The following is a 102,329-nucleotide window of genomic DNA, read 5'->3' as shown; positions in this document are numbered from 1 at the left end:
CCTACAAGCAGTCGGAGCCCCCATGCGGGGTGACGGCGTACCTTTTGTATAATGGGTCAGCGACTTCATGTGTCGAGCAAGCTTAAGCCGTTAGGTGTAGGCGTAGCGAAAGCGAGTCTGAATAGGGCGATAAGTTCGACGTATGACGACCCGAAACCAGGTGATCTATCCATGAGCAGGATGAAGGTAAGGTAACACTTACTGGAGGTCCGAACCCGTGAATGTTGAAAAATTCTGGGATGACTTGTGGATAGGGGTGAAAGGCCAATCAAACCTGGACATAGCTGGTTCTCCGCGAAATCTATTTAGGTAGAGCGTCCGACGAACTCCTTGGGGGGTAGAGCACTGGATGGATGCGGGCTGCGCGAGCGGTACCAATTCTAACCAAACTCCGAATACCCAAGAGAGCTATCGGGCAGACACACGGCGGGTGCTAACGTCCGTCGTGAAAAGGGAAACAACCCTAACCATCATCTAAGGCCCCCAAGTAACGGCTAAGTGGGAAACGATGTGGGATTGCTTTGACAATCAGGAGGTTGGCTTAGAAGCAGCCATCCTTTAAAGAAAGCGTAACAGCTCACTGATCAAGCGATCCTGCGCGGAAAATGTAACGGGGCTAAAGCCGTTCGCCGAAGGTATGGGTGTGCACTCTAGGGTGCATGCGGTAGCGGAGCGTTCCGTAAGCCGGTGAAGGTCAACCGTGAGGTTGGCTGGAGGTATCGGAAGTGAGAATGCTGACATGAGTAACGATAAACAGTGTGAGAAACACTGTCGCCGAAAGACCAAGGGTTCCTGCGTAAAGCTAATCTGCGCAGGGTTAGTCGGCCCCTAAGGCGAGGCTGAAAAGCGTAGTCGATGGGAAGCAGGTAAATATTCCTGCACCAGCTGGAAGTGACGGATGGCGTAAGTTGTCAGGGCTTATTGGATTGTCCTGGCAGCGAAGCTGTCCCTGGAAATAACTCCAGCAGAGACCGTACCCGAAACCGACACAGGTGGTCAGGTAGAGCATACCAAGGCGCTTGAGAGAACTGTGCTGAAGGAACTCGGCAAATTGCACGCGTAACTTCGGAATAAGCGTGACTCACCTTGGGCAACCAAGAATGAGTGGCACAAGCCAGGGGGTAGCGACTGTTTAGCAAAAACACAGGGCTCTGCGAAGCAGCAATGCGACGTATAGGGTCTGACGCCTGCCCGGTGCCTGAAGGTTAAAGGGAGGAGTGAAAGCTCCGAACTGAAGCCCAGGTAAACGGCGGCCGTAACTATAACGGTCCTAAGGTAGCGAAATTCCTTGTCGGGTAAGTTCCGACCTGCACGAATGGCGTAACGACTTCCCCACTGTCTCCAGCACAGGCTCAGTGAAATTGAATTCCCCGTGAAGATGCGGGGTTCCCGCGGTCAGACGGAAAGACCCTATGAACCTTTACTATAGCTTCGCCTTGGCGTTAGCGACCGTATGTGTAGGATAGGTGGGAGGCTATGAAACCGGGGCGCCAGCTCTGGTGGAGCCATCCTTGAAATACCACCCTTACTGTCGTTGACGTCTAACCGAGATCCGTTATCCGGGTCCGGGACATGGCGTGGTGGGTAGTTTGACTGGGGCGGTCGCCTCCTAAAGTGTAACGGAGGCGCGCGATGGTGGGCTCAGACCGGTCGGAAATCGGTCGTCGAGTGCAATGGCATAAGCCCGCCTGACTGCGAGACTGACAAGTCGAGCAGAGACGAAAGTCGGCCATAGTGATCCGGTGGTCCCGCGTGGAAGGGCCATCGCTCAACGGATAAAAGGTACTCTAGGGATAACAGGCTGATTTTGCCCAAGAGTCCATATCGACGGCAAAGTTTGGCACCTCGATGTCGGCTCATCACATCCTGGGGCTGGAGCAGGTCCCAAGGGTATGGCTGTTCGCCATTTAAAGTGGTACGTGAGCTGGGTTCAGAACGTCGTGAGACAGTTTGGTCCCTATCTGCCGTGGGTGTTCGAAGCTTGAGAGGATCTGTCCCTAGTACGAGAGGACCGGGATGGACATACCTCTGGTGGACCTGTCGTGGCGCCAGCCGCGCAGCAGGGTAGCTATGTATGGAATAGATAACCGCTGAAAGCATCTAAGCGGGAAACTAACCTCAAAACAAGGCTTCGCTGAGGATCGTGGAAGACTACCACGTTGATAGGCCAGGTGTGGAAGTGGGGCGACCCATGAAGCTTACTGGTACTAATAATCCGATCGGCTTGATCGTTTCTCAGCAAAACTCATTCGGTTTTACTTGCCGATAATAATCGCGACGATGTCTTCTCATTTAATCCCCTATCTGCCTGGTTGACCCGGTGGCTATGTCGGAGGTTCCCCACCCGATCCCATTCCGAACTCGGTCGTTAAGCCCTCCAGAGCCGATGGTACTTCGTCTTAAGGCGCGGGAGAGTAGGTCGCTGCCGGGTCTACCAGTCAGATAGGGATTAAAACGATGTCGCCTGAAGCCACTTGTGCCTCGGGGACATGTCTCGAACCTTTTCTTCCTTCACATTCTCCTTTCCATCTTTGACGCGGGATGGAGCAGCCCGGTAGCTCGTCAGGCTCATAACCTGAAGGTCGCAGGTTCAAATCCTGCTCCCGCACCCAAGATTACACGCCGCCCGGTTCCGCCGGGCGGCGTTTTTCGTTTGCGGACTGCGTCGAGCCGGCGTCGGCCTCAGGCGGGCACCACCAGGGCCCGGTCGGGCGCGAGCGCCAGAAACGCCGGCTGCCCGATCGCAGGAACCGGCCCGGCGTGGCTGACCGTCAGGCGATGTTCCCCGTCCGGCCCGATCATCACGACCGTGACGTCGGTGACGTTGCCCGCAAAGCGCCGGGCCACGACGGTTGCCGCCACGCCCTGATCTGCCAGCCGTACATCGCCGGGCCGCACCAGCAACTGCCACCCGGTGGCCTCGCCCTCTGGTTTTGCGAACCGCCCCAACGGCGTCGCCACAGCATCGCCGTCCACCCGCGCGGGCAAGGCCTCGACCGGCCCCAGCATCCGCGCGGCGGCCAGCGATACGGGGCGCAGATAGCAGGCCTCGGGCGTCCCCGCCTGCAACACCTCGCCCTGATCCAGCAGCACCAGATGATCCGCCATGGCCAGAGCATCCTCGGCATCGTGGGTGACGATCAGCACGGCCGCGCCCGCCGCCCGCAGCGCGGGGGTCAGGGCATCGCGCACCTCGGCCCGGAGCGACGCGTCCAGCCCCGAAAACGGCTCGTCCATCAGCAGGACGGCGGGCTCCCGCGCCAGCGCGCGGGCCAGCGCCACCCGCTGCTGCTCGCCGCCCGACAGGGTCGAGGGCCAGGCCTTGGCCCGATCCTCCAGCCGCAGCGACCGCAGCAGGTCCAGCGCCCGATCGCGCGCCTCGGCCCGGGGCAGGTGGCTCAGGCCAAAGGTGACATTGCCCAGCACCGTCTTGTGCGGGAACAGGGCATGTTCCTGAAACATCAGGCCGATGCCGCGATGCTCGGGCGGCACCGTCTGTCCGGGCCACGACAGCACCGTCTCGCCCAGCCGGATCTCGCCGGCGTCGGGTGCTTCCAGTCCGGCGATCAGGCGCAGCAGGGTGCTCTTGCCGCTGCCCGACGGACCCAGCAGGGCGGTCACCTGTCCGGGCACCAGCGTCAGGTCAACGACGTGCACGCCCGCATCGCGGCCATAGCGGCGGGCCAATCCGGTGGCAGTCAGGGTGGGGCGGTCGGTCATGGCTCTCCGGGGCGCGAGGTGCTGATCTTGCGGGTCAACCACAGCACGGCGGGCAGGGCCAGCAGAACAAGCAACAGGGTCGGCCAGCCGGCATTGGCCAGCCGCTCATCCCGCGCATAGTTGTCGGCCATCACGGCCAGCGTATCGACGTTGAACGGGCGCAGCATCAGGGTGGCGGGCAGTTCCTTCATCACATCGACGAACACGACGAGTGCCGCCGTAAACAGGGCCCCGCGCGCCAGCGGCAGCTGAATCGCCCATGCGGTGCCCGTCTCGGAGCGGCCCAGCATGCGGGAAGCCTGCACGACCGACGGCGTGACGCGGGTCAGCCCCGCTTCGATGGGCTCGAAGGCGGCGGCCATCAGCCGGGCGGCATAGGCATAGATCAGCAGGGCGATCCCCATTCCGAAGCCGCCGACCGATCCGGGCACCAGCCGCCATAGCACGGCGGCGGGGATCAGCAGGCCGATGGCCATGACCGCCCCCGGCGTCGCATAGCCGAGGCTGGCGATGCGCGCGGCCAGCGGATGCCGCGTCGACCCCAGCGCCAGCAGGGCCGCAAGCGCGACCGTCACCAGTGCGGCGATCACCGCCAGTCCGACACTGTGCCGCGCGGCGGCGATCAGCCTCGGCCATTCGGGCGTGATGTCGATCATGGTGTGCGCCATCCAGCCCAGCGGCAGGACAAGGCCCAGCCCGACCAGCATCAGACAGAAACCGGTCGCCAGCGCAGCCTTGACCGGGGGCAGCGGCTGCAGGGTCAGGGGCCGCCAGCGCCCGCGTCCGCTGTCGTGATCAGCACCGGACCGGCCCATCCTCTCGATCCACATCAGCACGGCGGCAAAGGCCAGCAGCGGCAGGGCGATCCGCGCCGCCGCCTCGACCGAGCCGAACACGAACCAGGCCCGGACCACGCCGGTGGTCAGGGTCTGGACGCCCAGAAACTGCACCGCGCCATAGTCCGCCAGCGTCTCCATGACGGCCAGGGCGACACCTGCCGCCAGTGCCGGGCGCGCCATCGGCAGCGCCACCTGAAAGAAGGCCCGGGCCGGCGAGGCCCCCAGCATCCGCGCGGCCTCGATCGCCTGCGACGACTGGTTCAACAGCGCCGCCCGCATGGCCAGATAGACATATGGATAAAAAGCCAGCGACAGGATCAGGCCGGCCCCGCCGAGGCTGCGCATCTCGAACGGCATGTCGACGCCCAGCGTGCCCCGCATCCATATGCGCAGGTCGCCCGCCGCATCGAAAAGGTCGGCATAGCCATAGGCCAGGGCGAAGGCCGGCGCCGCCAGCGGCAGGGCCAGCGCCCAGCTGAGCCAGCGTCGGCCCGGAAAGTCATGCCCGACCACCAGCCAGGCTGCCGTCACGCCAAGGACCGCCGTCAGCACCGCGACCTGCGCCGACAGGGCGACCGAGGTCAGGGCATAGCGGGACAGGTCCGACAGGGCGATGTCCGCCTGACCGTCGCCCAGCGCCGTCGCCACCACCCCGATCAGGGGCAGGATGGCGACCAGCGCTGCGCCCAGTCCCATCCAGACCAATGGCGAAAGCCCGCCCCGGATGCCGGAGCGGGCCTTCAGCGTCGTCGAGGCAGGGGTCGGGCCTATCGCCAGCCTGCCTGGCTCATCATCGCCTGGGCCGCCGCCTGACGCGGACCATAGCGGGCGACCGACATCGGATGGGCCTCAAACGGCGCATAGGCGCTGACCGGGGCGGGCACCGTCACCGAGGGGCTGGCCGGGTATTCATTGTTGTATTCGGCGACCAGCGACTGGGCCTCAGGCGATGCCAGGAATTCCAGCAGCTTGACCGCATTGTCGAAGTTCGGCGCATTGGCCGCGACCCCACCGCCCGAGATGTTCACATGGGCCCCGCGTCCGTCCAGCGACGGGAAGGCCAGCTTGACCCGTTCGGTGATCTCGCGGTCGCCCGCGTCCTCGCCTGACGCCAGCCGGATGTAGTAGTAGCTGTTGGTGATGGCGACTTCACAGATGCCCGCGCCCACGGCCCGGATCTGGTCGCGGTCGCCGCCCTCGGGCTGACGGGCCATGTTGGCGACAATGCCCTCGACCCACGCGCGGGTCTTGGCTTCACCCCAGACCTCGATCAGGGCACCGACCAGCGACAGGTTGTAGACGCTGTCGGATGAGCGGACGCACAGCTTGCCGCGGAAGCGGGGCGAGGCCAGCTCCTCATAGGTGTCGACCTCCTCGGGGCGCACCTTGGCCGCGTCATAGGCGACGATGCGCGCCCGGCGGCTGAAGCCGTACCAGTGCCCGCCCGGCTCGCGCAGATTGGCCGGGATCGCCTCCTGCAGCATGGTCGAGTTGGCAGGCTGGAACAGGCCGGCGTCCTGCACGCGCCACAGGGCCCCGGCATCGGCGGCCACGAACACATCGGCGGGGCTGGCCTCGCCCTCGGACTGCATGCGGGCGATCAGGGTGTCGGGATTGCCCTCGATCCGGTTGACGCGAATGCCGGTCAGCTCGGTGAAGCGCTCATAGAGCCGCAGATCGCTGTCATAGTGGCGGGCGGTATACAGATTGACCACGCCGGCATCGGCGGGCGGCGCGGTGTCCGCTGTCTTGGTCTCGGATTCGGGCTGGCCGCAGGCGGCGACCAGCAGGCCAAGGGCAAAGGCGCCGGCCAGGGCGCGGACAGAGGCGAAGGGCTTCGTCATCGAACTCTCCTGAAATGTGCTGCCGTCCTAACGCGACTGATAATGTTTCGCAACAACATCGCGGGTCCGATTGCGGAAACCGCAAAGCGTTCCGATGCGCTATAGTGACGCTGGAACGAGAGGGTCGATGTCATGATCATGCGGATGAACCGGAATGCGCGACTGTGGGGCGCGGTCTGCAGCCTGACGCTGGTGGCGGCCTGTTCGCAGGAGCAGCGCGATCCGCCCGATCCGGTCGAGGCGCCCGCGCCCGATGAGGCCCCGATCAGCGGCGTGGCCATCGCCTATGACTGTGAAAGCGGCGAGAGCCTGTCGGTTGTCTATGGCAAGGACCGCACCGCGGGCCTGACCTATGAGGGCAAGTCGTATCGCCTGCGCCCCGTGACCTCCGGCAGCGGCGCCCGCTACGCCGGCGAGACTCTGGAATGGTGGTCGGCGACCCGCGACGGGCGCGAGGAGGGCCGACTCAGCCGTCTGGACGCCGAAGGCAAGCCCCAGGGCGTCGAGCTGGAACGCTGTGTCCGCAAGGGCCAGCCTCTCACCCCCGCCAGCAATCCACAGTCCATGGCCAGGGCTCCGGCCTGCGCCGGTCCGCAATTGGCCCTTGAGATCGAGAACTCGGACGCCGGCGCGGGCAATCGCGGCCTGGTGCTGTCGCTCCGCAATGCCGGGACCGAAACCTGCAGTCTCACCGGCTACCCGGGCGTGACCCTGATGGACCAGGAGGGTCGCCCCGTCGTCGATGTGCGTGCCGACCCCTGGATGCAGGGCGATCCGGCTGAGCCACCGCATCCCGTCGAACTGACCGCCGGCGCCAAGGCGTATTTCGATGTCGGCTGGAATGTCGTTCCCCATGAGAGCGAGGGCGAGACGCGCTGTCCGGTCACCGAAGGCCTCAGGGTCACGGCGCCTGGCGACACGGCGCCCCTGACGCAGGCCACTGAGATGACCGTATGCGGCGGCCGGATCAAGGTCGGGCCTGTGCGCGCCACCCAGGATGTGTCTGCCGGGACCTGATGCCGAAGCTGTGACATCGGGCGGGGCTTTATACGGCCTTCAAAACCGTCTAGCGGAGCGCCCATGACGACATTCCACGACCGCATCGCCGCCGAACTGGCCGACATCGACGCCCAGGGCCTGACCAAGCCCGAAAGGGTCATCGCCTCGCGACAGGGGCCGGTGATCGAGGTGGCGGGCCAGAAGGTGCTGAACTTCTGCGCCAACAACTATCTGGGTCTGGCCGGGGACGAGCGCGTGGTCCAGGCGGGCATCAAGGCGCAGGAACGCTGGGGCGCGGGCACGGCCTCGGTCCGCTTCATCTGCGGCACGCTGGAGATCCACAAGGAGCTGGAGCGCGCCATCGCCGACTACCTCGGCTTTGAGGACACCATCCTGTTCGCCGCGGCCTTCGACGCCAATGGTGGCATCTTCGAGCCTCTCTTCGGGGCCGAGGACGCGATCGTCTCCGACAGCCTGAACCACGCCTCGATCATCGACGGCGTGCGCCTGTGCAAGGCCAAACGCTACCGCTTTGCCAACTCTGACATGGACGACCTTGAGGCCCAGCTGAAGCAGGCCCGGGCCGACGGCGCGCGCGACATCATCATTGCCACCGATGGCGCCTTCTCCATGGATGGCTATGTCGCCAAACTGGCCGAGATCCGGGCGCTCGCCGACACATACGACGCCCTGATCATGGTCGATGACTGTCACGCGACCGGCTTCATGGGCGACAAGGGGCGGGGCTCCTATGCCCATTGCGGGGTCGAGGTCGACTTCGTCACCGGCACCTTTGGCAAGGCGCTGGGCGGGGCCATGGGTGGCTTCATCTGCGCGACCTCCCCGGTGGTAGCCCTGCTGAAGCAGCGGGCCCGGCCCTATCTGTTCTCGAACGCGCTCAGCCCCGCCGTCTGCGGCTCCTCGCTCGAGGCCATCCGCATCGCGGCGGGGGACGAGGGCGACGCCCTGCGCCAACAGCTGTTCGCCAACGCCGCCCGCTATCGCGCGGCCATGACCGAGGCCGGGTTCGACCTGCTGCCGGGCGAACATCCGATCATTCCGGTGATGCTGGGCGATGCGCGCCTTGCCCAGGACATGGCCGCCCGCATGCTGGAGCTGGGCGTCTATGTCATCGGCTTCAGCTTCCCGGTGGTGCCGCGCGGCGCCGCCCGCATCCGGACCCAGATGTCGGCCGCCCACACCTTCGACCAGATCGATCTGGTGGTTGCGGCGTTCAAAACCGCCGGCAAGGAATTGGGAGTGATCAAATGACCGACACCATGAAGGCCCTGGCCAAGATGAAGCCCGCCGAGGGGCTGGAACTGATCGACGCCCCCATCCCCCAGGCCGGGCCCGAGGATGTGCTGATCAAGGTCCACAAGACCGCCGTCTGCGGCACCGACATCCACATCTGGAACTGGGACGAGTGGTCGCAAAAGAATGTGCCCGTCCCGATGATCACCGGCCACGAGTTCTCGGGCGAGATCGTCTTCGTCGGCAAGGATGTGGATCGTCCGCTCAAGATCGGCCAGCGCGTCTCGGCCGAGGGCCACGTCATCGACCTCAACTCCGAGGCGGCCCGCGCGGGCCATTTCCACCTCGACCCCGCCACCCGGGGCATTGGCGTCAACCGTCAGGGCGCCTTTGCCGAGTTCGTCGTGGCCCCGGCCTTCAACGTCATCGAGCTGCCGGATGACGTCCCCTATGCCATCGGCTCGATCCTCGATCCGTTCGGCAATGCCGTGCACACGGCGCAGCAGTTCGACCTGCTGGGCGAGGATGTGCTGGTCACCGGCGCGGGGCCCATCGGCATCATGGCCGCCGCCGTCGCCCGCCACGCCGGCGCGCGCACCGTCGTCCTGACCGACATCAACGACTTCCGCCTCGAACTGGCGCAGAAGGTCGCGCCGGGCGTCCGCACCGTGAACACGCTCAACGAGGACCTGCACGACGTTATCCCCGAGCTGGGCATGAAGGTCGGCTTTGACGTGGCGCTGGAAATGTCCGGCTCGCCCATCGCCTTCAAACAGTGCGTCGACACCCTGATCATGGGCGGCGGTCTGGCCCTGCTGGGCATTCCGTCCAAGCCGATGGAGACCGACTGGGGCGCCATCATCCTCAAGGCCCTGACCATCAAGGGCGTCTATGGCCGCGAGATGTTCACCACCTGGCGCAAGATGCTGGGCCTGCTGAAAGCCGGTCTGGACCTTGAGCCGCTCATCACCCACCAGCTGAACTATGCCGACTATCGCGAGGGCTTCGAGGTCATGAAGTCTGGAAAATCCGGCAAGGTCGTGCTGGACTGGTCAAAGGCGGCCTGATTGGCGGTCGCTTCTGACGGGGGGCCATATGCTCGGTCTGATCGCGACCATTCTGCTGACCACCACGGCCCCTGATCCGGTCCAGGTGCGATACACCCCCCTGTCCGACCACTGCGAGATGATGGACGAGGGCGCCTTCGAAGGTCAGGACTGGGTGCTCCATCGTTGCCAGGGCCTGCCCGGCTATCCGATCTGGATCGGCTATGCCGACGGCACCCGCATGTCGCTGGCCTTCGGCTCGATGCAATCGGTCAGCGGGATGTTTGCGACCGATCGCGACACTTCGTGGCCGGTGGAATGGCGGGCCCGGGCCGGGGGCGACTTCCAGCCTTATGCGACCATCGTCAGTGTCCGCTCGCTGACCGACGGCACCTCCATGCTGGCGGTCTATCTCCTTGCGGAGGACGGCTCGTCGTGTCTGCGCGGTGTGACCGCCACGAATGAAGCCGCCGGCGAACTGGCCGACGCCCCGCCCCGCCAAGGTTGCTAGGTCGCCAGCATCCGCCGCAGCCGCGTTTCGAAAGATGTGGGCACCCGGCCGGGCAACGCGATCGCGCGCCGCTCGGTTCCTCTTGACCCGGGCGTCGTACGGGGGGACGAGCGGGCATGAACTATCGCCACAGCTTTCACGCCGGAAACTTTGCCGATCTGGTCAAGCACGCCCTGCTGCTGTGGCTGGTCGACCGGAGGCGCGCCCGGGGTCCGCTGACGGTGGTCGACACCCATGCGGGCGCGGGCCTCTATGACCTGACCGGCGATGCGGTCCGCTCGCGCGAGGCCGAGGCGGGCGTGGCCCGGCTGATGGCCAGCGAGGCCCTGCCGCTCGCGATCAAGGCCCTGGCCGGAGAGGTCGCGGCCCTCAATCCGGATGGCGGTGTGCGCTTCTATCCCGGCTCGCCCCTGCTGGTCGCCCGACGGCTGGGCAAGGGCGACGCCTATGTCGGCTTTGAAATGAACCCGCCGGTGGTCGATCTGCTGGATCAGGCCCTGGCCGACTGGCCGGCGGCGAACGGCCGGGCAGGGGATGGCTATGAGGCGCTGGCCGAAGCGACCGCAAACGCGCGCGGGCCGCTGGTGCTGATCGACCCGCCGTTCGAACAGGCCGACGACTATCAGCGGGCGGCAGACGCGGCGGCGGCGGTGGTCCGGCGCGACCCGACCGCGACGGTCGCCATCTGGACCCCGCTCAAGGACATGGAGACCTTCGACGGCTTCCTGCGGCGGCTGGCGCAAGCCGGGGCAGGGCGCGTGCTGGTGGCCGAGGCCCGCCTGCGGCCCCTGACCAATCCGATGAAGATGAACGGCTGCACCCTGGTCATGCTGAACCCGCCTGACGGCGCCGAGGCAGTCGCGCAAGAGGTCTGCGGCTGGGTGGCGGATACGCTGGGCGACACCGGCGCCCGCGCCGAGGTCTGGTGGGCCTGAGGGCTTACCCTGACCCCCGCTCATCCCCGCGAAAGCGGGGACCCAGTTCTGTTAGGCAGTTCGTGAGCGGACGGTGTTGGCGAGCAAAAACTCTGGGTTCCCGCGTTCGCGGGAATGAGCGGCAACAACCCTCTGGGACAGAGTGTTGAACGTCGCTCCTGCTCTCAGTCAAACGTCTCGCCCGGCTCATACAGATTGGGCTCGAAGGTCGCGATGCTCATGATCGGGCTCATCGCCTCGACGATGGCTGGATGACGCGTCATGGCCTTCCAGTCCTCGCGGCTGGCCCAGACGCCGTGGACCGCACAGACCTTGCCGTTCACGCCCCGATGCAGGGTTGCCGACACAAAGCCGTCCAGCCCGCGCTGACGCCCGACCATGACGGCCAACGCCTCCATCAGCGCATCCTGCTTCGCAGGCTCGCATTTGTAGACATTGATCAGGACGACGGCGTCGGAATCGGCGGTGGACATGGGCGCCTCATAGCCCATCCCCCTTACCAAGTCGTGCTCGCCGGGCCATATCGACCCAATGACCGAGACCCGAAAGCCCCGCATCGCCATCCTTGAGACCGGGGCACCGCCCTCTGACCTGTCGCCCGAGCACGGGCGCTACCCGCAGATGTTCACGCGCCTGTTGGGCGACGGCTTCGACACCCGCAGTATCGATGTGCGCCACAGCGCGCCGCCGCGCCCGGGCGACTTCGACGGGGTCATCATCACCGGCTCTCCCGCCGGGGTTTATGACGGCGAGCCCTGGATCGGTCGCCTGCTGACCTGGATCGCGGCGGCCCGGGGCCAGACCCGCATGGTCGGCATCTGCTTCGGCCATCAGGCCATGGCCCAGGCGCTGGGTGGGCGGGTCGAGAAGTCTGAAAAGGGCTGGGGCGTGGGCCTGCACCGCTACCGGGTCGAACAGGCCCAGCCGTGGATGGTGCCGCCGCGAGGCCAGATCGCCATCCCCGTCTCGCATCAGGATCAGGTGGTCGAAAAGCCCGCGGCGGCGCGCGTGATCCTGTCCAGCGACTTTACCCCCTTCGCCGGGCTCGCCTGGGACGACAACGCGATCTCCATGCAATGCCATCCGGAATTCACCCCGGACTTTGCCGCCGCCCTCGCCGAGGGACGCCGCGACCGCATCGGCGCCGACCGCGTCGATCCCGCGCTGGAAACCCTGAAGGGCGACAACGACCGCGAGGCCGTTGCGGGGTGGCTGCAGACCTTCCTCAGACGGTAGAAGCCCGTCATCCTCGGACTTGATCCGAGGATCGGTGCCACCCACCACCGCGGCCATGCCAACCGCCTGCCCGGACCGATCCTCTGGTCAAGCCAGAGGATGACGACGAACTATCGACCTACGGCCACTTCACCTCGGGCGGCATGGAGCTGAGGATCGCCTCGACGTTCCCGCCGGTCTTCAGGCCGAAGGTCGTGCCCCGGTCGTACAGCAGGTTGAACTCCACATAGCGGCCGCGGCGGATCAGCTGTTCCTCGCGCTCGGCGTCGGTCCAGGCCTCGCCCATCCGGCCGCGCACAATGTCCGGATAGGCCACGAGAAAGGCGTCGCCGACGTCGCGGGTAAAGGCGAAGTCCGCCGCCCGGTCGCCGCTGTCCAGATGGTCATAGAAGATGCCGCCGGTCCCGCGCGGCTCCTTGCGGTGGGCCAGCCAGAAATACTCGTCGCACCAGGCCTTGAAGCGCGGATAGTAGGTCGGATCATGCCGGTCGCAGGCGGCCTTGTAGGCGGCATGGAAGGCCATCGTGTCGGGCGCATCGTCGCGGCGATCCACGTCCAGCACCGGGGTCAGGTCGCCCCCGCCGCCGAACCAGCCCTTCGTCGTGGCGATAAAGCGGGTGTTCATGTGCACGGCGGGCACCCGCGGATTGCGCGGATGGATGATCAGGCTGATGCCCGTGGCGAAAAAGCGCGGATCCTCGGCGGCCCCCGGCACCTGCTTGGCATAGTCCTCGGGGAAGGTGCCGTGCACGGTCGAACAGTGCACCCCCGCCTTTTCGAACAGCCGTCCGTGCAGCATGCCCATGACGCCGCCGCCGCCCTCGGGCCGCTGCCATTCGGTGCGCACGAACCGGCCGGGCTCGCCGGGATAAAGGGCGGGGTCGGCCGCCTCCTCCAGCGCCTCCAGCGCCGCATGGATGCGGTCGCGCAGGGCCTCGAACCAGGCGCGGGTCTCGGTCTTCAGGGTGTCGAGGTCGGGGGCGGGTGTGCTCATGGCCCCGCTTCTAGTCCCATTTTCGCGCGCGGGGCAGGGGAGGATGTCGCAGTCAGCCCACCTGCCGCGTCCATTCCCAGCAGGCGATGCCGGCGCTGACCGCCAGGTTCAGCGACCGCGCGCCGGGCTTGAGCGGAATCAGCACCCGGGCGTCGGCCGCCGCATGCACCTGATCCGGCGCCCCGGACGGCTCGGAGCCGAACAGCAGGGTGTCGTCGGGCTGGAATCGAAAATCGGTCAGGGGCTCGGCACCCTTGGTCGTGAACAGCACCAGCCGTCCGGCTCCGCGATCGCGCTGGAACGCGTCCCAGTCGGCATGCCGGACCATATGCCCCAGGGGCCCGTAATCCAGCGCCGCGCGCTTCATCGCCCGGTCGTCCAGACGAAAGCCGGTGGGCTCGATGACGTGCAATTCGACGCCGAAACAGGCCGACAGACGGATGCAGGCGCCTACGTTCTGCGGAATGGCTGGTTGAAAAAGGGCGAGACGCATTCTAAGGCCCTTCTACGCGTGAGCCGGGGGCTTGTCGCGGCTGGTTTTGCGAGTGTTTCTCAGCCACGCGCCGTCTTGCGGCGATGAGCCGCAAATCTGGCCCCGTCAGCTGGTGTATGACGTCTCGCGTCAACTATGACGATACCGTCGATGGGCCGGCATGGGTCCATCGGGGCCCATGAGAGGTGTGATGTGACCGAATCGGTCGAGCTGAACCACGACGGACACGGAGGGGGCGACGACGCCACCCGCCGCGATTTCATCCACATCGCCGCCGGCGCTGCCGCGGTGGGCGCCGGGGTCATGATGGCCTGGCCGCTGGTCAACCAGATGAACCCCGCTGCCGACACCCTGGCCCTGTCGACCATCGAGTTCGACCTGACCAAGGTCGCCGAGGGCATGCAGGTCGTCATCAAATGGCAGGGCAAGCCGGTGTTCGTGCGCTACCGCACCCCGGCCGAGCTCGCGACCATCAAGGCTGAGGGTGCCGTGGGCAGCCCGCCTGAGACCGACGCCGACCGCACCAAGGCCGGGCATGAGCAGTTTCTGGTCGTGATCGGCTCCTGCACCCACCTGGGCTGCGTGCCGACCTTCAATTCGGGTGACTACGGCGGCTGGTTCTGCCCCTGCCACGGCTCGCACTACGACGCCTCGGGGCGTATCCGCAAAGGCCCCGCCCCCCGGAACTTGGATGTTCCGACGTATGAATATGTCTCCGACACCCGCGTGCGGATCGGCTGAGGACGGACGGACAGACCATGAGCGACCACGAATCCACCTACGTCCCCAAGACCGGCATCGAAAAGTGGCTGGACAGCCGCCTGCCGATCATCCGCTTCGGCGCCGACTATATGGCGCTGCCGACGCCGCGGAACCTGAACTACTGGTACACCTTCGGCGGCATCCTGATGCTCTGCCTGGTGATCCAGATCGTCACCGGCATCGTGCTGGCCATGCACTATGTGCCGAACACCGAAATGGCCTTCGCCTCGGTCGAGCGCATCATGCGTGACGTCAACGGCGGCTGGCTGATCCGCTATGTGCACGCCAACGGCGCCTCGATGTTCTTCATCGCCGTCTATCTGCACATGCTCCGGGGCCTGTATTATGGCTCCTACAAGGCCCCGCGCGAGATCATCTGGATTCTCGGCTGCGTGATCTTCTTCCTGATGATCGCCACCGCCTTCCTCGGCTACGTCCTGCCCTGGGGCCAGATGTCCTTCTGGGGCGCCGAGGTCATCACCAATCTGATCGGCGCCGTGCCGGTCGTCGGCGAGCCCCTGCTGATTTGGCTGCGCGGCGGTCCGGCCATCGACAACGCCACGCTGAACCGCTTCTTCTCGCTGCACTATCTGCTGCCGTTCGTGATCTTCGGCGTCGTGGTGCTGCACCTGTGGGCGCTGCATACCTCGGGCCAGAACAACCCCGCCGGCGTCCTGATCCCCAAGGAGCGCACGGCCAAGGACACCCTGCCGTTCCACCCCTATTTCACGGTCAAGGACGGCTTTGCCATCATCCTGTTCCTGATCCTGTTCGCCCTGTTCGTCTTCTACATGCCGAACGCCCTGGGCCATGCGGACAACTACATCCCGGCCAACCCGCTGGTGACGCCGGCGCACATCGTGCCCGAGTGGTACATGCTGCCCTTCTACGCCATCCTGCGCGCCATCCCCGACAAGTTCGGCGGCGTGCTGGCCATGTTCGGCGCCATCGGTGTGCTGTTCGTCATCCCGTGGCTGGATACCTCGCGGGTGCGCTCCATGCGCTATCGCCCGACCATGAAGGTCTTCTTCGTGATCTTCGTGATCGTCGGGCTCGGCCTCGGCTGGTGCGGCGCGCAACTGCCCGACGCCCAGGTCGTGCCCGGCATGCCCAGCTTCATGCTGCTGGACGGCCAGCTGAACAGCTATCTGTGGCTGACGCGCCTGCTGACCGCCTACTACTTCGCCTTCTTCCTGATCATCATGCCCTGGGTCGGGCTGAAGGAGACGCCTCTGCCGGTCCCCGCCTCGGTCTCCGAGCCGGTGCTCGACGGCGGCATCCCCGAGAAGAAGGGCTGATCGTCATGACCATTCAAAACGGGACCCCTTCAACCGTGTTCAAGATCGTCGCCTCGGCTGTCGCCGCCCTCAGCCTGGTTGCCGTGGCCGCTCCGGCCGGGGCCGCCGGCGGCGAGGCCAAGCACCCGCGCTCGGGCGGGTTCAGCTTCGAGGGGCCGTTCGGCACCTTCGACCAGGCCCAGCTGCAGCGCGGCTACAAGGTCTATCGCGAGGTCTGCGCCGCCTGTCACGGCATGGACCTGATGTCCTTCCGCAACCTCGGCCAGCCCGGCGGACCGTTCTACGATTCGCACTTCAAGGGCGGACCGGCCGACAACCCCTACGTCCGCGTGCTCGCGGCCGAGGTCCAGGTTGCGGATATCGACTCGGAAACGGGTGAGCCGATCATGCGTCCGGCGACCCCGGCCGACCGCTTCCCCAACCCCTATGCCAATGCCACGGCGGCTGCCGGGGCCAATGGCGGAGCGGCCCCGCCGGACCTGTCGGTGATGGCCAAGGCCCGTCACGACGGCGCCAACTACATCTACTCCCTGCTGTCGGGCTATGTGCCGGCCCCCGAGGGTCTGCAGATCGCCCCGGGCCAGTACTACAACCCCTATATGGCCGGTGACCTGTCGCCCTTCTGGACCGGCGATCCCGACCATGTGCCGTCGGGTGGTTTCATCGCCATGCCCAATCCCCTGGCCGATGGTCAGGTGACCTATGACGACGGCTCGCCCCAGACGGTGGACCAGTATTCCAAGGACGTCGCCGCCTTCATCGCCTGGGCGTCCGACCCCCACGCGACCGAGCGCAAGCGCACCGGCATGGGCGTTCTGGCCTTCCTGTTCATCTTCGCCGGCCTGACCTACGCCAGCTACCGCCGCATCTGGAAAGGCATCGCCCACTAGGGCCAGCCGTTCCCACACCGACCGAATGACCCGCCGGAGCCCTCGCTTCGGCGGGTTTTTCGTGGGCAGGCGCCCCACCCGTCTCCTCCCTGCCGCGCAGCGGTGGGGAGGGGGACCACGGAGTGGTGGAGGGGGTCTTTATCGCACGCTCGCCCTCAAGAGCCCCTCCGTCACGGCGCTGACGCGCCGCGCCACCTCCCCATCTGCGATTGGGAGGAGACAGAAACGTCGTCATCCTCGGGCTTGACCCGAGGATCGGTGTCACCCGCAACGGCTGATCGCCTGCCCGGACCGATGCTCCGATCAAGTCGGAGGATGACGATGGGTCAACGGCAGTAGGTAGGATAGCCGCCCCCGAATTCCCCCACCCTTTCAACGCCCCTCGCGATTCTCGGACCGTTCTGCCCTACCGGGTCCGGGCGTGTGCAACCCTCCGCCTGTCTTCGTCGCAGGAGAGGGGCTGAGGATCCAGGCACCGAAGCAGCGACAGAGGCCGGTCGAGCGGGACTGCCCGGGGCGAAACCCCGGGGTCCGGGGCGTTTCTGGACGCCTCGCCCGTCGCGGGCCGAGAGACTGGGACCTGCTGTCGAACCGGGACAGGCGAAGTCGGGCGCACAAGCATCCGGGTGCCCGACCCCCGGCGGAAGAGACAGTCCCCCCAGGCGCTCGCGTGAACCGACCGGGGCGGCGCCAGGCTGTGGTGCCGAAAATTACAAAGCGCCCGTAACGCGAAAGCAGGGCGCATACGGTTCCGGGCCCCCGGCCCATGCGCCGCCCACCTCTCCGTATCCTCTGCCTCCCGGGCGAGAGGCGCTTCCGCATACCCCCTCAACAGTTGCGTCCGGCGGGCAAGGCTTTAGGGTCGCGTCTCCGGTTTTGTGAGAGGTCTCAAATGCGTCTGCTGTCCAGGCTGAGTGTTCTTGCTGCGGGGGCGGCGCTGGCCGCCTGTATGACCCTGCCGGACGGCGGGGAACCGGCCCGGATCGACCCGGATCGCCTGTCGGCGCATGTGCAGGCCCTGTCGGACGACAGCTTCGAGGGACGCGGCATCGCCACCCCGGCCGAGGACAAGGTCATCGCCTATCTGTCCGAGGCCTTTGCCGACGCCGGCTTCGAGCCCGGCGGCGAGAACGGCGGCTGGACCCAGGCCGTGACCTTGAACCGCTTTGCCGTTAGCAACGTCAGCGCCTCCTTCAGCGACGACGGCGTTGCCCGCCCCCTGACCCAGGGCGAGCAGATCGTCATTTCGACCCGCCGTCCGGCCGAGCAGGTGCGCCTCGACGATCTGCCGCTGGTGTTCGTCGGCTATGGCACCACCGCCCCCGAGCGCGAGTGGGACGACTTCAAGGACGTCGACGTGCGCGGCAAGGTCATCGTCGTGCTGGTCAATGACGCCGACTATGAGCAGCCCGAGCTCAACACCTTCAACGGCCGGGCCATGACCTATTACGGCCGCTGGACCTACAAATATGACGAGGCCGCCCGCAGGGGCGCCGCCGGCGTGCTGGTGGTGCATGAGACCGCCCCCGCCTCCTACGGCTGGACCACGGTCAAGAACTCCTGGACCGGGCCGCAATTCGACATCGTCCGTGCGAACGCGGCCGCCGAGCGCGTGCCGCTGGAAGGCTGGATCCAGCGCGACGTCGCCGTCGATCTGTTCGAGCGGGCCGGTCTGGATTTCGAGGCCCTGAAGGTGTCGGCGCGCAGTCGCGATTTCCGTCCGGTCGAACTGGAAGGCCAGACCCTCGACGCCGGCTACAGCGTGTCGACCAGCCAGATCGAAACCCATAATGTCGTTGCCCGCCTGCCGGGCTCCACCCACCCGGACGAGACCATCCTCTACACCGGCCACTGGGACCATATCGGCGTGGGTGATCCCGATGCCGAGGGCGACCGGATCTTCAACGGCGCCGTCGACAATGCCTCGGGCATCGCCGGCCTGATCGAGGTCGCCGGCATGTATGGCGCGGGCCCTCGCCCGGAACGGTCGATCGTCATCATCGCCTTTACCGCCGAGGAAAGCGGCCTGCTGGGTTCGGAATTCTATGCCGCCAATCCCCTCTATCCGCTGGAAACCACGGTCGCCGGCTTCAACCTCGACGCCATGAACGTCTACGGGCGCCTGTCGGGCCTCGGCGTGACCGGCTACGGCCAGTCGACCCTCGATGAGCGGCTTGAGGTCGTGGCGGCAACGCAAGGCCGGGTGATCGTGCCCGATACCAATAATGCCGCCGGTACCTATTTCCGTTCCGACCACTTCCCGCTGGCCAAGCGCGGCGTGCCCATGGCCTATCCCAAGGGATCGGGCGACTTCCGCGATGAGCCGATCGCCGAACGTCAGGCCCTGCGCGATGAATATGGCGCGCGCCGCTATCACCAGGCCGCCGACGAATGGATGCCGGAAATGGACTTCCGCGGCGCGGCCGAAGACCTAGAGGTCGTCCATGCCGTGGGTCTGGCCCTGGCCAACAGCCGCGACTGGCCGGGCTGGAAGGACGGGTCCGAGTTCGGCCCGGTTCGCGAAGAAAGTGCTGCCGCCCGCCGCTGATCCGTCAGCGGCACATGACGAAAACTTAACGGGCGCACCAGGGGCCGAGGCCTAAGGTGCGCCCGAAATTCATCCCGGAGTTCCCCATGTTCCGTCGTCTTCTGGGTGGCGTCGCCGCCGCTGCTGTCCTCCTGTCCGCCAGCGCGAGTCTGGCCCAGGACATCTCGGCCGACCGCCTGTCCGAGCACATTCGCGTGCTGGCCGATGACAGCTTCCAGGGCCGCGTCCCGGGCGAGGTCGGCGAGGCCATGACACTCGAATACCTGCAGGGTCAGTATGAGGCCATGGGCTTTCAGCCCGGTGGTCCGGATGGCCAATGGTTGCAGCCCGTCACCCTCTTCCGCTTCACACCGGCCCGCGCGCCGGTGGCCTACTGGACCGCGCCGGATGGCACACAGCATCCGCTGGCGGCGACCGACATCCAGCTGCGTTCCTCCAACGACAGCGGCCGGGTCGAGATCGCCGATGCGCCGGTCGTCTTCGCCGGCTATGGCATCACTGCGCCCGAACGCGGCTGGGACGACTACGGCGACCTCGATGTGACCGGCAAGGTCGTGATCGTGCTGGCGGGTGAGCCCGAGGGCGAACTGTTCCGGGGCGAGTACAACTCGGCCTATTCCAGCGGCGGCTACAAGAAGATGGAGGCCCTGCGTCGCGGCGCGGTCGGCGTCATCACCCTGGTGCTTGACCAGGCCAGCTGGCAGGGCATGGCCGGGCGTCCCGCCCGCACCCGCACGACGGTCGAGGGGCTGGACCCCATCCCCTTCACCGGCACCATGGGCGCAGTCACCGCCATGCAGTGGGGCTCGGCCGCCGGCGTCGATCACGGCGCCATGGCGACGGTCGATACGGGCCAGTTCAAGGCCATTGAGCTGACGGGCGTCCGCCTGAGCGTCGACATCGAGGAAGCCCGCGAGGAAATTCAGACCTATAACCTTCTGGCCAGGATCGAAGGCTCCGAGAACCCCGACGAGGTCGTGATCTTCTCGGCCCACTGGGACCACGTCGGGGTCAGCTCGCCCGATGCCCACGGCGATACCATCTTCAACGGCGCCTGGGACAATGCCTCGGGCACGGCCGGCATTCTGGAACTGGCGCGCGCCTTCTCGCTCTCGCCGCAGCCGAAGCGCACCGTCGTCTTTGCTCACATGGCGGCCGAGGAAATGGGCCTGCTGGGCGCCTATGCCTATTCGGTCGATCCCGTCTATCCGCTGGAAACCACGGTCGCGGACCTGAACATCGACATGCTGCCACTCAGTGGTCCGACCCGCGATGTGGCCATCTTCGGCTTTGGCCAGAACTCGCTGGAAGACGATCTGGCCGTCCTCGCCGAGGCCGAGGGCCGCTATGTCACGGACGACCGCGAGCCGGAGCAGAACTACTATTTCCGCTCGGACCACTTCCCCTTCGCCCGCTCCGGTGTGCCCGCCCTGATGCCCTGGCACGGAGTGGATCTGGACGAGGGTGGCATTGAGGTCGGCCTGCCAGAATATCAGGCCCTGTTCTCGCGCGACTATCACCAGCGCAGCGATGAATGGCGCGAGGATTACGACCTTCGCTCGGCGGTCGAGAACCTGACCCTGATGTACCAGCTGGCGTGGGACCTCGCGAACTCGGACCGCTGGCCCACCTGGAAGGCGGACTCAGAGTTCGGCGCCATTCGTGCCCGCTCCGACGCCGCTCGCCAATAGGTCACTCAGGTCGGCCCAGACGCTCCCGGCTGTCGGGCCCCGCCCGGCCCCCAGCCCGGACCGGCTCAGCACCCGTCCGTCGGCCAGGGTGATGCGGATGGCATTGCCGGCATCGGCCAGCTCGGCGAACAGCGGGTCGCCCGCCACCGGCGCCAGGGTGATCTGCCCCCCGACGCTGTCGGCCACCGCCAGCTGGCGCACCGGCGCCGGGCCCGGCTGGAAATCGGGACCCAGCGTCTCGACCCGGTCCGGCAACCGCGCCCCCGGCCCGAAGGCGGCCCGGCTGAGCAGGAACAGCTTGGCCGCCGCGTCCCGGCCGGTCAGGTCGGCGGACGGATCTGCCTCGGCAAACCCCGCCGCCTGCGCCTCGGCCAGGGCCGCCTCGAACGGATGCCCCGCCGCCAGCCGGTTCAGCATGAAGTTGACCGTGCCGTTCAGCACCGCCTCGATCCGCCGGATCGGCCCCAGCGCCCGGGCCAGTCTGACCGTCTCCAGCATCGGCACGCCCCCGCCGACGGCCGCCGAATACCGCAGCGTCGCTCCGGTCGCCGTCGCCAGCGCTGACAGGCCCTCGACGTCGGCCGCCACCGCCTGCTTGGACGCGCTGACCACATGGATGCCCCGCGACAGGGCCGCCCGGATCAGCGCCAGCGACACCGAGGCATCCGAAAGGGTGTCGATCACCACATCCGGCTCCCGTGCCAGAAACGCCGCCGGATCCGTGAACAGAAGCCCGGGTGCCGGCGCTGGCGAGCGGAACTTGCCGGGGGTCTGCACCAGCACCCCGACCAGCGCGATGTCCGGCCGGTCCAGCAGGCGCGGCAGCACGCCCCCGCCCACGACACCACATCCAGCGAGGGCCACCCTCAGTGGTCCTCTCGCTTCAGGCAGAAGGCCGAGGGGGGATCGGCTCAAGAGAAGGGCGGTCATCTCAGGCCGCCTTTCGCTGGTCGGAGACAAGGGCAGCGCGGGCCAGTCCCGCTGCCAGTTCGGCGCGCAGGTCCTCGACATGCTCGAGCCCGATCGACAGGCGCAGCAGGCCCTCGGTGATCCCGGCGGTCTCTCGGGCCTCGGGCGTCATGGCGGCATGGGTCATGCCTGCGGGATGGGCGATCAGGCTCTCGACCCCACCGAGGGACTCGGCCAGGGTGAAGACCTGCAGCCCTTCGACCAAAGCCCGGGCGGCGTCCCTGCCGCCGTCCAGCTCGAGGCTGAGCATGGCGCCGAATCCGGCCTGCTGACGTTTGGCCAGCGTATGCCCGGGATGGTCGGCCAGTCCCGGATAGTGGACGGCCCGCACGCCCGGCTGCCGGACCAGCCAGTCGGCCAGATCGCCCGCAGTGGCCTGCTGCCGCTCGATACGGACGAACAGGGTGCGCAGGCCGCGCAGGGTCAGCCAGGCGTCGAACGGCGCGCCGGTCGTACCCAGACAGTTGGCCCACCACGCCAGCCGCTCGTGGTCCTCAAGCGTGGCGCTGATGACCGCGCCTCCGACCACATCCGAATGGCCGTTGATGAACTTCGTTGTCGAATGGATGACCCAGTCCGCCCCCAGCGAGATCGGCTGCTGCAGGGCGGGGGACAGGAAGGTGTTGTCGACGGCGACTTTTGCCCCTGCTGCATGGGCTGCCCGGCACACAGCTTCGATGTCGGTCAGGCGCATCAGCGGGTTGGACGGCGTCTCGGCCAGCACCAGTTTCGGCTGGCGGGTGAGGACTTCATCAAGGGCAGTGGCGTCGGCGAAGTCGACAAAGGCCACCTCGAAATGACCCCGCCGGGCGCGGGCGTTCAGCAGGCGGTGCGTGCCGCCGTAGCCGTCGTGCGGCGCGAGGACCAGATCGCCGGGCGACAGCTCGCTCAGCACCAGATCGACGGCGGCCATGCCGCTGGCGGTGACGACGGTGCCGGCGCCGCCTTCCAGCGCCGTCAGGGCCTCGCCCAGCAGGTCGCGGGTCGGATTTCCCGAGCGGCTGTAGTCGTAGCGGCGTTTCCCCTCCAGCCCGTCGAAGCTGTAGTTGGCGCTCAGGTGCAGGGGCGGCATGACCGCACCATGGGCCGGGTCCTGATCGATGCCGACGCGGGCGAGGCGGGTGGCGAGGTCATGGGGGGAGGGGGGACAGGTCATGCGGCAAGCTCGGAAAGACAACAGGACAGGGGGGCGGCCAGGGCCGAGGCGATAAGGTCGGCGACCACGGCCTCTTCCTTGAGGAAGCCGTCGTGGCCGTAGAGCGAGGGCGCGCGGACACAGGCGCGCAGGTTCGGCAGTCGCTCGGCCAGCGCATTGAGGTCGGAGATCGGAACGAGCTGGTCCGACGTGAAGCCGAGGAGCGTAGTCGGCACGGTGACGGCTTTCGGCTCGACCCGGTGGCGGTCCAGCGAGTCCGACAAGCTGATCCAGCGTTCCGCCGTCATGCGCGGCACATAGGCACGGCCGCGGGCCTTCAGATAATCGCAGACGGCGTAGGGCTGGCCGGCGGCTTCCGGCGTGGCGTCCTGGCCGAAGCGCAGGTTCAGTTCCTTGGGCGTGCGATAGGTGGTCATGGCCAGTTCGCGGGCCAGGGCGACGGCCTCGGCGGGGCGCCCTGTCTCGATGCCGAAGGCGAGGATGCGGCGCTGGATGCCACGCAGCGCCGTGGCGTGGGTGGCGGGGCGATGCGGGGCCGAGATGGCGATAAGCTGCTTCAGCCGCTCTGGGAATAGCGACGCAAAGGCCAGTCCGACCATGCCGCCGTACGAGGCGCCGATCACGGCCTCCAGTCGCGGAATGCCAAGATGATCAAGCGCGATGGCGACGGCGCGGGCCTGATCGGCCGGGGTCAGGGTGCGGATCCGCTCCTCAGCCGGCCCAGGCAAGAGGTCGAGGCCCAGCACCTGATAGCGGTTCAGATCGACCGGACCGCCCGGGCGCACGATGCGGGGCCACCAGGCCGGTCGTCCGTCGCCGACATCCGCCACGCGCCGGTCCGACGAAATTCCGCCGAGGACCACGAGGACGGGCGCCCTGTCCGGCCCGAACCGGCGAAGGCGCATGGTCGTATCGGTGAGCGGCTGCCCGTCGCTGAGGCAGAAGCCCGGCAGAGGCACGGTGTGGTCCCGCCAGGCGGGGAGGGTGGGAGAGGAAAAGACAGCAGGCACGACACGACGAACTCCGCCCATCGAGTACCCGTGCGTGGATCGACCCGTGAAACGGCGGGACCTCGAAAGAGGCCGTCGATTCACTCATCTCTCGCGGACCGGGTCGTGAGACCGTGATCCTCGCAGGAGTTGGCACCATCTCGCGAAGAGGGTCTCTTCGCGAAGGTTGCCCCGGCGTCAAAGGGCCTATCCCTCGACCGGTCTTGATGAGTGACTTAAGCGTGGCGACGGCAAGCGCAGCCGTCAAGCAGAAAAATGATCAGCTACCGGAAGTGGCATCCATGATCATGGTGCGGGCCTCGGCCAGCGCCGCTTCGGTGGTGGTTTCTCCGGCGTGAATCTGGTCCGCCAGACCCATCAGGGCCGGTCCGGTGACGGCCCCGGCATTGGGCTCTTCCTCGACGCGGATGCCGCCGTCGCGGGCGATCACCTCGTCCCACAGGCTACGAACACCGGCCCAGTAGGCCTGGGTATCAGCCCAATAGGCATCTCCGGGGGCAGCATCATATCCGTCCCACTGGCGATAGGTATTGACGACGTCCTCGTGCACGATCACCTGACCCTCGCTATCATCGCCCTGGGCACCAGACATCTTGAGGTTGTCCTGAATATGCACCCAGCCGAACGGGGTCAGGGCGTGACGGTTGGTCCCGACATAGCGGTCATAGACCGGATCACGAACCGCATCCCGGCGGGCCAGCGGACGCAATGTGGGCGCCGATGCCCATTCGGTCATGCCGTGGTCGTACGTCCAGACGCCGACGCCGCCGTAACGGGGCGAGTCGTCGGTCTGCCACACCGTCTGGGACCAGGCGCCCTTGCGCTGGTCTTCCGGTACAGGAGTCAGCACCCACTGGTCAGGCCCTGCATAGGTCAGGACGGCTTCGGGCTCATAGACCCAGTCCTGGCGCCAGTGCTTGATCACGAAGGTCTGGCCCTCATGATCCATGACCAGAATGTGCTGCAGGCTGATGCGGGTGCCGTCGTCATAGACGACCCGCACGATCTCGTTGCCGCCCGAGAGTTTCTCGTCGAGCGGCTCATAGCCGTCGACGAACGGAACAGTTTCGCGCATGTCGAACCGCACGCGGAACTGTCCGGCCTGGGAGAGGATGGCCTGGCGGTCGCGCTGGAATTTCGCGTCGGCCGTCGCCTGCGCAGGGGCCTGGGCGAGGGCGGTCGCGGGAAGGGCGGCGACCGGCAGACAGGTGCCGATCAGAAGGGCGACGGCAAGGGCAGCACGCATGGGGGGGGTGTCTCCAACATGAAAGTCATTCGCATTATCGCTTCCCGGCTCACAGACGCAAGGTCAGGGAGATCGAAACATTGCGACCGGGCTGGGTGTAGGCGTCCAGCACGGTGGAGGTGGTCGACAGGCCCGACACGTCACTCCACCAGCCGTAGGTCTCATCAAACACATTGAAGACGCCGACACGGGCCGTGACCTTATCCGTCACATTCCAGTAGCCGGTCAGGTCGAACAGGGTGAAGTCGTTCCCGACGTAGCAGTTCGGCGAGCACGCCAGACCGGTGGTGTCGGCCGCATCCTTGGCCTCGGACCAGGTGACGATGGCCTGGCCGCCGAAGGCGCCCGACGGGGCATCCCAGCCCAGGCCGGCGACGACCTTGAGCGGGTCGATCGCGGGCAGGGCCGTGGTGGTGCCCGCCGTGGTCTGATCGCCCTCCGCCCAGGCGGCCGAGACGCGGGCGCGGAGCCTGTTGTCCCAGGAGGCGTCGCTGCGGAACTCCAGCCCCTTCACCTCGACGTCGGTGAAGTTGACGTATTGAAAGACCGCCGGGTCCATCGGGGTGAAGGCGCCCGACACGACTTCCTGGCTGATGAAGTCCTCATAGTCGGCCTGGAAGGCCACGGCCTGCAGCGCCATCCGTCCTCCGTTCCAGACCGGAACCTCGCGCAGGCGCAGGCCCGCCTCGAGGCTCCGGCTGGTCTCCGGCTTCAGGTCGGGATTGGGCGCCGAAATGTAGCCGAAGGCGAGGTTGCCGAAGGCGCTGTTCACCTGCGACGGGGTCGGGGCCTTGAACCCCTCCGCATAGGAGGCGAACAGGCCGAAATGGTCATTGGCCCACCAGACGACGCCCAGCTTGGGCGACAGGCGGCTGTCCTCCTGATCCGCCTTGGCGCCCGTGAACAGCGGATCATCGGCCGTCGTCAGCTCATAGGCGTCATAGCGCAGGGCCGGAGTGATGCGGAGCGACCCGCCCGCCAGAACGATCTCGTCCTGAATGAACAGACCGGAAAGGGTGTAGTCCGTCTCCGGGAAGGGGCTGGAGGGGAAGGTCTCGCCGAACGGCGGCAGGGTGCCGTCGCGCACACCGCTCTGGGTGGTTTCGGACCAGTCCCCGCCGAAGATCAGGCGGTGCTCGACCGAGCCTGACGTCAGCGTACGACGCCCCTGTGCGGCCAGACCCATGACATCATTGTCGAAGGTGTTGTCACGGGTGCGATCTGTCGCCGGTTGCCGGTCCTCGAAGGTGAATTGGCGGGTCTCGGACTCCTGCCGGTAGACGATGAGGGAGGCTTCATCCAGGCCGGGCAGTGCTTCAGTCCGCCAGTCCAGGCCGATGCGCTGGCGCGTCGTCTCGTCTTCGGCACGCAGATCCAGAACCGAGGCGCTGCGGCCCGACAGCACATTGGCGTCGACATCCGAACTGTAGGAGTCCCAGGTCAGGCCCAGCCGGTGGTCGGTGGCGACGTCCCAGACCAGTTTGGCCAGCAGGGCGTCAGAGCTGAAGCCCTGGGGGTTGGGCTCGGTCCGGGCGGCGCCCTCTCCGCCCACCGTGCCCTGATTGTCGGTCTCCGACGCATCGCGGTGGGTCCAGGCGACCAGACCGGACAGGGCACCGTCACGGCCGGCGAAGGACAGGCCGGTGGCGAGGCTGTCATCGGCCGAGCCGTAGGCGACGCGCGCCCGGGCGGTCCAGTTGCGGCTGGCGCCCAGCATGTCGACCGGGTCCTTGGTGGTGAAGGAGACCGCACCGGCCACGCCGTCCGAGCCGTAGAGGGCCGAGGCCGGGCCGCGCAGGATCTCGACCGACTTCATCAGGTCCAGATCGGAATAGCCGCCACGGCCAACGCTCTGTGGGCCAAAGGCATAGCCGTCGGGGGTACGGACTCCGTCCACGACGATCAGCACTCGGTCGCCGCCCAGACCGCGGATGGTGAAGCCCGCATTGCCGTCGCGGCCGGTCGAGCCGAGGGCGGCGCCGAATCGGGCTGGCTGGGTTCGGACGCTGACGCCCGGCTCGAACCGGACCAGATCCTTGATGTCGGTATAGAGGTTCTGCTCGATATCACGCGCGGTGATGACGGTGACGGTGGCGGGGGTCTCATCCACCCGGGTGGCGGTGCGGGTCGCCAGCACTGTGATCGGATCGAGGGTCACCGGGTCGATGACGGGGCTCGAGACAGGCCGGGTTTGGGCCAGAGCCGGCATGGCAGTGGCGGCCAGTCCGGCCAGAGCGGTGGTGAGGAGGAGGGTGGTACGCATGAGAAGCCCCGGGGAGTTACGGTGAAGGTGCGGGGCAATTACTGCGAACGATTATCAGAAGCAACCGCATTTGCGACTCGTTCTGAACACAGCGGCGACATGTGCGTTCCCTGCTTCATGAAAACCCTGCTCCGCCTTGCCGCCACCGCCAGCCTGGCCGCCGCCGTTGCGGCCTGTGGGAATGACCCGATGGAGCCCGGGCCCGTGACCCCGGATCCAGACGCACCCCTGCCACCGGCGGATCCGGCTCCGGCCCGGACAACGGGGCATGCGGAACTGTTGGGGGACTGGGCGGCCTATCCCGCCTGGTGTTCGAACACGACGGGTCCGGAGCGGCCTATCACCATCACGCTGACGCGCTTCGAGGGTTATGAAAACAGCTGCGCTATCGAGGCTTCACGCCCCATCGCGGACGGGCACGAACTGGATCTGGTGTGTGAGGCGGAAGGGCAGCAGAAGCGCGAAACCGTCCGGGCCTCGGCTACCGAGGACCGCCTGAGACTGTCTTACCCGGATCGGGACGGGGCGACGGTGGCGTTCACCCGCTGCCCGTCGGACCAGCCCTAGCTGAACAGGAAGTTCATGACGTCGCCGTCCTTGACGACATAGGACTTGCCCTCGGCCCGCAGCTTGCCGGCCTCGCGCGCCTTGGCCTCGCCGCGCAGGGCGACATAGTCGTCGTAGGCGATGGTTTCGGCGCGGATGAAGCCCTTTTCGAAGTCCGTATGGATCACGCCAGCCGCTTGCGGAGCCGTATCGCCGACATGGATCGTCCAGGCGCGCGCTTCCTTGGGGCCGACCGTGAAATAGGACTGCAGGCCCAGAAGGCTGTAGGCCTCGCGGATCAGACGGTTCAGGCCCGGCTCGGCCAGACCGAGGGTCTCGAGGAATTCCAGTTGCTCGGCTTCGTCCAGCACGGCCAGTTCCGAGTCGATCTTGGCCGAGATGACGACCGAGTTGGCGCCGTCCTTGGCCGCACGGGCGGCGACCAGATCGGACAGCTCATTGCCTTCGTCGGCCGAGTTCTCGTCGACATTGGACACATAGAGGGCGGGCAGGGCGGTCAGCAGCTGGAGCATGTCCCAGGCCTTGCGGTCTTCCTTGCTGATCTCGGCCGTCCGCGCGGGCTTGCCGGCATTCAGCTGGGTCAGGGCCAGATCGACCAGTTTGAGGTTCAGCTGGCTTTCCTTGTCACCGGCCTTGGCGCGCTTCTCCATCTGCACGCGGCGCCGCTCGAGGCTTTCGAGGTCGGCCAGCATCAGTTCCGTCTCGATGATCTCGAGGTCCGAGACCGGATCGATGCGATCCTCGACGTGGGTGATGTCGTCGTCGACAAAGCAGCGGGCGACGAAGGCAATGGCGTCGCAGTCGCGGATGTTGGCCAGGAACTGGTTGCCCAGACCTTCGCCCTTGGACGCACCGCGGACCAGGCCGGCGATGTCGACGAAGGTGATCCGCGAGGGGATGATCTCCTTCGAGCCGGCGATCTCGGCCAGCACCTTGAGGCGCGGCTCGGGCACGGCCACGTCGCCCGTGTTCGGCTCGATCGTGCAGAACGGATAGTTGGCCGCCTGGGCCGCCGCCGTCTTGGTCAGGGCGTTGAACAGGGTGGACTTGCCGACGTTGGGCAGGCCGACGATCGCGACTTTCAGGGCCATGGTACTCTCTGGGGAACGGGTCGAGGCGAGCCTTTAGCCGTTGGGCACCCGTTTGTCAGGCGCTAACCACCCCGGACCGTCAGTTGACGGCCGGATTGCCGACCCGGGCGGAGACGGTGACCGGGGCGGCATCCGCGAAGGTCAGGGCCAGGTCCACCGTGTCGCCCTCCGCAAGAGGAGCTGTCACCTGCATCAGCATGATGTGGTTGCCGCCGGGCTGCAGAGCCGTCACCTCACCCGCAGGAAGGGGCAGGCCGTCGGTCATTTCGGCCATGGTCATGACCCCGCCCGCGGTCGACATTTCATGGATCTCGGCCTTGCCCGCGGCATCGGTCGAGACCGAGACAAGGCGGTCGTCGGTGGTGGCGGCAAGGGTCATATAGCAGCCGGTCAGGTCGCGACCGTTCGGGGTCGGACGACAGACCGCATCGCTGATTTCGACGGAAGGCGCCGCGGCGTCCTGACAGGCGGCGACTCCGAGACAGAGCAGGGCGAGGGCGGGCAGGCGCATGGGACGGCTCCATCAGGCAGGGCGTGTGCGCAATGAACCCGGTCGCGTCATCAGGCAAGAGACGCGGTGTCGCGCCCGTCAGGAACGGACAGGGATTGGCTCTCGACAGGGTCCGGGGGCCGTGCCAGCGTGACCTCCACAAACTGCTGTATTCATGGAGATCGCCATGTCGCTTCGCCCGGGTTCGCTGAGAATGGGTCTGATGGGAGGGGCCTGTGCCCTGTTGCTGACAGGGACGGCGGTGTCCGCTCAGGAGCAGGTCGACAGCCGCCCCGGAGGTCCCGGCCGCGTGGCCATCACCATTTATAATCAGGACATCGCCCTGGTTGAGGATGTGCGGGACCTGAACATTCCGGAGGGCCGCTCGCGTCAGGAGTTCCCCGGCGTATCGGCCAGCATCCGGCCCGAGACCGTCGGCCTCAGCGGTCGGGGCCTGTCAGTGGTCGAGCAGAATTTCGACTATGACCTACTGACGCCCGACAAGCTGATGCAGAGCGCGGTCGGCGACACCATCGGCATCGTCCGCATCAATCCGGGCACCGGTCGCGAGACGACTGAACGGGCCCAGGTTCTGGCCGCCAATGAGGGCGTGGTGCTGCGGATCGGCGACCGGATCGAGGTGCTGCGCGACGACGGCGTGCCGACGCGGGTGATCTTCGACGAAGTGCCGGCCAATCTGCGCCCGCGCCCGACGCTCAGCGTGACGCTCGACGCCGAGGGTGGCGGACGTCGCGAGACGACGCTCAGCTATCTGACCAGCGGCCTGTCGTGGAAGGCGGACTATGTGGCCCAGTATGACGAGGCGGGCGGCAGCCTGGATCTGACCGGGTGGATCACCATCACCAACCGCTCGGGCGCGACCTTCACCGAGGCCAGCACGCGTGTGGTGGCCGGAGAGGTCAATCTGGTCAGCGGCGGCGGCTATTATGGTGGAGGCCGGAGCGGCAATGGTACTCAGTTCTCGGACGGGGCCGAAGGTATTGCCGACTATTACATCTACCCCCTCCCGGGACGGGTAACGGTCGCCAACAACCAGAACAAACAGGTCGGCCTGCTGGATGTGGCCAATGTGCCGGCGTCCAAGCGCTATCTGTTCCAGATGGGCGGCTTCTCCACCTATGAGCAGGCACAGTCGGCCGAGGTGGCGGTGCTGTTCCAGAACGGTCGCGCCTCGGGCGTCAGCCAAGCCCTGCCGGCCGGGGTGGTGCGCGTCTATGTGCGCGACGCGGGCGGTGAGCCCCGCTTCATCGGCGAGGATGAGATCGGCCACACGCCTGCGGGCTCGGACATCGCCATCACCACCGGTGATGCCTTTGACGTCACTGTTCAGCCGCGTCTGGTCAGCAATGAGCGGGTGGCCCCGCGCATCCTGAACACCGAACGGTCGCGCTATCGGATGGAATACACGGTGCGGAATGCCCGCTCCGAGCCGGTGGTGGTCGAGGTTCGCCAGACCGGTCTGGGCCGCGACACCGAGATCCAGGATCAGAGCATCCAGGGCGAGATGCGCGATGCCCGCACCATCGTCTGGCGCGTGCCGGTTCCTGCCAATGGCCAGACCGTGCTGACGGCGACCATCGAGACCGGCGGCTGATCCCGATGCGCACGGGCGTCAGTCTGATCGCAATACTGGCCCTGTCAGGGCTGGCGGCACCGATGGCCCTTGCCCAGGCTGTGGCACCCGTTGCCGTGGCGGAGCCCGCGGTAGCGGTCTCTTCTGGCCCAGAGGCCGTGTCGGTGGTCATCTACCGCGACCGGCCGGTGAATACGGTCGAACTGATGCGCCGGTCGCAGCAGAGCTGGAGCCGACTGGACCGCGAAGGTCTGGCCCTGATCGTCGAGACGCGCACGGTTGACCTGCCCGCAGGCGAGGCCGTGATCCGCTTCGAGGGCGTGGCCGGCGGCATCGTAGGCCAGAGTGCGGTGCTGGAGGGCCTGCCCGCCGGGGTGATCGAGCGGAATACCGACTTTGACCTGCTGACGCCCGGATCACTGTTCGAGCGGTCGATCGGCGAGACGGTGCGGGTGGTGCGCATCAATCCGGTGACCGGCGGTGCCGAGGAGCATGTGGCCTTGATCCGCGCCGGGGCCAACGGCCCGGTGCTGGAGGTCGACGGTGGCTTTGAGGCCCTCAGCTGCTCGGGCCTGACCCAACGTGTGGTGTTCGACCGCGTGCCCGAGGGGCTGAGCGACCAGCCCAGCCTGTCGGTGCGGACGCGTGCGGGCGAGGCCGGGCGCTATACGGTGACCCTGGCCTACCTGGCGACCGGGCTGCAGTGGTCGAGCGACTATGTGGCCGAGCTGGCGCCGGACGGGCGCTCCATGACCCTGACCGGCTGGCTGACCCTGGCCAATTTCGGCAGCACCGGCTTTGTCGATGCTCCGGTCCAGGCTGTGGCCGGCAATCTGCGGACGGAATATGGCACAGTGCCGGTCGATGCGGTGCGTCTGCCACGCCGCGCCGGCTGCTGGCCTCAGGATACGACGACCGAGGGCAAGAGTCCGGCGTATTCTGGGATGACCGAGCCCATGCCCCCGCCATCACCTCCCGCTCCGCCGCCACCTCCGCGCTTGCAGATGAGAGACGAAGTGGTTGTCACAGGCTCCCGCATCGCCGAGCAAGGCGAACTGGGAGACTACAAGATCTACACCCTGCCGGAACGGACCACGGTCGCAGCCCGCCAGACCAAACAGGTGCGGTTCCTGGAGCGGCGCGATGTGCCGGTCGAGAGGATCTATCGCGCGCGGATTAGCGGATCGTCGGACCTCGGCGGTGTCACCGGCCCGTTCCGGACCGACATCGTGCTGAAGCTCGACAATGATGCGGACTCGGCCCTGGGGCTGGCCCTGCCGGGTGGGACCTGGAGTCTGCGGCAGCAGCGCACGGATGGCCCGGCTTTCTTTACCGGAGAGGCCCGCAGCACCGATCGCCCGGTCGGCTTGCCGGTCGAGCTGTCGATCGGCCAGTCCCCCAATGTGCGGGTCCGTTACCGCACGACCGAGTACAGCTCCAGTCAGACAGGCGGGGTGACGACCACCGTCTATACGGTCCAGGTCGAGGTGATGAATACGGGGGCCGAGGCGGCCAGCCTCGAGGTCATTCCGTGGGCCTATTTCCAGCCGGGCTTCACCATCACCCGCGAGAGCCGTGAGAGCGGTATTACCGAGGGGGGCTATCCGGCGTGGAGCTTTGCGGTTCCGGCGGGCAGTGTCGAGCGGCTGAGCTTCAGCTATCGTGTCGAATATTGAGCGCTATTCGCCGTTCTGCGCGGCCTGACGCGGGCTGAATTTCGGCGCGGGGGCGAGGCGCAACACCTCGCCCTGATAGCGCTCGTCCTGACCGCTCAGCAGGAAGGGCAGGACGTCGGCGCAGGCGTTCAGCAGGGCATCTCGCCACGGATATTCGGCCTTATGAAAGTCCCCCAGCACATGGGGCATGACCAGTTGCGGCTCGCCCGGATGGCCGATGCCCAGGCGCGCCCTGCGGAAGTCGGCCCCCAGATGGGCGATCAGCGAGCGGATGCCGTTCTGGCCCGCCGCCCCGCCGCCGGTCTTCATGCGGAAACGACCCGGTGCCAGATCGATCTCGTCGTGGAAGATCACAATGTCCGCAGGCGCGAGCTTGAAGAAGCGCGCGGCCTCGCCGACCGCACGGCCGCTCTCGTTCATATAGGTCTGGGGCTTCATCAGCATGACCTTGTGGCCCTCGACCTCGCCGTCACGCACGATGGACTGGAATTTGGCCCGCTCGGGGCCAAAGCGCCAGCGGTCCGCGATCACGTCGGCCGCCATGAAGCCGATGTTGTGCCGGTTGTTCTGATACTTCGGCCCGGGATTGCCCAGGCCCGCCAGGATGATCATGGGCAGGGTCCAAAACGGTCGCGGCCCACTCCCTGAAGGGAATGGGCCGCGGGGTCAATTGAGCCGTGAAGCGAAAACCCGGAGGATCAGCCCTCGGGGGTCTCTTCGGCGTCGCCCTCGTCGCTCTGGGCGGTGGCGGGCACTTCGTCGGCAGCGACTTCTTCAGCCTCGGCCTCAGCGGCGGCTTCATCCGCAGCTTCGTCGGCGGCATCAGCCTTGGCAGCGGACGAAATCTTGATCGAGGCGACCATGAAGTCGCGGTCGCCGATGGCGGGCTCTACGCCCTTGGGCAGCTTGATGTCCGAGATGCGGATGGTGTCGCCCATCTTGTGACCGGCCAGATCGACGATCAGTTCCTCGGGGATGTGGTCGGCGCGGACCGAAATCTCGACCGTGTGACGCACGATTTCCAGCGAACCGCCCTGACGGAAGGCCTCGCATTCATCCTGGTTGATGAAGTGCACGGGCACTTCGATCTTGATCACCTGCTTCTCATCGACGCGCATCAGGTCGAAGTGCATGGGACGGTCCGACACGGGGTCGAACTGCACGTCCTTGGCGATGACCGGCTGCGTTTCCTTGCCGTACTTCAGGGTCACCAGGTGACCCAGCAGCTTGCCGGTGTACAGGTTCTTGCGGAAGTCCTTCTCGTTGACCGAGATGGCCACCGGGGCCTTGTCGCCACCGTACAGCACGCCGGGCACGGCACCCGCGCGACGGGCAGCGCGGGCGCTGCCGGTACCGACGCCGTCACGGACGTCAACGTTCAGAATGATCTCGGCCATCGGGCTCGCCTCAATAACGCACGCCGCGCTTCCAAAGACAGCGCGCAGCGGGGATTGCATCCCTCGAATTCAAGAGCGCGGGCTATTACACGGATGCGACCCGGCGTGCAACCGGCTTTGCATCCAATACAGCAACCCGCATGGGTGCCTCAGGGGCGACCGGGTGAAGGTGCTTGGGACTGGGCCGAGTCGGCAGCAGCGGCTGCGGTCGCAGCCGGGGCACCCGTCAGGGTGCCTTCGTCCAGTGCGAAGGCCGTGGTCGGGATCATGACCGGCATCGGCCCCATGCTCTGTGCGGCGCAGGTCGCCAGATCGCTGACGATATGCTGCCCGATGCAGAAGATGTCCTCATAGTGCGGTCGCGAGGCGGCCAGGCACTGGAACAGGTTCAGCTTGGACATGTTGAGGCAGAATTCGTTGTTGGTCTCGACGACCAGCGCCTCGGTATAGGTCCGGAAATCATCGCCCCCGGCGCCCAGTGCAGCCAGCGCCGCGATGGCCAGCGAATTGATCACCGGCTGGGTATAGGGCGGCTGAAGCTTGATCGGCGCCAGCTCAAGCCCGGAACCCGCGTGGGCTGCCGTAAACAGCAGGCTGGCGTCCTCTGCGGACGGCAGCATGACAACCACCGAGTTGGCCTTTGCGGCGTCAAGGCGGCCCTGGCGGTCGTCCATCGGGCGCGTCGCCCAGCGGCGTCGGGGGTCTGCGCGGCCCTGGATCGTATAGGCGTCCTCCTTGATGGCTTCGGCGATCGTCGACAGGGCGGCGATATCTTCGCCAAGGGTGCTGACGATCAGGCCGGCCGCAGCGTCAGCCCCGGGCAGGGTTGCGGCATAGGCCGGTTCCTGGATGATCCGGTTGATGATTTCCTCGCGCTGCACAGGGTCGGCGGCATACTGGCGTACCCCGGCGACGAACTCGGGCGATTGCAGCGCCAGGACGGCGCCATAGGCAATCATGCCGCGCGACAGCTGGGCCGGCTCATAGGCCGAGCCGGTGCGGATGGCGTTCTGGATGGACTCGGCATCGGGGAAGCCGGCTTCAATCGTGCCGACCTCGCGGATGAAGGCCACGTAGATGGAAGCGGCCTCGGACACACCCTGATTAAGGGCCAAGGCCGGCGGCGGCGGGGGAGGAGGCGGTGGCGGGGGCGGCGGTTCCGGCTCGGTCGCGGCACAGGCGGCGATCATGGCCAGAGCGGCGAGGGTGCCGCCCTTAAGGCCGAGCGACAGGGCGGTGGTGGACCGAAGAACTCGGGTCATCGACAGGGCTTCCCCACTGAATACTCAGGCGACGCGGACGAACGCGTCGCGATCCGGTCTCTTATAACGCGGGATGAAGCGTTTTCCGACCGTTAATCGAACAGCTTGGAGACGGACTCCTCGTTGGCGATTCGGCGGATCGCCTCGCCTATCAGGGGAGCCACCGAGACCGTGCGGATCTTCTTGCAAGTCGCCACCTCATGCGGCTGTTCGATCGAATCGGTGATCACCAGTTCCTTCAGCGGGCCGTCGTTGACTCGGCTGACGGCAGGGCCGGACAGGACGCCGTGGCTGATATAGGCCGACACCTCGGTCGCACCCTGGTCGATCAGGGCCTTGGCCGCGTTCACCAATGTGCCGCCCGAGTCGACGATGTCGTCGAACAGGATGCAGCGGCGTCCCTCGACGTCACCGATGATGTTCATGACCTCGCTCTCCCCGGCCTTGGGGCGCCGCTTGTCGACGATGGCCAGGTCGGCGTTCAGGCGGCTGGCCAGTGACCGGGCGCGCACCACGCCGCCCACATCGGGCGAGACGATCATCAGATCATCGCCGCGCGGATAGTTTTCGCGAATGTCCTGCGCCAGCACGGGCGTGGCGACCAGATTATCGGTCGGAATGTCGAAGAAGCCCTGAATTTGCCCGGCGTGCAGATCCATGGTCAGCACCCTGTGGGCCCCGGCCCGGGTGATCATATTGGCCACCAGCTTGGCGGAAATCGGCGTGCGACCGCCGGTCTTCCGATCCTGACGGGCATAGCCGAAATAGGGCATGACGGCCGTGATCCGTTTGGCCGACGCCCGGATCAGGGCATCAGTCATGATCAGCAGCTCCATCAGATTGTCATTGGCCGGATAACTGGTCGACTGGATGACAAAGACATCCTCGCCCCGCACATTTTCCTCAATGACGGCAAACACCTCATTGTCTGCAAAGCGCTTTACCTCCGCCCGGGTCAGCGGCATGTCGAGGTGATCGGCTATGGCCCGGGCCAGGGTTCGGTTGGCATTGCCGGAGAGCAGCTTCATGGCCCGTCATCCTTTCGCCCTCATCGGACCGCCAATAGGGAGAGGAGGCGTCCGGGGTGTGGGCGCTTCTTAACAGCGGGGCGTCAGGCATCAAGCCGCTTCACGCGCATTCCGGACCAAATCCGACATCGGTCCGCATGTGATTGGCGCTTGGGTTTCGCTGGTGTAGAGATCGCTTCGTCTTCCGGATGGTCCGCTGCGGCGCGCCTTCCGGCCGGTAATCATGGGGTCGCAATCAGTGCCTGTTTCCAAAATCCGTTCCGGTCTGATCCTGTCAGCGGTTGCTGTCTTTTCGCTGACCGTAGCAGCCTGCAACAACGGCCGGGAGCGGCCGAAGCTGGCCTATGAAGAACGTCCGGTCGAGCTGCTGTACAACACCGGCTATGAGCGGCTGGAGCGCAAGCGCTGGCGCGACGCGATCGATTATTTCCAGGAAGTGGAACGTCAGCACCCCTATTCAGAGTGGGCGCGGCATTCGATCCTGATGCAGATCTACGCCTATTATCAGAACAATAGCTATGCTGAGGCTATCGCCGCCTCGGACCGGTTCATCCAGCTTTTCCCCGGCAATCCGTCGGCCGCCTATGCCTATTACATGAAGGCGATCTGCTTCTTTGAGCAGATCACCGACGTGGGCCGTGACCAGGGCTATTCCGAGAATGCCTTGGCGGCGCTGCGCGAGGTCGCGCGTCGCTATCCCGACACGGCCTATGCCTCTGATGCCCTCGTCAAGATCGACATGGTCAACGACCAGCTGGCCGGCAAGGAAATGGAAATCGGCCGCTACTATCAGCGCGCCAACCAGCCGCTGGCCGCGATGAACCGCTATCGCACCGTCGTCGAGAACGAAGAGTTCCAGCGCACCTCGCATGCGCCGGAGGCCCTGTACCGTCTGGTCGAAGTCAGCCTGGTGCTGGGCCTGAAGGACGAGGCAATCCGCAACGGCGCGGTTCTGGGCCACAACTTCCCCGGCAGCCCCTGGTACAGCGAAGCCCATGCCCTGCTGACCGATCAGGGCGAGCGGCCGGACGTAGAGCCCGAAGCGCGTCGCGAAGGCTGGCTCAGCCGGATCATCCCGGGCTGAGGTCGGGGCTGAATTCGGGACCAAACACGGAACAGCGCATCGTCAGGACGCAGCCCGGCGCTATGATCGGCCTTATGTCGAATCATTCCGACCGCCAGACAGGCCGCCTTCCATGCTGACCGCCCTGTCGATTCGAGACATCGTGCTGGTCGACCGCCTGGACCTTGAGGTCGGCTCAGGCCTGACCGTGCTGACCGGCGAGACCGGCGCCGGCAAGTCGATCATCCTCGATGCTCTCGGTCTGGCGCTGGGCGCCCGCTCCGACGCGGGGCTGGTGCGCGCAGGCGCGGCCCAGGCCGTGGCCACCGCCACCTTTGACACGCCTACAGATCTCGACTGGCTGGCCGAAGCGCGGGAGAAGGGGCTGGAGATTGAGCCGGGCGAAGAACTGATCCTGCGTCGGGTTCTGGGGGCCGATGGCCGCAGCCGCGCCTTCATCAACGACCAGGCCGTCGGGGTGAATGCGCTGAGGTCGCTGGCGCAGGCACTGGTCGAGGTCCATGGCCAGCATGAGACGGTTGGTCTGCTGGATGCCCGGACCCATCCCGGTGCCCTGGACGGCTATGGTGGCCTGCACGAGGACGTCGCGGCCGTGGCGCGGGCGCATGACGCCCGGCGCGAAGCCCAGCAGCGGCTGGACACCTTGCGGGCGGAAGCCAGCAGCGCTGCCGCCCGGGCCGAGGAGCTGACGCTCGCGCTCGAGGAGCTGGACGCCCTCGACCCCCGGGCGGGCGAAGAGGCCGAGCTGGCCGGCGAACGGGCCCTGCTGGGCGCGGCGGAAAAGGCGTTGGCCGATCTGTCGGAAGCGCGGGACTCGCTGGGCGGGGACAAGCTGTCGCAACGGTTGTCGGCGGCCCTGAGGGCCGTGGAGCATGCCCGGGGCCGAGCCCTGCAGGCCGTGCGACTGGAAGCCGAGAATGCAGGCACTGCCTCAGAGGTATCCGGGCACGATCACCCTGTCGTTTTGCGGCTCGCCGCCGCTGCCGAGGCGATTGACCGCACCCTCGTCGAGGCTATGGAGGCGGTGGCCCAGTTGGATCAGGCCGCAGATGCGCTGGATGTCGAGCCGGGTCGTCTGGACAAGGCCGAGGAACGGCTGTTCGCCCTGCGCGCTGCGGCTCGCAAGCTGAACTGCACGGTCGAGGATCTGCCGCGCCTGCGCGTCCGCATGCGTGAACAGCTGCGGTTGATCGAGGACGGGGCCGAGGCGCTGACCGCGGCCGAGCGGACGCTGACCGCCGCGGGCGCGGCCTATGACGTGGCGGCCGCCACCCTGTCGTCCCGCCGGGCCGAGGCGGGCGACCGTCTGGCCCAAGCTGTAGCCGGGGAACTGGGGCCGCTGAAACTGGACCGGGCCCGCTTTCGCGTGGCACTGGAGCCCCTGCCCGAGGACCGGCGGGGCGCGCGGGGGGCGGAAACGGTGCGGTTCGAAATCTCGACCAATCCGGGCCAGCCGTTTGGCCCGCTGGACACGGTGGCCTCCGGGGGCGAGCTGGCGCGCTTTGCCTTGGCGATGAAGGCCGCGCTGGCGGCCCGCCCCGAGCAGGCGCAGCCCGTCATGATCTTCGACGAGGTGGATCAGGGCGTCGGCGGCGCCGTGGCCGAGGCGGTCGGACGCCGGCTGCAGCGGCTGGCGAGCGGCGGTCAGGTGCTGGTTGTCACCCACAGCCCCCAGGTCGCGGCCCGGGGTCACACCCACTGGAAGGTGCGCAAGGGCGACCGCGACGGCGCCACGATTACGACCGTCGAGGTTCTCGACGCTGCCCAGCGCGACGAGGAGATCGCCCGCATGCTGTCGGGCGCGGTGGTCACGGATGAGGCCCGGGCTGCAGCTCGCGCGCTGATCGAGCACCCCGACAGGTGACGCATCGCCACAGGGGGCGTGGGGTGCGAATTTTCCCTGTATTTTCGGGGGTTGAGCCCGGGGCCGGGGTGCCTTGACCTGACGCCCGACCGCCTATAGGTTCCGCGCCGAATTCAGACCCCCTCCGACGCCCGCCTTCCGGCGCCAGCATCGGGCGCTGAGCAGGCCGATGTCCCCGACCGAGGAAACCCGCGAAGAGACAATCAGACGTCTCAACGCCCAGGCCGACTCGCTAAAGGCGCGGGCCACACCCGAACCGCCCGAATACGGCGGAGCGGCAGTGGGATACGGCTATCGCATCATGGCCGAGATGATCGGTGGTGTGCTGGTAGGCTTGGGGATCGGCTGGGGTTTCGACCTGTTTGTCGGGACCGCGCCGTGGGGGATGATCGTGGGGACCCTTTCGGGTTTCGCGGTCTCCATCTGGCTGGCGGTGCATTCCGCCAAAAAACTCAGCGCCCGCGCGCTGAAGGAATTCGGTCCCCCCCGGGACCTTCCGGATGACGCGGACGCCGACGACAACGACCGCTGACCGGGCCGCCTCACGGCGATTCGGAGTTTTGACTTGGGAGACACGGCGGCATGGCCGATCCGATGGAACAGTTCGAGGTTAAGCCGGTGGTGGAGATCGCCCCGGTGAATGTGCCTGGCCTCGGGCTGGTTGACCTTTCGATCACCAACTCCACCGTCGCCATGTTTGTGGCGGCGACGATTGTCGTCCTCTTCTTTGCCATCGTCACGGCCTCGCCAAAGGTCGTTCCCGGCCGCCTGCAAGTCGTTGGCGAGGGCATGTTCAGCTTCATCGACGACCTGGCGACCGGCATCATCGGCTCGCAGGGCCGCGCCTTCTTCCCGTTCGTCTTCACGCTCTTCATCTTCATCCTGGCGATGAACATGCTCGGCATGTTCACGGTCTTCACGGCCACCGCCCAGCTGGCCGTCGCGCTGACATTTGCCCTGATGACCTTCCTGCTGGTCATCGTGGTCGGCTTCGCCATGCACGGCCTCGGCTTCCTCAAGCTGTTCGCCCCGTCCGGCGTGCCCTGGTACATGCTGCTGTTCGTGGTGCCGATCGAGGTGATCTCCTTCTTCCTGCGTCCCGTCACCCTCTCGCTTCGTCTGTTCGGCAACATGCTGGGCGGCCACGTCGCCATGAAGGTGTTCGCCGGCTTCATCGTCTCGCTGGGCGCGGTCGCTTCGGCCGGAGGCGTCGCCTACCTGGCCTATGTCGCCGCCATCCTGGCCTTCGGTGGCGTTCTGGCCCTGACGGCGCTGGAGTTTCTGGTCGCCTTCCTCCAAGCCTTTGTGTTCGCGGTCCTGACCTGCGTCTATCTCAACGACGCCGTTCACGCCGGGGACCACTGATCCATCCACCAACCTTCAATCGCTTCATTCAAAGGACAAACATCATGGAAGCTGAAGCCGCAAAATACATCGGTGCTGGCCTGGCCACCCTCGGCATGATCGGCGCCGGTATCGGCGTGGGAACGATCTTCTCGGGTTTCCTGCAGGGCGCCCTGCGTAACCCTTCGGCCGCCAGCGGCCAGTTCACCAACCTGGTTCTGGGCTTCGCCCTGACCGAAGCGCTGGGCATTCTGGCCTTCGTGCTCGGCCTGCTGATCCTCTTCAGCTAAACCTGACGATCCAATCGGGCGGTGGCCGGTCCCTTCGGATCGCCGCCGCCCGTCGCTCTTTCTGAACCGGACTGAACATGGCTGTGCAATCCAGCGACGCCCCCCCGACCCATGACGTCTCCGCTGCTGCGCCGACAGGCGAGCATGGCGACGCCTATGCTGCCGGCACGGAAGCCGAACATGCTTCGGGCGGAGGTCTGCCCCAGTTCGAGTTCCAGTGGTGGGCCGGCCAGATCTTCTGGCTGCTGATCATTTTCGCCGTCCTCTACGTCCTGCTCTCCAAGGTCTTCCTGCCACGCCTGCGCCGCGTGAAGGATGAACGCGCCGGGACGATTGCGACCGCCATCGAAGCCGCCCGCCAGGTGCAGGCTGAAGCCGCTGGCCAGGCTGAGGTCGCCAAGGCCGAGGTCGAGCAGGCCCGCGCCACCTCCCGCGCGACTGCTGCTGCGGCCAAGGCTCGCGTCACTGATACCGCCAACGCCCGCGCGGCTGAGGAAGAGGCCGTTGTCAACGCCCGTATCGCAGAGGCCGAAGCCGCGATCGGCAAGACCCGTGACGCGGCCATGACGAATGTCTCGTCGATTGCCTCGGACACGACCCGCGCCATCGTCGAGAAGCTGACCGGCAAGGCCGCGACGGCTGCCGAAACCGACGCCGCCGTCAAGGGAGCCGCCTGATGCCCGCTTTTCTCACCGGATATTTCTGGGACCTTGGCAATGCCGAGTTCTGGGTTGGCGTTGGCCTGGTCGTGTTTTTCGGCATCCTGGTACTGGTCAAGGTGCCGGGCATGATCGCTGCCCAGCTGGACGGAGCCGCTACCAAAATCCAGTCCGAGCTGGACGAGGCCGCACGTCTTCGCGCCGAAGCCGAGGCCCTGTTGGCACAGATCAAGCTTGAGAAGGCCGAGGCCGAGGCCCAGGCGGCCGACATGCTGAAAGCCGCCGAGGCTGATGCGCGTCGTCTGGAAGAGGACGCCAAGGTCAAGCTGGAGGAAGCGCTCGCCCGTCGCCAGACGCTGGCCGAACGTCGCATTGCTCAGGCCGAGGCCCAGGCCACCGCCGAGGTCAAGGCTGCTGCTGCGGAGCTGGCCATCAAGGCCGCTGAAGACATTCTGGCGGCTCGTCTGGCCTCGCAGACGCGCGATCCGCTGGTCGATGAGGCTATCGCCCAAATGGGGACTCGCCTGAACTAGGCGGCGCCTCTAGAAACTGCCCAACGACATCGGCCCCGGAGTGATCCTCCGGGGCCGTTTCGCATTCCGGGCTAGTGCGCCAGATGTACGTGGTCGCGGACCCGTTCCTGCCGCCAGGCCTTGCCGACCATACGGGCATAGACATTGCCCATCACCGCACCAAACACGACGTGGGTGAGCACCAGCCAGGCGACGGTGAAGAAGCCGGCGCGCATGCCGAACATGCCGATGCCGGTCAGCGGCGCGATCGTCAGGCCCATCACGATGAAGGCACCGACGGCAAAGACCACGCCTTTTGTTTCCGGCATTTCAGTGGGCATCCGCGGACACAGAATGCCGAACAGGGGCCCAAGGATCAGGGTACCAACCAGGAAGTGTCCGACCCAGCCGACCCATGGAATCGAGTCCGTTCCGAGCATCACCGTAACAAGACGGGGAAACCCTGCGACCCAGGGACCGGCCCACAACTGTGCGGCTTCAAGTGCTGCAACAGCAAGTGCCGCCACAAAGCCGGCGATCATACCTTTGTAAACGCGTGACATCATGACCAATGCGCCTCCCAACGCTTGTTTTGGGTTCTGATTACGCAGGGTCATCATACGCTCATCAGGGGAGGTTGTGTTCACAATCCCGTGCGCAGGGTCAGCGAGGGCCCCAGCGGAGGCCCGTCAAGGCTTCGGATGTTGACCACAGTTGGGCCGCCATGTCGGCGTTGAGAGCCTGTTCTGCGGGCACAGCGGGCCCCGGTGGTCCCTTGATCTCGCGCATCTTCGTTGGCCCGAGATAGGCGCCCGGGGCAATGTAGGGCGCCGTGGCCGCCATCAGGATCGGCAGGGCCCCGGCGGCCTGGCTGTGGGTGGCCAGGGGCTCGATCAGGGGCCTGACGACCCACCGGTGCAGCGACCGCCCGATCCGCGAGCCGACCAGCGGACCATTAGCGATCAGCCCTGTGCGGGCGACGCCGGGGTGGGCCACGACACTGGTCAGGCCCCAGTCGTTCGCCTGGCTGCGGCGATCCAGTTCCAGCCCGAACATCAACATGGCCAGCTTGGACTGGGCATAGACGGGCCAGGCGTCGTACCCCTGAGTGTAGTTGAGGTCGTCGAGGCGGATCCGGCCCTGCCGGTGGGCGATGCTGGACACCTGCACCACGCGGGCGGTTCCGGCCTGCAGCAGGGGCAGCAGCCGCCCGGTCAGGGCGAAATGGCCGAGGTAGTTGGTGGCCAGCTGCATCTCGAAGCCGTCCTCGGTCTCCCGGCGAGCGGGCAGGGCCATGACGCCGGCATTGTTGACCAGAATGTCGATGGGCCGCCCCTCGGCCAGCAGGCGCTCGGCAAAGGCCGTGACCGAGGCCTGCCGCGACAGATCCAATTCCTCGAACCGTAGGCAGGCCTTCGGGTGTTCAGCGGGGATTTGCGCAATGGCCGCGATGGCCCGGTCGTGACTGCGGGCCGCGACAATGACGTCGGCACCCTTGGAGGCGAGTGCTTTCGCTGTCTCGAAGCCGGTACCGCTGTTGGCGCCGGTGACGATGGCGCGGCGGCCGGTGAGGTCGGGAATGTCGTCGGTCGTGAAGGAGGTCATACCCCCCATGTCGTGCTGACATGGGGGGCTGACAAGTATGAAGGCCTATTCGGCCGCCATGTTGGAGCCATCGGGCGCGGTCCAGCGCAGGACCGGCTGACGGGCGGCCCGCGTTTCGTCCAGACGTTTCATCGGGGCGTGGAAGGGCGCACCCTTGAAGCGGTCGACGTCGCCGGCCTTGGCGGCCTCGGCCAGGGCGCGCATGGCATGGATGAAGCGATCCAGCTCGGCCTTGGACTCCGTCTCGGTCGGCTCGATCAGCATGGCCCCGTGCACGACCAGCGGGAAGTACATGGTCATCGGGTGGAAGCCCTCGTCGATCATCGCCTTGGCAAAGTCGAGCGTGGTGATGTCGGTGCCCTTCAGCCATTCATCGTCGAACAGGGCCTCGTGCATGCAGGGGCCCTCGGGGAAGGCGGCCGACATGACATCCGACAGGCGGGCCTTGATGTAGTTGGCGTTCAGCACCGCGTCCTCGGCGACCTGCCGCAGGCCGTCGGCGCCGTGGCTCATCATATAGCTGAGGGCGCGGACATACATGCCCATCTGGCCCTGGAAGGCGCACAGCCGGCCGAAGGCCTGTTCAGCCTCGTCTTCCTCACGCTCGACCAGTTGGAAGCCGTCGCCGGTGTTCACGACCCAGGGGGCCGGGGCGAAGGGGGCCAGCGCCTCGGACAGCACCACCGGACCGGCACCCGGCCCGCCGCCGCCGTGCGGTGTCGAGAAGGTCTTGTGCAGATTGATGTGCATGGCGTCGACGCCCAGATCGCCGGGGCGCACCCGGCCGACGATGGCGTTGAAGTTGGCCCCGTCGCAGTAGAAATAGGCGCCGGCCTCGTGCGTCAGGCGGCTGATCTCAAGGATGTCGCGCTCGAACAGGCCGCAGGTGTTGGGGTTGGTGACCATGATGGCAGCCACGTCGTCACCCAGCTTGGCCTCCAGGTCCGCCAGATCGACACGACCGTCATCGGTCTGGGCGATCTCGACTACGGTGTAGCCGACAAAGGCGGCGGTGGCCGGGTTGGTGCCGTGGGCGCTGGTGGGCACCAGGACCTTGTTGCGCGGGGTGTCGGACCGCAGGCCATTGCCGGCGGCGCGGTGGGCGGCGCGGATGGCCATCAGGCCGCACAGCTCACCGTGGGCCCCCGCCTTGGGAGACAGGGCGACGGCCGGCATGCCGGTCAGGGTGGTCAGCCAGTGCGACAGGCTGTCCATCAGCTGCAGCGCGCCCTGCACCGTCGACTGCGGCTGCAGCGGGTGTATGTCGGAAAAGCCCGGCAGGCGCGCCATCTTCTCGTTCAGGCGCGGGTTGTGCTTCATCGTGCACGAGCCCAGCGGATAGATGGCCAGGTCGATGGCGTGGTTCTTTTGGCTCAGGCGCACATAGTGGCGCATGGTCTCGGGCTCCGACAGGCCCGGCAGGCCGATCGGATCACGACGTACGAGATCGCCAAGATCGGAGCCGTCTGTCGCAGGTTGCGGCAGGTCGACGCCGGTCTTGCCCCAGCCGTCACCCTCGAAGATCAGGGCCTCGTTCTGCAGCAGGCCCCGGCCCCCGGTCAGGGTGGCGGGCTTGCTCTCGACCCGGTTCGGGGTGGTCGGACGGCCAACGGTGTTCATGGTACTCATCGGTCCGCTCCTCAGTTCGCCAGAACCTTGGCGAGCGCGCTCGCCAGGGACTTGATGTCAGCCTCGGTCGTGGTCTCGGTCGCGGCGACCAGCAGCACGTCGTCCATGCCGGCCTCCGGGGCCAGGCGGCTGTAGGGCACACCGGCCAGAATGTGGTGACTGGCCAGTTGCTCGACCACTTCGGCGGCAGGCCTGGGCAGTTTGACCGCAAACTCGTTGAAGAAGCGCGGGGTCAGGATCTCGACGCCCGGAATGGTCTTGAGTGCATCGCGGGTGGCGACGGCCGTCTCATGGTTCAGCAGGGCCAGGCGGCGCAGGCCGGTCTCGCCCAGCAGACTCATGTGGATGGTGAAGGCCAGGGTGCACAGGCCCGAATTGGTGCAGATGTTCGAGGTCGCCTTGTCGCGGCGGATGTGCTGCTCGCGCGTCGACAGGGTCAGGACGAACCCCCGCTCGCCATCGGCATCGACCGTCTCGCCGCACAGACGGCCCGGCATCTGGCGCACCAGCTTGTCGCGCGTGGCGAACAGCCCGACGTAGGGTCCGCCGTAGTTCAGCGCATTGCCGATCGACTGGCCCTCGGCGGCGACAATGTCGGCCCCCATCTCGCCGGGCGACTTCAGCAGGCCCATCGACACAGCCTCGGTCACCACGACGATCAGCAGGGCACCGGCGGCATGGGCCGCCTCGGCGATTTTCGTCACGTCCGTTGCGGTGCCGAAGATGTTCGGGGTCTGGACGACGACGCAGGCCGTGTCGGGCCCGATACGGGCGATCACGTCGGCCTCGGCATCGACGGCGGCGGGCAGGGCCTCGGTCTCGACGCCGACGGCGTGCACCACGGTCTCGGTCGCCTTGACGTAGTGAGGGTGCACCCCGCCCGAGATGACCGCCTTGTTGCGGCGGGTCACGCGGGTGGCCATCAGCACGCCCTCGGCCATGGCGGTCGAGCCGTCGTAAAGCGAGGCATTGGCCACCGCCATGCCGGTCAGGTTCGCCACCTGGGTCTGGAACTCGTACAGATACTGCAGCGTCCCCTGGGCGATTTCCGGCTGGTAGGGGGTGTAGCTGGTCAGGAACTCGGACCGCTGGATCACGTGATCGACGGTGGCCGGCACATGGTGCTTGTAGGCGCCGGCCCCGCAGAAGAAGGGCACGGTTCCCGCCGTGGCGTTCCTGGCCGCCATGGCACCGAGGGCCCGCTCGACCTCCAGCTCACCGGCCACGCGCGGCAGATCGACCGGGCCGGCCAGTCGGGCAGCTTCCGGCACATCGACGAACAGGTCATCGATCGATTTCACACCGATGGCGGCCAACATGGCCTCACGGTCGTCGGGCGTCAGGGGAAGGTAGCGCATGGGTGGGGAGGTCCAGCGTTGAAGGGGTCAGAGGGTGGCGAGGAAGGCGTCGTAGGCGGCGCGGTCCATCAGGCCTTCGATCTGCGAGGCATCGGAGACCTTGATCTTCGCGAACCAGCCCTCGCCCTCGGCGTCGGCATTGACGGTTTCGGGGGCGCCGGACAGGGCGTCATTGGCCTCGACCACCTCGCCCGAGACGGGGGCATAAACGTCCGACGCGGCCTTGACGCTCTCGACAACGGCGAAGCTGTCGCCCTTGCCGACGGTCTTGCCGATCTCGGGCACTTCGACGAACACGACGTCGCCCAGCTGGTCGGCGGCGTGCTTGGAAATGCCGACGGTGGCGACGTCACCGTCCAGTTTGACCCACTCGTGATCCTTGGTGAACTTCATGGTCTGATCTCTCAGGCTCTCGGTTTGCGATAATAGCGTTGTGCCACAAATGGCATGGCGATGACGGTGGCGGCAGCAGGCTTGCCGCGCACGATGACCTTCAGGTCCATGCCGAGCGCCGACAGGTGCGGCGGAACATAGCCCATGGCGATGTTGTGGCCGAGGGTCGGGGAGGGGCCGCCCGAGGTGACCGTACCAATCACCGTGCCGTCGGCATCGGCGATCTCTGCGCCTTCGCGGGCCGGGGCACCTTCCTTGACGTGCAGGCCGACGCGGACGCGGGCCGGGCCGTCGGCCAGCTCCTTGAGGATGCGGTCTGCCCCCGGGAAGTCGGCGCGCTCCTTGCGCGACTTCGACAGGGCAAAGGTAAGGGCGCCCTCGACCGGGCTGGTCGTCGGGTCGATGTCGTGGCCGTGCAGCGGCAGGCCGGCCTCAAGGCGCAGACTGTCCCGCGCGCCCAGACCGATCGGCTTGACGCGGGCGTCTTCCAGCAGGGTGTTCCAGATGCGCTCGGCCTGATCACCCGGCACCGAAATCTCATAGCCGTCCTCGCCGGTGTAACCCGACCGCGAGATGAAACAGTCCGCGCCGAACAGCATCAGCCGGGCCGAGTCCATGAAGCCCATCTCGGCCAGCACGGGCTCGTGCGCGGCCATGACCTCGGCGGCCTCAGGCCCCTGGATGGCCAGCAGCGCCCGGTCTTCCAGACGCGTCAGGGTCACGTCCCCCTCCAGTCGCGCCTGGAGGTAGGCGAAGTCTTCTTCCTTGTTACCGGCATTGACCACGACATAGAGGCCGCCGTGGTCGGGCTTGCCGGCCATCAGGTCGTCCATGATGCCGCCGTCGTCGTTCAGCAGCAGGGAGTATTTCTGCTTGCCGTCCTTCAGGATCTGATAGTCGCCCGGGACGAACCGTTCGAACCAGCCGATGGCGTCGGCGCCCGAAATCCGGGCCTGGCCCATGTGTGAAACGTCGAACAGGCCGGCGTGCTCGCGCGTCCAGCGGTGCTCGGCCAGAACGCCCTCGTACTGGACCGGCATGTCATAGCCGCCGAAGCCGACCATGCGCGCGCCCAGCGCCCGGTGCGCCGCATTAAGGGGTGTGGTCTTCAGCTCGGTCATCGGTGTCGGGCTCTCGTTCGCAGACGGTTTCCCGCCCCGTAAAGCCCCCGCTGTCTCGAAGCCTGAGAGATTCCAGCGAACAAATTCGCCTTGCTCCGTCGGCGAGCCATGCCTGGCTCTTTCCAGCGTCTGATGCGCCTCGCGGTCCTTTTGCCTGAGCGTTTCCGGGGCGGTTGCGCCTTCGGCTCCGGGGTCAGAACCATGACCCCGATCTCTCCCGCGAGAGCCCGTCTTCCCTGTGCGCAGCCGCGACCGGAGTCAAGCGTCAGTAGGGAAAGGGCGGGATTGCCGCAGCCCTTGATGTACAACACCCTCCGGCGTCGTTGCCGGAGGGTGTGTCAGTTCAGGCATCGGCGCCTATTCGATCTCGGTGATGACCAGGATGGTCTCAGGATTGCCGTCGAACGATCCAACCCAGATGTCGTAGACGCCGCTTTGCGGACGGCCGAAACGCACCTGGGCGTCTCCGTCGCCAAAGCTGTCGTCATCGCAGTACCACTGACCATCCGGACCATTGATGATCAGGGTCGTGTCAGAGCCGGAGATTGTCCGGATGAACAGCGGCATGGCGCCATTGCCGCTGAAGCTCAGGCGGAAGTCAGGCGCGTCGCCGATATTGCCCACGCAGGACCCGGGAAGGGCACCGCCGTCGACGGGGCCACCCGCGAAGACCTCGACGGTATAGGGATCATTGGTAAAGCCTGCCGACAGACTGACCTGCCCAAAGGTCGGGGCCGCCGAGGGGTCCTGGGCGCTGGCGGCAGAGGCCATCAGACAGAACCCGGCAAGGGTCGTGAGCAACAAGGAGGTTTTCATTCGCGCTTCTCCACGGGCAGGCAAAATCGCCGGACCCAATGCGCATACTGTAGAGCTTGATGGCCTGCTCGCAATGCAAACTTATCGGCGTTATCTGATCGCCATTCTAGGCCGCGTACGCCTGTACGGCGCTGATATGCCGCGCCTTGTCGGCCTCGGGCAGGCAGGACCCGGCGAAGCTGTTGATCGCGATCTCGACCAGCTGATCGCGGGTCACGCCCGTCTGGTCGGCCATGGCCTCATAGTTGCGGTTCACATAGCCGCCGAAATAGGCTGGGTCGTCCGAGTTCAGGGTGACCTTCAACCCGGCGTCCAACATGGAGGGCAAGGGATGGCGGGCCAGATCGTCGACCACGCACAGCTTGTGGTTCGACAGGGGGCAGACCGTCAGGGTCATACCCTGCTCGACCAGCCGGCGGATCAGGGCCGGGTCCTCCATGGCGCGATTGCCGTGGTCGATGCGGTCGACCTTCAGCAGGTCCAGTGCCTGCCAGATGTAGTCGGGCGGGCCTTCCTCGCCGGCATGGGCGACACGCTTGAGGCCCATGTCACCGGCACGCTCGAACACCCGCTGGAATTTCGACGGGGGATGGCCGACTTCGGACGAATCCAGACCGACCCCGAGGATCTGGTCCTGCCAGGGCTCGGCGGCCTTGAGTGTGGCGAAGGCGGCGTCCTCGTCCAGATGGCGCAGGAAGCACAAGATCAGGCGCGACGAGATGCCCAGCTCGGCTTCGGCCCTGTCCATGGAGGCGAGCAAGCCGTCGATCGCGACCTGGAAGGGGATGCCCCGGTCGGTGTGAGTCTGGGGGTCGAAGAAGATTTCCGCATGGCGCACGCTGTCCGCCGCCGCCCGCCGGAAATAGGCGAGGCCCAGATCGTGGAAGTCCTGCTCGGTGCGCAGAACATCGGCCCCGGAATAGTAGATGTCGAGGAAGTCCTGCAGGTTCGAGAAGTCATAGGCCGCGCGCACGGCCTCGACGCTGTCAAGGGGCAGGGACACCCTGTTGCGCTTCGCCAGTTCGAACATCAGCTCGGGCTCCAGCGAGCCCTCGATGTGCAGATGCAGCTCGGCCTTCGGCAGGCCGGCGATGAATTCGTGCAGGGACATGGCGGGGCTCCGGGACTTACGGCCCCCCAGACTAGGCTACATCCGCTCGGGTGTCGCTATGCCCAGCAGGTCCAATGCCAGTTCCAGCTGGGCGAGCGTCCCCTGTGACAGGGCCAGTCGCGAGGCGCAAACACCGACGTCCTCGGCGCCAAGGATCGGGCAGGCCGCATAGAATTTCGAGAAGGACTGGGCCAGTCGATAGGCATGCTCGGCCACCAGATGCGGCATCCGCTTGTCATAGGCGTCGGCCACCGCGCCCGAGAAGGCGTCCAGTGTCAGGACCAGATCGCGCTCGGCGGGCTCATCCACGCGGATTGCCGTGCCCGCCGGCACCGCGTCCCCGGCTTTACGCAGCAGGGATTTGATGCGCACCGACTGGTACAGCAGATAGGGGCCGGTCTTGCCCTCGAAGCTGATGAAGCGATCAAGGTCAAAGATGTAGCTGGTGGTCCGGGCGTTCGACAGGTCTGCGAATTTGAGCGCGGCCACCGCCACCTTGCGGGCCGTGTCGTCAAAGGCCTCGGGCGCCAGGTCATCGCCCAGACGGGCTTCCTTGAGCCGCTCGCGCGCCTTGTCGGTCGCCGTGGTGATCAGGTCGTGCAGCTTCAGGACGCCGCCGGCGCGGGTCTTGAAGGGCTTGCCGTCCGGGCCGTTCATGGTGCCGAAGCCCAGATGCTCCAGCTCGCCATCCGAGGCATAGCCGGCCAGCCGGGCCGCGCGGAACACCTGCTCGAAATGCTCGGCCTGACGTTCGTCGACGACGTACAGGATCAACTCGGGATCGATCCGCTGGCGGCGGTCGAGGATGGTCGCCAGATCGGTGGTGCCATACATGGCCGAGCCTTCGGAGGACACGACCAGCAGCGGCGGCGGGCTGGGCACCTCGACGACCGAGCCGTCGTCCAGCTTCTTCTTGCGGGTCTCGCCCGGCCCGGCAACGTGGACAACGCGGGCGCCCGCGTCCTCGACCAACAGGCCCTTGGTCTCCAGATCGGCGATCATGCCGGCCATCAGGGGATCGGCGTCCGATTCGCCGTTCCACAGATCGAAGGTCACGCCCAGGGCGCCAAACTCGCGCTCCAGCGCGGAGCGGCTGACCGCGACGAAATGGGCCCATAGCGCGCGATAGCCGGCATGGCCGCCCTGCAGCTCGGCCGTCGCCTTGCGGGCGCGGTCACGGAACTCCGGCTCCGCCTTGGCGCGGGCGGCGGCGGCGGGATACAGACGCTCAAGATCCTCGAGCGATACCGGGATGTCGGCCGGGAAGGGGCCTTCCGTAGCCATGAACTGCGTCCCGAGCCCTTCGTCCGCACAGGCGACGATCAGCAGGCCCATCTGGAAGCCCCAGTCGCCAAAGTGGGCATCGCCCCACACCTGATCGCCCCGGAAGCGGAACAGGCGCTTCAGGCTCTCGCCTATGATGGACGAGCGCAGGTGGCCGACGTGCATCGGCTTGGCCACATTGGGTCCCGCATAGTCGATGATCACGCGACGGGCCTGCTCGACCGGCTCCGCGCCGCGACGGGCCTCGTCGCCGAGGATCTCGGCGGCGCGCGAGGCCAGGGAGGCGGGGGAGACGACCAGATTGATGAAGCCCGGACCGGCGACCTCCACCGAGGTCAGGTCGGCGTGCCCCTCAAGGCGCGCGGCGACCCGGCCAGCCAGATCGCGCGGATTGGTGCCGTGCGCCTTGGCTACGGCCATGGCGGCATTGGACTGGAAGTCCGCGAGGTCGGGGCGATCGGAAGCCGTGACCCGAATCTTGTCCGAGGCCACGCCTTCGGCGGCGAAGGCAGCCGTGACTGCTTCGCCGAGGCGCGATTTCAGATCGGTCATCGGTTGATGCAGGTCCCGGGGCTGGTGCCGGTGGCGTCGACGCAGAATCGGCTGCCGACGCGGTTGAACTCGGCCATCTCGGGGGTGACGTCGAACCCGATCAGGATCTCGAAATTGGCGCCCGACGTCTGGGCGTTGGCCCGCGGGATGACGATCGTCTGGGACTCGCTGACGCTGGTGCGGTCTTCGCCGTCGAACTGGACTGGCAGGTCGAAATACTGCTTGGCCAGCACGGCGGTATCGCGGCTGGTGACCGCGACCCAATAGCGGTAGGTGCGACCGTCGCCTTCAGCACTCGGCCCCTTGCCGAGGGTAAAGAGCATGTTGGTGTCCACGACGATCGGGTCGTCATCTCGATAGCGACAGTCCGAGGTCACACCCTCGATCTCGCCCGTGTAGCCAACGTTGGCGGCCAGTGCCCGGTTATCAGCCAGTTCGACATAGCGGGCCGCATCGTACAGCACGCGCACAATCGGGCAGGGGCCGACATTGGCCTGGCGCCCCAGCGGCAGGGTACGGGCGCGCTGACGCGTCTGGGACGGCGAGCCGTCGGCATTCTGGCCACCTTCCTGCGGTCGGCTCTGCGCCTGGGCAGCGTTTGGCAGGACAGCCAGCGAAACGGCGGCGACGAAGGCAAGGGCAAGAACGCGACGCATCTGTGTCTCTACAATTCCCGGGTTTGGTTGGGCCATTTGCCCGGTATCCGAAGGCAACAGCATCCCGCTGATAACGGCTAAAGCGAGGCACCGCAAACGGCTGGTGGCGCAAAGCCTCCGGGATGCCTAGTTTGGGGGCATGGACATGACAGCCCCTTCTCCCTCTGATCGTCGGTCGCTCGTGGTGCGTCTGGCCACGCCGCGCGGCTTCTGCGCCGGGGTGGACAGGGCGATCCAGATCGTCGAGCGCGCCCTTGAGAAGTATGGCGCACCGGTCTTCGTGCGTCATGAGATCGTCCACAACCGACACGTCGTCGAGCGGCTGAAGGCGCTGGGGGCCGTCTTCGTCAAGGAACTGGATGAATGCCCGGATGACCGGCCGGTCGTGTTTTCGGCCCACGGCGTCCCCCGGGCGGTTCCGGAGGCGGCGCGCTCGCGAGACATGTTCTTTCTGGATGCCACCTGTCCGCTGGTCTCCAAGGTCCATGTCGAGTGTGAGCGTCGCCACGAAGAGGGGCGCCACATCATCCTGATAGGACATGCGGGCCACCCTGAGGTGATCGGCACCATGGGCCAGTTGCCAGCGGGCGCCATTTCACTGGTCGAAACCGTCGAGGATGCCGAGGCCTTTCAGCGGCCGGGCGACCAGCCTCTGGCCTATGCCACCCAGACGACGCTCTCGGTCGATGACACGGCCGAGATCCTGTCGGTGCTCAAGGCGCGTTTCCCCGAGCTTCCGGATCCGCACAAGGAAGACATCTGCTACGCCACCACCAATCGTCAGGAGGCCGTGAAACGGCTGGGCAAGGGCAGCGATCTGGTGCTGGTTGTCGGGTCCGCCAATTCATCCAACTCGGCGCGGCTGGTCGAGGTGGCGCTGCGCGCAGGGGCGCGTGATGCAAGACTGGTCGATGATGCCTCGGCCATCGACTGGCGCTGGTTCGACACGGTTCAGACGGTCGGTGTCACCGCGGGCGCGTCGGCTCCGGAGAAGCTGATCACCGATCTGGTGGACGCCATCGGTGCCCGCTTCGACACGACCGTGATCGAGGACGACGGCGTCCGGGAGGCCGTGACCTTCAAACTGCCCAGAGCCCTGGTCGACTGACCGGGCTTACAGGCCCGGCAGTTTGAAGCCCGGCGAACGGCGCGGCGAGATGACGATGGCATTCTGGCCACCGGTCAGGGCCTGCAGGCGCTCATATTCCGTCGAAGGGTCGATGGGCACCACGCCATCGGCGGTCAACATGCGGGTTTCGGTCTGGGTGGCCGGGTCGTCCTGACGCCAGAACATGACGCGGTTGGCCCAGTTTTCTTCCTTGTGGGCGATGTCGCCGAACTGGTCGTCGATGACGTAGCGGATCGTGCCGTCGATTTCGCCGGTTCCGGCACCTACGCGCGTGGCCAGGGCCTGCTCACCGGCAGAGCGGGTCACCGACTGACGCTCCGAGGCCAGGATCTGGCGGGCGACCAGTTCGGGCGTGACGTCCTGCGGACGGGGCTGGCCCGGGACCGGCGGGCGCAGGCCATATTCGGGCGGCACCGACAGCGGCGCGCGCGACACGGTCAGGAACTCATCCGGGGTGACCTTGGTCAGGCCCACGCTCTGGCGAAAACCCGTGCAGGCCTGAAGGCTGAGACCGGCAACGGCGACAATGGCGAGGGCGACAACTTTACGGTTACGCATGGATAGGCTCGGCTCCTGTGGCGCGGCGGGCACCTGGGATCTTAGTGAAGACCCTGTGATTACGACTTTTCGTTGGCGACGCCAACCTCGCGGGCGTCACGTTCCGACAGGAAGGCGTCGACGATCAGCAGGATCACGCCGATGGTGATGGCGCTGTCGGCGATGTTGAACACCCACGGGAACAGGCCTGTGCCCGAGAAGTCGATGAAGTCGACCACGCCGCCGAAGCGGATGCGGTCGATGACATTGCCCAGCGCTCCGCCCATGACCAGACCGATGGCGGTGATCAGCAGGCGGCGGTCGGCCCGGGTGGCCCACCAGGCGAGCGCTCCGGCCACGACCAGCGAGAACACCGTCAGGATCCACCGCATGGTGCCGCCGCCGAACAGGCCGAAACTGACGCCGTCATTCAGCAGATAGGTAAAGCGCAGATACGGCGGCCAGATATCCAGCAGCCGGAAGCCGTTGGGGATCAGGGCCAGATCGGTCGTGCCCAGCCGGGCCAGGACCCAGGCCTTGGTCAGCTGATCGACGATGATGATCGTCAGGGCGAAGCCGTAGGCGGCATAAGAGATGCGCGGGAGATTCATGACCGCAGGCGGTTAGCAGGAAGCCGCCATCAGGCGAAGCGAAAACCGTTTCATCGCGCCATGCGGATCAGTTCATCGGCCAGCTCGGCGGTCAGATAGCCGTCGGCCAGCCGCCCGGTGTCGATCTGCCACTGCCGAAGGGCAGCGCGGGTGTTGGCGCCGATGATCCCGTCGATGCCCTGGGTGTCATAGCCCATGCTGGTCAGCGCCCGCTGGGTGCCGATTCGCTGGTCACGCGACAGGGGGGCGTCGTCTGGCCATGTGCGGGTCAGGCCCGGCTTGCCCTGGATGCCGTCGGCGGTCAGGCCGATCGCCAGCGCATAGGAAACCGAGTTGTTGTAGCGGCGGATCACATAGTGGTTCGGCAGGGCGAGGAAGGCCGGGCCGCGCGCACCTTGCGGCAGCAGGATGGTCGCACCCTCGGCCTGTTCCGCGTCGTTCGGCATGCCGCCTTGGGCCAGACGCACGCCACGCGCACTCCAGAAGGCCCAGTCATGGCGCGGCCCTTCGGCCAGGCCATAGTCGAAATTGTCGGGCAGGATGACCTCATAGCCCCAGGTCTGGCCGCGCTTCCATCCCGCCTGATCCAGCAGATTGGCGGCCGAGGCCAGGGCGTCGGCGTCCGAACCCCAGATGTCGACACGACCATCGCCGTCCTGATCGATGCCGAGGCGCAGATAGTTGTCCGGCATGAACTGGGTCTGGCCCATGGCTCCGGCCCAGCTGCCTTTCAGGCCCGAGCGGGCGCGGCGACCGTCGATGACGATGTCGAGCGCATTCTTGAGCTGGCCCTCGGCCCAGTCACGGCGGCGACCGTCATAGGCGAGGGTGGCCAGCGAGCGGATCACGTCGAAATCGCCCTGCACCTGACCAAAGGCGCTTTCCTGGGCCCAGATGGCCAGCAGGATTTCGGTCGGCACGCCAAAGCGCTGGACGACGGCCCACGGCACGCGGTCCGACAACTGCTTCGCCTGGGCGATTCGGCCGGGAGTCACGGCATTCTGGACATAGGCGCCGGCAGGGCGCGAGAATTCCGGTTGGTTGCCGTCCAGCCGGATGACGGTGGGATCGGGGCCCAGCCCGGCCAGTTCACGCTCGTACTCGGCCCGGCGGGCGCCGCCGTGACGGTCGAGGAAGCCCTGTTTCCAGCCGTCGAACCCGGCCTGGTCCGGCGCAGCATCGGTCGTCGGGGGCGTGGTGGACGGCGGCGGCGTCGTCGGGGTCGTCGGCTGGGACGTCTCCGGCTGCGGCAGCAACGGCAGCGGCGGTTCGGGCAGCATGGGGGCGCAGGCCGCGACGGTACCGATCAGGATGAGGCGGGTAGAAATACGCATGATCACGAGGTTTCGGGTCCTGTCGCGGGAGGTCTTCGGATAGGGTGTGCAACATAAGCGCGCCGCCCCAACAAAGCGTTGCCATGATGGCGGTATCGGGGCGCGGACTGCGGCATGGGGGACACAGGCGCGTGAACCGCCCCGGCAGATTGACGGGACGGGGGCGTTGACGTCCGCGCCGCCCCTCTTTATAGGCACCGCTCCGCCGCAAGTCCGGTCTTGCGGCTTTTTGTATTCTGATCAGCCCGCAGGACGAAAGACCATGAAGGTCCGCAGCTCTCTCAAGTCGCTCAAGGGTCGCCACCGCGACTGCAAGATCGTTCGCCGCAAGGGCGTGGTCTATGTGATCAACAAGACCGACCCGCGCTTCAAAGCCAAGCAAGGCTAGGCACGGCGGTTTGGCTGGCCACGTCTGTGGCCGGTTGATCCATCCACAGGTCGCGGGCGATGTCCGCGGCCTTTTTCGTGCCTGACGTTGAGCCATCCCGGCCCAGCCGTTAAGCCTGTCGCCTGACCCGCCCCTGCCTTCGGAGACCCCCATGGCCGATGACGCCGCCTTTGAATCCAGCCCCGATGTGCTGACCTCGACCGCCCAGGGGCGCCTGCGCACCCTGATCGAGCGGCTGGAGCGGCTGGAAGAGGACAAGCAGGCCGTCATGGGTGACATGAAGGAGGTCTTCGCCGAAGCCAAGGGCGAGGGCTATGACGTGAAGGTGCTGCGCAAGGTGCTGCGCATCCGCAAACAGGACAAGGCCAAGCGCCAGGAGGAAGAGGCCATCCTCGACCTCTATCTGTCCGCCCTCGGCGAGATCTGAACCTGATCCGGCGGTCAAAGCCTGACCGCCCGGAACGGCCGACGCTGGAGCAGCTGCGCACGGCCGAGCGCAAGGCCGCGCAACGCGCCGCCCTCCGCGCCCTGAAAAAGGCCCGCAAAACCGCCGAGGCCGAGGGCGTTGACCTGTCGGAATGGGAAAGCGAATTCCTCGATTCCCTGTCCGAGCGGATCACCGAACACGGCCGCGCCTTCGCCGACCCGGAAAAGGGCGCCCCCGGCAAGGCCCTGTCGACGCTGCAGGGCCGCAAGCTCAAGGAAATCACGAGGAAGGCCAACGGCGAACTACCGCCCTGGAAGCGACCGAAAACACCGTCTGAATAGTCTGAACCGTCTGAATGGTCTGAAATGGCGTGTCCTGTCCTGGGTTCGATTGGTGCCGCGCACGCTGACGCCCCCGTCCGTGGGTGTGGCGGGTTGGAGGGCAGGCGGAGCGCCGGGCCTTCGCCCGGATGAGAACAAGAAATACCGTTTCGACGAAGACAGACGCTCCGCGCGGACGGTTTTCCGGAAGCTTGCGTCGGGTGGCGGTGTTATCGCCTTACCGCAGCGCCCCCGGCGGGCGGGCCGGGCCTGCGCCCGGTCCCGGAACGATCAGGTATCCCCCCTGATCCAGTGTTGAAGGCGGGCCTTATGCCCGACCCCCAAAGCCTCCCTGAGACTAGAGAGCCGGACAGCGTCGCCTTCAACCCCGCTCCATCCGCTCCCGCCGCTCACAAGGTCGCAGGCCTTACGAGCCCTCCGTGCGACGGGACGGGGGGATGTTTGCACGCGGCCGGACCTGGTCGGGAAGAACGGTGCGGGAAACGGTGGGGGTGTTGAAAGGGTTGGGGAATATCGAGGCGGGTATCATATTTGCTGCCTTCGACCCATCGTCATTGTCCCTTCTCCCGATGGGAGAAGGTGGCGCGCGAGCGCCGGATGAGGGTCGTCGGTGTCCGTCGGCGAACGCCGTGGCAGGACCGGTGCGACGGCTCACGCCGAGGGACACGGTTAGCCCCTCACCCCCAACCCCTCTCCCGCCGGGAGAGGGGAGATGCGGCGCGACCTCAGTCGCCCGCGTGCTCGGGTTTACCCTTGCGTTGGGTGCTGGCCATCTCTTCCAGCTCCTTTTCGGACATGGACTCGGCCATGGACTTCGACGCGCCCTTCAGCTCGGATTTGGGTGTGTCGCCGCGCCTGGCCGACAGGGCGGCACCGGCGGCTTTCTGTTGGGCCTGGGATTTGGCGGGCATGGGGGGCCTCCTTTCAAAGGGGAAAAGCCCATCCGACCGCACTTGTTCCTAACGCCTGAAGCTTCGCTCATAGTTCCCGTCGTCGGGACGGAGGTGGAACGCGTACTCATCACCGCCGTCGATCATCACGACGGCGGCTATCAAGTTAAAAGCTGAAGCTGCACCCCAGAATAAGCGCAGGCCTCGGTCACGCGTTCGGAATGCCGCTATGCCTAATCCGAGAGCCAGGATCAGCATAACGATAGCCATTACGAACCCAGCAGCTCCCGGCCGATCAGGAACCGCCTGATCTCGTTCGTGCCGGCGCCGATGTCGTAGAGTTTGGCGTCGCGGACGAGGCGTTCGACGGGCCATTCTTTCGTATAGCCGGCGCCGCCGAGGGCCTGGACGGCCTCGAGGCTGACCTTCACGGCGTTTTCGCTGGCCAGCAGGATGGCGCCGGCGGCGTCGTAGCGGGTCGTCTTGCCGGCGTCGCAGGCCTTGGCGACGGCATAGACATAGGTGCGGGCGCTATTCAGGGCGACGTACATGTCGGCGATCTTGGCCTGCATCAGCTGGAAGCTGCCGATCGGCTTGCCGAACTGTTTGCGGTCGCGGACATAGGGCAGGACCACATCCAGGGCGGCCTGCATGATGCCCAGCGGGCCTGCGGCCAGGACGGCGCGTTCATAGTCGAGGCCGCTCATCAGGACGGCCGCGCCGCGCCCTTCGCCACCCATGATGTTTTCAGCGGGGACTTCGCAGTCCTCGAACACCAGTTCGGCGGTGTCGGAGCCGCGCATGCCCATCTTGTCGAGCTTCTTCGAGACGCTGAAGCCCTTCATGCCGCGCTCGATCAGGAAGGCCGTAACGCCGCCGTTGCCGTCGCCGGTGCGGGCATAGACGACCAGGGTGTCGGCCGACGGGGCGTTGGTGATCCAGAATTTGGTGCCGTTGAGGACGTAGCGGTCGCTCTTCTTCTCGGCGCGGGTCTTCATCGACATGACGTCGGAGCCGGACCCCGCCTCGGACATGGCCAGCGAGCCGACGTGCTCGCCCGAGATCAGCTTGGGCAGATATTTCGCCTTCTGCTCATCCGTGCCCCAGCGGCGGATCTGGTTGACGCACAGGTTGGAGTGGGCGCCGTAGCTGAGGCCGATGGAGGCGGAGGCGCGCGAGATCTCTTCCATGGCGACCACGTGTTCGAGATAGCCGAGGCCGAGGCCGCCCCATTCTTCTTCCACCGTGATGCCGTGCAGGCCCAGCTCGCCCATCTCGGGCCACAGCTCGCGGCGGAACTCGTTCTTTTCGTCGATCTCGGCGGCCAGCGGGGCCAGACGATCGGTGGCCCAGCGGGCGGTGGTGTCGCGGATGGCGTCAGCGGTCTCGCCGAGGCCGAATTCCATGGATTGGGGGGCGTTGGGAATGCTCATGCCGAGCGGGTTAGCACCGATCCTGCGGTCCGCGAAGACCCTCCGGCCGGTGCGACGTCAGGCCGCTTCGTTCTCGGTCGGATCGGCGGTCGTGGTCCCGCGCCCGGGTCCGAACCGCGTGTAGAGGTTCCAGGCCGAGACCCCGACACAGGCCGCGCCGATGAAGGCCAGCACCCCGGCGATCAGGGTGGTCTCGCCCATCGGCGAGGGCTGATCGACCGACAGGCGGAAGGCCGCGGCCGAGGCCGTGCAGGCGGCCAGGCCCACGCCGCCCATGATCAGGAAGGCCCCGGTCTCGCGCCAGTCAAAGCGGCGGGCGGGTTCGTCAGGCGTCTCATGGACCAGCACGCCGGCCTGCGACCCGTCGTCGATGAACAGCGGCGACTGGTCCAGCTGGAGGTCGGTGTTGCGGTCGGCGTCGGTCCACAGGGGGCGGAGCGGCGCAGGCTCTTCGGCCTCGGTCAGCGGGGTCAGTTCGAGCGCGGGCGCCGGTTCGGGAGCGGGCTCGGGTTGAGGCTCCGGCTCGGGCATCGCCTCAAAGGCAGGTTCGGGCTGGACCTCCGGCTCATGATCCGGCTGCGGAGGGAACTCAGGTTCGGCCGCGACGACGCGGGCCTCGGCATGGTCGGCGAGGGCGAGCGCCGGAAGGGGGCCGATCACCTGAACCGCATAGGGCGAATAGCGCTGGACGGCGGGGTCCATCTGACGCGACTGCGACGGGCCCGACAGCGAGAGACTGAGCGGGGCGTTCGACGGCTCGGGGTCGTTGCTCCGGTCGGTATCGCCGGGGGTGCCGACCATGGGCTCGTCGGGGGCGTCGGACTCCAGCGCGACCGGTCCGAAATTGGGAATGTTGACGGTCTCTTCGGCCGCAGGAGCGTCGTTGCCGGTTTCGCCCAGCAGGGCCGCGACGGCCTCGGCGCGCGCGTCGGTGGCGGGTTCCTCGGCCCGGGGCGCGGCGACCGGAGGGGGCAGGGGGGCGGACAACAGGGCTGCGAGCGCGACAGGCTGGCCCGGATCGGCCATGAACAGGGCGCGTTCGGCGGCCCGGCGGCGCAGGCTGTCCTCGGGCGAGGTCGGCTGGGGCCAGTGGACGAAGGCGTCGGCCGCTTCGCCCGTGGCGCCGCGTCCGAGGGTTTCGAGAACGTCCGACGTCAGGAAGGTGTCGATGCCGACCGACAGGGCGAAGCTGGCCAGGGCGTCGAACTGGTGGGCGTTGAGCGAGGGGATGCGGCCCTCGTCCATGGCGGCGTTCAGCGCTCTGACGATGGGCAGCAGGTCGTACTGCAGCAGCAGTTCGGCATCGGCCTCGCCGACCGACAGGCCCTCGCGCGCGGTCAGCCGGTGGCCATAGCCGATGACCCATGCGCCATCGGCATCGCGGGTGGCCGAGGCGCGAAAGCCCTCGAAGCTCTTGATGAGCACCACCCCCTCGCGGGAGACCTTCATCTTGTGTCGGATGGCTTCAGACACCGCAATTGACCCAATTCGAGACGGCGACCATCGCCGTACCAGTCTTCCAGCAAGGCTTGCGCCACGCCGGTCAGCTTACAGCAGGACGACGGTGGCGAGGCCGAGGAAGATCAGGAAACCAAAGAAATCGGTCGTGGCCGTGACAAACACCGCTGAAGAGACCGCCGGGTCGAACTTCAGCCGCGACAGGGTCAGGGGCGTCAGGACGCCCACGGTCGCGGCGACGATCAGGTTCAGCACCATGGCCGTCGCGATGACGGCCCCGATCCGCCAGTCGCCCGACCACAGGGCGGCGGCCACGCCGATCAGCGGCGACAGCACCAGACCATTGGCCAGACCGACGGCGATCTCGCGCCAGAAGGTCCGCACGGAGTTTGACCGGTTCAGTTCGCGCGTGGCGAGGGCGCGGACGGTGACGGTCAGCGACTGGGTGCCGGCATTGCCGCCGATGGCCGAGACGATCGGCATCAGCACCGCCAGGGCGATGATCTGCTCGATGGTCGCCCCGAACCAGGAGATGACGCTGGCGCCGAGTACGGCCGTGCCGAGGTTGATGGCCAGCCAGGGCACACGGCCGCGCACGATCTCTGAAATGGACGAGCCGCGGTCCTCGTCGGACACACCGGCGAGGCGCAGGATGTCCTCGCGGTTCTCTTCCTGGATGATGTTGACGATGTCATCGACGGTGATCTGGCCGACCAGCCGCCCCGCCGAGTCGATCACGGGTGCCGAGATCAGGTGGTATTTTTCGAACACATAGGCGACCTCTTCCTGGTCCTGATCGACGGCGATTTCGTTGATCGGCTCCATCAGGTCGGTGAGGGCGGCGCTGCGCGGGGCGCGAAGCAGCTGGCTGACGGCCACGCCGCCGACGGGCCGGTTCAGCGGATCGACCACATAGATGTCGAAGAACAGCTCGGGCAGTTCCTCGCCCTGGGCGCGGACGTGGTCGATGGTGTCGCCGACGCTCCAGAACTGGGGCGCGGCCATCACCTCGCGCTGCATCAGGCGACCGGCGGAGTCCTCGGCATAGCCCAGGCTGCTTTCGATCGCCGCCCGGTCCAGATCGGGCATGGCGGCCAGAACGCGTTCGCGGCGGTCGTCCTCGAGGTCCTCGACCACGGCGGCAGCGTCGTCGGAGTCCAGCTCCTGCAGGGCTTCGGCCAGGGTCAGGTGGGGGACGCGCTCCAGCACCTCCTCGCGGATACCGTCGTCCAGCTCGGGCAGGGTGGCGGCCAGCAGTTCGGGCGGCAGCCACAGCACGACCACGCCCCGGTGCTCGACCGTCAGGAAGCCCATCAGGTCGGCGACGTCGGCGGGGTGCAGGTCTTCCAGCAGGCCGCGCAGCCGCAGGCCATCGCCGTCATCGGCGGCATCGACGACCTTTTCGACAAAGGCCGTCGTCAGCACATAGTCCTCGTCGAGGGCCACGTGCTCTTCGGTTTCAAGCGGGCGTGCGTTCAGGGTGTCGGGATTGCTCATGCGTCATCCTCCCCCTGATTCATGGCCGCCCGAATGGCCGGTCCGACTGGTGCGGTCGAGAAGACTCGAACTTCCACGGGTTGCCCCACAGCGACCTCAACGCTGCGCGTCTACCAATTCCGCCACGACCGCTCGCATCGGAGCGGGGGCGATAGCGCAGGTCGCGGGGAAAGGGAAGGGCCAAAGCCCCGGCGCATGCCTGTATCAGGCCGAGCCGGCCATATAGTCGTACACGTCGGCGGGGCGGGTGACGGTGATGGCGATGCGGTCGTCGCTGATCGAGATCTCGCCGCGCGCGATCGGGTGGTTGTTGGCCAGGATCCAGACCTCGTCCGTCTCGGTGGCATTCAGCGGGATGACGGCGCCCCTGCCCATCTTCAGCAGTTGCGACATGGGCAGCACGGAGCGACCGAGGACGACGGAAATCTCGACATCGACGGCGTTGATCTGACTCATGACGGACTCGGGCTTACTGGATGGGCTTTGGGTTGGAGCTTGCATGGGGACCCCCATCCGCCACATTGAGGGGGTCATGCTTTCCCAAGCCTTAAGCTCTGCCGATTCCTCGCTGCTGCGCGCCGATTCCCGACCCGTCGAATGGATCGTGTCGCCGGGCAATGCGGACTACGTGGCAGCGGAGGCAGCGATGGAGGCGCGCGTGGCCGCGATCCATGCCGGAGAGGCGTCGGAGCGCGTCTGGCTGCTGGAGCATCCGCCGCTTTATACTGCGGGCGTCTCGGCCAAGGACGAGGACCTGATCGACGCCCGCTTTCCGGTGCACAGGACGGGCCGGGGCGGGCAGTTCACCTATCACGGGCCCGGACAGCGGGTCGGCTATGTGATGCTGAACCTGGCTGAGCGCGGGCGCGATGTGCGCGGCCTGGTGCGGGGGCTGGAGCGCTGGATCATCGGGGCGCTGGCCGAATTCGGCGTCGAGGGCGAGGTCAAGGACGGGCGGGTCGGCGTCTGGGTCACGCGCAAGGGGCTGACCCAGGAAGGCGTGGGGTGGTCCCGCGAGGACAAGATTGCCGCCATCGGGGTCAAGGTGCGCAAATGGGTCAGCTTTCACGGTATCAGCCTGAACGTCGAGCCCGACCTCGATCATTTCGGCGGCATTGTGCCGTGCGGCATACGCGAGCACGGGGTCACCAGCCTGCATGATCTGGGCATTCTGGCGACCATGGATGAGGTCGACGCCGCGCTGAATATAAGCTTCCGGCGTGAATTTGGCCCCACGATCGAAGCGTAACCTTAACCTGAATGTGGCAGTCTTCCTCTTCAGAATCAGTCGAGTTGAGTTGAGGGGGTCTGATCGATGTCATCGAACGTTGCCGTGTCACGGACCGTTGACGACCTGATCATCGAGGAATCGCTGACCGACGAGTTGGGCATCGACCCCCGCGCCGCAGAGAGTCTGGTCGACGCCAGCACATTTTTTGACGTGTCGCTCGACATGTTGTGCATCCGTGACCTGCAGGGCCGGGTCGTCAAGGTCAGCCGCTCGTGGGAAACGACGCTGGGATGGAGCCCCGAGGAACTGGAAGGGCAGATGCTGCTGACCCTGCTGCATCCCGACGACAGGCCCTGTACCCAGGTGACGGTTGAACAGGTCGAGGATCTGGCCTCGGGCGGCTATGTCAGCGGCTTCGTCAATCGCTATCGCCACAAGGACGGCAGCTATCGCCAACTGGAATGGCAGGCCCGCCGGTATGGCGACAAGATCTATGCCGTGGCGCGCGACGTCACCGGGCGCGAGGCGGCGCGGCGGGAACTGGAGGCCGCCAAGGCCGCCGCCGAGGCCGCAAGTCAGGCCAAGACCGACTTTCTGGCCAATATGAGCCACGAGATCCGCACGCCGCTGAACGGGGTCATCGGCCTGATCGGCGCGTTGCAGGCCGACGATCTGACCCCGCGCCAGCGCGAGCTGGTCGATCTGATCGCGCAGTCGGGCGAGAGTCTGGAGCGGCTGGTTTCTGATATTCTGGACGTGTCGAAAGTCGAGGCCGGCCAGCTGGAGATCGTGCCGGTCGATATGGACCTGATGGACGAGCTGGAGCCCGCCATCGCCACGGCCCGCGCCAAGGCTGAGGCCCGCGAGCTGACGTTCACTATCAATGTCGGCCCCAAAGCGCGGGGCCGGTTTCTGGCTGACGCCGGGCGTATCCGTCAGATCCTGACCAATCTGCTGTCCAACGCCGTCAAATTCACCCACGAGGGTGAGGTCACGCTGAGCCTGAATATTGAGGACGATGCGCCCGAGCCGGAGGTCAGCCAGCTGACCCTGACGGTCGCAGACACGGGCGTCGGCTTTGACGCTGAAGCGGGGCGGGGTCTGTTCGAACGCTTCACCCAGGCCGACAGCACCATCACCCGCCGGTTCGGAGGCACGGGTCTGGGCCTGTCAATCTGTCGGGCGCTGACCGAGATGATGGGCGGCGAGATCAGCGCCACCTCCACGCCCGGTCAGGGCAGCACCTTCACCGTCACCCTGCCGCTGTGCCGCACACGGTCGCTGGACGCCTATGACGCGGGCAAGGTGGCGCATCAGGCGCGGGCCGAACTGGCCCCGCTGCGCCCGTCGCGCGCGGGCGCAGATGCCCCTGTCCGGGTGCTGCTGGCCGAAGACCATCCGGTCAACCAGCGCGTGGTCGAGGCCATGCTGACGGGTCAGCCCTATGTCCTGACGATCGTCGAGAACGGCGCAGAAGCGGTCGAGGCTGTGGCCGGCGGCGCCTTTGACGTGGTGCTGATGGATATGCAGATGCCGGTCATGGATGGCCTGGCCGCCACCCGCGCCATCCGCGCCGCCGAGGCCGCCTGCACGGCCGAGGCCGGACAGCCTGCCCGCCGCCTGCCCATCCTGATGCTGAGCGCCAATGCCATGCCCCAGCATCTGGAGCAGGCGAAAGACGCGGGGGCCGACCAGCATGTGTCCAAGCCTGTGACTCCGACGACCCTGCTGGGGGCGCTGGAAGCAGCTGTGGGCGTGAGAGCCGTGGCGTGACCGAGGCCCCGATCAGTGGCGGGGTGGTTCATGACCTGCCGGATGATCTGGGCGCGGCCTTGGCGTCGGACGCAGAGGCGCTGAAGACCTGGGAAGACATCACGCCGCTGGCCCGCAATGAGTGGATCTGCTGGACGATCTCGGTCAAGCGCGATGAGACACGGGCCAAACACGTCACCCAGGCGCTGGAAAATCTGGCCGCCGGCAAACGCCGCCCCTGCTGCTGGCCGGGATGCCCGCATCGGGAGCGGGTAGGGCGACGCAGCTAGCTCCCGGAACGCTCGGCATCCGCTCGCAACGCCCCTTCCGTCACTCGATGGGGCGTTTGGGGGAGAGCAGGTTCTCTTCGTCGGAGGCACGACGTTCGGCCTCTATGGTGCGGTCGATATGGTCGTCGGGGTGGACGGACGGGGCGGGCTCGACGGGACGATCCGCTGACGGGCCTGCGCGGCGTCGGGCGGAATGGGCCGCTGCGGCCCCGGGTGGCGCAGGTGCGGCAGTGCGCAACTGGTCCTGTACCTGATCGATGCGCAGGCGGTAGATGGGTTCGGGCAGCGAGAAGCCTGCCGCCTCGACGGCCATCTTGGCGACACGGATGGCGGCGCTTCGGGCCTTGAGAAAATCCGCACTGGACTGATCGATCCAGCCCGTGAATTTCAGCACGATATTGCTGTCGCCAACTGTGACGATGACCCCGGAAGGGGCGGGATCTGCAAGAATGAAGTCGAGGGCCGCCAGCGCCGCCACCCCGACCTTGATGGCGGCTTCTGGGTCATCCTCGGCGTCGACACCGAGCTCGAAATCCATCCGCCGCTGCGGGTTGCGGGTGTAGTTCAGGATCACCGCCCGGAAGACCATCATATTGGGGATGCGCAGGTGGTTGCCGTCCAGCGTCATCAGCACGGTGGCCCGAGAGGTCAGGCGCACGACCTTGCCCTCCTGACCGTCGATGACGACGTGGTCATTGGCGCGGAACGGCTGGCGCAGGCTGAGCATGATGCTGGAGATGTAGTTTTCCAGCGTGTCGCGCAGGGCAAAGCCGACGGCTATGCCCAGCACCCCGGCCCCGCCCAGCACTGTTCCCATCAAGGCGGTGGCGCCAAGCAGGTTGAGCGCCAGAACGATGCCGACGATCAGGCTAATGGCCCGCACCAGCTGCGCCAGCAGATCGCCGACGAACGGATTGGGCGTCAGGCCTCGCCAGAACCGGTTGAACGACGCCGCCCACCAGCCCAAGGCTACGCAGCCTGCCACGATCAGCAGGCTGAGCAGAAGCAGAGGCCCGGTGTCGAGGGCGGCCTGCCACAGGGCCATCAGTTGCTGCAGAAAGGGAGATACCCGCTCGCCCAACTGAACACTGGCCTCGATCTTGTTGCGAACGGCCACCACGCCCTCGATGCGCGCGGCGATCGCCTCGGCGCGGTCCAGGTCACCACGGTGAGCCACGACGCCGTCCAGGGTGACGACCCCTTCGGCGACCCGCACCTGAACGGCGGACAGGGTATCCAGCTGGGCGAAGATGCGGCTGAGGCGCGCGGCGATGGCGGCGTCGGAGCCGGCGTCGCTGTCGATGCGGATCGTCGGGGGATCCTGAACCGGTTCGGGCGTCTGGCCCCAGGCCGGCCCGCCCGCCGTGGCTAGCCCGGCCACAAGCATCAGACAGGCGGCCAGAAAGGCGCGGAAAGTATGGGCGCTCATGCAATTCATCCCGGAAACGTTGTGCCGGGCATGCTGGCAGTCCCGGGCGGGGCTGTCACGGCCGACGCGAGGTTGACGTGCGGAACTGGGTCCGAGAGCGCCCGACGGACAGATTTGCTCGTCGTCTCAACGCCTATTCGAACTCGACCAGCACGTCGTCGGCGGCGACGGGGTCACCGGCCTTGGCACCGATGGCTTTGACCACGCCGTCGCGTTCGGCCTTGAGGATGTTCTGCATCTTCATGGCTTCGATGATGGCGACGGTTTCGCCCTCCTTGACCTCCTGACCCACGGTGACGGGCACGGCGACGACCAGGCCGGGCATGGGGGACTGGATCAGTTTGGAGGTGTCGGGCGCCACCTTTTCCGGCAGGCGGGCGTAGAGCTCGGCATGGCGCGGCGACAGGACGCGCACGCGGGCGCGCATGGCCCGGTGGCGGATGGTGAAGCCGTCGGGGACGCGGGAGACCTCGGCCGTGAACCGGGTGCCGTCCAGACAGGCGCGGAACTGGGCCAGGCCCGGGGACCAGTCGATCTCGGACAGGATCAGGGTGCGTTCCTCGTCCGGCAGGGTGACAGCGAGGTTCTCATCGTCATCGACCGCGAGGCTGGCCGAGACGGTTTCGGCGCCGACCAGCACGGTCCATTCGCTGCGGCCGTCGGGGTCGCCGGACTGTTCAACCTGAACCGCCTTCATGGCGAGACTTGCGGCCAGCATGACGTCGCGGCCAAAGCCGGCCACGGGCGTGCCGTTGAAGCCGTCCGGGAATTCGTCGGTGATATAGCGGGTGGTCAGGGCGCCGGAGCGGAAACGCTCCTGATCCATGACGGCGGCGAGGAAGGGCACATTGTGGCCGACGCCCTCGAGGTGGGTGTCTTCCAGCGCGCGGGCCATGCCGTCGATGGCGGCCTCACGCGTTTCGCCCCAGGTGCACAGCTTGGCGATCATGGGGTCGTAGAACATGCTGATCTCGTCGCCCTCGCGGACGCCGGAGTCGTTGCGGACCAGATAGCCGTCCTGCTCGCCCTCGCGGGGCTGGTCATAGCGGACCAGACGGCCGATCGAGGGCAGGAAGCCGCGGTAGGGATCCTCGGCATAGATGCGGCTTTCGATCGCCCAGCCGCGGATCTTGAGGTCCTTCTGGGTGATGTTCAGCGGGTCGCCCCAGGCCGAGCGGATCATCTGTTCGACCAGATCGACGCCGGTGATCAGCTCGGTCACCGGATGCTCGACCTGCAGCCGGGTGTTCATCTCGAGGAAGTAGAAGCTCTTGTCCTGACCGGCGACGAATTCGACCGTGCCGGCGGAGTCGTAATTCACGGCCTTGGCCAGGGCGATGGCCTGTTCCCCCATGGCCTTGCGGGTCTTGTCGTCCAGAAGCGGGGAGGGGGCCTCCTCGATGACCTTCTGGTTGCGGCGCTGGATCGAGCATTCACGCTCGAACAGGTGGACGACGTTGCCGTGCTTGTCGCCCATCACCTGGATTTCGATGTGGCGCGGGTTTTCGATGAATTTCTCGAGGAAGACGCGGTCGTCGCCGAAGGCGGACTTGGCCTCGGCCTTCACCGAGGAGAAGCCGTCGGCCATGTCGGCATCGGAATGGGCGACGCGGATACCCTTGCCGCCGCCGCCGGCCGAGGCCTTGATCATGATCGGATAGCCGATCTCATTGGCGATACGGACGGCTTCTTCCGGCGTTTCGATCAGGCCCATGTGGCCGGGCACGGTCGAGACGCCGGCTTCGGCGGCCAGCTTCTTGGAGCTGATCTTGTCGCCCATGGCGTCGATGGCTTCGGGGTTCGGGCCGATGAAGGCGATGCCCTCGTCGCGCAGGCGGCGGGCGAAGCCGGCGTTCTCGGACAGGAAGCCAAACCCGGGATGCACAGCTTCTGCGCCGGTTTGTCGCACAGCGTCGACGATCCGGTCGGCCACCAGATAGGATTCAGACGCGGCGGCCGGGCCGATCAGCACGGCCTCATCCGCCATTTCGACGGCCAGCGAGCCCGCGTCGGCCTCGGAATAGACCTGGACCGTCTGAATGCCCATGCGGCGGCAGGTCTTGATGATACGGACGGCGATCTCGCCCCGGTTGGCGATCAGAATCTTGGCGAACATTCCCGGTTCCATCGACATCGCCGGATACGGGAGATCAACGTACTGTGATCTCGCCTTGAGGCGACGGCCCCGATTAGGCCGTGATCCGGTGCGAGTAAACCAGCTTGCGGACCGGGGGGCTCGCTTGATCGGGGTTCGGGGTTGGCAAGCCCCTGCCTGATCGGCTTTAAGGTCCGGGTATCTCCCTGACACGACCACTGGAGCCTTTAGTATGACGTTCAGACCGTACGCCGCCTTCACGGTCGCGGCCCTCGCCATTACCGTCACCACCTCGGTCGCGGCCCAGGATTTCCGGGCGCTCGCCTCGCAGGATCTGGTCACCGCCCAGCAGGAGATTCGCGAGAATCACCCGGCGCTGATCGTCGACGGCCCCGAGGCCGCGGCCTTCCGCAGCTATCTGGATACCGGCCTTGCGGAGGCCCAGGCCCTGATCGGCCAGGTCAACAGCGGCGACAGCCACGCCTATCTGATGCGCTACTTCGCGGGCGGCTTCCGGGACTCGAACCTCCGTATCACTCCGACCTTCGACCTGCTCGGGCCCTACTTCGGCATCAGCTGGGGTGGCGTGACCACGGGCTGGCGGAATGGCGAATATGTCGTGACCCACGTGGCCGACGGTGTGCGCCGCGGGCCCCGGGTCGGCTCGGTTGTGACCGAGTGCAATGGCGTTCCGATCGAACAGTTCGCCATGGAGAAGCTGGACCGCTGGGAAGCCGACCTGACGACCGAGGCCGGTCGCGTGCGTTCGGCGCCCTATCTGCTGTGGAACCGCAACAACCCCTTCACCCGTGGCCTGCCCCAGACCTGCAAGTTCCGCGAGGGCCGTCGCACGCGTGACTTCGAGCTGCAGATCCAGCCGGTCAGCCCGCAGGCGCTCGAAGCCGCCTATCGCGCCACCGTCTACATGCCGGGCGACGTGCCGCTGGCCATCGAACAGGTCAACGGACGCCCCTGGGTGCACGCCCACTCGCTGAGCGAGGACGCAGACTGGACCGCTTTCAACGCCAGTCTGGTGGCCCAGGCGGATGCCCTGCGCGGCCCGCAAGGGTTTGTGTTGGACCTGCGTGGCGCCAATGGGTCGGAGTTCACCTCGACCCGCCGGGCCTATGGTCTGGTCAACCGCATCTGGACGCCCGAGTTCACCGTCAGCCGCCAGCCGGTGGCCGGCAATGTGACCTATCGGGTCAGTCAGGATAACCGCGACTGGTTCGCCGACACCCTGGCTCGGATGGAAGCTGATCCGCTGTTCGTCGAGGAAAACCCGGCGATCATCGAAGAGACCCGCGCCGTCGTGGAAGCCTTTGATGCCGCCATGGCCGCCGGTCAGGAAAGCTTTGTCCTGCCGGGTCGTGCCCCGGTTGCGGACACGGGCGCGCCCAACCCCGTTCAGGGGCCGGTGATCGTTCTCGTGGATGCCGGCTGTGCGGGCGGCTGCCTGGACGTGCTGGACCTGCTGGTCAATCTGCCGAACGTGCGTCTGGCCGGATCGACCACGGCGGAAGACTCGATCTTCATCGAACCGACCGTCCTGCGCCTGCCGTCGAACTATGCGGACCTGACCTATGGCCACAAGGCCTGGACCGACCGCGAGCGGGGCAACAACGAGCCGCACGAGCCGGCCGAAGGCCTGCGCTACACCGGCAACCCCGCCGATGAAGTCGCAGTTCGCACCTGGGTTTCGAGCCTCTTTGGCGGTTAAGGCCCAGGCACTGTGATGAGGATCGGGCCGGTCGGGGTGGGAACCCCGGCCGGCCCTTCCTATATCCGGGACATGACCCAGATGACCTCTGCCTCCGGCTTTGACCTGACCCCGCCCGATGATGACCAGCGCGAGCGGCTGATCGCCGATCTGGACCCCGAGGCCGAACGGATTCTGCTGGCCCACGGGACCGAGGCGCCGTTCTGTGGAGGGCTGCTGGACGAGAAGCGGGCCGGGGTGTTCTGCTGCCGTCTGTGTGGCCTGCCGTTGTTCCAGACGAAGACCAAGTTTGAGAGCGGCACCGGCTGGCCCAGTTTTGATCGCCCGTATGACCCGGCCCATATCCGCGAAATCCGCGATACCTCGTACGGCATGGTGCGGATCGAGACGCGCTGCGCCCGCTGTGACGGTCATCAGGGCCATGTGTTTCCGGACGGCCCGCCGCCGACCGGCCAGCGCTACTGCATCAACTCGGCAGCCCTGACCTTTGTGCCCGAGGGCGAGGCCTTGCCCGATCCGATGGGCCGGGGTGAAGGCGCCGCCTGACCGTGAACACATTTGACACCGAGGGTGGGCGATCACGGCAGGCGCTGTTGCCGCCCGCCCGGATACAGGGGAAGATCGCGTCATGATCACAGTGTTGGCAAGCGTCGCCCTTCTCGCCCTCGGCTCCCCCGATCCCCAGGATCCGGACGAGACCATCCGCACCGCGACGGCACCCGGCGTGTCGGCCGAGACTGTGGCGGCGGAGGGTGAAGCGGCGGCCGAGGCGGCAGCCAATGCTCCGACCCCCATCGTGGAGCAGGACCCTGAACCCCACGGCCTGACGACCGACCAGCAGATCAGCCGTTGGCTGGCCGATGCCCCCGCCGTGCCGTCGGGCACGGACGCCGCGTATGACGGACCGGTCGACGGGGTCGCCTGGGACAGCGAGCGACGCGTGCGCAGCGAATTCAGCGTCGGCATCGGCACAGAAGGCTATCGCCAGTACGGGGCCTCGGTCTCGGTGCCTCTGGGCGAGCGTGGCCACCTGCAGCTGCACTACAGCGAGGTCAAGAACGGCTATCCGGCCTATGGCGGCTATGGCTACGGTTATGACCCCGACTGGATGGATCCGGTGATCACGCCCTGGCGCTCTGAGATCGGCCTCCCCCCGATCGATGCCCGAGACGACGGAAGTCTGGATCGCAGCCGCGCCTGGCGCGACTATCGACGCACGCGTCCCGCCCCGGAGTCGGAGCGGTAGCGTCGTTCACGATCGGGAAGTGGTGCCGCCGGGGGGAATCGAACCCACGACCTCAGCCTTACCAAGGATGCGCTCTACCACTGAGCTACGGCGGCCAAATCTGAGGAACCGGGCGTATAGCCAAAGCGGGGTGCGGGCGAAAGCCCCTAAACGCAATCTCTTGCCGAAAAGCGCGTTCAGTGGTCGATGGGCGGCATGAGTGAACCGGACGACGTCAAGCCCACCAGGCCCGCGCAGGCGGCAAAGCCCGACCGCGAGGCCCGGCTGGCGCAGGCGCTGCGGGCTAATCTGAAACGGCGCAAGCAGGCGGGCCGGGTGCAGGCCCCAGCAGCCGCTCCTGTGGCCGGGCCCGAGACCGGGGCCGACGAAGAAAGCTGAGGATCGCCTCGCCCGGCCCTTTCATCCGGGGGGCGGGTCGCGCTAGATAACCGGTCCCCCCGCAGCGCGATCAGGTGCCGGAGGTCAGGCATCAGGATCGACATGGACAGTATTGCCATCCGCAGCGGCAACACCCTGAACGGCAGCATCCCCATCAGCGGGGCCAAGAATTCGGCGTTGAAGCTGATGGCGGCCTCGATCCTGACCGACCAGCCGCTGCGCCTGACCAATATGCCGCGACTGGCCGATACGCGCTTCCTGGGGCAGTTGCTGCGCCAGCTGGGCGTCGAGGTCACCGAGACGGGCGACGCCGACGCGCAGCAGACCCTGTTCCACGCGCCCGAGATCACCTCGACCTTTGCCCCCTATGATCTGGTGCGTCAGATGCGGGCCTCGTTCAATGTGCTGGGGCCGCTGCTGGCGCGCACGGGCGAGGCGCGGGTGTCGCTGCCGGGCGGTTGCACGATAGGCGCACGACCGGTCGACCTGCACCTGATGGCGCTGAAGGCGTTGGGGGCCGAGATCGAGCTGGAAGAGGGCTATGTCGAGGCGCGGGCGCCCGGCGGGCTGAAGGGCGCCGAGATCACCTTCCCCTTCGTGTCCGTGGGTGCGACCGAGCATGCGCTGCTGGCCGCCGTTCTGGCCGAGGGCACGACGGTGCTGAACAATGCGGCGCGGGAGCCCGAGATCGGCGATCTGGCCCGCTGCCTGATGGCCATGGGGGCCAAGGTCGAGGGCATCGACACCCACACGCTGACGATCACGGGCGTGGCCTCGCTGGGCGGGGCAGAGTGGCCGGTGATCGCCGACCGGATCGAGATGGGCACCTATGCGGTGGCGGCGGCCATGACCGGCGGCGATGTGACCCTGACCGGCAGTCGGCCCGAGCTGATAACCGCCCTGACGGCCAAGATGCGCGCGTGCGGCGTGGACGTGACCGAGACGGACGACGGTGTGCGCGTGCAGCGCGACCCGGCCGTGCGGCTGAGGGCCGTCGATGTCACGACCGAGGTCTATCCCGGCTTTGCCACCGATCTGCAGGCGCAGTTCATGGCGCTGATGACCACGGCCGAGGGCGAGAGCCGCATCCACGAGAACATCTTCGAGAACCGCTTCATGCACGCTCCGGAGCTCATGCGGCTGGGGGCCGAGATCGCCGTGCATGGCGGCGAGGCGGTGGTGACGGGTGTCGAGCGGCTGCGCGGGGCGCCAGTGATGGCTACGGACCTGCGCGCCTCGGTCAGTCTGGTGATCGCCGGTCTGGTGGCCGAGGACGAGACCACCATTGGCCGGGTCTATCATCTGGATCGCGGGTTCGAGCGGCTGGAAGAAAAGCTGGGCCGGTGCGGGGCCGATATCCGCCGGATCAAGGACGAGGGTCATGAGCACTGAGCCAAACGCCCTGACGCCGCCCCAACCGGACACGCCACCCGAGCCGCTGCGCCTGCTGGCCATGGACGTCGAGGACCTGCAGTTCGTCTCGGCGGCGCTGCAGGATGCGATCCTGCGTCCGGTGGACATCGTCTGGGAACGGTCCAGCCGGCAGGTGACCCTGACCCTCAGCCGGTTCTGCTGGGAGTGCGGGGGCACGCGGGTGATGGCGGCCATGCAGTTCGGGGACGTCATCGCGGTCAAGAGCCGGCAGCTGCCGCGCGGGCCGGAACAGGCGCTGGAACTTCTGGCCCTGCATTTCGAGCCGTCCGAGGCGCCGTCGGGTCAGGTCTATCTGATGTTTGCCGGAGGCGGCGACCTCAGGATCGACGTCGAATGCCTGGATGTGGTGTTGGCCGATCTGTCGGATCGCTGGCCCGCCCGGGAAAAGCCCAGCCACCCCGACGTGGATGATGCGGTGGAGCCGGCATGACTGAAGCCCACCCGGACACAGAGCGGCTGGCCTCGGTCGAGCTGGATGCGGCGACCCTGCCGGCGGCGACGGCCGAAATCGAGCACGAGCGCCGGGTGGCGATCTTTGACCTGGTCGAGCGCAATGTGTTCAGCCCGGCCGGGGCGCCCGGCGGACCCTATGCGCTGAAACTGTCGCTGCAGGACAGCAAGCTGGTGTTCGACGTGGCCGGGCCGGATCATGCGCGGACCCATGTGCTGTCGCTCACGCCGCTGAAGGGCGTGCTGCGCGACTATCTGATGATTTGCGACAGCTATTATGAGGCGTTGCGCGGATCCTCGCCCAGCCAGATCGAGTCGGTCGACATGGGCCGTCGGGGTCTCCACAACGAGGGGGCCGAGACGCTGAAGGCCCGGCTGGACGGCAAGATCGACATGGATCACGAGACCTCGCGCCGTCTGTTTACGCTGGTGTGCGCCCTCTATCGGCGGTGAAGCGCGGGCTGCAGGGCCCGGGGAACTCGACTTTTCGGCAATTCTGGTGCATTAGCCCCGCTCTTTTCGGCATATGCGCTCCGCCCGGCGCGTGTGTCAGGCGTTTTCCCCGGGTGTGAGAGGCCGCATGGCTAAGGAAGAACTGCTCGAGTTTCCCGGTACGGTCAGCGAACTGCTGCCGAACGCCACGTTCCGCGTGACGCTCGAGAACGACCACGAGATCATCGCCCACACCGCAGGCAAGATGCGCAAGAACCGCATCCGCGTGCTGGCCGGCGACAAGGTGCTGGTCGAAATGACCCCCTACGACCTGACCAAGGGTCGCATCACCTATCGCTTCAAGTAAGGCCGGGCGGGATGGCCCGTCCTGAGCTGATCCTGGCTTCGGCCAGTCCGCGTCGGCGTGAGTTGCTGGCCCAGGTCGGGATCGTCCCGGACCGGGTGGAGCCCGCCGACATCGACGAAACACCCCTGAAATCGGAAACCCCGGCGCAGCTGGCGGATCGCCTGGCGCGGTCCAAGGCGGCGGTGGTGGCCGAACGACATCCCGAAGCCGTGGTGCTGGCCGCCGATACGGTGGTGTCGCTGGGACGGCGCCTGCTGGAAAAGGCGGCGGACGGCGAAGAGGCCGCTCGCTTTCTGCGGCTGCTGTCTGGCCGTAATCACCGGGTCCATACCGGGGTGGCGGTGGCCCATGCGGGCCGCATCTCCGTGCGGGTGGTTGAGACGCGGGTGTCCCTTAAGGTGCTGAGCGAGACCGAGATCGCCGCCTATGTCGCCACGGGTGACTGGCAGGGCAAGGCCGGGGCTTATGGCATACAGGGACCGGCGGGGGCGTTCGTGCGCCGAATCGTCGGCAGCCACCCGGCGGTCATGGGCCTGCCCCTCTATGAGACCGTCAGCCTGCTGGAAGGCGTCGGATACCGGCGCGGGTGAGCGGCCTCGAAACATTTCTGGACGACGGCCCGGGCGAGACCTGGGGCGTGGTGTGCCAGGGCGACGAGCCCCGGCAGATATTCCATGCGCGCGAGGGCGATGCCGAGGCGAATCGGCTGGGGGCCGAGAGCGTGGGCCGGGTCACGGCCTTGTTGCCGGGCGGCGGCGGGGCCTTTGTCGATCTGGGGGCGGGTGAGCCGCTCGGGTTTCTGAACAAGGGGACGCTGACCGTCGGCCAGTCTGTGCGGGTCACGGTGTCGGCCGAGCCCCGGGGCGGGAAAGGCCCAGCCCTGACGCTCGCGGGGGCCGGGGAGGGGACGCCCCGTCTGCTGAATCCCGGCCCCACGGTCGCCGAATGGCTGGCCCGGGCGGCACCGGGTGTCGAGCCGGAGACCGGCGTGATGGCCATCGAGGCCGTGCGGGAGGCCCGCGAGGCGGCGCTTGCCTCGACCGTTATGGCCGGGGGCCTGAATGTCGCAGTTGAGCGAACGCGGGCCCTGGTCGCGGTGGATCTGGATTTTGCCGGTGTGCCCGGCCGGGATGGCGGCAAGGCGCGCGAGGCCGCGAATCGGCTGGGGCTGGGCCTCGCGGCGCGGCGCATTGCCCTGAAGCGCTGGGCCGGTCTGGTGGTGATCGACCTGATCGGCACCACCCAGCCCCCCGAACCCGTGATGAAAGCGGCGAAGGATGCATTTGGAGACACCGGTGTCACATTCGGGCCACTCAGCCGTTTCGGCCTGTTGCAGCTGTCGCTGCCCTGGCGGCAGACGCCGATCGAAGAAGCGTTGTTCGGTGTGAAGGACGAGCACGCGCGGCGCACCCGACAGATCGATGCCGTGCGCGACCTGCGTCATGCGCTGGCGACCAACCGGTCCGTGCCGTGGATCAGCCTGATCGTGCCGGACGTTGAGGCGGGTGAGATGGCGGGGCTGGTCGCCGGACTGGGACCGCGGGCGCGCCTGGTCGGGGAGGGCTCAATGCCGACCGGGGCCTATGAGATACGAGAAGGGTGACGATGGCTAACTGTCCGATCTGCAAGAAAAATCCCAGAGATCCAAACTATCAGCCCTTCTGCTCCAAGCGCTGTTCGGATGTGGATCTGCAACGCTGGCTGGGGGGCGTCTATGTGCTTCCGGGCGAGCCGGCAGATGACCTGTTGCAGGACGACCGCGAGGACTGATGCAGAGTTTGCTTCAGGGCGCTGGACACCCCGCATCCGCTCGCCTATAGACCCCGCTCCCGCCCGCCGGAGCGCGCCTGGGTAGCTCAGTTGGTAGAGCAGCGGATTGAAAATCCGCGTGTCGGTGGTTCGAATCCGCCCCCAGGCACCACTTCCCTGCGACCGGCCGGGGAAGGAAATTCCAGATATCATGAAAATGTCGCTTTCTGGCGGAAGGTTGTGCCCTAACAAGGAGCATTCTCGCGCCGGGGGAAAAGCACCTCGACGCACTTGACGCTCTGGTATGCGTTCGCCAAAGGGAGCGTGACTGCTTTCTTTGGGTAGGTCGTCAGACGGTTTCGGACCGAGGTTCGAAGGTATCTGTCACCGACACCGGTTCCATTCGGCAACCGGTCGCATCCGAAGGCGTTTCGATGGCGAACCCCCGGGTTCGAGGTCGAGAAGTCAGAATTTAAACTGGGGTACGACCGCTGTGGTCGGGTCCTTTAGGGTTTCATGGTCAGACCACAACGCAGGAACTGGCGAACTATGCGCGATAGCAAAAAGACGAACATCCTCCTCGCAATGGTCGGCGCTGCCGTCCTGATGGCGAGCTCGCCGGTCCTGGCTCAGGACGAAACGGCTCCCGCCCCGGCCACGGCCGAGGCCACCACGGAAGCTCCGGCGGCTGACGCCGCTGCGGCCCCCGCTGAAGAGGCTGCTGCCACGGAAGAGGCTGCTGGCGGACACGGCGGTGAATCGCTGACCCCGATCAAGATGTTCATGGACTCGGGCATCGTCGTTAAGGTCGTCATGATCGGCCTGCTGGTCGCCTCGATCTTCACCTGGGTGATCCTGATCATCAAAATGATGGAGTTCGGTGGTCTGAACTCGAAGACCAACCGCTTCCTGGAGAACTTCCGCGGCGCCCGCTCGATTGCGGACATGCGCAAGATCGCGACCTCGGACGAGTTCGACGGTAACCCGCTGGCCGATATGGCCGCCGCGGCCACCGAAGAAGTCGAACTGTCGCGTCAGGCTGGCCTGTCGGTCACCGGTGAGCACCGCGATGCGGCCATCACCCGCGCCTCGACCGCCGTTGCCGCCGTTCAGTCGGGTCTGGCCGGTCGCCTGTCGGGCGGTCAGCAGTTCCTGGCCTCGACCGGTTCGACCGCTCCGTTCGTCGGTCTGTTCGGTACGGTGTACGGGGTCATGAACTCCTTCATCGGTATCGCCGAGTCGAACACCACCAACCTGGCCGTCGTCGCCCCCGGTATCGCCGAGGCGCTGCTGGCCACGGGTATCGGTCTGTTCGCGGCTATCCCGGCGGTTATCTTCTATAACTACTTCAACACCCGCATCTCGGCCTACGGCACCCGTTCGGACGGCTTTGCGGCTGAACTGCTCAACGCCATCTCGCGTCAGCTCGACAAGGGAGCGTAAGCCTCATGGCCGCGAAACTCTCAGGAGGCGGCGGCGGAAAGTATCACGTCGAGCAGAACAGCGAGATCAACGTTACGCCTTTCGTTGATATCATGCTGGTTCTCCTCATCATCTTCATGGTGGCCGCGCCTTTGGCCACCGTGTCGATCGAGGTGAAACTGCCCACCGCCGCAGCCGAACCGCAGGAGAACCCGCCCACCCCGGTGTTCATCTCCATCCAGAATGATGGCGGTGTGTTTATCGGCGACAACCGGACCACGGTGGGGGAGATTGGCGACAATCTCCGCTACCTGATCCGGACGCGGAACCCCGAGGAAGAGCGTATCTTCATCCGTGCTGACCAGACCACGCGTTATGGCGATTTCATGCAGGTTATGAATGCCCTGCAGGACAATGGCTTCTACAGCGTCGCCCTGGTCGGCGAAGACAACGCACCAGAGTAAAGGACGGGCGAAATGACCGATACACCCGTTGAGTACCATCGCAGTCGCTATGACGCCCCGAAGAAAAAGGGCTTCATGGGGGTGTCGATCGGGGTCTGGATTGTTGTTCTGATCGTGGTGACCCTGCTGTTCGGGGTGCTGCTCTACTTCGTCGACAAATCCAGGTTCGAGCTGAAGATTCCGGACTACACGGATGACTCCGTGCAGGTGGATCTGATCGATCCGATCCCGCCGCCGCCGCCTCCGCCGCCGCCGCCGCCTCCGCCTCCGACGGATCAGCCGCCGCCGCCGAAGCTGCAGCCGCGTGAACCGGCACCGAGCCCGATGGCCCCGCCCGTGCGCCTGCCGATCCCGCCGGTGGCCAAGGAAGACCGTCAGGAATACACCGGACCCCCGGTGAACATCCCCGGTCCGCCGCCTCCGCCGGCTCCGCCTGCGCCGCCGCGTCCGCCGGTCGTGACCAACCCGGCCTGGGCCAGCCGTCCGTCGCCGGAATATCCGGACCGGGCCATGTCCCGCGGGATTGAAAGCGGTCGGGTCGAGCTGAGCTGCGCGGTCAATCCGAACGGTTCGGTGAGCGATTGCCGGGTCCTTTCGGAAGACCCGAGCGGCGCCGGCTTTGGCCAGGAAGCCGTCCGCGCTACCCGCCGCGCCCGTCTGACCCCCGGTCAGGTCGATGGTGTGGCCGTAGGTGGCCGGGTGAACTTCACGGTCTCGTTCCGCCTGCAATAGGTCGGATTGAAGCGACAAGACTGAAACGCCCCGGGGTTCGCTCCGGGGCGTTTTACTTTGCCCGGGTTCGGACCGACGCCGGATCAAATTTGCCCTCTGGGTGTTCAAGCGTCACAGCTATTGAAATACCCGGGAGACATCCGCATGCCCTTCACCCTCACCAAGGCTTCCGTCGCGAAGTCGTTCGTCGGCCTCCTGGCCGCCTCGGCCCTCGTCGGGGGCTGCGCCTATAATGAGGCGCTGGGCCGCAATCAGTTCCTGCTGGTCGACAATGCGGCCCTGACCCAGGCGGCCGATCAGGCCTGGGCCGACGCGCTGCGGACCCAGCAGGTGTCGCGCGACGCGGCCGCCAATGCGCGCATCCGTCGTGTTGGAGATCGCCTGGTGCAGGCGGCGGGCCTGACCAATATCCGCTGGGACTATGCCGTGTTCGTGGAGGAGTCCCCGAACGCCTTCGTCCTGCCGTCGGGCAAGATCGGCGTCACCACGGGCCTGCTGGCGCTGGTCCAGAATGACGACCAGCTGGCGGCCGTCATCGGCCACGAGATCGGCCATGTGGTCGCCCAGCATGCGGCCGAACGCTATTCCAGCACGGCGGTGACCAGCATCGGCCTGCAGGCCATTCAGGGTGCGTCGGGCGACTATGGCCAGGCGGTGGGTGCCCTGGGCGGTCTGGGTGCGCAGCTGGGCGTGCTGCTGCCCTTCTCGCGCCAGCACGAGCTGGAAGCCGACCAGCTGGGCGTCGACTATATGGTCCGGGCCGGCTACCGCGCCTCGCAGTCCATCGCCCTGTGGCGGCTGATGGCGGCCCAGCGCCAGAGCCAGACGCCCGAGTTCGCCTCGACCCACCCGTCGGATGCCAGCCGTATTGCCGCGCTGGAGCAGTATATCCGGTCCCGGGGCTATAACTGATCACGGGAACTGATCCGGGGCCCCACGGTCGGGCTTGATCCCGAACCGTGAGGCCGCTAGAGGACGCTCCTCGCGACGCGTGCCGCCTTAGCTCAGTTGGTTAGAGCGCCGGTTTGTGGAACCGGAGGTCCTCAGTTCAAGCCTGAGAGGCGGTACCATCGCGATGCCCGTGCGGCTTGACCAGGACGTGGCGATAGGCAGGCTGTCGCGATGACGAGCGCCGCTTCCGACCCCGTACAATGGGATCCCGACACCTACGCCCGGTTCGAGGCCGAGCGCGATCGCGCTGCGCTGGACCTGCTGGTGCGACTGCCCGACGATCTGGACCCCGGCGTCATCTGGGATCTGGGCTGTGGCGACGGCCATCACGCCAGCCTGCTGAAGCGCCGCTATCCCCGAGCCGAAGTGCATGGACTGGATCGGAGCGCCGACATGCTGGCGGGCGCCGGGGCGCGGGACGACACGGTCCACTGGCATCAGGGCGACATCGCTGCATGGGCACCGGAGCTGCCGGTCGACCTGATCTTCGCCAATGCCGCGCTGCAGTGGGTCGGCGACCACGGGGCGCTGTTCCCCGCGCTGGCGGGACAGTTGGCCCCGCGCGGGGTGCTGGCCGTGCAGATGCCGATGGCGTTCGAGACCCGCCACCACACCCTGATGCGACAGGTGGCGACCGAGGGGCCGTGGGCGGGAGCCTTGCAGGACGTGCCGACGATTGCGCCCCTGCTGTCGGCCGGGGCCTATTACGACCGGCTGGCCGGGAGGTGCGACGACATCGACATCTGGTCGACCACCTATCTGCACGCCCTGACGGGGGAGGATGCGGTCCTCAACTGGATGTCCGGCACGGCGCTGAGGCCGTATCTGACCGCGTTGGCCGGGACGCCAGAGCTGCAGGCCGGCTATCTGGAGGCGCTGGGCGAGGCGCTCAGCCGGGCGTTCCCGAGGCGGCCTGACGGCGTGACGCTTTTGCCTTTCCCGAGGCTGTTTCTGCTGGCGCGGGCGCGATGAGGATTTCGGCCTCTTCGGCTTCGCGGATGCGGCTGCGGCGCAGGTCAGTGACCGGGCCGTCCAGTTCGTCCAGTGCCTTTCGGGCCGCCTCATACCCCGCCTGGACGGGGATGTCGTAGGCCTTCCAGTCGCGGATATCCATGCCCTCGGGCTCGGGCTGGATCAGCAGGTCGGTGGCCTTGCGCGAGGTTTCCACATCGGCGTCGCTGGTCAGGGTGGCGGCCCGCATCAGCAGGGCCACGATCGGCGGGCCGTTCTTCCAGTCGCCGGACAGGATCCAGCGCCACCATGAGGGCGGGTTCTGAAGCGCCGCAGGATCGACGCCGCGCGCCTGAGACATGTCCACGCCGACGACCGGCCCGGCGTTCATCTGGCGCATGGTCTCGGCCGGGAAGTTGCGCAGGACCGCGCCGTCGACCAGCACCTGATCGTGCATGACCACGGGCGGCATGACGCCGGGGATGGCGATGGTAGCCCGCATGGCACGGCGCAGCAGGCCGCGCTTGTGCACCTCGATCCGGCCGGTCGTCAGATTGGTCGAGACGGCAAAGAAGGGCAGGGGCATGTCGGCGATCTCGGTGTCGCCATAGGCATTGCGCAGCAGGCGCGCGACCTTGCCCGCGCGGGTCATGGCGATCATCGGAAAGGTGATGTCCGACAGGGGGTCGCTGGCGACAAAGGCGCGCTTGATCTCGTCTTCCAGCTCGTCCTGCGACCAGCCGAGGGCCGGGCCGGCGGCGATGATGGCGCCCATGGACGACCCGCCGAGGAAGTCGAGCGGCACGCGCGCCTCGCGCAGGGCCTTGATGGCGCCGATGTGGGCATAGGCCCGGGCGCCGCCCCCCGACAGGACCAGTCCGACCGCCGTGCCGGTGACGATCCGCGCCATGCGGGCGGCGTCGGCAGCATTGCCGTCTGTGGCGTGGAACCAGCGGCCCGGCCTGACCGAGTCCAGCCAGACGCCGGTGTTGGCCGGGCGGGGCATGCGCGGGTCGCGCAGCAGTATCAGGTCGGTGCGCTGCTGGGCATCCAGCGCCGGATTGCGCGGCAGATTGGCGCCGGGCGGCGTGGTCAGGGGATTACCGACGATGAACAGGCGGTCGACCTGTCGGGTGCACAGCTGGGCCCAGGCGGGCTCATCCGCCTCAGCGACATAGAGGACAAAGTCGTGGCTGTCCTCGACGCGACTGAACCATTCGGCGACCGAGCTGAGGGCCGAATGGTCGATGACCTTGCAGGTGAAGCCCTGGGCCTGGATCGAGGCGGCGATGCGCTCGACGAAGGCGCGGATCGGCTTGGACCGGGCCGAGATGAAGCCGAAAACACTGGGTTCGCCGCCGCCCAGATTCTGGTCACGCGAGCGGCGGATCATCAGGCGCGACAGCTCGACCATCAGGTCCGGCTGACTGCGGGCGGCCTCGAAGAAGGTCTCGCGCGGCAGGGCCAGGATTTCGGAATCGCGCAGGGCGACGACGCTGGCGGTGTGGGGTGTGCCGGCCAGCATGGACATTTCGCCGACCGGTTCGCCCGGCCGGACGACGCCGAGGAACCGGGGGGCCTGGTCATCCCCATCGTGGCAGAAGACACCCAGACGGCCGGAGCGCACCAGATAAAGGGTGTCGGCCGGGGCGCCCTCGCCGAACAGCTGTTCCCCGCCGGTCAGGGCGAACCAGCTGACATGCGTCGTCTCTCCGCCCGTGAACAGCTGCTGCAGTGCCGCTTCAAGAGTGTCTGTGCGCGCCTTGGCCATGACGCCTTATGCCAGATTCCCGGGGGTGCGGTCATCCGCGCCGTCGTGACTTTCGTCCCCTTTGCCCATCCGGGGAAAGCTGCCTAAAGGAGGGGCATGCCCAAGCTGACCTCTGCGATCGATCCGTCCAGTCCGGCCTTCAAGGCGCTGGAGAGCACCAACCGGCGCCTGCGCGACCAGCTGGCCGAGCGGGTCGCGGTGACGGCGCGGGGCGGCTCGGACAAGTCGCGCGAGCGGCACGTCAGCCGGGGCAAGCTGTTGCCTCGCGACCGGGTGGAGCGGCTGCTGGATCCGGGTTCGCCCTTCCTCGAGATCGGCCAGCTGGCGGCGTTCGGCATGTATGACGATCAGGCCCCGGGTGCCGGCATGATCTGCGGGATCGGTCGGGTGTCGGGCCGCGAGGTGATGATCGTCGCCAATGACCCGACGGTGAAGGGCGGCGCCTACTTCCCGATGACGGTCAAGAAACACCTGCGCGCGCAGGAGGTGGCCGAGCAGAACCGACTGCCGTGCGTCTATCTGGTCGATTCGGGCGGGGCCAACCTGCCGCACCAGGCCGAGGTGTTTCCCGACCGCGAGCATTTCGGGCGCATCTTCTTCAACCAGGCGCGGATGAGCGCGCGCGACATTCCCCAGATCGCCTGTGTCATGGGCAGCTGCACGGCGGGCGGGGCCTATGTGCCCGCCATGTCGGACGAGACGGTGATCGTGCGCAATCAGGGCACCATCTTCCTGGCCGGCCCGCCGCTGGTGAAGGCCGCGACCGGCGAGGTCATCTCGGCCGAGGATCTGGGCGGGGCCGACACCCATGGTCGCAAGTCGGGCGTGGTCGACCATGTGGCCGAGAATGACGAACACGCGCTGGAAATCGTGCGCTCGATCGTCGCCAATCTGAACACGGTCAAGGATGTGCCGCTGGATGTGCGCGAGCCGCGCCCGCCCGCGCTGGACCCGGACGAGCTGTATGGCATTATCCCCGACGATGTGCGCGCCCCCTATGATGTGCGCGAGGTGATTGCCCGCACGGTCGACGGCTCCGAGTTTGATGAGTTCAAGCGCGACTATGGCACGACGCTGGTGTGCGGTTTTGCCCGCATCTGGGGCTATCCGGTCGCCATCCTGGCCAACAACGGTGTGCTGTTCTCGGAGAGTGCGCTGAAGGGCGCGCACTTCATCCAGCTGGCCTGCAAGCGCAAGATCCCGCTGGTGTTCCTGCAGAACATTTCGGGCTTCATGGTCGGCGGCAAATATGAGGCCGAGGGTATCGCCAAGAACGGCGCCAAGCTGGTGACCGCCGTGGCCAGTGCCGAGGTGCCGAAATTCACCGTTTTGATCGGCGGCAGTTTCGGGGCCGGCAACTATGGCATGTGCGGCCGGGCCTATTCCCCGCGCTTCCTGTTCACCTGGCCGAACAGCCGCATCTCGGTGATGGGCGGCGAGCAGGCGGCCAGTGTGCTGGCGACCGTGCACCGCGACGCCGACAGCTGGACCGAGGATCAGGCCGAGGCCTTCAAGGCGCCGATCCGCCAGAAATATGAGGATGAGGGCAATCCCTATTACGCCACCGCGCGTTTGTGGGATGATGGCGTCATCGACCCAATCCAGACCCGCGACGTGCTGGGGCTGGCCATCAGCGCCAGCCTCAATGCCCCGATCCCCGACACGCCGTTCGGCGTGTTCCGGATGTAAGTTTTCCTGCCTGCGCCCCCGGGAGCAGGCCACTGAAAGGCGCTGATATGCCCGACACCACCCCCACCGACGCCGACCTTAACGCCATGGACATCACCGATGCCGAGGCGCGGGAGATGAACCGCATTGCCCACCCCATGGTGGCGGGGGCGGATACGGATGCCGTCAGCGATCTGGTGACGATCGAGTCGACGCAGGACGGGGCGGTGTTCATCACCATCAACCGGCCGGACAAGAAGAACGCCTTCGACGCCCGGACCATCGGCGCCCTGTATCAGGCGTTCGAGACCCTGCACGGGGCCGACCATATCCGGGTGGTGTTTGTGCGCGGCGCGGGCGGGACGTTCAGCGCGGGGGCCGACCTGACGTGGATGGCCGCAGCAGCGGACTGGTCCGAGAGCGACAATCGCTCGGACGCCATGGGTCTGGCGAAGATGCTGAAGGCCCTGCACGACGTGCCGGCGCTGACGGTGGCCCTGGTCGAGGGCGCGGCCATGGGCGGCGGCGCGGGCATTGTCGCGGCCTGCGATATGGCCGTGGCGGTCAGGGGCACCAAGTTCGCCTTCAGCGAGGTCAAGCTGGGCCTGATCCCGGCGACCATCGCCCCCTATGTGATCGAGGCGGTCGGCGCGCGCCGGGCCCGCGCCCTGTTCCTGACGGCCAATATGTTCGATGCCGACTATGCCGCCCATGTCGGGCTGGTGGATGCGGTGGTGCCCGACGCCGCCGCGCTGGACGGCTTCATCAGCCAGCTGAGCGGGTCGCTGGCGGCCTGCGCACCGGGTGCGATGGGGAATGCCAAGCGGCTGGTCCACGACGTCGCCCACCACAAGGTCGATCATTCGCTGATGGAAGACACCGCCCACCGCATCGCCCGCGCCCGGGTGTCGAAAGAGGGCCAGGAGGGCGTCCGCGCCTTCCTCGACAAGCGCAAGCCGCGCTGGGCGGAATAGGACGCGCTGATGTTCAAGTCTGTACTGGTCGCCAATCGGGGCGAGATCGCCTGCCGGGTATTCCGCACCGCCCGGGCCATCGGCCTACGCACCATCGCCGTCTATTCCGAGGCCGATGCCAAGGCCCCGCATGTGCGCATGGCCGATGAGGCGGTGCTGCTGGGCCCGGCGCAGGCCAGCGAATCCTATCTGGACGGGGCCAAGGTGCTGGCCGCCGCGAAGGCGACGGGGGCCGAGGCCATCCATCCGGGCTATGGCTTCCTGTCCGAGAATGCCGACTTTGCCGAGGCGGTGAAGGCGGCGGGGCTGGTCTGGATCGGGCCGCCCCCGGCGTCGATCCGCGCCATGGGGTTGAAGGACGCGGCCAAGAAACTGATGATCGAGGCGGGCGTGCCGGTCACCCCCGGCTATCAGGGCGAGGACCAGGCGGCCGAAACCTTGAAGGCCGAGGCTGACCGCATCGGCTATCCGGTGCTGATCAAGGCCGTGGCCGGCGGCGGTGGCAAGGGTATGCGCCGGGTCGACCGGGCCGAGGACTTCGCCGACGCCCTGGGCAGCGCCCAGCGCGAGGGCCAGTCGTCGTTCGGCGATCCCCGCGTGCTGATCGAGACCTACATCACCCGGCCGCGCCATATCGAGGTGCAGGTGTTTGGCGACACCCACGGCACGGTCGTGCACCTGAACGAGCGCGACTGTTCGCTGCAGCGTCGCCACCAGAAGGTCATCGAGGAGGCTCCGGCCCCCGGCATGGACGCCGAGACGCGCGAGGCCGTGACCGCCGCCGCCGTGCGGGCGGCACAGGCCGTCAACTATGAGGGGGCGGGGACCATCGAGTTCATCGCCGATGCCAGTGAGGGCCTGCGGGCGGACCGCATCTGGTTCATGGAGATGAACACCCGGCTGCAGGTCGAACACCCGGTGACCGAGGCGATCACGGGCGTTGATCTGGTCGAATGGCAGCTGCGCGTGGCTGCGGGTGAGCCGATCCCGCTGAAACAGGACGAGATCGGCATCCACGGCTGGGCCATGGAGGCGCGGCTGTATGCCGAGGATCCGGCCAATGGCTTTTTGCCCTCGATCGGCAGGCTGGAGCATTTCCACCTGCCCGAGGATGTGCGGGTCGATACCGGCGTCGAACAGGGCGGCGAGGTCAGCCAGTTCTATGACCCGATGATCGCCAAGCTGATCGTCCACGAAGACACGCGCGAAGAGGCCGCCGAGGCGCTGGCCGAGGCCTGCGGCGCGGTCGAGGTCTGGCCCGTGCGGACCAATGCGGGCTTTCTGGTGCGGTGTATGGAGCACCCGCGGTTTGTGTCGGGAGATGTCGATACGGGGCTGATTGCGACCGAGATCACCACGCTGACGGAACGGCGCATCCGCCCCGCTGTGATAGCGGCTGGTCTCGCCGAGCGCTTTGAGGAACGTCGGCGGTCTTCCCATCTTCCCCGGGAGGAGGAAACTTCGCCTTGGGCGGGTTGGCGTGGAACCAGCATGGGGTTTCGGCTGAACGGGCCTTTTGAAATGAGGGCTGTGGGGTCAGTTGAAGGAGCCCGGCGAGAAGCAGTGCTGACTCAGCAGCGGTCCGGCTACTCGGGGTGGTACCTTGGGGCGATCGACGGAGAGGCCTTCAAGATCGCACCGGGTGGCCTGCACCCTGACCGTCTTTCGAGTGGGATCTGGGTTGACGACGAACTGATTTCCACAATGGAAAGTGCGGACGCGACGGTCTTGTTCGATGCTGGGGATGCAGTGGAAGTCCGGGACTGGCTCAGCGCCGGCGCCGGCGCCACAGGCCCTGCCTCCGACGGCTCGCTCCGTGCGCCGATGCCGGGCAAGGTGGTGGCGGTGCCGGTCAAGGCGGGCGATCCGGTGAAAAAGGGTCAGCCTGTGGTCGTCATCGAGGCGATGAAGATGGAACAGGCCCTGACCGCGCCCTATGATGGCATCGTCGAGAGCATCGGCTTTAGCGTGGGCGATCAGGTCGGGGCCGATGCGGTTCTGGCGGTCGTCACAGTGAAGGAGTGAACCTGTGTCGTCTCTGATTTCAAGCCTGATTATGGCCGCAAGTCTGTCGGTATCTTCGCCGACTATTGCACTGCAGGACCCCGTATCGCAAGCTGATCGCAATGATCTGGAGTGTATCGCGCTGTTCGCCTTGATGGCCAGCGATCCGGCCGAACAGGTGAGCGGGTCCGTTGGAATGGTCTACTACCTCGGGCGCCTGGAGGGCCGCAATCCAGGTACCGATCAGGTCCGGCGGTTCTACACTTGGGCATCCACCTACACTGACGCGGAGATCGGAGCGATGATCGAGCGTGCCGCTCCGCGCTGCGGTCGGGAGATGCAGACGCTCGGCAACACGATGATCACAGTGGGTCGCGAGATGTCACAGGGGTCTTGACCTCGATGGTTCCCGCGTTTCGAACGGTCAGGCTTGCTCGCGCAGACACGCTGGCCTACCTCGCCTGATGCCGCTTCATATGATCAAACTGTGCGTCGGGGTGGCCAAGGTCGAGACGCTGGAACGGCGCGCGGCCAAGGGCGACTGGCTGACGGTGCATACCCGCATGACGCCCAAGCGCGCCACCGAGCTTGAGGACGGCGGCTCGCTGTACTGGGTGATGAAGGGCTCGGTCGTCTGCCGCATGCCGATCGTCGACATCACCACGCGGGGCGAGGGCAAGACCTCGCAATGCCTGATCCAGCTGGCACCCGAGGTGATCCGCACGGCGCCCCAGGCCCGGCGGCCGTTTCAGGGCTGGCGTTATCTGGAGCCCAAGGACGCGCCGCCCGACCTGTCGACCATGGACGCCGGCGACCTGCCACCCGAGCTGGCGAAACAATTGCGCGAAATGGGGGCTTGGTAGGTCGGTCGCCTGTTGACCCGGACGGTGAAAGCGTGGCCTTAGCCCGCTTCCATGTTCGCCATCAGTCCCCCGTCCCGAACCGTCCTGCGCGACCTGCTGACCCTTGCGTGGCCGGTGGTGCTGGCGCGCATCGGCATCATGGTCATGGGCCTGACCGATGCCATTGTGGTCGGCAATTTCTCGAGCACCGAACTGGCGTTTCACACCCTGGCGTGGACGCCGACCTCGATCGTGATCACGACGGCCGTCGGCCTGCTGCTGGGGGTGCAGGTGATGACGGCGCGGCGGCTGGGCGAGGGGCGTCGCGGCGACGTCGGCGCGGTGCTGCGGCGGGGGCTGGTCTATTCGCTGTGGCTGGGCGGGGGGTCGATGATCGGCCTGATGCTGGTCGGGCCGTGGGGACTGGCGTCGATCGGGCTTGAGGATGGCCTCGCGGAGGGCGCACGCCTGCCGCTGCTGGTCTTTTCGCTGTCGATGCCCGCCTATCTGGTCAGTGTGGCGGCGCAGTTCTTTCTCGAGGCGCTGGGCAAACCCAAGCCGGGCATGGTCGCCATGTGGGTGGCCAATGGCGTCAATCTGGCGCTGAACCTGCTGCTGGTGCCGGACCTGCTGGGGCTGGGCGTCGACGGGGCGCTGGCGTCGTCGTGGGCGACCTTCTTTGCGCGGGCGGCGCTGGCCGTGTTTCTGATCGTCTATATCGTGCGGCTGCCCGAGGCCCGGGCACTGGGCATCTTCCGCAAGGCGCCGCGTGATCCGCTGGCCGAGGCCGAGCAGCGTAAGGTCGGCTATGGCGCCGGCAGTTCCTATTTCATCGAGGTCGGGGCCTTTGCCCTGATGACCCTGATCGCCGGGCGGCTGGGCACGAACGAGACCGCCGCCTGGGCGGTGGTGCTGAACATTTCGGCCATCGTCTTCATGATCCCCATGGGCCTGTCGTCAGCCGCCGCCGTGCTGGTCGGGCGGGCGTTCGGCGCGGCGGATGCGCAGGGGGTGATGCGCGCGGGTCTGGTCAGTCTGGCGGTGATCTCGACCCTGACGCTGGCCATAGCCCTGATCGTCTGGCCGACCGCGCCGCTGCTGATCGGGGCCTACAGCCGCGATCCGGCGCTGATCGCGATCGCGGTGCCGGCGCTGGTGCTGGCGACCCTGTTCTTCGTCGCCGACGGCATTCAGGCGGTGGCGGCCCAGGCCAACCGCGCGGCGGGCGACATCTGGTGGCCGACCATCATGCATTTCACCGCCTATGGCGCCGTGATGATGCCACTGGGCTGGGTGCTGGCCCCGCACATGGGGGTGGACGGTCTTGTGTGGGCCATCATCATCGCCAGCCTGGTGTCTTCGGCCCTGCTGACCGGACGGTTCATCCGGGTGGCACGGCGGATGCAGAGAGTGGCGAGTGGCGAGTGGCGTGTGCCGAGGTAAGATGCCAGGTCCTGCGAAAGCCGGAATGTCGGACTTGGAGGTTGCGATATACCGGCACACTCGCCACTAAACCGCTCAACACTCGTCACTCACCACTCGTCACGCGTTCGGACACCCATGGCCCGCATTCTGATCACCTCGGCGCTGCCCTACATCAACGGCATCAAGCACCTGGGGAATCTGGCCGGGTCGATGCTGCCCGCCGATGTCTGGGCGCGGTTCAAGCGGGGGCAGGGCCATGAGGTCCTCTACATCTGCGCCACCGATGAGCACGGGACGCCGGCTGAGCTGGCCGCCGCCGCCGCCGGTCAGGACGTGCGGACCTATTGCGACGAGCAGCACCAGATCCAGAAGGCGGCGGGCGAGGCGTTCGGCCTCAGCTATGACTGGTTTGGCCGGTCCTCGAATGCGCCCAACCGGCGCCTGACCCAGCATTTCGCAAGAGTGCTGGAGGACAACGGTCTGATCGAGGAACGCGTCGATCAGATGATCTATTCGATCGACGACGGGCGCTTCCTGCCGGATCGCTATGTCGAGGGCACCTGCCCGCACTGTGCCTATGAAAAGGCGCGCGGCGACCAGTGCGACAATTGTGGGCGGCTGCTGGACCCGATGGACCTCAAGGATCCGTATTCCAGCGTATCGGGGTCGCGGAACCTCGAAGTGCGGGATACCCGCCACCTGTATCTGCTGCAGACGAAGCTGGAGGGGCGCATCCGCGACTGGATCAGCTCGAAATCGGACTGGCAGACGCTGGCGCGCTCCATTGCGCTCAAGCATCTGGACGAGGGGCTGATCGACCGCGGCATTACTCGCGACCTGAAATGGGGCGTGCCGGTGGTCGGCCCGGACGGCGGGCCGCGCCCGGGCATGGAGGGCAAGGTCTTCTACGTATGGTTCGATGCCCCGATCGAATATATCGGCGCGACCCAGGAATGGGCCGAGGCGACCGGCGGCACCTGGCGTGACTGGTGGCGCACCGACGAGGGGGCTGACGACGTTCGCTATGTCCAGTTCATGGGCAAGGACAATGTCGCCTTCCACACGGTGTCATTCCCGGCGACCATCCTGGGCTCGGGTGAGCCGTGGAAGACGGTCGATACGCTGAAGGCCTTCAACTGGCTGAACTGGTACGGCGGCAAATTCTCGACGTCGCAGGGCCGGGGCGTCTTCATGGATCAGGCGCTGGACCTGCTGCCGGCCGATTACTGGCGCTGGTATCTGACGGCCTATGGGCCCGAGCATTCGGACTCGGCCTTCACCTGGGAGCAGTTCCAGTCGGCGATCAACAAGGACCTGGCCGATGTACTGGGCAATTTCGTCAACCGGATCGTCAAATTCACCGAGTCCAAATTCGGGGGGATCGTACCCGAGGGCGCGGCCCTGACCGACGAGGACCGTGCCTTACAGACCCAGATCGACGCCGCGGTTGCCGAGGCTACCGCCGCCTTCGAGGCCATGGAGTTCCGCAAGGCGTCACAGGCGATCCGGGCCGCCTGGGTGCTCGGCAACGAATATCTCCAGGTCGCCGCCCCCTGGACCGCGTTCAAGACCGACCCGGAGCGGGCCGCGACGGCGGTGCGGTTCGCGCTGAACCTCGTGGCCCTGTTCGCGCGGCTGGCCGCACCGGTTCTGCCGTTCACCGCGCCGAAGATTGCCGCGAGCGTCGGCGAGACGGACCTGGGCTGGCCGTCCGCCGATGAGGACTGGCTGGCGCGCGTGCCGGTCGGGCGCCCGGTTCAGGCCGCCGAGGTGCTGTTCCGCAAGATCGAGGACGAGCAGGTCGCCGAATGGGCGGCCCGGTTCGGTGGCGGCGAGGGCTAGGGTTTCGCGCGGGCCGCGGCGCTGAGCCTCAGCCCCAGGACTCGACGGCGCCGCGCCGGCGGCTGGTGGCGGCGAGGGTCGGCCGTTCGAGGCGCGGCTGGGGCTCGGGTTTGCCGAAAAACCAGCCCTGGCCCAGATGTACGCCCAGTTTCAGCATCAGCTCCGCGACCTCGCCGGTCTCGACACGCTCGGCCACGGTCTTGAGGTCGAGGCCACCGCACATCTCGACCAGATGACGGATCAGGGTGCGGGACTTGTCGTCTTCGATGGCTCGCATGACAAAGGCGCCGTCGATCTTCACCCCGTCGACCGTCAGATGGTTCAGATGGTCGAACGACGAGGCCCCCACGCCGAAGTCATCCAGAAACACCCGGAAGCCCGCCTGTCTCAGACGCGCCAGACGCCGCTGGGTGCCGGGCAGGTCGAGGATGGTGGCCGTTTCGGTGACCTCGAGGCTCAGCCGTCGGCGAATGTCGCCGTGGTTGGCCGTCAGTCGCATCAGGGCCTCGCCATAGGTGTCGGTGGCCAGCGACCCGGCCGAGACATTGACCGCCACCCGCGTCAGCCCATAGCCGGGCTGAAGCATCTGCTGGATCGCCTTTTCCGCAACCACCAGATCGAAGCTTTCGATCAGGGCCAGGGTCTCGGCCAGACGAATGGTGCTCTCGGGTCCGTCACAGCCAGGGATGCGCGCCAGGGCCTCGAAATGATGCGTGACGCCCGACTTCAGATCGACAATGGGCTGATAATGCAGGGCGAAGTCGCGCGCCTTCACCATGGTGCGGAAGCTGTCCATCTGCACAAGGGTGCGGTCCAGCGTATTCTTGAACGTGATGTCCGGATCGTCCATTGCGCCGTTGGCTATACAGACTTCCAGCGCATGCCGCATGGCGCGCAAGGTCGCCTGGCGGTCCACGCCGGGGCTCAACTCGACCTGACGGATGTCGGCGCTAACATCGACACCTTCCAGCGCCGCGACATTGTGAATGGCGTCCTCGACCGCAGACCCATCGGAATCCCGCCGCAACAGGGCATAGGCGCTGCCGGCCAGATGGGAGGCCGAGGTCCCGTCGACCGAGACCGACTGCAGGGCGCTGTGCAAACGAGTCTTGAGCGTCTCCAACTGGTCGCCAGCGACCTGATCCAGTCCGGTGACATCGACAAAGGCCAGCGTCAGCGGATCCGGCCCTTGTTTCGCGAGCAGGCTGCTGGTCTGACGCATCAGGTCGTCGCGGGTGACCAGCGGCGTGTCGGCGGTAGGCTCGAGCGAAAAAGGCTGGCCCTGCCAGGTCAGGGCACACGAACAGTGCGGCGCCAGTTCGGGCAGGCTGAACAACCGTGATCGCACGCGCCGGAATGCGCCGTCGCCCAGATCGTATAACAGGTCCAGCGGATCGCTGCGGTTGCCCGGCGTCAGATTGGCCAGCGCCTGTTTCAGACGCCCGGCACTGCGCGGCTCGAACAGATCGGTCAGGGTGCGCCCGGTCCAGTTCGCTTCCGGCGCGTGCCCCGTCGCCGGGGCCGCCCCCATGGCCAGCACAATCCGCCCCTCGCCGTCGATCTCGACGAGAGTGTCCGCCGAAGCGAAGGCCAGACCCAGAAGACGACTGTTAAGCGCCATTCCCCCCATCTATCGTGTCAGTCTTGAAGAAACCGGTGTTAAGTCCGGTTAACGCGGCGTTGCCGCCTGCGGTCAGGCGGAGCGGCTGAAGGCGACGGCGCTGCCGTCGGTGGGGGTGGCGTGGCCGGTGGCGCCGTAGGCGTTGGGGACGCCGCGCTGGCCGCGGATCTCGGCGGCGAGGGTGCGGACCAGGCCTTCGGAGATGATACGGGCGGCCTCGACGGCGCGGGCGTGGCGGCCAAGGATGGCCTCGAATGCTTCGGTGGCCTTGATCAGGGCGATGCGATCGGCGGCCGGAGCCTGGGAGAGGCCCGAGGGGTCGGCCTTGATCTGGGCCGATTCCCGGCGATAGCGGTTGGCCAGTTCCTGGGTCTGGGCGAGGCCGGCGGCGACGTCCTGCGGGCGCTGGGCCTCGAAGGCGGCCAGTTCGTCGGACAGTCGGCGGGTCAGCGACTGGGTCAGATCGATCAGCTGGCGAACCCGCGCCGAGGCGGTGACGGCAAGCGAGGTGTCGTTCATCAGGGGGCTTCCTGCATCTTGAGCATGGTGGACATGACCTGATCGGCCAGGCCGATGCCGCCCGAGCGGACGGTTTGCTTGGCCATTTCGTCGATCAGGAACGAGCGCCAGGTGGTCTCGGCCTCCCCGCCGCCGAAAGGGGCTTCGGTCGACAGGCCCTCGAACATGGGGCGCAGCATCTGGGCGATGAAGGAGGCCTCAAAGTCCTCGGCCGTCTCGCGCATGCGGTCCTGGCGGAGGGGCGGGGTCTGGACCGGGCGGAGCAGGTCAGGAGAGAGGGTGAGCGGATCGGCCATGAGACTACATCACCTCAATGTCGGCTTGCAGGGCACCGGCGGCCTTGATGGCCTGGAGGATGCTGATCATGTCGCGGGGCGTCACGCCGAGGGCATTGAGGCCTGCGACCAGGCTGGACAGGGAGGCGCCGCCGCCGACGATCCGCATCTGGGTGCCCTGGTCTTCCTCGACCGTGACCACGGAGGACGGGACGACCACAGTCTCGCCGTCGCTGAAGGGGGCGGGCTGGCTGACGAAGGGGTCTTCCTGAACGGTGACGGTCAGATTGCCTTGGGCGATGGCGACGGTGGAGACCCGCACGGCCTCGCCCATGACGATCACGCCGTTGACCTCGTCGATGATCACTCGGGCCGGGGCGTCGACCGTGACGGGCAGGTTCTCGATCCGGCTGAGATAGCCGGCCATGCCCCAGCCCTGCGGCGCACGCACGGTGACGACCGTGCCGTTCTCGGCAAAGGCGGTGCCGGGATAGGCATCATTGATGGCAAAGGCGACGCGCTGGGCGGTGGTGAAGTCCGGGTTGCGCAGGGTCAGGCGGACCTCGGCCTGACGGCCCAGGTCAAAGCCGGTCTCGCGCTCGACCACGGCCCCGCCGGCGATGCGGCCGGCCGTCGGCACGCCGCGCGTGATCGACGAACCCGAGGCGCCCGAGGCCGACAGCGAGCCGGTCTGGATCGAGCCCTGGGCCACGGCATAGACTTCGCCGTCGGCGCCCTGCAGGGCGGTAACGACGACGGTGCCGCCGAGCAGGCTCTTGGCGTCGCACAGGGTCGAGACCGAGACATCGATGCGCGCGCCGGGCGTGGCGAACGGCGGCAGTTCGGCCGTGACCATGACGGCGGCGATGTTCTTGGTGTTGGCGTTGGCGCCGCGGATGTTGACGCCCTGACGCTCCATCATGCCCTCCAGTGACTGGCGGGTCAGGGGACAGTTGCGCAGATTGTCACCGGTGCCGTTCAGGCCGACGACCAGTCCGTAACCGACCAGCTGGTTGGAGCGGACCCCCTCGATGGAGACGATGTCCTTGATGCGCGACTGGGCCTGGGCGGCCTGCGGCAGGGCGACCAGCGCCAGGGCACCGGCGGCGAGGCAGGAGGCGAGGCGGGCAAGAACTGACGTCATGAAAAGGGTCCTGACAATTGCGGATTACGTCATGCCAATTCCATGCCGGAACATGATGCGAGGAAAAACAAGGGCTTGACTGTTGACGGCACGCTTCTGGCCAGCAGATTTTGCCGGGCCGTTAACCAAACCCTCACCTCGTGGGCTCAGATATCGGTCATGGTCCGGAGTGCCCGTTCATGAAGATCAATGGTCCGCAGTCGAGTGGCCCTGCCTCGCGTCCGACTCGCCCGGGTCAGGCGGCGGGGGGCTTCAGCCTGGGCGGCGCGGCGGGTGCGTCCGCCGCCGGTGCCAAGTCCGGCGTGGCGGCCATGTCTGGCCCGACCAGTGTCGCCTCGCTGATGGCGCTTCAGGGCGTCGAGGGCGTCGAGGGGCCGCAGGAGCGTCGCCGCCGGGCGATCCGCCGCGGTCACCGCCTGCTGGACCGTCTGGAAGCCCTGAAACTGGCCCATTTGGCCGGGCAGGGGGATGCCGATGCGCTGCGGGCCCTGTCCCGGACCGGAGGGGAGGATCGCCCCGACTCCGAGGATGCCAGCCTGAACGCCGTGCTGGACCAGGTGGACCTGCGTGTCGCCGTGGAACTGGCCAAGGCCGCCGTCGCTGGAAACTGAGCCCTTTCAAGGGTGAGGGCGAATTGTCACGGCTCACGGCATAGTGACCCGGCAAAGCTGACAGATGTGGGGAAACGGCTTGAGACGACTCGTCGCCTTCCCTATAGGCCTGCATGCGCCACAGGGGGGCGTGAGAAGTGAGCGTGAGTGCGATGAACGCATTAGCCTCTGTGGTGGATGAAGGGCCGGTGGCCTATCGCCCGTCCGACGACGAACCCTTCATGAACGAGCGGCAGCTGGCCTATTTCAAGGGCAAGCTGAACGCCTGGAAGGATGACATCCTTCGGGAGTCCAAGGGCACGGTCGTCAATCTGAAGGCCGAGACCGAGAACCACCCGGATCTGGTGGACCGGGCCTCGTCGGAATCGGACCGCGCGCTGGAACTGCGGACCCGGGATCGTCAGCGCAAGCTGATCGCCAAGATCGACGAGGCGCTGCGCCGGATCGAGGACGGCTCCTACGGCTATTGCGAGGAGACCGGCGAGCCGATCAGCCTCGGACGACTGGAAGCCCGGCCGACCGCGACCCTGTCGGTCGAAGCCCAGGAACGCCACGAGCGCCGCGAGCGCGTCCACCGCGACGATTGAGGAGGCGGACGGGATGCGGGGCCTTGTCAGCATCCTGTTCGGTCTTCTTCTGTTGGCCACCGCGCCGCAGGCAATCGCGCAGCAGGTCGGCGAAGTTCCGTTTCCAGCGGCCCTCCGCGGCGAGGCCTTCCGGCTGGAGTCCGCCACCCTCGGCCGGGGCTTTGACATCTACGTCCGCCTGCCGCCCGAGTATGATCCCGAGGGCCCGGCTTATCCGGTCGTCTATCTGCTGGATGGCGACAGCCTGTTCCCCATACTGGCGGCCAACCACCTCTTCCTGACCTACGATGAAGGCCTGCCCGAGGCCGTGGTGGTCGGCATCGCCTATGGCGGCTTCGACGCCTCGGTGAACCGCCGGGGGCTCGACTTTCAGTCTCCGGACGAGGGCCTTCCGGCCGGACAGGCCGGCGCCGAAGCGTTTCACACCTTCCTGACCGATGACCTGATCCCCCTCGTCGAAGGGCGGTTCCACGTCGACCCGGACCGGCGCGTGCTGTTCGGCCAGTCGCGGGGCGGCAATCTGGTGCTGTATTCGGCTGTGGCCCACCCCGATGTCTTTTTGGGGCGGATCGCCAGCAATCCGTCGCTGACGCCCGGCATGGGCTCGATCATCGGCGACGCCGCGTCGGCGGGCCGGAATGACCTGAAGGTCGCCGTCACCAGCGGTGAGCGGGACAGGCCTGATCTTCGTACGGAAGCAGCCTTCTGGGTCGAGGCCTGGTCGGGCCGGGATGCGGACCAGCGTCCCTGGCAGGTGCGCCTGATCCCGATCGCCGGAGGCACCCACGCCGCCAATGCGCCGGACGCCTATCGCGCCGGGATGTTGTGGCTGTTCGCGCAGGCTGAGCAGGGCGATTGAAGCGGCCTGCGCCTTGACTTCGCCCGGGCGGAGCGCGACCTACGCGCCTCACGTTCAAGGTTTACCGCTCCATGCCTGTCAAAGTCCGTTTCGCCCCGTCGCCGACGGGTAAGCTGCACGTCGGCAATGTCCGCACGGCCCTGGTCAATTGGCTGTTCGCCAAGGGGCAGGGCGGCCAGTTCGTGCTGCGCATCGACGACACCGATCTGGCACGCTCGACGGCGGAGTATGAGCGCGGCATCGAGGAAGACCTGACCTGGCTGGGTCTGGTCTGGGACGAGCGGCACAACCAGTCGCAGCGCTTTGACCGCTACCGCGAGGCGGCCGAGCGGCTGAAGGCGGCGGGGCGGCTGTACCCCTGCTATGAGACGGCCGATGAGCTGGATCGCCGCCGCAAGGTGCAGCTGTCGCGCGGCCAGCCGCCCATCTATGACCGGGCGGCGCTGCAGCTGAGCGAGGTTCAGCGCGAGGCCTATGAGGCGGAGGGGCGCCGTCCGCACTGGCGCTTCAAGCTGGACGGCCGCCGGGTGCATTGGGTCGATCTGGCGCGCGGTTCGGCCGAGGTCGACACGGCCTCGATGTCCGATCCGGTGCTGATCCGCGAGGACGGGCTGTTCCTCTATACCCTGCCGTCGGTGGTCGACGATCTGGACATGGGCATCAGCCATGTGATCCGGGGCGAGGACCATGTGACCAATACGGGCGCGCAGATCGAGATCTTCGAGGCGCTGATCGCGCTGGGCTGGACCGGCGCCCTTCCGGGCTTTGCCCATATGCCGCTGCTGGTCGGGGCCGATGGTCAGGCGCTGTCGAAGCGGCTGGGCTCGTTGTCGATCTCGGATATGCGCGAGCAGGGCTATGAGCCGATCGCCATCACCAGTCATCTGGGCAAGATCGGCACGTCCGACGCGCTGGAAATCGCGCCGTCGATGGCCGAGCTGGGGCAGGACTTCAGCTTTGACAAAATGGGCCGCTCACCGGCGCGCTATGACACGGCGGATCTGGACCGGCTGAACGCCCAGGCGCTGCACGCCATGAGTTATGCCGAGGCGCGGGGGCGTCTGGCGGCGATGGACTGTGATCTGGGGGAGGAGTTCTGGGCGACCGTGCGGCCGAACCTGGAGCGGTTCGGCGACGTCGCGGCGCTGGTGCGGATCGTCAATGGGCCGGTGACGCCGGTGATCGCGGATGCGGAGTTTGCCAAGGTGGCTGCCGAGACCCTGCCGGAGACCATCGACGGCGACAGCTGGTCGGCCTGGACCGGAGAGATCAAGGCGCGCACGGGAGCCAAGGGCAAGGCTCTGTTCATGCCGCTGCGTCACATCCTGACGGGTCAGGAACACGGGCCGGACATGGCGTCGCTGATCCCGCTGATCGGGCGCGAGCGGATGCTGAAGCGGCTCTCTGGCGAGACGGCCTGACCGTCCCGCCAGAGTTCAGACCGATCAGGCGTTGCAGGCGGCCAGTTCTTCGGCCGACAGGGCGGTGCCCTTCCACGAGAAGGCGGTGACTTCGCCCAGACGGGCGACGACCCGGCGGCAGGCGCGCGTGGCCGGCTGGTTGGCGCCGCCGGTGGCGGTGCAGCTGTCGCCTTCGCAGCGCCAGGTGGCGCCGTCGATGATCAGGCGGCCCGACGGGGCCGAGGTGGCGTCAGCCAGGGTGGCCGAGGTGACAGGCGCCTGAACCGGGGTGGCCAGGGTCGGGGTGGCGACGGCAAGGATTGCCGCGATCAGAAGAGTGCGCATGGGGAAAGCTCCAGCTTGGACCGGGCAGGGGAGCCCGTGACGGCGCAATGTCCGTTGTTTTTGAAAACTGTCAAGGGTCGTGATCGAGATCGATGCGTTTTAGTGACCGATGATCACTTATCGCTGATCATGTTTCAAATTCGACGGCGTGTCCATGCTGTTCAGCGCCTCGAGAGCTTCGTCGACCGTGCGGCATACTGTCCATGCCTGTAGGAAGGAGGCGGGGGTCATTCCGGCCTCGACCGAATGCTCCATGACGCGAAACAGGCTCTGCCAGAAGCCGTCTATGTCGAGGAAGATCACAGGCTTTCCGTGCAAATCCAGACGCTTCCACGACAGAAGTTCGATCACTTCCTCAAGGGTGCCGATGCCACCCGGTGCGACGACGAAGGCATCGGACTCGTCATACATGATCTGCTTGCGCTCATGCATGGAGCCGACCACGAGGGTCTCGACCTCGTCGAACAGGCGCTCGCGGCTGCGCAGGAACTCGGGCATGACACCCAGCACCCGGCCGCCCGCCGCATGGGCGCTGCGGGCCGAGGCCCCCATCAGGCCGACACCGCCCCCGCCATAGACCAGACGCCAGCCCCTTTCCGCCACGCCCTGACCGAAGGCCCGCGCGGCCTCGGTATATTTGGGGTCGGCGGTTTCAGACGATCCGCAGAACAGGCAGACGGAATGGCCGCTGAAAGGACGGATCTCGGCGGAAGTCGTGGGCATGGAACCTCGAAAAGCAGACGGAACGATCGACGGTCAGGATGACTGTCAGCGGGCGGTGGTTTTTGCCATACAGGGCGCATGGCCCCGGTGAAACGCGCAATTGAACGATATGGCATCCAGCCCGTGAGCGGGAGGGTGCTGGCCGGCCTTGGCCTGGCGCTGCTGTTGGTGGGCTGCGGCGGTGACGAGGCGCGGCCGGCCGCGGCCGGGAGCGCCGCCGCCGATACCCCGGTGGCCGGAGCCGGGTCCGGATGGATCATGCCGCCTTCGGTGACAGGCCTGCGCCGTGACGGCACCGAATCTGTCGTCTCGGGACAGGCGGACCCGGGCGGTCGCGTCGTGTTGCGAACACCTGCGGGCCGGGCCTATGCGGCCGTGGCGGATGCCGAAGGCCGGTTCGAGGTGCGCCTGACGGCCGTGGACGGCCTGGTCCTGACGCCCGAGGCGCAATCGGGACAGGAGACGGTGCCGGCGCCCGGGCGACTGGTGATTCTGGATGCGGCCCGGGGATCAGCGGTGCTGATTTCGGCGGGCGGCACCAGCCGGCGGCTGGGCGACGGCCCGGTGCTGTCCAGTGTCGATCACGACGGCCGGGCGGTGATCCTGTCGGGGCGGGCAAACCCCGGGTCGGACGTCCGGGTGGAAGTGCCGGGCCGCGGCCCGATCCAGGTGCAGGCGGATGCCTCGGGCCACTGGCGGATCGGTATGGACGGGAGCCCGCCGTCCGAGGTCCGGGTCGACGGGCAGGTCTTTGCGGTTCCGTCCATGTCTGTCGACAGCGGTGACGGCGCTGCGTCGGCGATCAACCGGCTGGAACGCGAGGATGGCTTTCTGCTGAAATGGCAGGCCCCGGACGGTGCGCCCCAGACCAGCTGGCTGCCACGGCGTTAACGGCTTCTTAAGCCAATCGGCCGACCAAAGGTCTCGGGATTCCTTTAGCGAGGCACCCACCATCACCAAGCCTTTTCAAAGCCCGGCGCTCTGCGTCGGGCTCTTTTTTTCATGGCGATGTCGAGGGAAGGGTGAGTGGCTCCGCGGGTAGGATTCGAACCTACGACCAGCCGATTAACAGTCGGCTGCTCTACCACTGAGCTACCGCGGAACAGGTACTCAAGAGGGGGGCGCTATAGCAGCGGCCCGCCGGACTGTGCAACGATAAATCGACACCATGACGCCGATATCCCTGACCTCTGCCGATGATCCCCGGATCGCCGCCTTTCGCGACGTGCGTGAGCGCGATCTGACGGGCCGCGAGGGGCTGTTCATCGCTGAGGGGGAGGTGGTGCTGAACGTTCTGACCTCGGCCTGGTCACGGTGCCGGGCGCGGGCGGTGCTGCTGGCCGACAAGCGGCTGGCGAAGCTGGAGCCGGTGCTGTCGCGGCTGGAGGCCGATGTGCCCGTCTATACGGCCCCGCAGGAGGTTCTGGACGGGATCGCGGGCTTTCACCTGCACCGGGGCATTCTGGCCCTGGGGGAAAAGCCCGCACCGCTGGA

100 protein-coding genes, 6 tRNA genes, 2 rRNA genes, 1 pseudogene and 2 riboswitches (2 of these 111 cut by a window edge) are annotated in these 102,329 nt (G+C 66.8%); of the genes and pseudogenes, 61 read left to right on the top strand and 48 right to left on the bottom strand.

Going from position 1 to position 102,329, the window contains the following annotated elements; genetic code table 11:
* The 3 genes from EG854_RS06870 to EG854_RS06860 form a co-directional block, all read left to right on the top strand.
* Positions 1-2,232: ribosomal RNA gene (locus EG854_RS06870) — 23S ribosomal RNA — on the top strand; it begins 555 nt to the left of the window's first position.
* A gap of 84 nt (positions 2,233-2,316) precedes the next feature.
* Positions 2,317-2,431 (top strand): 5S ribosomal RNA (rrf, locus tag EG854_RS06865).
* Between the two features lie 104 nt (positions 2,432-2,535).
* Positions 2,536-2,612: transfer RNA gene (locus EG854_RS06860), tRNA-Met, on the top strand.
* A 70-nt stretch (positions 2,613-2,682) separates the two neighbouring features.
* On the opposite strand, the gene EG854_RS06855 is transcribed toward EG854_RS06860, so the two are convergent.
* The 3 genes from EG854_RS06855 to EG854_RS06845 form a co-directional block, all read right to left on the bottom strand.
* Positions 2,683-3,720, bottom strand: coding sequence for an ABC transporter ATP-binding protein (locus EG854_RS06855; protein ID WP_123287181.1), 1,038 nt, complete (start codon positions 3,718-3,720; stop codon positions 2,683-2,685).
* Complete coding sequence (locus EG854_RS06850) at positions 3,717-5,255, bottom strand: ABC transporter permease (protein WP_164461916.1); 1,539 nt, start codon at positions 5,253-5,255, stop codon at positions 3,717-3,719. The genes EG854_RS06855 and EG854_RS06850 overlap by 4 nt, the downstream gene beginning before the upstream one ends.
* A 71-nt stretch (positions 5,256-5,326) precedes the next feature.
* The gene (locus tag EG854_RS06845) at positions 5,327-6,403 is read right to left on the bottom strand and encodes an extracellular solute-binding protein (protein WP_123287177.1); all 1,077 of its coding nucleotides are present in this window, start codon (positions 6,401-6,403) and stop codon (positions 5,327-5,329) included.
* A gap of 132 nt (positions 6,404-6,535) precedes the next feature.
* Between EG854_RS06845 and EG854_RS06840 the strand changes: the two genes are divergently transcribed.
* The 5 genes from EG854_RS06840 to rlmJ all read left to right on the top strand — a co-directional run bounded on the left by EG854_RS06840 (position 6,536) and on the right by rlmJ (position 11,148).
* The gene (locus tag EG854_RS06840) at positions 6,536-7,420 is read left to right on the top strand and encodes a DUF4232 domain-containing protein (protein ID WP_123287174.1); all 885 of its coding nucleotides are present in this window, start codon (positions 6,536-6,538) and stop codon (positions 7,418-7,420) included.
* A gap of 63 nt (positions 7,421-7,483) precedes the next feature.
* Entirely contained in the window at positions 7,484-8,674 is a 1,191-nt protein-coding gene (locus tag EG854_RS06835) for a glycine C-acetyltransferase (protein WP_123287172.1), read from the top strand.
* Positions 8,671-9,723, top strand: coding sequence for an L-threonine 3-dehydrogenase (gene tdh, locus EG854_RS06830; RefSeq protein ID WP_123287170.1), 1,053 nt, complete (start codon positions 8,671-8,673; stop codon positions 9,721-9,723). The genes EG854_RS06835 and tdh overlap by 4 nt, the downstream gene beginning before the upstream one ends.
* Positions 9,724-9,751: 28 nt before the next feature.
* Positions 9,752-10,213 (top strand): hypothetical protein, encoded by a 462-nt coding sequence (locus tag EG854_RS06825; RefSeq protein ID WP_123287168.1) that lies wholly within the window; start codon positions 9,752-9,754, stop codon positions 10,211-10,213.
* Positions 10,214-10,329: 116 nt separating this feature from the next.
* The gene (rlmJ, locus tag EG854_RS06820; RefSeq protein ID WP_123287166.1) at positions 10,330-11,148 is read left to right on the top strand and encodes a 23S rRNA (adenine(2030)-N(6))-methyltransferase RlmJ; all 819 of its coding nucleotides are present in this window, start codon (positions 10,330-10,332) and stop codon (positions 11,146-11,148) included.
* A gap of 164 nt (positions 11,149-11,312) precedes the next feature.
* Here the strand turns inward: rlmJ and EG854_RS06815 are convergent, their stop codons facing one another.
* On the bottom strand, positions 11,313-11,621 hold the full coding sequence (locus EG854_RS06815) for an antibiotic biosynthesis monooxygenase family protein (RefSeq protein ID WP_241153159.1): 309 nt from the start codon (positions 11,619-11,621) through the stop codon (positions 11,313-11,315).
* Positions 11,622-11,679: 58 nt separating this feature from the next.
* Between EG854_RS06815 and EG854_RS06810 the strand changes: the two genes are divergently transcribed.
* Positions 11,680-12,384, top strand: coding sequence for a type 1 glutamine amidotransferase (locus EG854_RS06810; RefSeq protein ID WP_123287163.1), 705 nt, complete (start codon positions 11,680-11,682; stop codon positions 12,382-12,384).
* A gap of 118 nt (positions 12,385-12,502) precedes the next feature.
* Here EG854_RS06810 and hemF read toward each other — a convergent pair whose 3' ends face one another.
* Together hemF and EG854_RS06800 are read right to left on the bottom strand one after the other, a co-directional pair.
* Positions 12,503-13,378, bottom strand: a complete 876-nt coding sequence (gene hemF, locus EG854_RS06805) for an oxygen-dependent coproporphyrinogen oxidase (RefSeq protein WP_123287161.1) — start codon at positions 13,376-13,378, stop codon at positions 12,503-12,505.
* 52 nt (positions 13,379-13,430) lie between these two features.
* A complete protein-coding gene (locus EG854_RS06800) occupies positions 13,431-13,871 on the bottom strand; it encodes a tRNA (cytidine(34)-2'-O)-methyltransferase (protein ID WP_123287159.1) in 441 nt (146 codons plus the stop codon).
* Between the two features lie 192 nt (positions 13,872-14,063).
* On the opposite strand from EG854_RS06800, the gene petA reads away from it, so the two are divergent.
* From petA to EG854_RS06775, 5 genes are all read left to right on the top strand, one after another.
* Entirely contained in the window at positions 14,064-14,612 is a 549-nt protein-coding gene (gene petA, locus EG854_RS06795; RefSeq protein ID WP_241153158.1) for a ubiquinol-cytochrome c reductase iron-sulfur subunit, read from the top strand.
* A 17-nt stretch (positions 14,613-14,629) separates the two neighbouring features.
* A complete protein-coding gene (locus EG854_RS06790) occupies positions 14,630-15,931 on the top strand; it encodes a cytochrome b (RefSeq protein ID WP_123287155.1) in 1,302 nt (433 codons plus the stop codon).
* 5 nt (positions 15,932-15,936) lie between these two features.
* Positions 15,937-16,821 (top strand): cytochrome c1, encoded by an 885-nt coding sequence (locus EG854_RS06785; RefSeq protein WP_123287153.1) that lies wholly within the window; start codon positions 15,937-15,939, stop codon positions 16,819-16,821.
* Positions 16,822-17,713: 892 nt separating this feature from the next.
* Complete coding sequence (locus tag EG854_RS06780; RefSeq protein ID WP_123287151.1) at positions 17,714-19,369, top strand: M28 family metallopeptidase; 1,656 nt, start codon at positions 17,714-17,716, stop codon at positions 19,367-19,369.
* 86 nt (positions 19,370-19,455) lie between these two features.
* Positions 19,456-21,060: a M28 family peptidase gene (locus EG854_RS06775; protein WP_123287149.1), complete on the top strand. Its 1,605-nt coding sequence runs from the start codon at positions 19,456-19,458 to the stop codon at positions 21,058-21,060.
* On the opposite strand, the gene EG854_RS06770 is transcribed toward EG854_RS06775, so the two are convergent.
* From EG854_RS06770 to EG854_RS06750, 5 genes are all read right to left on the bottom strand, one after another.
* Positions 21,013-21,924: a hypothetical protein gene (locus tag EG854_RS06770; protein WP_164461914.1), complete on the bottom strand. Its 912-nt coding sequence runs from the start codon at positions 21,922-21,924 to the stop codon at positions 21,013-21,015. The genes EG854_RS06775 and EG854_RS06770 overlap by 48 nt on opposite strands.
* A 67-nt stretch (positions 21,925-21,991) precedes the next feature.
* On the bottom strand, positions 21,992-23,185 hold the full coding sequence (gene metB / locus EG854_RS06765) for a cystathionine gamma-synthase (protein WP_123287145.1): 1,194 nt from the start codon (positions 23,183-23,185) through the stop codon (positions 21,992-21,994).
* The gene (metX, locus tag EG854_RS06760) at positions 23,182-24,144 is read right to left on the bottom strand and encodes a homoserine O-succinyltransferase MetX (protein ID WP_164461912.1); all 963 of its coding nucleotides are present in this window, start codon (positions 24,142-24,144) and stop codon (positions 23,182-23,184) included. The genes metB and metX overlap by 4 nt, the downstream gene beginning before the upstream one ends.
* Before the next feature lie 132 nt (positions 24,145-24,276).
* A riboswitch (SAM riboswitch) is annotated at positions 24,277-24,408 on the bottom strand.
* Positions 24,409-24,454: 46 nt separating this feature from the next.
* Entirely contained in the window at positions 24,455-25,441 is a 987-nt protein-coding gene (locus tag EG854_RS06755; protein WP_123287141.1) for a DUF6607 family protein, read from the bottom strand.
* Between the two features lie 49 nt (positions 25,442-25,490).
* On the bottom strand, positions 25,491-27,704 hold the full coding sequence (locus EG854_RS06750) for a TonB-dependent hemoglobin/transferrin/lactoferrin family receptor (protein WP_123287139.1): 2,214 nt from the start codon (positions 27,702-27,704) through the stop codon (positions 25,491-25,493).
* Positions 27,705-27,821: 117 nt separating this feature from the next.
* On the opposite strand from EG854_RS06750, the gene EG854_RS06745 reads away from it, so the two are divergent.
* Positions 27,822-28,271, top strand: a complete 450-nt coding sequence (locus tag EG854_RS06745; RefSeq protein ID WP_123287137.1) for a hypothetical protein — start codon at positions 27,822-27,824, stop codon at positions 28,269-28,271.
* On the opposite strand, the gene ychF is transcribed toward EG854_RS06745, so the two are convergent.
* Positions 28,268-29,362, bottom strand: coding sequence for a redox-regulated ATPase YchF (gene ychF / locus EG854_RS06740; RefSeq protein ID WP_123287135.1), 1,095 nt, complete (start codon positions 29,360-29,362; stop codon positions 28,268-28,270). The two genes, EG854_RS06745 and ychF, sit on opposite strands and share 4 nt — an antisense overlap.
* A 79-nt stretch (positions 29,363-29,441) precedes the next feature.
* The gene (locus tag EG854_RS06735) at positions 29,442-29,873 is read right to left on the bottom strand and encodes a copper chaperone PCu(A)C (RefSeq protein WP_123287133.1); all 432 of its coding nucleotides are present in this window, start codon (positions 29,871-29,873) and stop codon (positions 29,442-29,444) included.
* Between the two features lie 166 nt (positions 29,874-30,039).
* Between EG854_RS06735 and EG854_RS06730 the strand changes: the two genes are divergently transcribed.
* Together EG854_RS06730 and EG854_RS06725 are read left to right on the top strand one after the other, a co-directional pair.
* A complete protein-coding gene (locus EG854_RS06730; RefSeq protein WP_241153157.1) occupies positions 30,040-31,467 on the top strand; it encodes a DUF4139 domain-containing protein in 1,428 nt (475 codons plus the stop codon).
* 5 nt (positions 31,468-31,472) lie between these two features.
* Positions 31,473-33,122 carry a DUF4139 domain-containing protein gene (locus EG854_RS06725; protein WP_123287131.1) on the top strand — a complete coding sequence of 550 codons (1,650 nt, stop codon included), beginning with the start codon at positions 31,473-31,475 and terminating at the stop codon, positions 33,120-33,122.
* A gap of 3 nt (positions 33,123-33,125) precedes the next feature.
* Here EG854_RS06725 and pth read toward each other — a convergent pair whose 3' ends face one another.
* The 4 genes and pseudogenes from pth to EG854_RS06705 all read right to left on the bottom strand — a co-directional run bounded on the left by pth (position 33,126) and on the right by EG854_RS06705 (position 36,809).
* Entirely contained in the window at positions 33,126-33,734 is a 609-nt protein-coding gene (gene pth / locus EG854_RS06720) for an aminoacyl-tRNA hydrolase (RefSeq protein WP_123287129.1), read from the bottom strand.
* Positions 33,735-33,904: 170 nt separating this feature from the next.
* Positions 33,905-34,519, bottom strand: a pseudogene (locus tag EG854_RS06715) (50S ribosomal protein L25/general stress protein Ctc); the annotation flags it as partial.
* Between the two features lie 149 nt (positions 34,520-34,668).
* Positions 34,669-35,781 (bottom strand): hypothetical protein, encoded by a 1,113-nt coding sequence (locus tag EG854_RS06710; RefSeq protein WP_123287125.1) that lies wholly within the window; start codon positions 35,779-35,781, stop codon positions 34,669-34,671.
* Between the two features lie 92 nt (positions 35,782-35,873).
* Complete coding sequence (locus EG854_RS06705; RefSeq protein ID WP_123287123.1) at positions 35,874-36,809, bottom strand: ribose-phosphate pyrophosphokinase; 936 nt, start codon at positions 36,807-36,809, stop codon at positions 35,874-35,876.
* A gap of 223 nt (positions 36,810-37,032) precedes the next feature.
* Between EG854_RS06705 and EG854_RS06700 the strand changes: the two genes are divergently transcribed.
* The 7 genes from EG854_RS06700 (at position 37,033) to EG854_RS06670 (ending at position 42,583) form a co-directional block, all read left to right on the top strand.
* Complete coding sequence (locus EG854_RS06700) at positions 37,033-37,893, top strand: outer membrane protein assembly factor BamD (RefSeq protein WP_123287121.1); 861 nt, start codon at positions 37,033-37,035, stop codon at positions 37,891-37,893.
* Positions 37,894-38,005: 112 nt separating this feature from the next.
* The gene (gene recN / locus EG854_RS06695) at positions 38,006-39,757 is read left to right on the top strand and encodes a DNA repair protein RecN (RefSeq protein WP_123287119.1); all 1,752 of its coding nucleotides are present in this window, start codon (positions 38,006-38,008) and stop codon (positions 39,755-39,757) included.
* Between the two features lie 301 nt (positions 39,758-40,058).
* Complete coding sequence (locus EG854_RS13120) at positions 40,059-40,289, top strand: AtpZ/AtpI family protein (RefSeq protein ID WP_164461910.1); 231 nt, start codon at positions 40,059-40,061, stop codon at positions 40,287-40,289.
* Positions 40,290-40,339: 50 nt separating this feature from the next.
* Entirely contained in the window at positions 40,340-41,122 is a 783-nt protein-coding gene (locus tag EG854_RS06685) for a F0F1 ATP synthase subunit A (protein ID WP_123287117.1), read from the top strand.
* A 44-nt stretch (positions 41,123-41,166) separates the two neighbouring features.
* Positions 41,167-41,391 (top strand): F0F1 ATP synthase subunit C, encoded by a 225-nt coding sequence (locus EG854_RS06680; RefSeq protein ID WP_123287116.1) that lies wholly within the window; start codon positions 41,167-41,169, stop codon positions 41,389-41,391.
* Positions 41,392-41,468: 77 nt separating this feature from the next.
* The gene (locus tag EG854_RS06675; protein WP_123287115.1) at positions 41,469-42,068 is read left to right on the top strand and encodes a F0F1 ATP synthase subunit B family protein; all 600 of its coding nucleotides are present in this window, start codon (positions 41,469-41,471) and stop codon (positions 42,066-42,068) included.
* The gene (locus EG854_RS06670; protein ID WP_123287113.1) at positions 42,068-42,583 is read left to right on the top strand and encodes a F0F1 ATP synthase subunit B; all 516 of its coding nucleotides are present in this window, start codon (positions 42,068-42,070) and stop codon (positions 42,581-42,583) included. The genes EG854_RS06675 and EG854_RS06670 overlap by 1 nt, the downstream gene beginning before the upstream one ends.
* Before the next feature lie 71 nt (positions 42,584-42,654).
* Here EG854_RS06670 and EG854_RS06665 read toward each other — a convergent pair whose 3' ends face one another.
* The 10 genes from EG854_RS06665 to EG854_RS06620 form a co-directional block, all read right to left on the bottom strand.
* The gene (locus EG854_RS06665) at positions 42,655-43,182 is read right to left on the bottom strand and encodes a DUF6789 family protein (RefSeq protein WP_164461908.1); all 528 of its coding nucleotides are present in this window, start codon (positions 43,180-43,182) and stop codon (positions 42,655-42,657) included.
* 43 nt (positions 43,183-43,225) lie between these two features.
* Entirely contained in the window at positions 43,226-44,167 is a 942-nt protein-coding gene (locus EG854_RS06660) for an SDR family oxidoreductase (protein WP_123287109.1), read from the bottom strand.
* A gap of 45 nt (positions 44,168-44,212) precedes the next feature.
* Complete coding sequence (gene gcvPB / locus EG854_RS06655) at positions 44,213-45,796, bottom strand: aminomethyl-transferring glycine dehydrogenase subunit GcvPB (RefSeq protein ID WP_164461906.1); 1,584 nt, start codon at positions 45,794-45,796, stop codon at positions 44,213-44,215.
* Positions 45,797-45,807: 11 nt separating this feature from the next.
* The gene (gcvPA, locus tag EG854_RS06650) at positions 45,808-47,154 is read right to left on the bottom strand and encodes an aminomethyl-transferring glycine dehydrogenase subunit GcvPA (protein WP_123287107.1); all 1,347 of its coding nucleotides are present in this window, start codon (positions 47,152-47,154) and stop codon (positions 45,808-45,810) included.
* A 27-nt stretch (positions 47,155-47,181) separates the two neighbouring features.
* The gene (gcvH, locus tag EG854_RS06645) at positions 47,182-47,547 is read right to left on the bottom strand and encodes a glycine cleavage system protein GcvH (protein WP_123287105.1); all 366 of its coding nucleotides are present in this window, start codon (positions 47,545-47,547) and stop codon (positions 47,182-47,184) included.
* Positions 47,548-47,558: 11 nt separating this feature from the next.
* Positions 47,559-48,668: a glycine cleavage system aminomethyltransferase GcvT gene (gcvT, locus tag EG854_RS06640; RefSeq protein WP_123287103.1), complete on the bottom strand. Its 1,110-nt coding sequence runs from the start codon at positions 48,666-48,668 to the stop codon at positions 47,559-47,561.
* Between the two features lie 132 nt (positions 48,669-48,800).
* Positions 48,801-48,898, bottom strand: a riboswitch (glycine riboswitch).
* Between the two features lie 127 nt (positions 48,899-49,025).
* A complete protein-coding gene (locus EG854_RS06635; protein ID WP_123287102.1) occupies positions 49,026-49,484 on the bottom strand; it encodes a peptidase S1 in 459 nt (152 codons plus the stop codon).
* Between the two features lie 106 nt (positions 49,485-49,590).
* The gene (locus EG854_RS06630; protein WP_123287100.1) at positions 49,591-50,595 is read right to left on the bottom strand and encodes an adenosine deaminase; all 1,005 of its coding nucleotides are present in this window, start codon (positions 50,593-50,595) and stop codon (positions 49,591-49,593) included.
* A 36-nt stretch (positions 50,596-50,631) separates the two neighbouring features.
* Entirely contained in the window at positions 50,632-52,431 is a 1,800-nt protein-coding gene (argS, locus tag EG854_RS06625) for an arginine--tRNA ligase (protein WP_123287098.1), read from the bottom strand.
* Positions 52,428-53,087: a Tat pathway signal sequence domain protein gene (locus EG854_RS06620; RefSeq protein ID WP_123287096.1), complete on the bottom strand. Its 660-nt coding sequence runs from the start codon at positions 53,085-53,087 to the stop codon at positions 52,428-52,430. Before EG854_RS06620 ends, argS begins: the two co-directional genes overlap by 4 nt.
* A 145-nt stretch (positions 53,088-53,232) precedes the next feature.
* On the opposite strand from EG854_RS06620, the gene ispH reads away from it, so the two are divergent.
* Positions 53,233-54,195 (top strand): 4-hydroxy-3-methylbut-2-enyl diphosphate reductase, encoded by a 963-nt coding sequence (ispH, locus tag EG854_RS06615; RefSeq protein WP_375782300.1) that lies wholly within the window; start codon positions 53,233-53,235, stop codon positions 54,193-54,195.
* A 6-nt stretch (positions 54,196-54,201) separates the two neighbouring features.
* Here ispH and EG854_RS06610 read toward each other — a convergent pair whose 3' ends face one another.
* From EG854_RS06610 to EG854_RS06600, 3 genes are read right to left on the bottom strand one after another with little or no spacing between them, the layout of a single operon-like run.
* The gene (locus EG854_RS06610) at positions 54,202-54,774 is read right to left on the bottom strand and encodes a DUF3035 domain-containing protein (protein ID WP_123287092.1); all 573 of its coding nucleotides are present in this window, start codon (positions 54,772-54,774) and stop codon (positions 54,202-54,204) included.
* Positions 54,775-54,833: 59 nt separating this feature from the next.
* Positions 54,834-55,364, bottom strand: a complete 531-nt coding sequence (gene lspA / locus EG854_RS06605; protein ID WP_123287090.1) for a signal peptidase II — start codon at positions 55,362-55,364, stop codon at positions 54,834-54,836.
* 50 nt (positions 55,365-55,414) lie between these two features.
* A complete protein-coding gene (locus EG854_RS06600; RefSeq protein WP_123287452.1) occupies positions 55,415-56,698 on the bottom strand; it encodes a lytic murein transglycosylase in 1,284 nt (427 codons plus the stop codon).
* Positions 56,699-56,960: 262 nt separating this feature from the next.
* On the opposite strand from EG854_RS06600, the gene ykgO reads away from it, so the two are divergent.
* A complete protein-coding gene (gene ykgO, locus EG854_RS06595) occupies positions 56,961-57,086 on the top strand; it encodes a type B 50S ribosomal protein L36 (protein WP_006274063.1) in 126 nt (41 codons plus the stop codon).
* A 151-nt stretch (positions 57,087-57,237) separates the two neighbouring features.
* A complete protein-coding gene (gene gapR, locus EG854_RS06590; protein WP_123287087.1) occupies positions 57,238-57,513 on the top strand; it encodes a nucleoid-associated protein GapR in 276 nt (91 codons plus the stop codon).
* Positions 57,514-57,527: 14 nt separating this feature from the next.
* On the opposite strand, the gene EG854_RS13410 is transcribed toward gapR, so the two are convergent.
* The 7 genes from EG854_RS13410 to EG854_RS06550 all read right to left on the bottom strand — a co-directional run bounded on the left by EG854_RS13410 (position 57,528) and on the right by EG854_RS06550 (position 63,645).
* Entirely contained in the window at positions 57,528-57,713 is a 186-nt protein-coding gene (locus EG854_RS13410) for a hypothetical protein (RefSeq protein ID WP_164461905.1), read from the bottom strand.
* Positions 57,714-58,579: 866 nt separating this feature from the next.
* Positions 58,580-58,765 (bottom strand): DUF3008 family protein, encoded by a 186-nt coding sequence (locus tag EG854_RS06580; RefSeq protein ID WP_123287085.1) that lies wholly within the window; start codon positions 58,763-58,765, stop codon positions 58,580-58,582.
* Positions 58,766-59,013: 248 nt separating this feature from the next.
* Complete coding sequence (locus EG854_RS06570) at positions 59,014-60,177, bottom strand: isovaleryl-CoA dehydrogenase (RefSeq protein WP_123287081.1); 1,164 nt, start codon at positions 60,175-60,177, stop codon at positions 59,014-59,016.
* A 57-nt stretch (positions 60,178-60,234) separates the two neighbouring features.
* Positions 60,235-61,626 (bottom strand): lysozyme, encoded by a 1,392-nt coding sequence (locus tag EG854_RS06565; protein ID WP_123287079.1) that lies wholly within the window; start codon positions 61,624-61,626, stop codon positions 60,235-60,237.
* 99 nt (positions 61,627-61,725) lie between these two features.
* Positions 61,726-63,132: a magnesium transporter gene (mgtE, locus tag EG854_RS06560; RefSeq protein WP_123287077.1), complete on the bottom strand. Its 1,407-nt coding sequence runs from the start codon at positions 63,130-63,132 to the stop codon at positions 61,726-61,728.
* A 47-nt stretch (positions 63,133-63,179) separates the two neighbouring features.
* Positions 63,180-63,264, bottom strand: a tRNA-Leu gene (locus tag EG854_RS06555).
* A gap of 72 nt (positions 63,265-63,336) precedes the next feature.
* Entirely contained in the window at positions 63,337-63,645 is a 309-nt protein-coding gene (locus tag EG854_RS06550) for a FliM/FliN family flagellar motor switch protein (protein ID WP_183211096.1), read from the bottom strand.
* 19 nt (positions 63,646-63,664) lie between these two features.
* Between EG854_RS06550 and lipB the strand changes: the two genes are divergently transcribed.
* From lipB to EG854_RS06535, 3 genes are all read left to right on the top strand, one after another.
* Positions 63,665-64,381 (top strand): lipoyl(octanoyl) transferase LipB, encoded by a 717-nt coding sequence (gene lipB, locus EG854_RS06545; protein ID WP_123287449.1) that lies wholly within the window; start codon positions 63,665-63,667, stop codon positions 64,379-64,381.
* 66 nt (positions 64,382-64,447) lie between these two features.
* Positions 64,448-66,136 (top strand): ATP-binding protein, encoded by a 1,689-nt coding sequence (locus EG854_RS06540; protein ID WP_123287073.1) that lies wholly within the window; start codon positions 64,448-64,450, stop codon positions 66,134-66,136.
* A complete protein-coding gene (locus tag EG854_RS06535; protein ID WP_123287071.1) occupies positions 66,133-66,405 on the top strand; it encodes a YdeI/OmpD-associated family protein in 273 nt (90 codons plus the stop codon). The genes EG854_RS06540 and EG854_RS06535 overlap by 4 nt, the downstream gene beginning before the upstream one ends.
* A gap of 40 nt (positions 66,406-66,445) precedes the next feature.
* Here the strand turns inward: EG854_RS06535 and EG854_RS06530 are convergent, their stop codons facing one another.
* Both EG854_RS06530 and EG854_RS06525 read right to left on the bottom strand, forming a co-directional pair.
* Entirely contained in the window at positions 66,446-67,834 is a 1,389-nt protein-coding gene (locus EG854_RS06530) for a mechanosensitive ion channel family protein (RefSeq protein WP_206423383.1), read from the bottom strand.
* A gap of 133 nt (positions 67,835-67,967) precedes the next feature.
* The gene (locus tag EG854_RS06525) at positions 67,968-69,950 is read right to left on the bottom strand and encodes an acetyl-CoA carboxylase biotin carboxylase subunit (RefSeq protein WP_123287069.1); all 1,983 of its coding nucleotides are present in this window, start codon (positions 69,948-69,950) and stop codon (positions 67,968-67,970) included.
* 211 nt (positions 69,951-70,161) lie between these two features.
* Between EG854_RS06525 and EG854_RS06520 the strand changes: the two genes are divergently transcribed.
* The 3 genes from EG854_RS06520 to EG854_RS06510 all read left to right on the top strand — a co-directional run bounded on the left by EG854_RS06520 (position 70,162) and on the right by EG854_RS06510 (position 72,895).
* Positions 70,162-71,649: a hypothetical protein gene (locus tag EG854_RS06520; protein ID WP_123287067.1), complete on the top strand. Its 1,488-nt coding sequence runs from the start codon at positions 70,162-70,164 to the stop codon at positions 71,647-71,649.
* Between the two features lie 72 nt (positions 71,650-71,721).
* Positions 71,722-72,195, top strand: coding sequence for a peptide-methionine (R)-S-oxide reductase MsrB (gene msrB / locus EG854_RS06515; RefSeq protein WP_123287443.1), 474 nt, complete (start codon positions 71,722-71,724; stop codon positions 72,193-72,195).
* An 82-nt stretch (positions 72,196-72,277) separates the two neighbouring features.
* Entirely contained in the window at positions 72,278-72,895 is a 618-nt protein-coding gene (locus tag EG854_RS06510) for a hypothetical protein (protein ID WP_123287065.1), read from the top strand.
* A gap of 20 nt (positions 72,896-72,915) precedes the next feature.
* Here the strand turns inward: EG854_RS06510 and EG854_RS06505 are convergent.
* Positions 72,916-72,990, bottom strand: a tRNA-Thr gene (locus tag EG854_RS06505).
* A gap of 100 nt (positions 72,991-73,090) precedes the next feature.
* Between EG854_RS06505 and EG854_RS06500 the strand changes: the two genes are divergently transcribed.
* The 15 genes from EG854_RS06500 to EG854_RS06430 all read left to right on the top strand — a co-directional run bounded on the left by EG854_RS06500 (position 73,091) and on the right by EG854_RS06430 (position 82,246).
* Positions 73,091-73,273, top strand: coding sequence for a hypothetical protein (locus EG854_RS06500; protein ID WP_123287440.1), 183 nt, complete (start codon positions 73,091-73,093; stop codon positions 73,271-73,273).
* A gap of 102 nt (positions 73,274-73,375) precedes the next feature.
* Positions 73,376-74,665 carry a UDP-N-acetylglucosamine 1-carboxyvinyltransferase gene (gene murA, locus EG854_RS06495; RefSeq protein WP_123287063.1) on the top strand — a complete coding sequence of 430 codons (1,290 nt, stop codon included), beginning with the start codon at positions 73,376-73,378 and terminating at the stop codon, positions 74,663-74,665.
* A complete protein-coding gene (locus tag EG854_RS06490; RefSeq protein WP_123287060.1) occupies positions 74,655-75,137 on the top strand; it encodes a DUF2948 family protein in 483 nt (160 codons plus the stop codon). The genes murA and EG854_RS06490 overlap by 11 nt, the downstream gene beginning before the upstream one ends.
* Positions 75,134-75,610 (top strand): UPF0262 family protein, encoded by a 477-nt coding sequence (locus EG854_RS06485; protein ID WP_123287058.1) that lies wholly within the window; start codon positions 75,134-75,136, stop codon positions 75,608-75,610. The genes EG854_RS06490 and EG854_RS06485 overlap by 4 nt, the downstream gene beginning before the upstream one ends.
* A 127-nt stretch (positions 75,611-75,737) precedes the next feature.
* Positions 75,738-75,956, top strand: a complete 219-nt coding sequence (infA, locus tag EG854_RS06480; protein WP_008261544.1) for a translation initiation factor IF-1 — start codon at positions 75,738-75,740, stop codon at positions 75,954-75,956.
* Positions 75,957-75,967: 11 nt separating this feature from the next.
* A complete protein-coding gene (locus tag EG854_RS06475) occupies positions 75,968-76,546 on the top strand; it encodes a Maf family protein (RefSeq protein ID WP_123287056.1) in 579 nt (192 codons plus the stop codon).
* On the top strand, positions 76,543-77,559 hold the full coding sequence (locus EG854_RS06470) for a S1 domain-containing protein (protein ID WP_123287054.1): 1,017 nt from the start codon (positions 76,543-76,545) through the stop codon (positions 77,557-77,559). The genes EG854_RS06475 and EG854_RS06470 overlap by 4 nt, the downstream gene beginning before the upstream one ends.
* Before the next feature lie 2 nt (positions 77,560-77,561).
* Entirely contained in the window at positions 77,562-77,726 is a 165-nt protein-coding gene (locus tag EG854_RS06465) for a DNA gyrase inhibitor YacG (RefSeq protein WP_123287052.1), read from the top strand.
* Positions 77,727-77,801: 75 nt separating this feature from the next.
* A tRNA-Phe gene (locus EG854_RS06460) sits at positions 77,802-77,877 on the top strand.
* Between the two features lie 377 nt (positions 77,878-78,254).
* Positions 78,255-79,148, top strand: a complete 894-nt coding sequence (gene exbB / locus EG854_RS06455; RefSeq protein ID WP_123287050.1) for a tonB-system energizer ExbB — start codon at positions 78,255-78,257, stop codon at positions 79,146-79,148.
* A 5-nt stretch (positions 79,149-79,153) separates the two neighbouring features.
* Positions 79,154-79,591, top strand: a complete 438-nt coding sequence (locus tag EG854_RS06450) for a biopolymer transporter ExbD (protein WP_123287048.1) — start codon at positions 79,154-79,156, stop codon at positions 79,589-79,591.
* A gap of 12 nt (positions 79,592-79,603) precedes the next feature.
* A complete protein-coding gene (locus EG854_RS13365; RefSeq protein ID WP_123287046.1) occupies positions 79,604-80,323 on the top strand; it encodes an energy transducer TonB in 720 nt (239 codons plus the stop codon).
* 144 nt (positions 80,324-80,467) lie between these two features.
* A complete protein-coding gene (locus EG854_RS06440; RefSeq protein ID WP_123287044.1) occupies positions 80,468-81,235 on the top strand; it encodes a M48 family metallopeptidase in 768 nt (255 codons plus the stop codon).
* 81 nt (positions 81,236-81,316) lie between these two features.
* Positions 81,317-81,393 (top strand) — tRNA-His (locus EG854_RS06435).
* A 52-nt stretch (positions 81,394-81,445) separates the two neighbouring features.
* Complete coding sequence (locus EG854_RS06430) at positions 81,446-82,246, top strand: methyltransferase domain-containing protein (protein ID WP_123287042.1); 801 nt, start codon at positions 81,446-81,448, stop codon at positions 82,244-82,246.
* Here the strand turns inward: EG854_RS06430 and EG854_RS06425 are convergent.
* Complete coding sequence (locus tag EG854_RS06425) at positions 82,164-83,996, bottom strand: patatin-like phospholipase family protein (RefSeq protein WP_123287040.1); 1,833 nt, start codon at positions 83,994-83,996, stop codon at positions 82,164-82,166. The two genes, EG854_RS06430 and EG854_RS06425, sit on opposite strands and share 83 nt — an antisense overlap.
* 96 nt (positions 83,997-84,092) lie before the next feature.
* Here EG854_RS06425 and EG854_RS06420 point away from each other — a divergent pair, with 96 nt between their 5' ends.
* The 7 genes from EG854_RS06420 (at position 84,093) to metG (ending at position 92,751) form a co-directional block, all read left to right on the top strand.
* Complete coding sequence (locus tag EG854_RS06420; protein ID WP_123287038.1) at positions 84,093-85,685, top strand: carboxyl transferase domain-containing protein; 1,593 nt, start codon at positions 84,093-84,095, stop codon at positions 85,683-85,685.
* A gap of 47 nt (positions 85,686-85,732) precedes the next feature.
* The gene (locus tag EG854_RS06415) at positions 85,733-86,638 is read left to right on the top strand and encodes an enoyl-CoA hydratase-related protein (protein ID WP_123287037.1); all 906 of its coding nucleotides are present in this window, start codon (positions 85,733-85,735) and stop codon (positions 86,636-86,638) included.
* Between the two features lie 9 nt (positions 86,639-86,647).
* Positions 86,648-88,663: an acetyl/propionyl/methylcrotonyl-CoA carboxylase subunit alpha gene (locus EG854_RS06410; protein ID WP_123287035.1), complete on the top strand. Its 2,016-nt coding sequence runs from the start codon at positions 86,648-86,650 to the stop codon at positions 88,661-88,663.
* A gap of 4 nt (positions 88,664-88,667) precedes the next feature.
* Positions 88,668-89,039, top strand: a complete 372-nt coding sequence (locus EG854_RS06405; RefSeq protein WP_164461904.1) for a hypothetical protein — start codon at positions 88,668-88,670, stop codon at positions 89,037-89,039.
* 67 nt (positions 89,040-89,106) lie between these two features.
* A complete protein-coding gene (locus EG854_RS06400; protein ID WP_123287031.1) occupies positions 89,107-89,505 on the top strand; it encodes a DUF1489 family protein in 399 nt (132 codons plus the stop codon).
* Positions 89,506-89,556: 51 nt separating this feature from the next.
* Entirely contained in the window at positions 89,557-90,927 is a 1,371-nt protein-coding gene (locus tag EG854_RS06395; RefSeq protein WP_123287029.1) for an MATE family efflux transporter, read from the top strand.
* A gap of 117 nt (positions 90,928-91,044) precedes the next feature.
* A complete protein-coding gene (metG, locus tag EG854_RS06390; RefSeq protein WP_123287027.1) occupies positions 91,045-92,751 on the top strand; it encodes a methionine--tRNA ligase in 1,707 nt (568 codons plus the stop codon).
* Between the two features lie 28 nt (positions 92,752-92,779).
* On the opposite strand, the gene EG854_RS06385 is transcribed toward metG, so the two are convergent.
* The 4 genes from EG854_RS06385 to EG854_RS06370 all read right to left on the bottom strand — a co-directional run bounded on the left by EG854_RS06385 (position 92,780) and on the right by EG854_RS06370 (position 96,328).
* On the bottom strand, positions 92,780-94,372 hold the full coding sequence (locus EG854_RS06385; RefSeq protein WP_164461903.1) for an EAL domain-containing protein: 1,593 nt from the start codon (positions 94,370-94,372) through the stop codon (positions 92,780-92,782).
* Between the two features lie 72 nt (positions 94,373-94,444).
* On the bottom strand, positions 94,445-94,891 hold the full coding sequence (locus EG854_RS06380) for a flagellar basal-body protein FlbY (RefSeq protein WP_123287023.1): 447 nt from the start codon (positions 94,889-94,891) through the stop codon (positions 94,445-94,447).
* The gene (locus EG854_RS06375) at positions 94,891-95,187 is read right to left on the bottom strand and encodes a rod-binding protein (protein WP_123287021.1); all 297 of its coding nucleotides are present in this window, start codon (positions 95,185-95,187) and stop codon (positions 94,891-94,893) included. The genes EG854_RS06380 and EG854_RS06375 overlap by 1 nt, the downstream gene beginning before the upstream one ends.
* Positions 95,188-95,191: 4 nt before the next feature.
* Positions 95,192-96,328, bottom strand: a complete 1,137-nt coding sequence (locus EG854_RS06370; RefSeq protein ID WP_241153168.1) for a flagellar basal body P-ring protein FlgI — start codon at positions 96,326-96,328, stop codon at positions 95,192-95,194.
* 161 nt (positions 96,329-96,489) lie between these two features.
* On the opposite strand from EG854_RS06370, the gene EG854_RS06365 reads away from it, so the two are divergent.
* The 4 genes from EG854_RS06365 to gltX all read left to right on the top strand — a co-directional run bounded on the left by EG854_RS06365 (position 96,490) and on the right by gltX (position 99,788).
* Positions 96,490-96,921, top strand: a complete 432-nt coding sequence (locus EG854_RS06365) for a flagellar assembly protein FliX (RefSeq protein ID WP_123287017.1) — start codon at positions 96,490-96,492, stop codon at positions 96,919-96,921.
* A gap of 152 nt (positions 96,922-97,073) precedes the next feature.
* Complete coding sequence (gene dksA / locus EG854_RS06360; protein WP_123287016.1) at positions 97,074-97,508, top strand: RNA polymerase-binding protein DksA; 435 nt, start codon at positions 97,074-97,076, stop codon at positions 97,506-97,508.
* Positions 97,509-97,521: 13 nt separating this feature from the next.
* Positions 97,522-98,367: an alpha/beta hydrolase gene (locus tag EG854_RS06355; RefSeq protein ID WP_123287014.1), complete on the top strand. Its 846-nt coding sequence runs from the start codon at positions 97,522-97,524 to the stop codon at positions 98,365-98,367.
* Between the two features lie 71 nt (positions 98,368-98,438).
* Positions 98,439-99,788: a glutamate--tRNA ligase gene (gltX, locus tag EG854_RS06350; protein ID WP_123287012.1), complete on the top strand. Its 1,350-nt coding sequence runs from the start codon at positions 98,439-98,441 to the stop codon at positions 99,786-99,788.
* Between the two features lie 24 nt (positions 99,789-99,812).
* Here the strand turns inward: gltX and EG854_RS06345 are convergent, their stop codons facing one another.
* Positions 99,813-100,112: a DUF8200 family protein gene (locus EG854_RS06345; RefSeq protein ID WP_123287009.1), complete on the bottom strand. Its 300-nt coding sequence runs from the start codon at positions 100,110-100,112 to the stop codon at positions 99,813-99,815.
* Positions 100,113-100,229: 117 nt separating this feature from the next.
* A complete protein-coding gene (locus EG854_RS06340; protein WP_123287007.1) occupies positions 100,230-100,835 on the bottom strand; it encodes an LOG family protein in 606 nt (201 codons plus the stop codon).
* A gap of 135 nt (positions 100,836-100,970) precedes the next feature.
* Between EG854_RS06340 and EG854_RS06335 the strand changes: the two genes are divergently transcribed.
* Positions 100,971-101,726, top strand: coding sequence for a hypothetical protein (locus tag EG854_RS06335; protein WP_123287005.1), 756 nt, complete (start codon positions 100,971-100,973; stop codon positions 101,724-101,726).
* A 136-nt stretch (positions 101,727-101,862) separates the two neighbouring features.
* Here EG854_RS06335 and EG854_RS06330 read toward each other — a convergent pair.
* Positions 101,863-101,937, bottom strand: a tRNA-Asn gene (locus tag EG854_RS06330).
* A 66-nt stretch (positions 101,938-102,003) separates the two neighbouring features.
* Here EG854_RS06330 and EG854_RS06325 point away from each other — a divergent pair.
* Positions 102,004-102,329, top strand: partial view of a TrmH family RNA methyltransferase gene (locus EG854_RS06325; protein WP_123287003.1) — the start only. Its footprint extends 475 nt past the window's final position; only the first 326 of its 801 coding nucleotides appear in the window; the start codon lies at positions 102,004-102,006; its stop codon lies off the right edge, out of view.

The sequence above is a fragment of the Brevundimonas halotolerans genome, from assembly GCF_003730275.1.
GTDB classification, from domain to species: domain Bacteria; phylum Pseudomonadota; class Alphaproteobacteria; order Caulobacterales; family Caulobacteraceae; genus Brevundimonas; species Brevundimonas halotolerans.
The sequence above is the reverse complement of the archived record's forward strand: the minus strand, read 5'-3'. Positions and strand labels throughout refer to the sequence as shown.

Excerpts from the sequence above, each read along its gene's own strand:
- EG854_RS06855 (WP_123287181.1), bottom strand. The coding sequence starts at position 3,720 with ATGACCGACCGCCCCACCCTGACTGCCACCGGATTGGCCCGCCGCTAT.
- EG854_RS06850 (WP_164461916.1), bottom strand. The coding sequence starts at position 5,255 with ATGGGACTGGGCGCAGCGCTGGTCGCCATCCTGCCCCTGATCGGGGTG.
- EG854_RS06845 (WP_123287177.1), bottom strand. The coding sequence starts at position 6,403 with ATGACGAAGCCCTTCGCCTCTGTCCGCGCCCTGGCCGGCGCCTTTGCC.
- EG854_RS06840 (WP_123287174.1), top strand. The coding sequence starts at position 6,536 with ATGATCATGCGGATGAACCGGAATGCGCGACTGTGGGGCGCGGTCTGC.
- EG854_RS06835 (WP_123287172.1), top strand. The coding sequence starts at position 7,484 with ATGACGACATTCCACGACCGCATCGCCGCCGAACTGGCCGACATCGAC.
- tdh (WP_123287170.1), top strand. The coding sequence starts at position 8,671 with ATGACCGACACCATGAAGGCCCTGGCCAAGATGAAGCCCGCCGAGGGG.
- EG854_RS06825 (WP_123287168.1), top strand. The coding sequence starts at position 9,752 with ATGCTCGGTCTGATCGCGACCATTCTGCTGACCACCACGGCCCCTGAT.
- rlmJ (WP_123287166.1), top strand. The coding sequence starts at position 10,330 with ATGAACTATCGCCACAGCTTTCACGCCGGAAACTTTGCCGATCTGGTC.
- EG854_RS06815 (WP_241153159.1), bottom strand. The coding sequence starts at position 11,621 with ATGTCCACCGCCGATTCCGACGCCGTCGTCCTGATCAATGTCTACAAA.
- EG854_RS06810 (WP_123287163.1), top strand. The coding sequence starts at position 11,680 with ATGACCGAGACCCGAAAGCCCCGCATCGCCATCCTTGAGACCGGGGCA.
- hemF (WP_123287161.1), bottom strand. The coding sequence starts at position 13,378 with ATGAGCACACCCGCCCCCGACCTCGACACCCTGAAGACCGAGACCCGC.
- EG854_RS06800 (WP_123287159.1), bottom strand. The coding sequence starts at position 13,871 with ATGCGTCTCGCCCTTTTTCAACCAGCCATTCCGCAGAACGTAGGCGCC.
- EG854_RS06790 (WP_123287155.1), top strand. The coding sequence starts at position 14,630 with ATGAGCGACCACGAATCCACCTACGTCCCCAAGACCGGCATCGAAAAG.
- EG854_RS06785 (WP_123287153.1), top strand. The coding sequence starts at position 15,937 with ATGACCATTCAAAACGGGACCCCTTCAACCGTGTTCAAGATCGTCGCC.
- EG854_RS06780 (WP_123287151.1), top strand. The coding sequence starts at position 17,714 with ATGCGTCTGCTGTCCAGGCTGAGTGTTCTTGCTGCGGGGGCGGCGCTG.
- EG854_RS06775 (WP_123287149.1), top strand. The coding sequence starts at position 19,456 with ATGTTCCGTCGTCTTCTGGGTGGCGTCGCCGCCGCTGCTGTCCTCCTG.
- metB (WP_123287145.1), bottom strand. The coding sequence starts at position 23,185 with ATGACCTGTCCCCCCTCCCCCCATGACCTCGCCACCCGCCTCGCCCGC.
- EG854_RS06755 (WP_123287141.1), bottom strand. The coding sequence starts at position 25,441 with ATGCGTGCTGCCCTTGCCGTCGCCCTTCTGATCGGCACCTGTCTGCCG.
- EG854_RS06750 (WP_123287139.1), bottom strand. The coding sequence starts at position 27,704 with ATGCGTACCACCCTCCTCCTCACCACCGCTCTGGCCGGACTGGCCGCC.
- EG854_RS06745 (WP_123287137.1), top strand. The coding sequence starts at position 27,822 with ATGAAAACCCTGCTCCGCCTTGCCGCCACCGCCAGCCTGGCCGCCGCC.
- ychF (WP_123287135.1), bottom strand. The coding sequence starts at position 29,362 with ATGGCCCTGAAAGTCGCGATCGTCGGCCTGCCCAACGTCGGCAAGTCC.
- EG854_RS06735 (WP_123287133.1), bottom strand. The coding sequence starts at position 29,873 with ATGCGCCTGCCCGCCCTCGCCCTGCTCTGTCTCGGAGTCGCCGCCTGT.
- EG854_RS06730 (WP_241153157.1), top strand. The coding sequence starts at position 30,040 with ATGTCGCTTCGCCCGGGTTCGCTGAGAATGGGTCTGATGGGAGGGGCC.
- EG854_RS06725 (WP_123287131.1), top strand. The coding sequence starts at position 31,473 with ATGCGCACGGGCGTCAGTCTGATCGCAATACTGGCCCTGTCAGGGCTG.
- pth (WP_123287129.1), bottom strand. The coding sequence starts at position 33,734 with ATGATCATCCTGGCGGGCCTGGGCAATCCCGGGCCGAAGTATCAGAAC.
- EG854_RS06710 (WP_123287125.1), bottom strand. The coding sequence starts at position 35,781 with ATGACCCGAGTTCTTCGGTCCACCACCGCCCTGTCGCTCGGCCTTAAG.
- EG854_RS06705 (WP_123287123.1), bottom strand. The coding sequence starts at position 36,809 with ATGAAGCTGCTCTCCGGCAATGCCAACCGAACCCTGGCCCGGGCCATA.
- EG854_RS06700 (WP_123287121.1), top strand. The coding sequence starts at position 37,033 with ATGGGGTCGCAATCAGTGCCTGTTTCCAAAATCCGTTCCGGTCTGATC.
- recN (WP_123287119.1), top strand. The coding sequence starts at position 38,006 with ATGCTGACCGCCCTGTCGATTCGAGACATCGTGCTGGTCGACCGCCTG.
- EG854_RS13120 (WP_164461910.1), top strand. The coding sequence starts at position 40,059 with ATGGCCGAGATGATCGGTGGTGTGCTGGTAGGCTTGGGGATCGGCTGG.
- EG854_RS06685 (WP_123287117.1), top strand. The coding sequence starts at position 40,340 with ATGGCCGATCCGATGGAACAGTTCGAGGTTAAGCCGGTGGTGGAGATC.
- EG854_RS06680 (WP_123287116.1), top strand. The coding sequence starts at position 41,167 with ATGGAAGCTGAAGCCGCAAAATACATCGGTGCTGGCCTGGCCACCCTC.
- EG854_RS06675 (WP_123287115.1), top strand. The coding sequence starts at position 41,469 with ATGGCTGTGCAATCCAGCGACGCCCCCCCGACCCATGACGTCTCCGCT.
- EG854_RS06670 (WP_123287113.1), top strand. The coding sequence starts at position 42,068 with ATGCCCGCTTTTCTCACCGGATATTTCTGGGACCTTGGCAATGCCGAG.
- EG854_RS06665 (WP_164461908.1), bottom strand. The coding sequence starts at position 43,182 with ATGATGACCCTGCGTAATCAGAACCCAAAACAAGCGTTGGGAGGCGCA.
- EG854_RS06660 (WP_123287109.1), bottom strand. The coding sequence starts at position 44,167 with ATGACCTCCTTCACGACCGACGACATTCCCGACCTCACCGGCCGCCGC.
- gcvPB (WP_164461906.1), bottom strand. The coding sequence starts at position 45,796 with ATGAGTACCATGAACACCGTTGGCCGTCCGACCACCCCGAACCGGGTC.
- gcvPA (WP_123287107.1), bottom strand. The coding sequence starts at position 47,154 with ATGCGCTACCTTCCCCTGACGCCCGACGACCGTGAGGCCATGTTGGCC.
- gcvH (WP_123287105.1), bottom strand. The coding sequence starts at position 47,547 with ATGAAGTTCACCAAGGATCACGAGTGGGTCAAACTGGACGGTGACGTC.
- gcvT (WP_123287103.1), bottom strand. The coding sequence starts at position 48,668 with ATGACCGAGCTGAAGACCACACCCCTTAATGCGGCGCACCGGGCGCTG.
- EG854_RS06635 (WP_123287102.1), bottom strand. The coding sequence starts at position 49,484 with ATGAAAACCTCCTTGTTGCTCACGACCCTTGCCGGGTTCTGTCTGATG.
- EG854_RS06630 (WP_123287100.1), bottom strand. The coding sequence starts at position 50,595 with ATGTCCCTGCACGAATTCATCGCCGGCCTGCCGAAGGCCGAGCTGCAT.
- argS (WP_123287098.1), bottom strand. The coding sequence starts at position 52,431 with ATGACCGATCTGAAATCGCGCCTCGGCGAAGCAGTCACGGCTGCCTTC.
- EG854_RS06620 (WP_123287096.1), bottom strand. The coding sequence starts at position 53,087 with ATGCGTCGCGTTCTTGCCCTTGCCTTCGTCGCCGCCGTTTCGCTGGCT.
- ispH (WP_375782300.1), top strand. The coding sequence starts at position 53,233 with ATGACAGCCCCTTCTCCCTCTGATCGTCGGTCGCTCGTGGTGCGTCTG.
- EG854_RS06610 (WP_123287092.1), bottom strand. The coding sequence starts at position 54,774 with ATGCGTAACCGTAAAGTTGTCGCCCTCGCCATTGTCGCCGTTGCCGGT.
- lspA (WP_123287090.1), bottom strand. The coding sequence starts at position 55,364 with ATGAATCTCCCGCGCATCTCTTATGCCGCCTACGGCTTCGCCCTGACG.
- EG854_RS06600 (WP_123287452.1), bottom strand. The coding sequence starts at position 56,698 with ATGCGTATTTCTACCCGCCTCATCCTGATCGGTACCGTCGCGGCCTGC.
- ykgO (WP_006274063.1), top strand. The coding sequence starts at position 56,961 with ATGAAGGTCCGCAGCTCTCTCAAGTCGCTCAAGGGTCGCCACCGCGAC.
- gapR (WP_123287087.1), top strand. The coding sequence starts at position 57,238 with ATGGCCGATGACGCCGCCTTTGAATCCAGCCCCGATGTGCTGACCTCG.
- EG854_RS06580 (WP_123287085.1), bottom strand. The coding sequence starts at position 58,765 with ATGCCCGCCAAATCCCAGGCCCAACAGAAAGCCGCCGGTGCCGCCCTG.
- EG854_RS06570 (WP_123287081.1), bottom strand. The coding sequence starts at position 60,177 with ATGAGCATTCCCAACGCCCCCCAATCCATGGAATTCGGCCTCGGCGAG.
- EG854_RS06565 (WP_123287079.1), bottom strand. The coding sequence starts at position 61,626 with ATGAAGGTCTCCCGCGAGGGGGTGGTGCTCATCAAGAGCTTCGAGGGC.
- mgtE (WP_123287077.1), bottom strand. The coding sequence starts at position 63,132 with ATGAGCAATCCCGACACCCTGAACGCACGCCCGCTTGAAACCGAAGAG.
- EG854_RS06550 (WP_183211096.1), bottom strand. The coding sequence starts at position 63,645 with ATGGGGGTCCCCATGCAAGCTCCAACCCAAAGCCCATCCAGTAAGCCC.
- lipB (WP_123287449.1), top strand. The coding sequence starts at position 63,665 with ATGCTTTCCCAAGCCTTAAGCTCTGCCGATTCCTCGCTGCTGCGCGCC.
- EG854_RS06540 (WP_123287073.1), top strand. The coding sequence starts at position 64,448 with ATGTCATCGAACGTTGCCGTGTCACGGACCGTTGACGACCTGATCATC.
- EG854_RS06530 (WP_206423383.1), bottom strand. The coding sequence starts at position 67,834 with ATGAGCGCCCATACTTTCCGCGCCTTTCTGGCCGCCTGTCTGATGCTT.
- EG854_RS06525 (WP_123287069.1), bottom strand. The coding sequence starts at position 69,950 with ATGTTCGCCAAGATTCTGATCGCCAACCGGGGCGAGATCGCCGTCCGT.
- EG854_RS06520 (WP_123287067.1), top strand. The coding sequence starts at position 70,162 with ATGACGTTCAGACCGTACGCCGCCTTCACGGTCGCGGCCCTCGCCATT.
- msrB (WP_123287443.1), top strand. The coding sequence starts at position 71,722 with ATGACCCAGATGACCTCTGCCTCCGGCTTTGACCTGACCCCGCCCGAT.
- EG854_RS06510 (WP_123287065.1), top strand. The coding sequence starts at position 72,278 with ATGATCACAGTGTTGGCAAGCGTCGCCCTTCTCGCCCTCGGCTCCCCC.
- EG854_RS06500 (WP_123287440.1), top strand. The coding sequence starts at position 73,091 with ATGAGTGAACCGGACGACGTCAAGCCCACCAGGCCCGCGCAGGCGGCA.
- murA (WP_123287063.1), top strand. The coding sequence starts at position 73,376 with ATGGACAGTATTGCCATCCGCAGCGGCAACACCCTGAACGGCAGCATC.
- EG854_RS06490 (WP_123287060.1), top strand. The coding sequence starts at position 74,655 with ATGAGCACTGAGCCAAACGCCCTGACGCCGCCCCAACCGGACACGCCA.
- EG854_RS06485 (WP_123287058.1), top strand. The coding sequence starts at position 75,134 with ATGACTGAAGCCCACCCGGACACAGAGCGGCTGGCCTCGGTCGAGCTG.
- infA (WP_008261544.1), top strand. The coding sequence starts at position 75,738 with ATGGCTAAGGAAGAACTGCTCGAGTTTCCCGGTACGGTCAGCGAACTG.
- EG854_RS06475 (WP_123287056.1), top strand. The coding sequence starts at position 75,968 with ATGGCCCGTCCTGAGCTGATCCTGGCTTCGGCCAGTCCGCGTCGGCGT.
- EG854_RS06465 (WP_123287052.1), top strand. The coding sequence starts at position 77,562 with ATGGCTAACTGTCCGATCTGCAAGAAAAATCCCAGAGATCCAAACTAT.
- exbB (WP_123287050.1), top strand. The coding sequence starts at position 78,255 with ATGCGCGATAGCAAAAAGACGAACATCCTCCTCGCAATGGTCGGCGCT.
- EG854_RS06450 (WP_123287048.1), top strand. The coding sequence starts at position 79,154 with ATGGCCGCGAAACTCTCAGGAGGCGGCGGCGGAAAGTATCACGTCGAG.
- EG854_RS13365 (WP_123287046.1), top strand. The coding sequence starts at position 79,604 with ATGACCGATACACCCGTTGAGTACCATCGCAGTCGCTATGACGCCCCG.
- EG854_RS06440 (WP_123287044.1), top strand. The coding sequence starts at position 80,468 with ATGCCCTTCACCCTCACCAAGGCTTCCGTCGCGAAGTCGTTCGTCGGC.
- EG854_RS06430 (WP_123287042.1), top strand. The coding sequence starts at position 81,446 with ATGACGAGCGCCGCTTCCGACCCCGTACAATGGGATCCCGACACCTAC.
- EG854_RS06425 (WP_123287040.1), bottom strand. The coding sequence starts at position 83,996 with ATGGCCAAGGCGCGCACAGACACTCTTGAAGCGGCACTGCAGCAGCTG.
- EG854_RS06420 (WP_123287038.1), top strand. The coding sequence starts at position 84,093 with ATGCCCAAGCTGACCTCTGCGATCGATCCGTCCAGTCCGGCCTTCAAG.
- EG854_RS06415 (WP_123287037.1), top strand. The coding sequence starts at position 85,733 with ATGCCCGACACCACCCCCACCGACGCCGACCTTAACGCCATGGACATC.
- EG854_RS06410 (WP_123287035.1), top strand. The coding sequence starts at position 86,648 with ATGTTCAAGTCTGTACTGGTCGCCAATCGGGGCGAGATCGCCTGCCGG.
- EG854_RS06400 (WP_123287031.1), top strand. The coding sequence starts at position 89,107 with ATGCCGCTTCATATGATCAAACTGTGCGTCGGGGTGGCCAAGGTCGAG.
- EG854_RS06395 (WP_123287029.1), top strand. The coding sequence starts at position 89,557 with ATGTTCGCCATCAGTCCCCCGTCCCGAACCGTCCTGCGCGACCTGCTG.
- metG (WP_123287027.1), top strand. The coding sequence starts at position 91,045 with ATGGCCCGCATTCTGATCACCTCGGCGCTGCCCTACATCAACGGCATC.
- EG854_RS06385 (WP_164461903.1), bottom strand. The coding sequence starts at position 94,372 with ATGGCGCTTAACAGTCGTCTTCTGGGTCTGGCCTTCGCTTCGGCGGAC.
- EG854_RS06380 (WP_123287023.1), bottom strand. The coding sequence starts at position 94,891 with ATGAACGACACCTCGCTTGCCGTCACCGCCTCGGCGCGGGTTCGCCAG.
- EG854_RS06375 (WP_123287021.1), bottom strand. The coding sequence starts at position 95,187 with ATGGCCGATCCGCTCACCCTCTCTCCTGACCTGCTCCGCCCGGTCCAG.
- EG854_RS06365 (WP_123287017.1), top strand. The coding sequence starts at position 96,490 with ATGAAGATCAATGGTCCGCAGTCGAGTGGCCCTGCCTCGCGTCCGACT.
- dksA (WP_123287016.1), top strand. The coding sequence starts at position 97,074 with ATGAACGCATTAGCCTCTGTGGTGGATGAAGGGCCGGTGGCCTATCGC.
- EG854_RS06355 (WP_123287014.1), top strand. The coding sequence starts at position 97,522 with ATGCGGGGCCTTGTCAGCATCCTGTTCGGTCTTCTTCTGTTGGCCACC.
- gltX (WP_123287012.1), top strand. The coding sequence starts at position 98,439 with ATGCCTGTCAAAGTCCGTTTCGCCCCGTCGCCGACGGGTAAGCTGCAC.
- EG854_RS06345 (WP_123287009.1), bottom strand. The coding sequence starts at position 100,112 with ATGCGCACTCTTCTGATCGCGGCAATCCTTGCCGTCGCCACCCCGACC.
- EG854_RS06340 (WP_123287007.1), bottom strand. The coding sequence starts at position 100,835 with ATGCCCACGACTTCCGCCGAGATCCGTCCTTTCAGCGGCCATTCCGTC.